At 66.3% G+C, this 115,343-nt stretch carries 101 protein-coding genes and 2 pseudogenes (2 of these 103 only partly in view); 44 read left to right on the plus strand and 59 right to left on the minus strand.

All coding sequences use genetic code 11. The annotated features are described in order from the left end of the window. Positions 1-517, plus strand: partial view of a TetR/AcrR family transcriptional regulator gene (locus ACZYZ7_RS14085; RefSeq protein WP_135459675.1) — the 3' portion only. Its footprint begins 68 nt before the window's first position; 517 of the gene's 585 nt are visible here — the last part of the coding sequence; the start codon falls outside the window, past its left edge; its stop codon occupies positions 515-517. Between the two features lie 30 nt (positions 518-547). Further along, the gene (locus tag ACZYZ7_RS14090; protein WP_463741174.1) at positions 548-1,927 is read left to right on the plus strand and encodes a glycoside hydrolase family 1 protein; all 1,380 of its coding nucleotides are present in this window, start codon (positions 548-550) and stop codon (positions 1,925-1,927) included. A 130-nt stretch (positions 1,928-2,057) separates the two neighbouring features. Here ACZYZ7_RS14090 and ACZYZ7_RS14095 read toward each other — a convergent pair whose 3' ends face one another. The 8 genes from ACZYZ7_RS14095 to ACZYZ7_RS14130 form a co-directional block, all read right to left on the minus strand. After that, positions 2,058-3,248 carry an N-acetylmuramoyl-L-alanine amidase gene (locus ACZYZ7_RS14095; protein ID WP_463741175.1) on the minus strand — a complete coding sequence of 397 codons (1,191 nt, stop codon included), beginning with the start codon at positions 3,246-3,248 and terminating at the stop codon, positions 2,058-2,060. A 120-nt stretch (positions 3,249-3,368) separates the two neighbouring features. After that, positions 3,369-3,701, minus strand: a complete 333-nt coding sequence (gene trxA, locus ACZYZ7_RS14100; protein WP_077739698.1) for a thioredoxin — start codon at positions 3,699-3,701, stop codon at positions 3,369-3,371. A 34-nt stretch (positions 3,702-3,735) separates the two neighbouring features. After that, the gene (trxB, locus tag ACZYZ7_RS14105; protein WP_450070972.1) at positions 3,736-4,671 is read right to left on the minus strand and encodes a thioredoxin-disulfide reductase; all 936 of its coding nucleotides are present in this window, start codon (positions 4,669-4,671) and stop codon (positions 3,736-3,738) included. Between the two features lie 80 nt (positions 4,672-4,751). After that, the gene (locus tag ACZYZ7_RS14110; protein ID WP_167858055.1) at positions 4,752-5,504 is read right to left on the minus strand and encodes an anti-sigma factor; all 753 of its coding nucleotides are present in this window, start codon (positions 5,502-5,504) and stop codon (positions 4,752-4,754) included. Next, positions 5,455-6,066: an RNA polymerase sigma factor SigM gene (gene sigM, locus ACZYZ7_RS14115; RefSeq protein WP_463741413.1), complete on the minus strand. Its 612-nt coding sequence runs from the start codon at positions 6,064-6,066 to the stop codon at positions 5,455-5,457. The genes ACZYZ7_RS14110 and sigM overlap by 50 nt, the downstream gene beginning before the upstream one ends. A gap of 141 nt (positions 6,067-6,207) precedes the next feature. Beyond that, entirely contained in the window at positions 6,208-9,891 is a 3,684-nt protein-coding gene (gene murJ, locus ACZYZ7_RS14120; protein WP_463741176.1) for a murein biosynthesis integral membrane protein MurJ, read from the minus strand. After that, the gene (locus ACZYZ7_RS14125; protein ID WP_463741177.1) at positions 9,888-12,377 is read right to left on the minus strand and encodes a DUF6049 family protein; all 2,490 of its coding nucleotides are present in this window, start codon (positions 12,375-12,377) and stop codon (positions 9,888-9,890) included. The genes murJ and ACZYZ7_RS14125 overlap by 4 nt, the downstream gene beginning before the upstream one ends. Continuing rightward, on the minus strand, positions 12,374-13,177 hold the full coding sequence (locus ACZYZ7_RS14130; protein ID WP_463741178.1) for an NUDIX hydrolase: 804 nt from the start codon (positions 13,175-13,177) through the stop codon (positions 12,374-12,376). Before ACZYZ7_RS14130 ends, ACZYZ7_RS14125 begins: the two co-directional genes overlap by 4 nt. Positions 13,178-13,261: 84 nt before the next feature. Here ACZYZ7_RS14130 and ACZYZ7_RS14135 point away from each other — a divergent pair, with 84 nt between their 5' ends. Both ACZYZ7_RS14135 and ACZYZ7_RS14140 read left to right on the plus strand, forming a co-directional pair. Next, positions 13,262-14,719: a CCA tRNA nucleotidyltransferase gene (locus ACZYZ7_RS14135; protein WP_463741179.1), complete on the plus strand. Its 1,458-nt coding sequence runs from the start codon at positions 13,262-13,264 to the stop codon at positions 14,717-14,719. An 18-nt stretch (positions 14,720-14,737) separates the two neighbouring features. Continuing rightward, entirely contained in the window at positions 14,738-15,229 is a 492-nt protein-coding gene (locus ACZYZ7_RS14140) for a pullulanase (protein ID WP_463741180.1), read from the plus strand. Positions 15,230-15,239: 10 nt separating this feature from the next. Here the strand turns inward: ACZYZ7_RS14140 and ACZYZ7_RS14145 are convergent, their stop codons facing one another. Both ACZYZ7_RS14145 and ACZYZ7_RS14150 read right to left on the minus strand, forming a co-directional pair. Then, positions 15,240-16,016, minus strand: coding sequence for a TIGR03084 family metal-binding protein (locus ACZYZ7_RS14145; RefSeq protein WP_463741181.1), 777 nt, complete (start codon positions 16,014-16,016; stop codon positions 15,240-15,242). A 23-nt stretch (positions 16,017-16,039) separates the two neighbouring features. Continuing rightward, positions 16,040-17,323 (minus strand): MFS transporter, encoded by a 1,284-nt coding sequence (locus tag ACZYZ7_RS14150; protein ID WP_463741182.1) that lies wholly within the window; start codon positions 17,321-17,323, stop codon positions 16,040-16,042. 88 nt (positions 17,324-17,411) lie between these two features. Between ACZYZ7_RS14150 and ACZYZ7_RS14155 the strand changes: the two genes are divergently transcribed. Then, entirely contained in the window at positions 17,412-18,017 is a 606-nt protein-coding gene (locus tag ACZYZ7_RS14155) for a YqgE/AlgH family protein (RefSeq protein ID WP_135459667.1), read from the plus strand. 17 nt (positions 18,018-18,034) lie between these two features. Here ACZYZ7_RS14155 and ACZYZ7_RS14160 read toward each other — a convergent pair whose 3' ends face one another. Both ACZYZ7_RS14160 and ACZYZ7_RS14165 read right to left on the minus strand, forming a co-directional pair. Next, the gene (locus ACZYZ7_RS14160; protein ID WP_044514280.1) at positions 18,035-18,385 is read right to left on the minus strand and encodes a hypothetical protein; all 351 of its coding nucleotides are present in this window, start codon (positions 18,383-18,385) and stop codon (positions 18,035-18,037) included. Between the two features lie 58 nt (positions 18,386-18,443). Next, on the minus strand, positions 18,444-19,379 hold the full coding sequence (locus ACZYZ7_RS14165) for an LpqN/LpqT family lipoprotein (protein WP_463741183.1): 936 nt from the start codon (positions 19,377-19,379) through the stop codon (positions 18,444-18,446). Between the two features lie 211 nt (positions 19,380-19,590). Between ACZYZ7_RS14165 and leuS the strand changes: the two genes are divergently transcribed. Next, positions 19,591-22,455 carry a leucine--tRNA ligase gene (gene leuS, locus ACZYZ7_RS14170; protein WP_463741184.1) on the plus strand — a complete coding sequence of 955 codons (2,865 nt, stop codon included), beginning with the start codon at positions 19,591-19,593 and terminating at the stop codon, positions 22,453-22,455. Positions 22,456-22,503: 48 nt separating this feature from the next. Here leuS and ACZYZ7_RS14175 read toward each other — a convergent pair whose 3' ends face one another. Next, positions 22,504-23,178 (minus strand): SDR family oxidoreductase, encoded by a 675-nt coding sequence (locus ACZYZ7_RS14175; RefSeq protein ID WP_135459665.1) that lies wholly within the window; start codon positions 23,176-23,178, stop codon positions 22,504-22,506. A gap of 77 nt (positions 23,179-23,255) precedes the next feature. On the opposite strand from ACZYZ7_RS14175, the gene ggh reads away from it, so the two are divergent. Next, on the plus strand, positions 23,256-24,596 hold the full coding sequence (gene ggh / locus ACZYZ7_RS14180) for a glucosylglycerate hydrolase (protein WP_135459664.1): 1,341 nt from the start codon (positions 23,256-23,258) through the stop codon (positions 24,594-24,596). A 4-nt stretch (positions 24,597-24,600) separates the two neighbouring features. Here the strand turns inward: ggh and ACZYZ7_RS14185 are convergent, their stop codons facing one another. The 5 genes from ACZYZ7_RS14185 to ACZYZ7_RS14205 all read right to left on the minus strand — a co-directional run bounded on the left by ACZYZ7_RS14185 (position 24,601) and on the right by ACZYZ7_RS14205 (position 29,307). Next, positions 24,601-25,083 (minus strand): MarR family winged helix-turn-helix transcriptional regulator, encoded by a 483-nt coding sequence (locus ACZYZ7_RS14185; protein WP_135459663.1) that lies wholly within the window; start codon positions 25,081-25,083, stop codon positions 24,601-24,603. 75 nt (positions 25,084-25,158) lie between these two features. Beyond that, positions 25,159-25,896: an amino acid ABC transporter ATP-binding protein gene (locus tag ACZYZ7_RS14190; protein WP_135459662.1), complete on the minus strand. Its 738-nt coding sequence runs from the start codon at positions 25,894-25,896 to the stop codon at positions 25,159-25,161. Then, positions 25,896-27,668, minus strand: coding sequence for an ABC transporter substrate-binding protein/permease (locus ACZYZ7_RS14195; protein WP_135459661.1), 1,773 nt, complete (start codon positions 27,666-27,668; stop codon positions 25,896-25,898). Before ACZYZ7_RS14195 ends, ACZYZ7_RS14190 begins: the two co-directional genes overlap by 1 nt. Positions 27,669-27,713: 45 nt before the next feature. Continuing rightward, positions 27,714-28,379 carry a GntR family transcriptional regulator gene (locus ACZYZ7_RS14200; RefSeq protein ID WP_135459660.1) on the minus strand — a complete coding sequence of 222 codons (666 nt, stop codon included), beginning with the start codon at positions 28,377-28,379 and terminating at the stop codon, positions 27,714-27,716. A gap of 103 nt (positions 28,380-28,482) precedes the next feature. Then, a complete protein-coding gene (locus ACZYZ7_RS14205; protein WP_167858217.1) occupies positions 28,483-29,307 on the minus strand; it encodes an LLM class F420-dependent oxidoreductase in 825 nt (274 codons plus the stop codon). A gap of 270 nt (positions 29,308-29,577) precedes the next feature. Between ACZYZ7_RS14205 and ACZYZ7_RS14210 the strand changes: the two genes are divergently transcribed. Together ACZYZ7_RS14210 and ACZYZ7_RS14215 are read left to right on the plus strand one after the other, a co-directional pair. Beyond that, positions 29,578-30,267 carry a hypothetical protein gene (locus tag ACZYZ7_RS14210; protein ID WP_463741185.1) on the plus strand — a complete coding sequence of 230 codons (690 nt, stop codon included), beginning with the start codon at positions 29,578-29,580 and terminating at the stop codon, positions 30,265-30,267. 69 nt (positions 30,268-30,336) lie between these two features. Then, positions 30,337-33,468, plus strand: coding sequence for a DUF4132 domain-containing protein (locus tag ACZYZ7_RS14215; protein WP_463741186.1), 3,132 nt, complete (start codon positions 30,337-30,339; stop codon positions 33,466-33,468). On the opposite strand, the gene ACZYZ7_RS14220 is transcribed toward ACZYZ7_RS14215, so the two are convergent. From ACZYZ7_RS14220 to ACZYZ7_RS14235, 4 genes are all read right to left on the minus strand, one after another. Continuing rightward, a complete protein-coding gene (locus ACZYZ7_RS14220) occupies positions 33,458-34,351 on the minus strand; it encodes an alpha/beta fold hydrolase (RefSeq protein WP_135459657.1) in 894 nt (297 codons plus the stop codon). The two genes, ACZYZ7_RS14215 and ACZYZ7_RS14220, sit on opposite strands and share 11 nt — an antisense overlap. A gap of 83 nt (positions 34,352-34,434) precedes the next feature. Then, the gene (locus ACZYZ7_RS14225) at positions 34,435-35,526 is read right to left on the minus strand and encodes an inositol-3-phosphate synthase (protein WP_044514262.1); all 1,092 of its coding nucleotides are present in this window, start codon (positions 35,524-35,526) and stop codon (positions 34,435-34,437) included. Between the two features lie 57 nt (positions 35,527-35,583). Beyond that, a complete protein-coding gene (locus ACZYZ7_RS14230; RefSeq protein ID WP_167858052.1) occupies positions 35,584-36,129 on the minus strand; it encodes a PadR family transcriptional regulator in 546 nt (181 codons plus the stop codon). Between the two features lie 191 nt (positions 36,130-36,320). After that, positions 36,321-37,193 (minus strand): DUF1707 SHOCT-like domain-containing protein, encoded by an 873-nt coding sequence (locus ACZYZ7_RS14235; RefSeq protein ID WP_135459655.1) that lies wholly within the window; start codon positions 37,191-37,193, stop codon positions 36,321-36,323. 69 nt (positions 37,194-37,262) lie between these two features. Here ACZYZ7_RS14235 and ACZYZ7_RS14240 point away from each other — a divergent pair, with 69 nt between their 5' ends. From ACZYZ7_RS14240 to ACZYZ7_RS14250, 3 genes are all read left to right on the plus strand, one after another. Next, entirely contained in the window at positions 37,263-37,685 is a 423-nt protein-coding gene (locus ACZYZ7_RS14240; protein WP_036443617.1) for a DUF5318 domain-containing protein, read from the plus strand. Between the two features lie 151 nt (positions 37,686-37,836). Continuing rightward, positions 37,837-40,257, plus strand: a complete 2,421-nt coding sequence (locus ACZYZ7_RS14245; protein WP_463741414.1) for a transglycosylase domain-containing protein — start codon at positions 37,837-37,839, stop codon at positions 40,255-40,257. After that, positions 40,254-41,885, plus strand: coding sequence for a glycosyltransferase family 87 protein (locus tag ACZYZ7_RS14250; RefSeq protein ID WP_463741187.1), 1,632 nt, complete (start codon positions 40,254-40,256; stop codon positions 41,883-41,885). The genes ACZYZ7_RS14245 and ACZYZ7_RS14250 overlap by 4 nt, the downstream gene beginning before the upstream one ends. A gap of 55 nt (positions 41,886-41,940) precedes the next feature. Here the strand turns inward: ACZYZ7_RS14250 and ACZYZ7_RS14255 are convergent, their stop codons facing one another. The 3 genes from ACZYZ7_RS14255 to ACZYZ7_RS14265 all read right to left on the minus strand — a co-directional run bounded on the left by ACZYZ7_RS14255 (position 41,941) and on the right by ACZYZ7_RS14265 (position 43,863). After that, positions 41,941-42,609 (minus strand): hypothetical protein, encoded by a 669-nt coding sequence (locus tag ACZYZ7_RS14255; protein ID WP_463741188.1) that lies wholly within the window; start codon positions 42,607-42,609, stop codon positions 41,941-41,943. Then, entirely contained in the window at positions 42,606-43,187 is a 582-nt protein-coding gene (locus ACZYZ7_RS14260) for a hypothetical protein (protein WP_463741189.1), read from the minus strand. Before ACZYZ7_RS14260 ends, ACZYZ7_RS14255 begins: the two co-directional genes overlap by 4 nt. Before the next feature lie 61 nt (positions 43,188-43,248). Further along, a complete protein-coding gene (locus ACZYZ7_RS14265) occupies positions 43,249-43,863 on the minus strand; it encodes a hypothetical protein (protein ID WP_135459651.1) in 615 nt (204 codons plus the stop codon). A gap of 158 nt (positions 43,864-44,021) precedes the next feature. Here ACZYZ7_RS14265 and rpsF point away from each other — a divergent pair, with 158 nt between their 5' ends. From rpsF to ACZYZ7_RS14290, 5 genes are all read left to right on the plus strand, one after another. Continuing rightward, on the plus strand, positions 44,022-44,312 hold the full coding sequence (gene rpsF, locus ACZYZ7_RS14270; RefSeq protein WP_135459650.1) for a 30S ribosomal protein S6: 291 nt from the start codon (positions 44,022-44,024) through the stop codon (positions 44,310-44,312). A gap of 69 nt (positions 44,313-44,381) precedes the next feature. Continuing rightward, the gene (locus ACZYZ7_RS14275; protein ID WP_463741190.1) at positions 44,382-44,891 is read left to right on the plus strand and encodes a single-stranded DNA-binding protein; all 510 of its coding nucleotides are present in this window, start codon (positions 44,382-44,384) and stop codon (positions 44,889-44,891) included. A 35-nt stretch (positions 44,892-44,926) separates the two neighbouring features. Further along, complete coding sequence (gene rpsR, locus ACZYZ7_RS14280) at positions 44,927-45,187, plus strand: 30S ribosomal protein S18 (RefSeq protein WP_135459648.1); 261 nt, start codon at positions 44,927-44,929, stop codon at positions 45,185-45,187. Between the two features lie 11 nt (positions 45,188-45,198). Beyond that, positions 45,199-45,654: a 50S ribosomal protein L9 gene (rplI, locus tag ACZYZ7_RS14285; RefSeq protein ID WP_044514249.1), complete on the plus strand. Its 456-nt coding sequence runs from the start codon at positions 45,199-45,201 to the stop codon at positions 45,652-45,654. 500 nt (positions 45,655-46,154) lie between these two features. Further along, positions 46,155-49,226, plus strand: coding sequence for a replicative DNA helicase (locus ACZYZ7_RS14290; protein WP_463741191.1), 3,072 nt, complete (start codon positions 46,155-46,157; stop codon positions 49,224-49,226). A 40-nt stretch (positions 49,227-49,266) separates the two neighbouring features. Here ACZYZ7_RS14290 and ACZYZ7_RS14295 read toward each other — a convergent pair whose 3' ends face one another. Continuing rightward, positions 49,267-49,860, minus strand: a complete 594-nt coding sequence (locus tag ACZYZ7_RS14295; RefSeq protein WP_450070989.1) for a sugar O-acetyltransferase — start codon at positions 49,858-49,860, stop codon at positions 49,267-49,269. A 168-nt stretch (positions 49,861-50,028) separates the two neighbouring features. Here ACZYZ7_RS14295 and ACZYZ7_RS14300 point away from each other — a divergent pair, with 168 nt between their 5' ends. Beyond that, the gene (locus ACZYZ7_RS14300; RefSeq protein WP_450070990.1) at positions 50,029-51,168 is read left to right on the plus strand and encodes an FAD-dependent oxidoreductase; all 1,140 of its coding nucleotides are present in this window, start codon (positions 50,029-50,031) and stop codon (positions 51,166-51,168) included. Between the two features lie 105 nt (positions 51,169-51,273). Continuing rightward, positions 51,274-52,404, plus strand: coding sequence for an alpha/beta fold hydrolase (locus ACZYZ7_RS14305; protein ID WP_450070991.1), 1,131 nt, complete (start codon positions 51,274-51,276; stop codon positions 52,402-52,404). Positions 52,405-52,674: 270 nt separating this feature from the next. Here the strand turns inward: ACZYZ7_RS14305 and ACZYZ7_RS14310 are convergent, their stop codons facing one another. Further along, positions 52,675-56,259 carry an ATP-binding cassette domain-containing protein gene (locus ACZYZ7_RS14310; RefSeq protein WP_463741192.1) on the minus strand — a complete coding sequence of 1,195 codons (3,585 nt, stop codon included), beginning with the start codon at positions 56,257-56,259 and terminating at the stop codon, positions 52,675-52,677. A gap of 151 nt (positions 56,260-56,410) precedes the next feature. On the opposite strand from ACZYZ7_RS14310, the gene ACZYZ7_RS14315 reads away from it, so the two are divergent. The 3 genes and pseudogenes from ACZYZ7_RS14315 to ACZYZ7_RS14325 form a co-directional block, all read left to right on the plus strand. After that, positions 56,411-57,130 carry a DUF1905 domain-containing protein gene (locus tag ACZYZ7_RS14315; RefSeq protein ID WP_463741193.1) on the plus strand — a complete coding sequence of 240 codons (720 nt, stop codon included), beginning with the start codon at positions 56,411-56,413 and terminating at the stop codon, positions 57,128-57,130. 316 nt (positions 57,131-57,446) lie between these two features. Next, the gene (locus ACZYZ7_RS14320; RefSeq protein ID WP_463741194.1) at positions 57,447-58,757 is read left to right on the plus strand and encodes an alpha/beta fold hydrolase; all 1,311 of its coding nucleotides are present in this window, start codon (positions 57,447-57,449) and stop codon (positions 58,755-58,757) included. Positions 58,758-59,052: 295 nt separating this feature from the next. Continuing rightward, a pseudogene (locus ACZYZ7_RS14325) lies at positions 59,053-59,602 on the plus strand (transposase); the annotation flags it as partial. A 255-nt stretch (positions 59,603-59,857) separates the two neighbouring features. Here the strand turns inward: ACZYZ7_RS14325 and ACZYZ7_RS14330 are convergent. The 4 genes from ACZYZ7_RS14330 to ACZYZ7_RS14345 all read right to left on the minus strand — a co-directional run bounded on the left by ACZYZ7_RS14330 (position 59,858) and on the right by ACZYZ7_RS14345 (position 64,524). Further along, the gene (locus ACZYZ7_RS14330; protein WP_463741195.1) at positions 59,858-61,609 is read right to left on the minus strand and encodes a Shedu anti-phage system protein SduA domain-containing protein; all 1,752 of its coding nucleotides are present in this window, start codon (positions 61,607-61,609) and stop codon (positions 59,858-59,860) included. A 273-nt stretch (positions 61,610-61,882) separates the two neighbouring features. After that, on the minus strand, positions 61,883-62,764 hold the full coding sequence (locus tag ACZYZ7_RS14335; protein WP_463741196.1) for a hypothetical protein: 882 nt from the start codon (positions 62,762-62,764) through the stop codon (positions 61,883-61,885). Positions 62,765-62,982: 218 nt separating this feature from the next. Continuing rightward, positions 62,983-63,912 (minus strand): glycoside hydrolase family 19 protein, encoded by a 930-nt coding sequence (locus ACZYZ7_RS14340; RefSeq protein WP_463741197.1) that lies wholly within the window; start codon positions 63,910-63,912, stop codon positions 62,983-62,985. A 282-nt stretch (positions 63,913-64,194) separates the two neighbouring features. Next, positions 64,195-64,524 carry a WXG100 family type VII secretion target gene (locus tag ACZYZ7_RS14345; RefSeq protein ID WP_463741198.1) on the minus strand — a complete coding sequence of 110 codons (330 nt, stop codon included), beginning with the start codon at positions 64,522-64,524 and terminating at the stop codon, positions 64,195-64,197. A 729-nt stretch (positions 64,525-65,253) separates the two neighbouring features. Between ACZYZ7_RS14345 and ACZYZ7_RS14350 the strand changes: the two genes are divergently transcribed. Beyond that, the gene (locus ACZYZ7_RS14350; RefSeq protein WP_463741199.1) at positions 65,254-65,733 is read left to right on the plus strand and encodes a hypothetical protein; all 480 of its coding nucleotides are present in this window, start codon (positions 65,254-65,256) and stop codon (positions 65,731-65,733) included. 198 nt (positions 65,734-65,931) lie between these two features. Here ACZYZ7_RS14350 and ACZYZ7_RS14355 read toward each other — a convergent pair whose 3' ends face one another. Next, the gene (locus ACZYZ7_RS14355; RefSeq protein ID WP_463741200.1) at positions 65,932-67,290 is read right to left on the minus strand and encodes an NAD(P)/FAD-dependent oxidoreductase; all 1,359 of its coding nucleotides are present in this window, start codon (positions 67,288-67,290) and stop codon (positions 65,932-65,934) included. 121 nt (positions 67,291-67,411) lie between these two features. Here ACZYZ7_RS14355 and ACZYZ7_RS14360 point away from each other — a divergent pair, with 121 nt between their 5' ends. Beyond that, positions 67,412-68,176: an SDR family oxidoreductase gene (locus tag ACZYZ7_RS14360; RefSeq protein WP_463741201.1), complete on the plus strand. Its 765-nt coding sequence runs from the start codon at positions 67,412-67,414 to the stop codon at positions 68,174-68,176. A gap of 127 nt (positions 68,177-68,303) precedes the next feature. Continuing rightward, a complete protein-coding gene (locus ACZYZ7_RS14365; protein ID WP_463741415.1) occupies positions 68,304-69,323 on the plus strand; it encodes a coiled-coil domain-containing protein in 1,020 nt (339 codons plus the stop codon). A 6-nt stretch (positions 69,324-69,329) separates the two neighbouring features. Here ACZYZ7_RS14365 and ACZYZ7_RS14370 read toward each other — a convergent pair whose 3' ends face one another. Further along, positions 69,330-70,253: a serine hydrolase gene (locus tag ACZYZ7_RS14370; RefSeq protein WP_463741202.1), complete on the minus strand. Its 924-nt coding sequence runs from the start codon at positions 70,251-70,253 to the stop codon at positions 69,330-69,332. A 168-nt stretch (positions 70,254-70,421) separates the two neighbouring features. Between ACZYZ7_RS14370 and ACZYZ7_RS14375 the strand changes: the two genes are divergently transcribed. Then, positions 70,422-71,315, plus strand: coding sequence for an NHL repeat-containing protein (locus ACZYZ7_RS14375; protein ID WP_463741203.1), 894 nt, complete (start codon positions 70,422-70,424; stop codon positions 71,313-71,315). Between the two features lie 59 nt (positions 71,316-71,374). Here ACZYZ7_RS14375 and ACZYZ7_RS14380 read toward each other — a convergent pair whose 3' ends face one another. The 4 genes from ACZYZ7_RS14380 to ACZYZ7_RS14395 form a co-directional block, all read right to left on the minus strand. Continuing rightward, positions 71,375-72,136, minus strand: coding sequence for a DUF1906 domain-containing protein (locus ACZYZ7_RS14380; RefSeq protein WP_135459639.1), 762 nt, complete (start codon positions 72,134-72,136; stop codon positions 71,375-71,377). 128 nt (positions 72,137-72,264) lie between these two features. Next, entirely contained in the window at positions 72,265-72,405 is a 141-nt protein-coding gene (locus ACZYZ7_RS14385; RefSeq protein ID WP_167858049.1) for a hypothetical protein, read from the minus strand. Between the two features lie 28 nt (positions 72,406-72,433). Then, a complete protein-coding gene (locus ACZYZ7_RS14390) occupies positions 72,434-74,572 on the minus strand; it encodes a DNA gyrase subunit A (RefSeq protein WP_450071000.1) in 2,139 nt (712 codons plus the stop codon). A 9-nt stretch (positions 74,573-74,581) separates the two neighbouring features. Beyond that, entirely contained in the window at positions 74,582-76,615 is a 2,034-nt protein-coding gene (locus tag ACZYZ7_RS14395; protein ID WP_463741204.1) for a toprim domain-containing protein, read from the minus strand. A 349-nt stretch (positions 76,616-76,964) separates the two neighbouring features. Between ACZYZ7_RS14395 and abc-f the strand changes: the two genes are divergently transcribed. Beyond that, positions 76,965-78,611 carry a ribosomal protection-like ABC-F family protein gene (gene abc-f, locus ACZYZ7_RS14400; RefSeq protein ID WP_463741205.1) on the plus strand — a complete coding sequence of 549 codons (1,647 nt, stop codon included), beginning with the start codon at positions 76,965-76,967 and terminating at the stop codon, positions 78,609-78,611. A 3-nt stretch (positions 78,612-78,614) separates the two neighbouring features. Here abc-f and ACZYZ7_RS14405 read toward each other — a convergent pair whose 3' ends face one another. The 6 genes from ACZYZ7_RS14405 to ACZYZ7_RS14430 form a co-directional block, all read right to left on the minus strand. Next, positions 78,615-79,262, minus strand: a complete 648-nt coding sequence (locus ACZYZ7_RS14405) for a zf-HC2 domain-containing protein (protein WP_463741206.1) — start codon at positions 79,260-79,262, stop codon at positions 78,615-78,617. Further along, on the minus strand, positions 79,259-79,807 hold the full coding sequence (locus tag ACZYZ7_RS14410; protein ID WP_463741207.1) for a sigma-70 family RNA polymerase sigma factor: 549 nt from the start codon (positions 79,805-79,807) through the stop codon (positions 79,259-79,261). The genes ACZYZ7_RS14405 and ACZYZ7_RS14410 overlap by 4 nt, the downstream gene beginning before the upstream one ends. A gap of 3 nt (positions 79,808-79,810) precedes the next feature. Next, positions 79,811-80,263 (minus strand): COG4315 family predicted lipoprotein, encoded by a 453-nt coding sequence (locus ACZYZ7_RS14415; RefSeq protein WP_463741208.1) that lies wholly within the window; start codon positions 80,261-80,263, stop codon positions 79,811-79,813. A 19-nt stretch (positions 80,264-80,282) separates the two neighbouring features. Continuing rightward, positions 80,283-80,855 (minus strand): cytochrome b, encoded by a 573-nt coding sequence (locus ACZYZ7_RS14420; protein ID WP_463741209.1) that lies wholly within the window; start codon positions 80,853-80,855, stop codon positions 80,283-80,285. Next, positions 80,852-81,952, minus strand: a complete 1,101-nt coding sequence (locus ACZYZ7_RS14425) for a catalase family peroxidase (RefSeq protein WP_463741210.1) — start codon at positions 81,950-81,952, stop codon at positions 80,852-80,854. Before ACZYZ7_RS14425 ends, ACZYZ7_RS14420 begins: the two co-directional genes overlap by 4 nt. Positions 81,953-82,022: 70 nt before the next feature. After that, complete coding sequence (locus tag ACZYZ7_RS14430) at positions 82,023-84,110, minus strand: AMP-binding protein (RefSeq protein WP_463741211.1); 2,088 nt, start codon at positions 84,108-84,110, stop codon at positions 82,023-82,025. A 192-nt stretch (positions 84,111-84,302) separates the two neighbouring features. On the opposite strand from ACZYZ7_RS14430, the gene ACZYZ7_RS14435 reads away from it, so the two are divergent. The 5 genes from ACZYZ7_RS14435 (at position 84,303) to ACZYZ7_RS14455 (ending at position 90,030) form a co-directional block, all read left to right on the plus strand. After that, positions 84,303-85,037, plus strand: a complete 735-nt coding sequence (locus tag ACZYZ7_RS14435; RefSeq protein WP_463741416.1) for a DUF1906 domain-containing protein — start codon at positions 84,303-84,305, stop codon at positions 85,035-85,037. An 11-nt stretch (positions 85,038-85,048) separates the two neighbouring features. Next, positions 85,049-85,807, plus strand: a complete 759-nt coding sequence (locus tag ACZYZ7_RS14440) for an SCO6745 family protein (protein WP_450071008.1) — start codon at positions 85,049-85,051, stop codon at positions 85,805-85,807. Positions 85,808-85,819: 12 nt separating this feature from the next. Continuing rightward, positions 85,820-86,476, plus strand: a complete 657-nt coding sequence (locus tag ACZYZ7_RS14445) for a maleylpyruvate isomerase family mycothiol-dependent enzyme (RefSeq protein WP_463741212.1) — start codon at positions 85,820-85,822, stop codon at positions 86,474-86,476. A 234-nt stretch (positions 86,477-86,710) separates the two neighbouring features. Then, entirely contained in the window at positions 86,711-87,136 is a 426-nt protein-coding gene (locus ACZYZ7_RS14450; RefSeq protein ID WP_463741213.1) for an MmpS family transport accessory protein, read from the plus strand. Continuing rightward, positions 87,133-90,030 (plus strand): MMPL/RND family transporter, encoded by a 2,898-nt coding sequence (locus tag ACZYZ7_RS14455; protein ID WP_463741214.1) that lies wholly within the window; start codon positions 87,133-87,135, stop codon positions 90,028-90,030. The genes ACZYZ7_RS14450 and ACZYZ7_RS14455 overlap by 4 nt, the downstream gene beginning before the upstream one ends. A gap of 15 nt (positions 90,031-90,045) precedes the next feature. Here ACZYZ7_RS14455 and ACZYZ7_RS14460 read toward each other — a convergent pair whose 3' ends face one another. After that, on the minus strand, positions 90,046-91,068 hold the full coding sequence (locus tag ACZYZ7_RS14460; protein ID WP_211156689.1) for a fused (3R)-hydroxyacyl-ACP dehydratase subunits HadA/HadB: 1,023 nt from the start codon (positions 91,066-91,068) through the stop codon (positions 90,046-90,048). 172 nt (positions 91,069-91,240) lie between these two features. Between ACZYZ7_RS14460 and ACZYZ7_RS14465 the strand changes: the two genes are divergently transcribed. Continuing rightward, positions 91,241-92,458: a hypothetical protein gene (locus ACZYZ7_RS14465; RefSeq protein ID WP_463741429.1), complete on the plus strand. Its 1,218-nt coding sequence runs from the start codon at positions 91,241-91,243 to the stop codon at positions 92,456-92,458. On the opposite strand, the gene ACZYZ7_RS14470 is transcribed toward ACZYZ7_RS14465, so the two are convergent. After that, positions 92,415-92,990 carry a PadR family transcriptional regulator gene (locus ACZYZ7_RS14470; protein WP_135459624.1) on the minus strand — a complete coding sequence of 192 codons (576 nt, stop codon included), beginning with the start codon at positions 92,988-92,990 and terminating at the stop codon, positions 92,415-92,417. The genes ACZYZ7_RS14465 and ACZYZ7_RS14470 overlap by 44 nt on opposite strands. 103 nt (positions 92,991-93,093) lie before the next feature. Here ACZYZ7_RS14470 and ACZYZ7_RS14475 point away from each other — a divergent pair, with 103 nt between their 5' ends. Continuing rightward, entirely contained in the window at positions 93,094-93,510 is a 417-nt protein-coding gene (locus tag ACZYZ7_RS14475) for a nuclear transport factor 2 family protein (RefSeq protein ID WP_135459623.1), read from the plus strand. Positions 93,511-93,535: 25 nt separating this feature from the next. Here ACZYZ7_RS14475 and ACZYZ7_RS14480 read toward each other — a convergent pair whose 3' ends face one another. Continuing rightward, on the minus strand, positions 93,536-95,359 hold the full coding sequence (locus ACZYZ7_RS14480; protein ID WP_450071010.1) for a hypothetical protein: 1,824 nt from the start codon (positions 95,357-95,359) through the stop codon (positions 93,536-93,538). A gap of 247 nt (positions 95,360-95,606) precedes the next feature. Here ACZYZ7_RS14480 and ACZYZ7_RS14485 point away from each other — a divergent pair, with 247 nt between their 5' ends. The 3 genes and pseudogenes from ACZYZ7_RS14485 to ACZYZ7_RS14495 form a co-directional block, all read left to right on the plus strand. Continuing rightward, positions 95,607-95,954 carry a hypothetical protein gene (locus ACZYZ7_RS14485; RefSeq protein ID WP_450071011.1) on the plus strand — a complete coding sequence of 116 codons (348 nt, stop codon included), beginning with the start codon at positions 95,607-95,609 and terminating at the stop codon, positions 95,952-95,954. 156 nt (positions 95,955-96,110) lie between these two features. After that, complete coding sequence (locus tag ACZYZ7_RS14490; RefSeq protein ID WP_210115608.1) at positions 96,111-96,449, plus strand: ArsR/SmtB family transcription factor; 339 nt, start codon at positions 96,111-96,113, stop codon at positions 96,447-96,449. Between the two features lie 40 nt (positions 96,450-96,489). Then, positions 96,490-96,627, plus strand: a pseudogene (locus ACZYZ7_RS14495) (SRPBCC family protein); the annotation flags it as partial. A gap of 42 nt (positions 96,628-96,669) precedes the next feature. Here ACZYZ7_RS14495 and ACZYZ7_RS14500 read toward each other — a convergent pair. Genes ACZYZ7_RS14500 through ACZYZ7_RS14520 form a run of 5 tightly spaced genes read right to left on the minus strand, consistent with a single transcriptional unit; the run spans position 96,670 to position 101,472 of the window. Then, positions 96,670-97,455: an MHYT domain-containing protein gene (locus tag ACZYZ7_RS14500; protein ID WP_135459618.1), complete on the minus strand. Its 786-nt coding sequence runs from the start codon at positions 97,453-97,455 to the stop codon at positions 96,670-96,672. A 40-nt stretch (positions 97,456-97,495) separates the two neighbouring features. After that, positions 97,496-98,080 carry a GTP-binding protein gene (locus ACZYZ7_RS14505; protein ID WP_450071012.1) on the minus strand — a complete coding sequence of 195 codons (585 nt, stop codon included), beginning with the start codon at positions 98,078-98,080 and terminating at the stop codon, positions 97,496-97,498. Further along, positions 98,061-98,438: a DUF742 domain-containing protein gene (locus tag ACZYZ7_RS14510; protein ID WP_135459617.1), complete on the minus strand. Its 378-nt coding sequence runs from the start codon at positions 98,436-98,438 to the stop codon at positions 98,061-98,063. Before ACZYZ7_RS14510 ends, ACZYZ7_RS14505 begins: the two co-directional genes overlap by 20 nt. Continuing rightward, complete coding sequence (locus ACZYZ7_RS14515) at positions 98,435-98,890, minus strand: roadblock/LC7 domain-containing protein (protein WP_286175228.1); 456 nt, start codon at positions 98,888-98,890, stop codon at positions 98,435-98,437. The genes ACZYZ7_RS14510 and ACZYZ7_RS14515 overlap by 4 nt, the downstream gene beginning before the upstream one ends. Then, the gene (locus ACZYZ7_RS14520; protein ID WP_210115606.1) at positions 98,887-101,472 is read right to left on the minus strand and encodes a sensor histidine kinase; all 2,586 of its coding nucleotides are present in this window, start codon (positions 101,470-101,472) and stop codon (positions 98,887-98,889) included. Before ACZYZ7_RS14520 ends, ACZYZ7_RS14515 begins: the two co-directional genes overlap by 4 nt. 560 nt (positions 101,473-102,032) lie before the next feature. Between ACZYZ7_RS14520 and ACZYZ7_RS14525 the strand changes: the two genes are divergently transcribed. Together ACZYZ7_RS14525 and ACZYZ7_RS14530 are read left to right on the plus strand one after the other, a co-directional pair. Beyond that, complete coding sequence (locus ACZYZ7_RS14525; RefSeq protein ID WP_135459614.1) at positions 102,033-102,299, plus strand: hypothetical protein; 267 nt, start codon at positions 102,033-102,035, stop codon at positions 102,297-102,299. A 148-nt stretch (positions 102,300-102,447) separates the two neighbouring features. Further along, the gene (locus tag ACZYZ7_RS14530) at positions 102,448-103,257 is read left to right on the plus strand and encodes a L,D-transpeptidase (RefSeq protein ID WP_135459613.1); all 810 of its coding nucleotides are present in this window, start codon (positions 102,448-102,450) and stop codon (positions 103,255-103,257) included. Between the two features lie 93 nt (positions 103,258-103,350). On the opposite strand, the gene ACZYZ7_RS14535 is transcribed toward ACZYZ7_RS14530, so the two are convergent. Together ACZYZ7_RS14535 and ACZYZ7_RS14540 are read right to left on the minus strand one after the other, a co-directional pair. Next, positions 103,351-103,782 carry a hypothetical protein gene (locus tag ACZYZ7_RS14535; RefSeq protein ID WP_450071013.1) on the minus strand — a complete coding sequence of 144 codons (432 nt, stop codon included), beginning with the start codon at positions 103,780-103,782 and terminating at the stop codon, positions 103,351-103,353. 286 nt (positions 103,783-104,068) lie between these two features. Next, positions 104,069-104,935, minus strand: a complete 867-nt coding sequence (locus ACZYZ7_RS14540) for a DUF732 domain-containing protein (protein WP_135459611.1) — start codon at positions 104,933-104,935, stop codon at positions 104,069-104,071. Positions 104,936-105,132: 197 nt separating this feature from the next. On the opposite strand from ACZYZ7_RS14540, the gene ACZYZ7_RS14545 reads away from it, so the two are divergent. The 3 genes from ACZYZ7_RS14545 (at position 105,133) to ACZYZ7_RS14555 (ending at position 107,915) form a co-directional block, all read left to right on the plus strand. Next, on the plus strand, positions 105,133-105,576 hold the full coding sequence (locus tag ACZYZ7_RS14545) for a hypothetical protein (protein WP_450071014.1): 444 nt from the start codon (positions 105,133-105,135) through the stop codon (positions 105,574-105,576). A gap of 65 nt (positions 105,577-105,641) precedes the next feature. Beyond that, positions 105,642-106,481 (plus strand): SDR family oxidoreductase, encoded by an 840-nt coding sequence (locus tag ACZYZ7_RS14550; RefSeq protein WP_135459609.1) that lies wholly within the window; start codon positions 105,642-105,644, stop codon positions 106,479-106,481. 288 nt (positions 106,482-106,769) lie between these two features. After that, positions 106,770-107,915: a glycoside hydrolase 5 family protein gene (locus ACZYZ7_RS14555; protein WP_450071028.1), complete on the plus strand. Its 1,146-nt coding sequence runs from the start codon at positions 106,770-106,772 to the stop codon at positions 107,913-107,915. A 13-nt stretch (positions 107,916-107,928) separates the two neighbouring features. On the opposite strand, the gene ACZYZ7_RS14560 is transcribed toward ACZYZ7_RS14555, so the two are convergent. Next, on the minus strand, positions 107,929-108,957 hold the full coding sequence (locus ACZYZ7_RS14560; protein WP_463741215.1) for an alpha/beta fold hydrolase: 1,029 nt from the start codon (positions 108,955-108,957) through the stop codon (positions 107,929-107,931). 111 nt (positions 108,958-109,068) lie between these two features. On the opposite strand from ACZYZ7_RS14560, the gene ACZYZ7_RS14565 reads away from it, so the two are divergent. Continuing rightward, positions 109,069-109,965, plus strand: coding sequence for a LysR family transcriptional regulator (locus tag ACZYZ7_RS14565; RefSeq protein WP_463741216.1), 897 nt, complete (start codon positions 109,069-109,071; stop codon positions 109,963-109,965). Here the strand turns inward: ACZYZ7_RS14565 and ACZYZ7_RS14570 are convergent. Continuing rightward, complete coding sequence (locus ACZYZ7_RS14570) at positions 109,962-110,315, minus strand: VOC family protein (protein ID WP_036443520.1); 354 nt, start codon at positions 110,313-110,315, stop codon at positions 109,962-109,964. The genes ACZYZ7_RS14565 and ACZYZ7_RS14570 overlap by 4 nt on opposite strands. A gap of 96 nt (positions 110,316-110,411) precedes the next feature. Then, positions 110,412-111,332 (minus strand): TIGR03619 family F420-dependent LLM class oxidoreductase, encoded by a 921-nt coding sequence (locus ACZYZ7_RS14575; RefSeq protein WP_450071017.1) that lies wholly within the window; start codon positions 111,330-111,332, stop codon positions 110,412-110,414. A gap of 110 nt (positions 111,333-111,442) precedes the next feature. Here ACZYZ7_RS14575 and ACZYZ7_RS14580 point away from each other — a divergent pair, with 110 nt between their 5' ends. Further along, complete coding sequence (locus tag ACZYZ7_RS14580) at positions 111,443-112,222, plus strand: SDR family NAD(P)-dependent oxidoreductase (RefSeq protein ID WP_450071018.1); 780 nt, start codon at positions 111,443-111,445, stop codon at positions 112,220-112,222. Here ACZYZ7_RS14580 and ACZYZ7_RS14585 read toward each other — a convergent pair. The 3 genes in view from ACZYZ7_RS14585 to helR are tightly spaced (at most 7 nt apart) and all read right to left on the minus strand, a layout consistent with a single transcriptional unit that may run on beyond the window. Further along, positions 112,187-112,822, minus strand: a complete 636-nt coding sequence (locus ACZYZ7_RS14585; RefSeq protein ID WP_135459605.1) for a TetR/AcrR family transcriptional regulator — start codon at positions 112,820-112,822, stop codon at positions 112,187-112,189. The genes ACZYZ7_RS14580 and ACZYZ7_RS14585 overlap by 36 nt on opposite strands. 7 nt (positions 112,823-112,829) lie before the next feature. Further along, positions 112,830-114,056, minus strand: coding sequence for an FAD-dependent oxidoreductase (locus ACZYZ7_RS14590; RefSeq protein WP_463741217.1), 1,227 nt, complete (start codon positions 114,054-114,056; stop codon positions 112,830-112,832). After that, positions 114,049-115,343, minus strand: partial view of an RNA polymerase recycling motor ATPase HelR gene (gene helR / locus ACZYZ7_RS14595; RefSeq protein ID WP_463741218.1) — the 3' portion only. 871 nt of this gene lie beyond the right edge of the window; 1,295 of the gene's 2,166 nt are visible here — the last part of the coding sequence; the start codon falls outside the window, past its right edge — the gene reads right to left on this strand; the stop codon is at positions 114,049-114,051. Before helR ends, ACZYZ7_RS14590 begins: the two co-directional genes overlap by 8 nt.

Below are 115,343 nucleotides of genomic sequence, written 5' to 3' on the forward strand. Positions count from 1 at the left end.
GCTACTGGAGCGTGATGGCGAGGCCGGCGCATCGATGCGGCTGATCGCCAAGGAGGCCGGAATCAGCCTGGCGGGCGTGATGCACTACTTCCCGACGCGCGATCTCCTGCTCACCGAGATACAGCGTGACGGCGACGCGAAATTCGAAGAGTGGTACCGGAATTCGGATGTCGATATCGACCCCGGTGAGGCGCTCGCGCAGGCCATGGTGGACAAGGCGAGCAAGCCCGGATCGGGAACGGTCTACCTTTCGTTGGCGGCCGCCGCGGCGATCGACCCGTCGCATCCGGCCGCGCAGTATCTGCGGGAACGGTACGTGCGGATACGCGATGTCGTCGCTGATTACGTGAGGCGGCGACAGGCCGCGGGTACCCTGCCCGAGTATGTTGACGCCGAATTCGTTGCCGCGGCACTGATCTCCGCGGCTGATGGCATCCAGATCCAATGGATGTCCGATCCGTCGATCGACATGGGCGGCCATGTCCGCGCCGTGTGGGAGAGGCTCCTCTCCCGATAAAACAGTGCAGTGTATGGTTTCCGTATAGTCATGAAGTGGAACAGGATCGTGTTGGCGTCCGCCGTACTCGCCGCATTGAGTACGTCCGCCTGTGACGCGCAGCCAGAGGCCACGCAGCCGGTGGCCTGGGACCGCGATTTCTACTGGGGCACTGCCACCGCCGGATACCAGGTGGAAGGAGATGCGCCCGACAGTAACTGGCGCCGGTACGTCGACCGGACAGCCAACAAACCAGTGACGCCCGCCTCCGATCCCCTGGGCGCCGGCGCGGTCGACCCGTACCAACAGGCAGTCGACTTCCGACACCGTTACCACGAGGACATCGCCAACGCGCATGCCATGGGTGTCAACACTTTTCGCCTCGGCATCGAATGGGCGCGGGTGATGCCCGAACCGGGCAAGTGGGACGAGAAAGAGCTGGCGTACTACGACGACGTGGTCGCGACGCTGCACAAGAACGGCATGACCCCGATGATCACGCTGATGCACTGGGTATATCCAGGGTGGATCGCCGACCGGGGTGGATTCATGAACAACGTGGGGGCGTTCGAGGATTTCGCCACGGCGGTCACCAAACGCTATGCGGGACAAGGTGTGCTGTGGGTGAGCATCAACGAACCGCTGGCCTTCGGGGCGATGGAGCTACGCACCGGCGCGATCAAACCAGATCAGTTCAACACATTCCTCGACCGAGTGGCCGACGCCCACCGCGCTGTGTACCGCGCGGCGCACGACGCCGATCCGGACGCCAAGGTCACTTCCAACGAGGCGTATATCTCGCCGGAAGTGTTGGCGCAGTTCGCCGGTCTCGGAGTCAAGGGCCTCGAGGGCTCCTTCTTCGACCGGATCAAGGACAGCCTCGACTACCTCGGGTTCGACTACTACACCGGAACAGCCCACGACAACCCGGCCTCGGCGCAGAGCCTGATGGCGCGATGGAACACCAAACTGCAGGCCGAGGACATCTACTATGTGGCGCGCCACTACGCCCAGCAGTATCCGGGCCTGCCGATCTACGTCGTCGAGAACGGGATGGTCACCGACAACGGTAATCCGCGATCCGACAGGGTGACCCGGTCGCAGTATCTCGAGGACACGGTGTTCTGGCTGCAGCGAGCCAAAGCCGACGGTGTCCCGATCATCGGCTACAACTACTGGTCGTTGGTCGACAACTACGAATGGGGAAGCTACCGGCCACGTTTCGGCCTATATACGGTCGACGCCCTGGGTGACCCGACACTCAAGCGCGTTCCCACCGACGCTGTGGCGACCTATACGCAGATCACGCGCGACGGTGGCACCGCTCCGGGATACCAGCCCGTTCTCCCCGCGGCGAAGTGCTCGACGACCGTTGGCGAGGACAGCTGCGAGCCACTGGATCCGAACGGGCCAGTCGCCGAGCTGAAGTGAGTTCGAGCGCTCAATCTGATCACGTGATCCACCAGATGTGAGGTGTCACATGACGAAACAACCATCGGGTGGCCGGGTGCTCGGTTGCAGAGGCTGAACCGGCGCTCACCCACTCAGGCTGAACCGGCGCTCACGCGCCGCGGCTCGCCTGTTCGACCGAAAGCTCATGCGCCAATAACTCGGCAAAGGTGAATGTTCCTGTCGGCCGGTCGTTCTTGCCCAACAGATACAGTCTCTTGACCGCCGCCAGGATGCCCTCGGCGATCGCATCACGGGTATGGGTGGACAGCAGCAGACCACGATCGTGCGGGTTGGTGATGTAGCCGATGTCGACCTGAACGGTGGGCATCCGGGTCAGCCGCAGCAGATCCCAGGTGCGGCCGTGGGACCGGCAGTCACGTAAACCGGTGCGCGCCACAACTTCTCGCTGAATGAAGTCGGCAAGATTGCGGCCGATGGTGGACACCGAACCGTGCGAATTGCCGAAGTGAAATGAGGCCACCCCATTGGCTGAGGGGGAGCGCTGGCTCTCACACCGCAGGCTGATCATCAGATCGGCGCCGACCGTGTTGGCGGTGGCGGCACGTTCGGTGTCCAGCGGGCTGCGGTTGGCCGGCCGGGAGATGAACGTCTCCATGCCGATCGCGGTCATCCGGCCTTCCAGCCGACTTGCCAAGTCCCACAAGATGTCCGCTTCGCTGATCGGACCGTCGGGCCCGTTCATGATCATGCCGTGGTCTGCTCCGCCGCGGCCCGGATCGATGATGACGTGCTTACCGGACAGCTGCGGCCCGGAGCGGCGTACCAGCTCCTCTTCCCGGATCGCATGTGGCGACCCGCCGGTCACCCGCGAACCCAGGAAATACAACGAGCGCAACGTTTCCGGTCCACAGATACCGTCGGGGTACAGCCCGTACTCACGCTGGTACGAGGACAACGCGTTGTGGGTCTGCAGGCCGAAATGCCCATCGACCATGCCGGTATAGAAACCGAGGTCCTGTAGGCGGGCTTGCAGGGTGGCCACGTCGTCGCCGTACATGGGCGCACCGAACTGGTGGGTCAGGGTGCGGGCACCGAGCCGGTAGGAGGCCTCGCGCAGCGCGCGATAGGTGGCCTCCCCGACGATTCCGTCCACCAACAGGCCACGGTGCTGCTGAAATGCCCGGACGGCGCGGTCGAGCCCGTCATCGAACGCGTCGAGCGCAACATGCCTACCGGTGCTCAGGTCGGCGTCAGGACCGTCCATCAGACCCAGCGCGGCCAGCGCCGCCCGGATCTCGGTGACTGCTCCGCCACGGTCACCGCGACGCAGACTCGACATTCGGCCCCTCCATGCTGGTTTCCGGCCGTCTGCCGGGCTAGCTAGCCAGCATTATCTCAGATTTCGGCCACATACCGGAAAACGCCAGGCGTATCCGGGGTGTGTGTGGTGTCAGTGAACTCAGAGTGCGTCGGCAAGCTCGCGCAGGAGCGCGGCCTTGCCTTTGGCCCCCACGATGCGCTTGACCGGCTGGCCGTCCTTGAAAAGGATCAGCGTCGGGATCGACACCACCTGGAAGTCGCGGGCGGTGGCCGGATTGGCGTCGACGTCGATCTTGGCGACCCGCAACTCGCCGGCCTTCTCCCCGGCGATCTCCTCGAGCACCGGGGCCACCATCTTGCACGGCCCGCACCAGGTGGCCCAGAAATCCACCAGCACCGGTGTGCTGCTGGTCAGGACATCGGTCGAGAACGAATCGTCGGTGACCGTTACGGTTGCGCTGTCAGCACTCATGGAGATCTCCTGTCGGGTCGAAATCTGTTGGTGGTCAGTCGTTATCGGCGAGCCAGCGCTCGGTGTCGATCGCCGCCGAACAGCCGCTGCCCGCAGCGGTGATGGCCTGGCGGTAGGTGTGGTCGACAAGGTCGCCCGCGGCGAACACGCCGTCGAGCGTGGTGGCGGTGGTACGGCCGAGGACCTCCACGTAGCCCTCGTCGTCGAGATCGATCTGGCCGCGCACCAGTTCCGAGCGGGGATCGTGACCGATCGCCACGAACACGCCGGTGACCTCGAGCTTGGATTCCTCGCCGGTGACGGTGTCACGCAGCCGCACGCCGGTGACCTTCGGATCGCCCTCGATCTGGGTGATCTCGGTGTTGGTCAGGAAGGTGATCTTCTCGTTGGCGCGGGCCCGCTCCAGCATGATCTTGGAGGCGCGGAACTCCTCGCGGCGGTGGATCAGGGTCACCGAGCGGGCGAATCGGGTGAGGAATGTCGCTTCCTCCATCGCCGAGTCACCGCCGCCGACCACGATGATGTCCTCATCACGGAAGAAGAAGCCGTCGCAGGTGGCGCAGGTGCTCACGCCCATGCCGGTCAGCGCTTCCTCGCCGGGCACACCCAGGTGGCGCGCAGCGGCGCCCATGGCCAGGATCACCGACCGGGCCTGGTGGGTTTCATCGCCGACGGTGACGGACTTCACCGGGCCGGTGAGGTCGACCGCGTCGACGTCCTCCATGCGCAGATCCGCACCGAAGCGCAGGGCCTGCTCCCGCATCTCGTCCATCAGCTCGGGGCCGGTGATGCCTTCGCGGAATCCCGGGTAGTTCTCGACCTCGGTGGTGGTCATCAACGCGCCGCCGAATTGCGTGCCCTCGAACACCAGCGGCTTGAGCTGGGCGCGGGCAGCGTAGATGGCTGCGGTGTATCCGGCGGGGCCGGAACCGATGATGATGACGTCGTGAACCGTCGCTGAGGTGGACATGTAAGCCTTTCTGCCGTACTCGGCACGGGTTGCAACGTCAGCCTAGGCCCGATGTGTTCCCAGGTGAGTTGTAGGACAGACTACGGATGTTTCACCGGGCGTTTGATCACGGTCTGGGCCAGTGACCCGGCGTGACCGGTATCGCAGTCCGCGGCGAGCACCACGGCGACGACGGCGTCGGGTGGGTCGGGCGTTTTCGGGGGTACCACGACCAGCACACCGTGTTGACCGGCCACCTCGAGCGGCTTGGCGCCCAGAATCCGGACACCGGAGGGGTACCCCAGTGCGGTGAGGCAGGCGGTGCGGCGCTTCGCGTCGGTCAGGGGCCCCAGGTCAGGTGGTTCCGACAGCAGGCCCAGGATCTGGGATTCGGACAGCCCGACCTCGCCGCGTGGCGGTGAGACCGTGATCTGGCCGAGGCTGACCCTCGTCGAGGGTGCCTGACCTGCCGGGCGCACCAGTACGACGCCGCCGAGCACGGCGGCCGCTATGGCCGCCCCGGCGCCGGCCACAGCTGCGATCGACTTCCAGCGTTTCGTGGACGGTTTCGCTGGGGCCGGTTCGGCCCGCAGCGCCTCGGACAACCGGGCACTGACCTCGGCGGGCACCGGGGGAGCGGATTGTGAATCCGCACCCAGCTCCCGGAGATCGCGGCGCACCCGATCGAGGGCGGCCAGGGTGCTCCTGGCCTCGGGGCCGGCCAGCGGGTCGGTGCGCACACGCCGGCGGATGTCCGCGGCGGTGGCGTCGTCGAGCAGGCCGGCCTGCAGATCAGCCAGGAGCTCAGCAGGAATCGGGCCGTCCGACGGCACTCGGGGCGTGCTGCCGTTCATCGGCTTCAAAATACTGGAGCAGGCGGGCCAGCTTGTGTCTGGCGCGGGCGCAGCGGCTCTTCACGGTGCCCTCGGCCACCCCGAGCAACTGCGCCGTCTCGGCCACCGAATAACCCTGCATGTCGACCGCCACCACCGCGGCACGCTGCTCGACCGGCAGCTGCATGAGCGCCCGCTCCACCACGATGGCGGTGGCCACCCGCGGTGCCGGGTCACCGGCCGGGTCGTGCAGGTGAAGCAGATGACCGAACTCGTACTGGGACACCGTCGGCTGGGTACGCGACCGGCGCACCCGGTCCAGGCAGGCGTTGACCACGATCCGATACAGCCAGCTGCTGACCGCCGAGTCATGGCGGAACGACGCGGCCGTCCGATGCGCCGAAAGCAGGGCGTCCTGCACGGCGTCGTCGGCGTCTTCGTGGTGGCGGCTGGTCAGAAATGCCAAGCGGCGCAACTGCCGGTGGTGTCGGTGGACCAGCTCCTCGAACGCGTATCGGTCCCCGGCGACGTGGGCGGCCAGCAGTTCGGCATCAGAACGCGTGACGGTGTCATGCCCCCGCAGCTCCTCCGTGGCCGGCGTGCCGGCTCCCCCGAACCTTCTCACACGCTGAACCTAAACGCTGTCGGGCAGCGGCCTGGACACTTGTTTGCTCCGCGCGCGATAACTCCTGGTCAACGCCCCAACTCGGCTGGGGATGACGGTTCAGGACGCCGCTTTGATGGTGACTTCGGAGATGTCGGTGCGGCTCTTGCCGTCCACGGTGCCCAGCGTCGAGATCCACACCAGGACGTATGAGGTCGACGACGCCTTGTTCACCGAGATGGTGTTGGAGCCGGGCTTCAGCGGGGTAGCCGGGGTCAGCTCGGTGGTGTCCGACAGTGACGACGGGGTGGCGGACTGGGCCGAGCGGATCTGCACCGAGGTGCCGGTGCTCGTCACGTTGAGGGTGACCGAGCCGACGACGGTCGGCTGCGGCAACTGCAGCATCAGGCCGACACCGTTCTTGAACCCGGGGAACGGGGAGGGATCCGAATAGGTGTCGGTGGACCACGCTGTGCCGGTGTTGCCGTCGATGGCCTGTCCGGCGGTAGCCGGTGAATCGGCTTCACCCTCAGGCGAGAACACCGTGGCCCGAACGGGTTTCACCGTGCTTCCGGTGGCGGCCGAGGAAGTGTCCTGGGTTCCGTCGCTACTCGACGGCGCGTTCAGGCCGAGCTCATCCCGGTTGAGACCACCGCCGACGTCGCCGAAGATGCTGTTGAGCACCGAGGCCATCACCAGCAGCGCCACCAGGATGATGCCGGCGCCGACGCTGATCCCGATGATCAGGCCCTTGCGGCGCCGCGCTTCGGCGGCTTCGTGTTCCTCGGGCGTGTCGTGCACCCGGACGGGGGCGGCCGGAGCCGGGGTCTCCTCGACCGACCCCAACAGCTCGGTCCGATCCGCGATGGCGGTGGCCTGTTGCAGCAGATTCAAAAGGGTTGGAGCACTCCGGATCCCACCACCAGGCTGGACGGCGCGAGCGGCTGCAGCCGAGATCTGGAACGGGATGTCGCGGTCGACTGCGCGCGGCTCGACCGGCTGCCCGGCCTGGTCCAGGGCGGCAGGCTCCAAGCCGCTGCGCGACCCGGACTCCGGCAGCGGCCACCGATTCACCAGCAGCGCGTAGAGAGCCGCACCGATACCCCGGATGTCGTCGTCAGGTGTGGCGTCGGGCATGGTGGCCGGGAAGGCAAGCGCCACATCGCCTTCGATGCTGACCCGCACCCGGCCCGGGTGATCGATCGACAGCGCAACCCCGGCACGATGGGCGGCCTCGGCGGCAGCGGCCAGCGACTGGATGGCCCGCGCCCCACCGATCGGGGACGGCGAGGTATCGGCCACCTCCGCCAGCGAGCCGCCGCGAATCCACTCAGAGACGATCAGGCCGCCTGATCCGCTGTGGGCCACATCGAGCACGCGCGCGATACCGGGAACGTCGATGCGGCTGAGTTTGAGGGTGCGCGAAAGGATCTCCTGCACCTGCGCGTCGGACATGGTGGCGTCCGGGTCGACGAAGGTCAGCGCCACCTGACGGTCCAGTGCGGTATCCAGCGCCTGCCAGAACTGCAGGTGCGGTGGGCCGCCGTGGAACACGAGCAGCCGGTAGCGGCCCTCGGCGATCGTCGCCCCCGGAATGAGGTGCACATCTTCTTCGGACGATTCCAGTGCGGCATCGTTGGGAGAGGCGAACGAGATCGGCTCACGGGTCGGATCGCCGCCGTAGTCGGTGAGTGGGCGCGTCGCCCCGTTCGACCGACCCGCGGCCGCGTCGTCGGAAGCGGCGCCCTCGGCCGGTGTGGTGGCTTCCGGACCGGCAGGGGCCACGTCCGGTTGGAACTCGTCGGCGGCCGGACGCGGCAACTTCGTCGTATCGGTTGTCATGCCGGAACTCGACGTGGAGTCCAGTGCCGGGCCGTCCGCAGATTCGTCGGTCACCGGTGATCCTTTCCACATCCCCGCCCCGGCAACACCTGCCGGACTCCCGCCTCCGGCGGCTGCCGGGCTTGACGGCCACCCAGTGGGAGCAGAATTCCTCTGATCAGGGTACGTGACGGGCATGGGCGGATGAGGCCCGACGGGCGGCGCAATTGTTTGCGCGGCTACCTTTCCGGCCTCCGGCAGCGGCGCGATACGCCCACGCCCGAGTCGGCGGCGGACCATGGCCAGCGCCGACTGGGCCTCGGGCACCCGGGCCGCGAGCATCACGCCGGCAATGATCGGGACCATGATCACGCCGAGGACAACCAGGCGCAGCAGCGAACCCCCGGCACCGGCACGCGCGGTCAGTGCGTCCAACCCCAGCAGCCGGTCGGCCGCGTGGGCCACCAGGCTTGCGATCAACGAGGCCGCGATGGTCACCAGGATCGTGCGGATGACAGCGTCGCGCAGCAGCCGTCCGCCACGCGGTCGGAGGTTGGCTTTCAGCAGCAGATGGCCGACCACCGCCCCGGCCGCGAAACCAAGGCCGTTAGCCAGGCCCAGGTAGCCGGCCACCATGTTGGGGTTGTCGGTCAGGTGGGGTGCGGCGATCGAGCCGATGATCTTGACGATCGTGATCACGACGATGATCAGGATCGGTGTCCACGGCTGCTCCCGTGCGTAGAACACCCGCAACTGCAGCAGCACCAGCGCGTAGGGGATCAGGGTGAAGGCCGAGAGCGTGATCGCCATCCCGAGGTACCCGGCGTCGGCGGCGCTGAAGTTGCCGTACGCGAACAGTGCGCTGCCGATCGCCGGCCCGCCGACGGTCATCATCGCCACGATCGGGATCAGCGTCACCATGGTCAGACGGGTGGCCAGGGAAAGATCGTCGAGGACGGCGGGGACGTCGTCGGCCGCCGCGTTGCGGCTCAGGCGCGGCATCACCACGGTCAGCACCGTGACGCCGATCATGCCGAACGGCAGCTGCAGCACCAGCCAGGTGTAGTTGTAGATGGCCGGGCCGGAGGCGGAGGCCGAACTGGCGATCTGGTTGCCGACGATCAGGCCGATCTGGCTGACCAGCACGTAGAGCACCATCGCGGCAGCCATGGTGCCGAACTTCTTCAGCCGGGCGTCGATACCCCACAGCGGCCGCAGGCTGACCCGCTCGGCGCGGATCGCCACGAACAGGACCGCAGCCTGGACCACCACACCCAATGTGGTGCCGACGCCCAGGACCACCAGCTTGGCCGTGCCCAGCTCGACCGGATCGCTCGACAACTCACCGGGCACCAGGACGAAGACGCCCAGTGTCACGATCGCCACCACGTTGTTGAGAACGGGGGCCCAGGCCGGGGGGCCGAATACGTTGCGGGTGTTGAGGATCGCGCCGAACACCGAGGTCAGCCCGTAGAACAGCACCTGCGGCAGCAGCAGGTAGGCGAACGCGACGGTCAGCGGATCGTTCACCTGCGGATCGCTGCCGAGCATCAGCCGGACCAGCAGCGGGGCGCACAGCACCGAGAGCACGGTGGTGACCAGCAGCAGGGTGGTGGCCAGCGTCACCAGCCGGCGGATGAATGCGGTGCCGCCGTCGGGGTCGTCGCGCTCGGCCCGGGCCAGCACCGGCACGAAGATCGCGGTGAACGTGGCTTCGAGCACCAGCGCGGCGACCATGTTGGGCAGCTGGTTGGCCACCGAGAACGAGCTCGTCAGCGGTCCGCCGAGCAGGGCCATCAGCAGAACGAACCGGAGGAACCCGGTGATGCGCGAGATCAGCGTGGCGAACGCCATGCCCCATGACCGTGACACGACCGCGGAGTCGGACAGCTCCGCGCGTCCGGCCGGCCGGGCCGGGCCGGTCGCGTGCGGAATCCTCGGCGGGCCGGGTGGCCGGGCCGTGTTGGGGTCGGGGGAGGTCATCTGGGTCGATCCGGACTGTGTTCGGCGGCCGCCTTCGGGGCGGCCTCGACAGCGTCTCCGCTGCCGGTGTCATTGTTGAACGCCATCGCGACGTCGAGCGGGTCAGGGTGTTCGCCCGGCGGGATGAGGTCCGCGCGGTCGGGCTGGCCGCGGAAGCGGTGCCACAACCGGCGACCGGCGAGCGCCACGAGCACCGCCCCGGCCGACAGCGTGATGAAGAACAGCACCTTGCCGTAGGCGTTGGAATGCACCGACAACCGCACCGGCTCGCCGAGGGTCAGACCGTCGGCGGTCTGCAGGCTGACGTCGACGGCCACCCGCTGGGTGAAGTGCACCTCGATCGGTACCCGCAGCGGCAGGTAGCCGGGCGGCAGTTCGATCTCGCCCATGTCGGTGACGGTCATGCCGGGCGGCGTATCGACGTGCAGCCGGACCCGTACCGGCACCGGCAGGTCGTTGCGCAACGCCAGCGGGAGCGGGCTGCGTTCGGTGGCCAGCGTGTACGCCCCACCCGGGTTGACGATCGTCACCGCGCCGAACATGTCGTTGACGCTGCGGCTGACCGTCTGCAATCGCTGCTCGGCCAGCCCCTCACGGGCCTCCGGCGGCACGGACTGGCTGAGCGCCCGCAGCATGTCCTCCCGCAGCGGCGCGGTGTACTGCATGCCGGTCAGCCCGGTGCGCTCGTCGGTGGTCAGCGCGGCGGTCAGCCCCCACAGCCGGCTGATCACCGCCGCGATGCCGCTGTTGATGTTCTCGTCGATGCTGCTGCGCGGGTTGCCGAGGGAGTCCGGCGGCGGGGGCGCCACGGGCTCGGGTGGTACGGCGTTGCTCTCGGCGATCACGGCGGGCAGCGGGCGCGGCACGGCCAGCCCGGCGTGGATCGTGGTGGCCACCGACGTCAGGATGGCCTGCGCGTCGTCGGCGTCGAGGGACCACACCAGCGGTGGCATCAGGATCTGGGTCCTGGGTTCCTCGGTGGGCGTGAGCCCGCGCCACAGCAGAGCACCCAGCGCATCCTGGCGGCGTGCGGTCTGCGAGTCGTGGCGTACCGGGATCTCCAGTGACGGGTCCAGGTAGGACGGCGCCACCGGGTCGGTGCCCGCACCGGCCAGCGCGGCACCGACGGCCGGGTCGAATCCGGCGGCCACGACCTCTGGCCGGTACCGCAGCGGCGCGACGTCGGCGGTCTCGGGAGCGCCGGTTTCCGAGTCTTGGGCGGCGATGTGAGCGGCCGAGATGGCGACCGTCTGGCCCTGGGCGGCCAGCAGGTCCAGGGCCGGGCGGGTGAGGGGGCCGTCGCCCAGGATGCTGGCCCCGCGGATCGAGGCGACGCCCAGAATCTGGTCGACGATGTCGCCGGCACCATTGGTGGCGATCGCGCTCAAGCCCGGATCGCCGACCCGCTGCAGTGCGGTCAGATCGGCTTGCGCGTAGTTGGTGGGCGCCACGCAGAGCCGTGCGGCCAGGGCGCGCAGTCGATTCAGCCAGCCGATGGCGGCCTCCTGGCCGGTACCGGGGCGAGTCGGGGTCCTGGGCCCGGCGTCGGGCCCGTCGTTGACGACGTAGCCGCCCGTCATCGCGTTGACCGTGACCAACAGATCGGGGTCGACGGCAAGGCACATGGTGGCTCGCATCTGGCCGCCGGAGTCGACGGTCGGCCCGGTGGCGAAGTCGGCTGCCGACAGCAGTGTGTCGAGCCGTCCGCCCGGGGCCAGCGAGGCGGCGAGGCTGTCGTCGACCAGGCGTACGGGCGTCGTTCCACCGGGGGCGCCCGGGGCCAGCCGCGGCCGGTCGGCCAACGGCCAGAGCATGGTCATCCGTACCGGCTGCGACGTGTCCGGCGGTACCACCGAATTGAGGGTGTCCGCGGCTGACATCGAGTCGGTGCTGTTGTCTGCTTGCCGGTCGGACGGTACGCCGAGGACGGGCAGCAGGAAGCGGGCATCGTCGAGTTTGGCCGGGGCCCCGTAATCGGGCGTGCCGTTGACGTTGATCAGTACGGGGTAGACGCCGGGTTCGGTGATGTGCAGCGATCCGGCGCCTTCGGCGCGCAGGGGGTAGGCCAGCGTGAATCCCACCGACTGGCCGCGCTGCAACTCCGGTGCCAACGTGACGAAGTCGGCCACGGGCTCGAACCGGTCACCGTCTCCGGTGAGGTCGGTGCGCAGCTGGCTCGACGAGGTCACGGCCTTGGCGTGCTCCATCCGGATGTCCACGTCGCGTACCGGCCGGTCGCCGACGTTGAGCACGGCCCCGCTGACCGTCAGCACCGATTCACTGGTGGTGGTGACGACGTTGGGGGTGACGCGGTCGATCCGGATCTGCAGGAACGGCAGGGCACCGGGTTCGCTTGCGCCCGCACGGGGCAGGAGTACGGGGAGCGCGGCGGTGGACCACACCGAGAACAACAACACCACCGCCACAAGCACCACTGTGTGCGCCAGGAGGGAGACCCCTCGGCGCACCGCCGGGGCGGCGGTCACGGTCCCTGTCCGCATCCGTTCGTGCGCCGGCGGGGCTGGGGTTGCGCAGGGTCGTCGCGGCGGTGATTGCGGGCATGTGAATGGGTCTGGGGACGGCGCCGGGGCGCGCTGCGGGGCAGCGGCGGCAAGGAACCGGGACCGTCGGTGTGCAGCTTGTCGATGAGTTCCCCGGCCACTTCGGCGAGCTTGCGCTCGTCGGCGTAGGCCAACCGGGAGGGCAGATCCCGCAGCGGGACCCAGGCGACCTCGGTCACCTCGACGTCGTCGTCGGACAGTTCCCCGCCCTGAAAGCGCAGGAGGTAATGGTGCACGGTCTTGTGCACCCGGCGGCCTTCGGTGACGAACCAGTAGTCGATGCTGCCGAGCGCGGCCAGCACGTCACCGCGGATACCGGTTTCTTCGGCGACCTCGCGGATCGCGGTCTGCTCGGCCGTCTCGCCGAGTTCGATGTGCCCCTTGGGCAGCGACCACAGCATCCGGCCGCGGCGATCGACCCGGCCGATCAACGCTGCCACCTGGGTGTCCTTGGGGCCGTCGATTCCGTCGATGACCAGACCTCCGGCCGACGTCTCGTGCACGGTGCGCAGCCGCTCCGGTGGCCGGCGCGGCCGCGATTTGTGCTGCTTGGACTGGTCACGCGGGGTGGGTGCGGGATTCGGGGAACTGGCGGTCGCCTCGCTGGGGCCGGCGGCGTCATTGCCCTGATCACCGGCCGGGGGCCCCGCCGCCCTTTGTGCACGACGACGGCCACGACGCCGGCTGCGGCGCCGTCGTGGTTTGGCCTGTTCGCCGTCCGACACCCAAGCGATAGTAGCTGCCACGGGGTTGGCCTCCTGCCCCACTCGCCGGTTGTGACCACACTGCGAGCATTAGGCTCATCGAACGTGTCCGACGCTGTTGTTACTGATGCCGAATTGTTGGCAGGCGCACTGGTCTCGCTGAACCACCGCGCCGAGGTACTGCGCGGGCTCGGTGCGGTGTTCGCCGCGGCGGGTCACGAGTTGTATCTCGTCGGCGGCAGTGTGCGCGACGCCCTGCTGGGCCGGCTGACCGAGCACAGCGATCTCGATTTCACCACCGACGCCCGCCCCGAGCAGATGTTGAAGCTCCTGCGCCCGTGGGCTGACGCGCTGTGGGATACCGGGATCGACTTCGGCACCATCGGAGTCGGCAAGGGTGAGCACCGGCTGGAGATCACCACGTTCCGGGCGGACAGCTATGACCAGGTGTCGCGAAATCCGACTGTCGAGTTCGGCGACAACCTCGGAGACGATCTGGTCCGCCGCGACTTCACCGTGAACGCGATGGCGGTACGCATCACGGCCGACGGCCCAGCCGAATTCCATGATCCGCAGGGCGGTTTGGCGGCCATCCAGGCCAAGGTGCTCGACACCCCGTCGGCCCCGCAGGTGTCGTTCGGGGACGATCCGCTGCGGATGCTGCGGGCGGCCCGGTTCGTGTCGCAACTCGGGTTCGGGGTGGCGCCGCGGGTGCTCGAGGCGCTGCTGGAGATGGCTCCGCAGTTGGAGCGCATCACCGTCGAGCGGGTTGCCGCCGAACTGGACAAGCTGCTGCTGGGCGCGGATCCCGTGGCCGGTGTCGATCTGATGGTGCAGACCGGGCTCGGTGACGTGGTGTTGCCCGAGGTCGGCGAGATGCGGATGGCCATCGACGAACATCACCAGCACAAGGACGTCTACTGGCATTCGCTGACGGTGCTGCGCCAGGCGGTGGACCTGGAGGACCAGGGTCCGGACCTGGTGTTGCGCTGGGCTGCACTGCTGCACGACATCGGCAAGCCCGCCACCCGCAAGCACGAGTCCGACGGCGGGGTGAGCTTCCACCACCACGAGGTGGTCGGGGCCAAGATGACCCGCAAGCGGATGCGGGCGCTCAAATACTCCAAGCAGATGGTCGACGACGTATCGCAGCTGGTGTATCTCCATCTGCGGTTCCACGGCTATGCCGACGACAAGGGCACCGGCAAGTGGACCGACTCGGCGGTGCGCCGCTACGTCGCCGATGCCGGCCCGCTGCTCGGCCGGCTGCACAAGCTGGTGCGCGCCGACTGCACCACCCGCAACAAGCGCCGTGCCGCGCGACTGCAGGCCAACTATGACGATCTGGAGAACCGGATCGCCGAGCTGGCGGCCAAGGAGGACCTGCAGCGGGTCCGGCCGGATCTCGACGGCAACGAGATCATGGAGATCCTCGGTATCCCGGCGGGTCCGCAGATCGGTGAGGCATGGCGGTATCTGAAGGAGTTGCGGCTCGACCACGGGCCGTTGTCCCGCGAGCAGGCCATCGACGAATTGTTGAAATGGTGGAACGCCAGGGGCTGATCGTGCGTCTGATCAGTCATGGACTACTGCCTGGGTGACCCCGACGGGACCGCGACCATCTTCACCGGGGTGCCCGATGTGGATGTGGACGGCAACGGCAGCCCCGACGGCATCGGCCTGGATTTCGACGGGGACGGCCGTATCGATGATGTGATGGCCGATTTCGACGGTGACGGTATCGCCGAGCGAGCGGTGCTCGACGTCGATGACGACGGGCAGGCCGAAAGTTACTTCTCCGACGACGGTTCGGGCACCTGGGCGGTGCGGGTGGACCGCTCCGGGCAGGTGCGCTGGTTCGGGTTGGACGGGGTCGAAAAAACCGGAGGGCCGCTGGTCGATTTCGACGGCGACGGCGCGTCCGACGACCGGTTGATCGACGTCGACGGGGACGGTTTGGCCGACCGGGTGCTCGGGCCGGGCTTGGCGTACGTCGACACCGACGGTGACGGGCGGTGGGACCTGAAGCTGGCCGACACCGATGGGGACGGCCGCGCCGACGCGGTCTCCTGACTCCGCGTGCTCAGCTCCGGCCGGAGCCCGGCGGCCCGGCGAAGGCCTGCGCGATGGTCAGCCACTTGGCCGCGTCGTTACCGACCGCGCTCACATCCAGTTCGGCGGGCGCCCGGCGCTGGGTCACCAGCATGCAGAAGTCTTCGGCCGAACCCGTCACGCGCTGCTGGGCGTCGTGCGGTCCCCACTCCCACAGCGTGCCGTCGGGAGCGCGCAGCTCGACCCGGAACGGCTCGGCGGGTGGTGTCAGTCCGTGCACGGTGAACGCGAAATCCCTTGTGCGCACGCCGATGTGGGCAATCGAGCGGAGCCGCGCGGTGGCGGGCCGGTGGACTCCCAGCGCGTCGGCCACATCGAGGCCGTGCGCCCAGGTCTCCATCATGCGGGCGGTGGCCATGGACGTCGCGCTCATCGGCGGGCCGAACCAGGGCAGCTTGCGCCCTTCGGCCACGTTCACCAGCTCGGTGTGCAATCTCGCGCGGGTCCCGCGCCAATCGGCCAGCAGCTGCTCGGGAGGCGTCAGCGCGAGTTCTTCGGCGGCGGCGTCGACGAACCCGGTCGGGTCCTGCATCGCCTCGGCGAGAACCGCGTCGAAACCGGCTTGGTCGGTGATCGCGATGACCGACACCCGATCGGTCCACAGCAGGTGGGCGATCTGGTGGGCGATGGTCCAGCCCTGGGCCGGGGTGGCGGTGGCCCAGCGCTCGGGCGGCAGGTCGGCCACCAGGGCATCGAGTTCGTCGCTCTCGGCGGACAGGTCGGCCACGATCGGCTCGGCGCTCACCATGGCGGCCAGCCTAGACCGCAGGGTCACACCCGCTTCGGGGATGCCAGCGTGGCGTGGAGTCCGAGGCCGACGAGATAGGCCACGGCGCCGGCGACCACCAGTGCCGGCGACCGCCCGTCGGCGGGAATCACCGCGGCCGCGCCCGCGATCGCCGCGACGAACGACATCCAGAACAGCGCGTCCTGCACGGTGAACACGTGGCCGCGCAACGCGTCGTCGACGTCGATCTGCATCGCCGAATCCGCGCAGAGCTTCACCAGCTGGCCTGCTGCGCCGAGCAGGAAGCCACAGGCCAGCATCACGGGCACATGCAGCCCGATGGCCACCAGCTGGATCAACACGGCGAGGCACAGTGCGCCGTTGGCGGTCGCGTAACGACCGAACCGGCCGATCGCCGCGGGAGCGGCCACGGTGGCCAGGAACTGGCCGATACCCCCGGCTGCCAGGAACAGGAATGCACTGCCCAGGCCCAGTCCGGTCACATCCGGGTTGTCGGTATGCCGGACGATCACCAGCACCAGAAGCGAGTTGATCCCGAACGCCATGCGGTGTGCGGCGAGCCCGCCCAAGGTGCCGGCGACGGTGGGCACTGCCCACACCGTGCGGGCACCGTGAACCCAGCCGGTGGCCACCGCGTACGCCACCGAGCCGTGAATGGTGCGCTTGCTCGCGTGTGGACCCAGCACATGCGCACCGAAGCGCACCGACAGCCACAACGCCAGTGCTACCGGAAGCGCGACGATGAACATCACCACCGAGGCGCCGGCGTCGTAGGCACCGAACAGATTGCGCGGCAGCAGCATGAAGACCGCGCCGAGGAATGCCGCCAACGCGCCGATGGCGGTAGCCACCGAGTTCATCGTGATCACCCGGTCGGCCGGCACCACGTCGGGCAGCGAGGCCGACAGACCTGAGGAGACGAACCGGGTCAACCCGTTGACGATCAGCGCGCAGCACAGGATGGGTACGTCGCCGACACCGAAGGCCAGCAGTGTGCCCACTGCCAGCACCACGAGCAGCCGGCCTGCGTTCGCCCCGATCAGCACGAGGCGGCGGTCCCAGCGGTCCAGCAGGGCACCGGCGAACGGGCCCAGCACCGAGTACGGCAGGAACGTCACCGCGAACGAGGCGGCGATCTGCCAGGGCTCGGCCTCGCGTTCCGGGTTGAACAGGATCGCGCCGGCCAACCCGGCCTGGAAAAGGCCGTCGGCGAACTGGCTGACCGCGCGCAACTCCAACAGCCGGCGGAATTCGGTCATGCCGCGCAACGAATGCCAGAGGGCACGGAGCGCGTGAGCATGAACCACCCGATCAACAGTACAAAGCTGCGCCGAAATCCGACCGCGCCCGGGCTTGTTCGCCACCTCGAGGCAATCGCGGTGCCATGATGTAACCGTGGCGCAGTCAGAAGACCCGGAGGATTTCATCGCGCCTGCGGCGCACCGGGTACGACCGGGCACGCTGCTGCTGGCCAATACCGATCTGCTGGAGCCGACCTTCCGGCGCAGCGTCATCTACATCGTCGAACACAACGCCGGCGGAACCCTCGGTGTGGTGTTGAACCGGCCCAGCGAGACAGCGGTCTACAACGTGCTGCCGCAGTGGGCGAAGCTCACCGCCAAACCCAAGACCATGTTCATCGGCGGCCCGGTCAAGCGGGACTCGGCGTTGTGCCTGGCGACGCTGCGGGTCGGCATGCAGGCCGACGGCGTGCCAGGGCTGCGGCACGTGCAGGGCCGGGTGGTGATGGTCGATCTTGACGCGGACCCGGACACGCTGGCCCCGGTCATCGAGGGCGTACGAATTTTCGCCGGGTACTCCGGCTGGACCATCGGTCAACTGGATGGCGAGATCGAACGCGACGACTGGATCGTGCTCTCGGCGCTGCCATCGGATGTGCTGATCGAGCCGCGGATCGACCTGTGGGGCCGGGTGTTGCGCCGTCAGCCGTTGCCGATGTCGCTACTGGCCACCCATCCGATCGACGTCAGCCGCAACTAGCGGCTATCTGCACTCCGTCACTTACAAGACAACGTGCAGCTGGCACATGAGCCGGCGCATCCCGCACCGGAAGCCGAACCGGCCTCCGCTGCCGCGACGGCCTTGGCACTCTGCCAGCAGCCGGCGGCCACTGTGGCGACGGCGCCGATGATGCACACCATGACGACCATCAGACCGGTGTGGGGTGCGGCGGCCAGGGCGGCGGCCCCACCGGCGGCGAGCATCACCGCGGCAGCCAGTTGGGTCGGGGCCACAGCCCTCAAGACTGACCGCACGGGATCACCGGTGCGAGGCCTGGTCAACAACCACAGCCCGAACACACCGACGATGACGGCGGCGCTCAGGCACAGCAGCGCGGCGATCAGCATGCGCCACACAATACGAGGCGCCGGTCGGTAAAGCGAGGTCGGGTTTGGTCCCGGTGGTTCAGCCCTGCAGGCCCAGGAGCTGGGGCAAACCCGGCGCCGGAGCCGGTGCGGGTGCAGCCGGAGTAGCTGGCGGCGGCGCAGCGGCCGGGGCCGGGGCGCTGACCTTGAAGCCGGACACGATCGCGTCGGCGGCGTCGGCAGCCGCGGAAACACCCTGGTTGGCGGCCGAGGAGTTCACCGACAACGACACCAGGTAACGGTCCGGGCCTGCAGTGGCCAGGATGTGCCTGCGTGAGGTGTTGAGCATCTGGCTGCCCGACAGATAGCTACCTTCGATGAAAGCCGACGGGAAGCCGTTGAAGTCGCCCATGGCCATGTCGGTGGGGCGCCAGCTCTGCAGCTGCTGGGTGTCGACGAAGCCGTGGCTGGCGGCTTCGACCGGATCGAAATTGCCGACGAGCTTGTAGACCACGACCTGTGCGTTGGGGGTGTAGAGGTCGGTGCTCGAGCGGTCGGCGATCACCGCGAAGGCGTCGGGCACGTTCGGGTCCGGCACTTTGGTCCAGCCCGAAGGCAGCGGCAGCACGATGCTCAGCGCCTTGAAATCGTGGCTGACCTGAGGCTGCATCTGCACGCCCTTGCTCTTGAAGAACTCGGCGAAGGTGCCTGACGAAGCCGGGGTGATGGTCTGGGCCACCGGAGCCGGCGCCGCGACCGCAGGTGCGGGGACTGCCGCGGCACCCGGGGCGACGGCCGCACCCGGGACGCCTGCGGCGGCTGGGGCGGCCGGAGCGGCAGCAGCCTGCGCGGGAGCAGCCGGAGCGGCGGCGGGGGCGACCGTGACGGTCTGGGTCACCGTCACCGGGCCGGGAACGCTGGGTGCCGGAAGTAGGGGCTCGGCTGCGGCGGTCTGACCGGCGAGGCCGACAACCCCGGCCACTCCGACGGCCGTTCCCGCTGCCAGCACCCGCCATCGGCGGGCCAACTCGATCATCACTCGTTCCCTCCGCAAACCGTGCCCTCACCAGGCAACCTCGTCTCTAGGGGGCGAGACTATCCACGGGGCACCGCCTGCCACCAGCAACTCAATCGACCTGGAACCAACCCCTGACAGAGCTGCGACGCAACCGATACCAAGCCGTGGCCAACGGAGGGGTGAGACGGGCGGTGAGCTGCTCAAACCGTGGCCTTATACCCTGAACGGCGTGATCGAACCCGCCAACACGTCCCAGCCAGGGCATTCAGAGGACACCCCGCAGCACCGTTACACCGCGGAACTGGCAGGTCAGATCGAGCGCACCTGGCAGGAGACCTGGTCGGACCTCGGCACGTTCAACGTGGCCAATCCGGTGGGCTCGCTGGCACCGCAGGACGGCTCGGCGGTGCCCGCCGACAAGATGTTCGTCCAGGACATGTTCCCGTACCCGTCCGGTGACGGCCTGCACGTCGGGCACCCGCTGGGCTACATCGCCACCGACGTCTACGCCCGGTACTACCGGATGACCGGACGCAACGTGCTGCACGCGCTGGGCTTCGATGCGTTCGGCCTGCCGGCCGAGCAGTACGCCGTGCAGACCGGGACGCACCCGCGCACCCGTACCGAGGCCAACATCGTCAACTTCCGCCGGCAGTTGGGCCGGCTCGGGCTGGGCCACGACGCGCGGCGCAGCTTCGCCACCACTGATGTCGACTTCTACAAGTGGACACAGTGGATCTTTCTGCAGATCTACAACGGCTGGTTCGACAACGCGGCTCGCAAGGCCCGGCCCATCAGCGAGCTGGTGGCCGAATTCGACTCCGGGGCACGCACTCTCGATGACGGCAGGACGTGGGCCGAGCTGTCGGCAGCCGAGCGCGCCGATGTGGTGGACGGCTACCGCCTGGTGTACCGCGCCGACTCGATGGTGAACTGGTGCCCGGGCCTGGGCACCGTGCTGGCCAATGAGGAAGTCACCGCCGACGGCCGCAGTGACCGCGGCAACTTCCCGGTGTTCCGGAAGCGCCTGCGGCAGTGGATGATGCGCATCACCGCCTACTCGGACCGGCTGCTCGACGACCTGGATTTGCTGGACTGGCCCGACAAGGTCAAGGCCATGCAGCGCAACTGGATCGGTCGGTCCACGGGTGCCTCGGTGGAATTCGGCACCGCGGCCGGCGATGTCGAGGTGTTCACCACCCGCCCGGACACGCTGTTCGGTGCCACCTACCTGGTGCTGGCTCCGGAGCACAATCTGGTGGATGCACTGGTCGCCGATGCCTGGCCCGAGGGCACCGATTCGCGGTGGACATTCGGTGCGGCGACGCCGGCCGAGGCCGTCGCGGCCTACCGGGCCGGGATCGCGGCCAAGTCCGATCTGGAGCGCCAGGAGAACAAGACCAAAACCGGTGTGTTCCTCGGTGCCTACGCCACCAACCCCGTCAACGGGCAGCAGGTTCCGGTGTTCATCGCCGATTACGTGCTGGCCGGTTACGGAACCGGCGCGATCATGGCGGTGCCCGGTGGCGACCAGCGGGACTGGGACTTCGCTACGGAGTTCGGCCTGCCCATCATCGAGGTGGTCGCCGGCGGTGACATCACCGAGGCGGCCTACAACGGTGACGGCACCATCGTCAACTCCGACTACCTGAACGGGTTGTCGGTGGCCGAGGCCAAGGACGTCGTCATCGGACACCTCGAGGCCGACGGCCGCGGCCGGGCCCGGATCGAGTACAAGCTGCGGGACTGGCTGTTCGCCCGGCAGCGGTACTGGGGCGAGCCATTCCCGATCGTCTACGACGCCGACGGCCGCGCCCACGCGCTGCCGGAATCGGCCCTGCCGGTGGAACTTCCGGATATCCCCGACTATTCGCCGGTGTCGTTCGACCCCGACGACGCCGACAGCGAACCGTCGCCGCCGCTGGGCAAGGCCACCGAGTGGGTGCATGTCGAGCTGGATCTCGGTGACGGGCTGCAGAGCTACACCCGCGACACCAACGTGATGCCGCAGTGGGCGGGCAGCTCCTGGTACGAGCTGCGCTACACCGACCCGCACAACTCAGAAGAGCTGTGCGCCAAGGAGAACGAGGCCTACTGGATGGGCCCGCGCCCGGCCGAGCACGGGCCGAACGATCCGGGCGGTGTCGACCTGTACGTCGGTGGCGTCGAGCACGCGGTGCTGCACCTGCTGTACTCGCGGTTCTGGCACAAGGTGCTGTTCGACCTCGGCTTTGTCAGCTCGAGCGAGCCGTACCGCCGTCTGGTCAACCAGGGCTACATCCAGGCCTTCGCCTACACCGACGCCCGCGGCAGCTATGTGCCCGCGGCCGAAGTCGTTGAGCGCGAAGGAAGGTTCTTCTGGCCGGGGCCCAATGGTGAGATCGAGGTCAACCAGGAGTTCGGCAAGATCGGCAAGAGCCTGAAGAACTCGGTCTCACCCGACGAGATCTGCGACGAGTACGGCGCGGACACCCTGCGGGTCTACGAGATGTCGATGGGTCCGCTGGAGGCGTCGCGGCCGTGGGCGACCAAGGACGTCGTCGGTGCGTACCGATTCCTGCAGCGGGTGTGGCGAGTGGTGGTCGACGAGGAATCCGGCACGGAGCGCGTCGGCGCCCACGAGGCACTCGACACCGACACCTTGAAGATCCTGCATCGCACGATTGCCGGGGTGACCGAAGACTATGCGGCGCTTCGCAACAACACCGCGGCCGCCAAGCTGATCGAGTACACCAACCACCTGACAAAGGAGGGGGTGGCGGCTCGCGCCGCGATCGAACCGCTGGTGCTCATGGTCGCCCCGCTGGCACCGCACCTGGCCGAGGAGTTATGGAAGCGGTTGGGCCACGACACCTCACTGGCGCACGGACCGTTCCCGGTGGCCGATCCGCAGTATCTGGTGGACGACACCGTCGAGTTCCCGGTACAGGTCAACGGCAAGGTGCGCGGCAAGATCACGGTGGCCGCCGACGCGGACAAGGCGGCGCTGGAGGCCGCAGCGCTGGCCGACGAGAAGGTGCAGGCCTTCCTGGACGGCGCCACACCCAAGAAGGTGATCGTGGTGCCCGGCCGGCTGGTCAACCTCGTCGTCTAGCGATTTGTGGAGTTTCGGCCGTAATCAGCACGGCCAGAACTCCACAAATCACCCGGGGCGGACCACGATTTCGTGTACGTGACCGTCGGGCGGGGTGGTGACAGCCGTCGCCACCAGCCCGGCGACCGTCTCGGGCTTGAGGAACTTCGCCGGGTCGTAATCGCCGGCGCCGTCGGTCTCATAGGCCACCAGGTCGCGTTGCATCTCGGTGTCGGTGCGCCCGGGGAAGATCGAGGTGACCCGCAGTGACGGTTCGTCGGCGCGCAGTGAGTCGGCGAATGCGCGCAGTGCGAACTTGCTCGCCGAATAGGACGCCATCCCCGGCGAAACCTTCTGTCCGGCACCGGAATTGATGAAGACCACGTGTCCGCGGGCGGCCCGCAGCGCGGGCAGCAGGGCCAGCGTGAGCGCTACCGCGCCGGTGACATTGACCTCGAAGGATGCCCGCCACTGTTCGGCGATGGACTCCGAGACCCGGCCCGGGTATAGCACGCCGGCGTTGTGCACGAGCACATCGAGTTCGGCGAGCACCTCGGTGGCGGATTCGATTGAATCGGCGTCGGTCAGGTCCAGCGGCCAGGTCGGCGCGCCGAGGCGTTCGGCGACCGCGTCGAGGCGGGCCGACGGGCGCCCGGCCAGAAACAGCGTGTGGGTGGGAGCAAGGGCGGCGGCGATGGCCGAACCGATGCCGCCAGCGGCTCCGGTGATCAATGCAGACGGCACGACTGCAACGTTACTGTGACGCCGTTTGGCACGGGGCCGACCTGCGGAGCGGGCCGCGGCGTCGCATCATGGTAGGGATGCCACCGGATCCCAGCTTCGCTCCCACCCAGCTCGCCGCGCGGGCCGCCTACCTGTTGCGCGGCAACGACCTGGGTGTGATGACCACTGCCGCGCCGTTGCTGTATCCGCACATGTGGAGCTGGGACGCGGCGTTCGTCTCGATCGGGCTGGCCCCGCTGAGCGTCGAGCGCGCGGTGGTGGAGCTCGACACCCTGCTCTCGGCACAGTGGCGCAACGGGATGATCCCGCACATCGTGTTCGCCAACGGCGTCGATGGCTACTTTCCCGGCCCGGCCCGATGGGCCACGTCGGCCCTGGCGGCCAACGCCCCGCGGAACCGGCATACCTCCGGCATCACGCAACCGCCCGTGCATGCGATCGCGGTGCAGCGCATTCTCGACCACGCCCGCAGCCGCGGCCGGTCCACCCGGGCGGTGGCGGCGAGCTTCCTGGACCGGCGGTGGGCGGACCTGGTGCGCTGGCATCGCTGGCTGGCGGAGACGCGCGATCAGGACGGCCGCGGCCGCATCACGCTGTATCACGGGTGGGAGTCCGGCATGGACAACTCACCGCGCTGGGACAGCGCCTACGCCAACGTGATTCCCGGCAATGTGCCGGAGTATCAGCGCGAGGACAACGCGATCATCACCGACGCCACGCAGCGGCCCAGCGATCTCGAGTACGACCGGTATCTGTGGCTGCTCGAGGAGATGAAATCCGTTCGCTACGACGATGATCTGCTTCCGAAGGTGATGAGCTTCGCGGTCGAGGACGTGTTCGTCTCGGCGATCTTCTCGGTGGCCTGCCAGGTTCTCGCCGAGATCGGGGAGGATTACAAACGCCCCAATGCCGATGTCCGTGACCTCTACTCCTGGGCCGAACGGTTCCGGGTCGGTGTGGTCGAGACCGCCGATGAACGCAGCGGTGCGGCAAGGGATTACGACGTGCGCGCGAAGAAGTGGGTGGCCACCGAGACGGTCGCACAGTTCGCTCCGCTGCTGTGTGGCGGATTGCCGCACGATCGTGAACGCGCCCTGCTGCGGCTACTGGAAGGTCCGCGTTTCTGCGGGCATCCGGACCTGCGGTATGGGCTGATCCCGTCGACCTCGCCGGTGTCGCGGGACTTCCGGTCGCGTGAGTACTGGCGCGGCCCGGTGTGGCCGGTGATGACCTGGTTGTTCTCGTGGTGCTTCGCCCGGCGCGGTTGGGCCGAGCGGGCCTCGACGCTGCGCCGGGAAGGGTTGCGTCAGGCCAGCGACGGGACTTTCGCCGAGTACTACGAGCCGTTCACCGGGGAGCCGCTGGGCAGCATGCAGCAATCGTGGACCGCGGCGGCGGTGTTGGACTGGCTGGGATAGCCCGCTACTCGGACTTGGCGTGGGCGGTCTGAGCCTGATCGTTCTGGACGGCCAGGCGCTCGAGCGGGGCCAGGGCGGCGGCGAGGGTGGCCAGGTCATCTGCGCTCAGGTTGGCCAACCGGGCGGCCAGATCGGCACGACGCGCGGCCAGCGATTCGCGGTGCTGCACCAGCCCGCGTGGGGTGACCTCGACGAGCACGGCACGGAGGTCGGAAGGGTCGCGGGAGCGCTTGACCAGGCCCAGCTTCTCCAGCCGGCGGATTGCCACGGTGGTGGTGGGGGTGCGCACGCGCTCGCGGGCGGCCAGCTCGGTCATCCGGATCGGGCCCTGGTCCAGCAGGGTCAGCAGGATCGAGAGCTGGGCCAGCGTGAGCTCTCCGGCGGTGCCCTTGTTGGTGTCGCCTCGGCGCAGCACCGAGAACACCTTGGAGAGAACGCGTTGCAGCTCTCCGGCCAGCTCTGTGACCTGTGAATCGGGCTCCACCATAATTCGCTAGTCTAACCTGTCTGAAGCTGCCAGGTCGGCAGCTTGTTGGGTTTGGCGCAGGGGTTGCCGTAGCTCTCACAGCACCTGCGACAGGAATCGGCGCAGCCGATCTGTCTCGGCCGCTTCGAAGATCTGCTCGGGGGTACCCGACTCGACCACTTTGCCGTGATCCATGAAGACCACCGCATCGGCGGTGGAGCGGGCGAAACCCATCTCGTGGGTGACCGCCACTATCGTCATCCCCTCGGCGGCCAGTTCGGCAATCAACTCGAGGATTCCCTTGACCAGCTCGGGGTCCAGCGCCGAGGTGGCCTCGTCGAAGAACATCACCTGCGGCGCCATGGCGAGCGCCCGCGCGATCGCAACCCGCTGCTGCTGGCCGCCCGACAGTGTGATCGGACGCACATCGGCCTTGTGCCGGAGACCAACCCGCTCCAGTTGGTCCAGCCCCAATGTCCGGGCATGCTCGGCGCTGAGCCCCTTGAGCTTGCGCGGGCCCAGGGTGACGTTGTCGAGAACGGTCTTGTGCGGGAACAGGTTGAACTGTTGGAACACCATGCCGATGCGTTGGCGCAGGCGGTCGGGATTGTCGGCGAGCACCGAGCGGCCGTCGAGCAGGATGTCGCCACGGTCGGGTTCGTACAAGCGGTTCAGGGTGCGCAGCAGCGTCGATTTCCCGGATCCGGAGGGTCCGATGACGGCCGTCGTGGTGCCGGCAGGCACATCCAGATCCACCCCGCGCAGCACTGCGTTCGGCCCGAATGACAGGTGGATGTCCTTGGCGGCCAGCGCGACCGGCTGTGGTGCCGACATCAGATCATCTCCTGGTTGGTCACCGCCGGCAGGGGATCTTCCTCGGCCGGCGGGCGGCCTCTGCGCAGCCGGTTGTCGACGAAGTTCACCAGATGGGTCAGCGGGATCGTCAGCAATAGATAGAACAGCCCGGCCGCCACCAGCGGTGATAGATTTCCGGTCTGCGCGTTGAGATCTCGCCCCACCTGGAACAGCTCTCGCTGGCTGGCCACCAGACCGAGGAAGTACACCAGTGACGAGGCTTTGAGCAGTGAGATGAACTGGTTCATCAGCGCCGGCAGCACTCGCCGGATGCCCTGTGGAACGACGACCAGACGCATCGACGAGGCATAGCTGAAGCCCAGTGCGCGTGAGGCTTCCATCTGCCCGGGCTCGACGCTCTGGATGCCGGAGCGGAAGATCTCCCCGACGTAGGCCGCGGCCATCAGCCCGAGCGCCGCGATGCCCAGGGGGTAGGGGCTGTTGCCGGTGAGCGATCCGACCACGGGCCCGATGCCCAGCCCGATCAACAGGATGATCACCACTTCGGGCAGGCCGCGGAAGATGTCGGTGTACACCCGGGCGGGCCAGCGTAGCCACCGCGACCGCGAGATACCGGCGACCGCCAGGACCATCCCGAGCACCAGCCCGATGACGCTGGCGCACACGGTCAGGATGAGTGTGTTGGGCAGGCCGGTGCGCAGCAGGTCGGGGATCGCCTGCTTGTAGAGGTTCCAGTCCAGGAAAGAGTCCCGCAGTTGCGCGAGTGTGGATTTGGGTGCGACGGGGGCTCCGGCGGCGGGTTTCTCCTTGGCGGCGGCGATCGCTGCGAAGTCGGGCAGCTGGGGAACGGGCGCGGACTTGGAGCCGGGCTTCCAGCCGGGCGGCAGGGCCCGCGGCACCCAGTCGGAATACAGCTTGGCCCAGGTGCCGTCGGCGATGACGGCGTCCAGTCCGGAGTTGAGTGCACCGATCAGCGGCAGGTTCTCCTTGGCGACCGCCCACGCCACGAAATTGTCCAGGCTGAACGTGTTTTCGATGATCTGCGCCGGGTCACCGGGCTGCACGGTCCCCGAGGCCTGCTGCGACGGTGCCACCCAGGCATCGATCTGACGGGTCTTGAGGCTGGCGTAGACGGTGTTGTAGTCGGGGAACTTCACCGGCTGTATGTGCAGCGTGTCGATGACGTAGGCCTCCTGCACGGTGCCCTGCACCACCCCGATGCGCTGTCCGGGGGCGAGCTGCCCGAAACCGGTGATCGGTGAGCCGGTAGGCACCACGAGCGAGAAGTAACCGAAGTCGTAGCCGTTGGTGAAGCCGACGGTACGGCGCCGGGCATCGGTGGTGGTGATCGACGACGACGCCACGTCGAAGCGCCGGGACGCCGTCTGGGCCAGAAGGCCCGAGAAGTCGGTGCCGACGAAGTTGATCCGCAGGCCGAGCTTGTCGGCGACGGCCCGCAGCAACTCGTTGTCGAAGCCGGTGAACTGTCCGGCCGAGTTGATGCAGATGCTGGGCGGTGCGTCCGACAACGTGCCGACGGTGAGCACGCCGGGGGTGCTCAGGCCGAGGTTCTCGGTCCGGATCGTGTCCAGGGGGGCGACGGTGGCGGTGGTGTATTTGTCGGCGCCGGGCCCGGTGGCCGCGGCGGCCAGGTTGGTGGGCAATGCGCTGGCGCTGTCCACTCCGGGGGGTGCGCACTGGTCGACGTCCGCGCCTGCCGGTGCTGCACACACCAGCCCGAACAGCATCAGGACCGTGGTCAGCAGCACGGCCGATCGTCTGGCGTCCATCTGATGCAACCTAGTGGGCGGACGCCAGGTGATGAGCGATTCCGCTCAAGGGGACCGTAAGTCGCCCAACACTCCACGCCGGGTCAGCTCGCCGACCATGATCTGCGCCATCTTCTCGGCGCGCTCGGTGCAGGCCTTGCGGGCAGCCTCGGGATCCCGGGCGTGGATGGCGGCGGTTTCCTCTTCGTAGCCGGCCAGAAACTCGGCCTTGGCCTGCGGGTAATTGATCCAGAACTCCGAGGGCGCGAAGCTCTTGCCGGCGCGGATGGTGGCATGCAGGCGCGGCCCCGCGTACTCGTCGTTGATCGCGTCGCGGTACACCCAGCAGGCCTCCTGGAAGGTCTTGGTGTCCTTTGCTGAACGCATCACGCGCAACGTGTCATCGAGATGGGCGATGATGCGGGGGGTGGGGTTTGTGGCGCAGCGCGCCGAGGCGATGCCGTTGAGGATGCCGTACAGCTCGTGATGTTCGGCGACCGTCGCCTCGTCGAACCGGGAGACGAATGCGCCGCGGTGGTACCGCGTCGAGAGGATTCCGTCGTGCTCGAGCTGAACCACGGCTTCCTGGATCGGGACGCGGCTGAGCCCGAGGTCACGGACGATCTCGTTGCGATCGATGCGGTCACCGGAGCGCAGTTTGCCCGTCATCACCAGATTGATGATGTGCGTGACAACCTGGTCCTTCTCCTTGACCCCGTAGTTTTTGGGCACCCTCGGTAACTCCCCCTTTGAGTCGGGACACACACCCCCCGTGCGTTAGCGTTTCGCAAGTTTCTCACGGGCGGCTCCAAAGGGTGATGCGAGTGGCTTCAGCTCATCCGCTGAACTTTGCGTGCCGCCCGTCGCGCCACCGGCACAGGGCCTCGGCGCCGGTCAGGTCGTAGTCGGGTCCGTTGACGCCGACGGTGACGATGCTGACGCCCAGATCTGCCAGCGCATCAGCCTCGGCGAGCATGGCGTCGATGCCGCCGGACTCCTGTACCCCGGCCGAGCGCTGCACGGTGGACGGATCGCGGCCGGTGGTGGCGCAGTGCTCGGCGAGCACCGCTGCTTTGCCCGGGTAGGTGTTGCGGTCGACGAATGCGTGCCAGATGTGAGCGTGTTCGGCCACCAGGCGCAACGTCTTGCGTTCGCCCTGGCCGCCGATCAGGATCGGGATCTCCCGGGTGGGCGCCGGGTTGAGCTTGGCGAGCCGGGCCTCGATGCGCGGCAGCGCTTCGGCCAGATCGTCCAGCCGGCTGCCCGCGGTGCCGAACTCATAGCCGTACTCGTCGTAATCCTTTTGTTTCCAACCACTTCCGATGCCCAAGATGAGGCGACCGTCAGAGATGTGATCGACGGTGCGGGCCATGTCCGCCAGGAGCTCGGGGTTGCGGTACGAGTTGCAGCTGACCAGTGCGCCGATCTCGATACGCGAGGTCTGCTCGGCCCAGGCGCCGAGCATCGTCCAGCACTCGTAGTGTGCGCCATCGGGATCGCCGTAGAGCGGGAAGAAGTGGTCCCAGTTGAACGCGATGTCGACGCCGATGTCCTCGCAGCGGCGCACCGCATCGCGGATATGGCTGTAGGTGGGGGAGTGCTGTGGCTGCAGTTGCACACCGATGCGTATGGGGTGGCTCACTTTTACGAGGGTACTCAGGGGTGATCCGCAGCATAGGCTGATTGTGTGCAGCGGATCGCGACTGTCGTGCTCGCCGTGTTGCTGGTCGCGATGCCGATCAGCGGGTGCTGGGCCAGGCCGGCTCCCTCCCAGCAGGACACCGGGAGTCCCACGCCGGCACGACCGCAGAACTCCGTGTCAGAGCCGCAGTTCCCACGGTTCGAGGATTTCACCGCGGTCCCCGTAAACGACTACACGAGGCCATACGAAGGAGTTTTCTTCTCGACTCCGAGCGGTTTGGTCTGTGCTGTGGGCTCGGACCGATTCGGTTGCCACGGGGAGATACCCGGTGCCCCCGGCGGCGCGAACGCGGTCGCGGTCAGACCTGACGGCTCAGTGTGGTTCCTGAAGACGGCAGATCCCGTCCCGCAACCCCAGCCGCCGGTGCTGCCGCCTGGCTCACGGCTTTCCGTCGGCTATGTCGATTGCGTGGTCGGTCCCGATGCGTTGACGGCATGCCGGGTTCGCGGCGAATCACCGGTCGGTTTCGTGTTGCGGGCGGACTCCGCAGCCCTCACTCCCGTGCCGCGTCTGCCCGCCGGCTTCCCCGATCCGCGGCAGTACGTGTTCGACTCCACGAAGGTCTACTCCAAGCACGGTGGGGGCAAGAACATCACCGAGTACTTCGCGGTCGACGGTGACCTGCGTTGTGAGATCACGTCGTTCTCCGGTGTCCGGGCCAGCTGCCGAGGTCCGATGCCGGGTCGCAACGACAATGTCGTCAGCTTGAACATTTCGGAATTGGCCTGGGGCCGAAGTGATGCCGTGATGGATCCCGAGTACGCGGACCCGCTTCCCCATCTCGACCAGGGGCGGGCGGTCGACAGCCGCGACCCGTCCGGGTGGTGCCTGGCGCTGTACGGGGGCGGGGTCGCGTGCAGCGACGACGGAGGTCACGGTTTCGTGATCACCTCGAGCGAAAGCTGGTCGTTCCCCTGAGAATTAGTGCGGCCGGTGACCCTGCAGCGCCGATAGCCTGGGGGAGTTCCGGGCATACACGAAGGGGGAATGTTGACGGCCGTGGTGATGTCCCCGAGTTGGCGCCGGTCGATCCTGCCACGCCGCGACGGCCCCGAGGTGCCGATCGCCGACGTGCGTGACGACGTCGTCGCAGGCATTCGAACCGCGATCACCGACACCCACCGAGTCGAGTTGGAAGCGGTCGCCGGCTACCGCGGAATGGTCGAGGAGCTGGCCGTGGCGCTCCGACGGTTTCTGGCGCCCGGTGGCAACGATCCATTGGGCGCCGCGGTGATTGCCGGACTGGAACTGGTCGCCGATGCCCGGCCGGCGGACTGGGTGGATTTCTGGATCGCCGACTACGGATTCGAGTTCGCGGCGCTGGCAGTGATGCGGTCCCCGCGATGGGTGTTCAATTTCTGGTCCAGCACGGATTACCCGATCCCCCGAATGCCACATGGTGTCGACCGATTCGGACTGGCCCGGCGGATGCGGGAACGGCTCACGCGGATCGAATCCGCCCACTACGACCGAGTGATGTCGGCGATCGACACCGCTCGCGACACCGCACAGGCCAAATGCGCTGCCGCGTTCATGTTCCCGACGAACCAACAGTGGGTCGTCGAAGCGTGCCGCACCCCGATCGGCCTCTCCGAGGACCGCTCGCGCCTGGAGTTGTTGACCTCGGTCGACTCGATCGACGATGTGCACCGCCTGCTCTTCGCGACCAGCGGAGCCTCGTACTACCAGGACTACCGCCATATCCTGCCCACGCTGGTCGATCGGTTCGGTGACGCCCTGGTCCCGATGCTGGACCGGCTGTTGCGCGAGTATCTGTCCAAAGAACGCGTCGGGGTGGTGGCCGAGGCGCTCGCATGTCTGCCCGTCGACGCCGCGTTCGAGACACTGTTGACGTATTCCGGCCGGGAAGGTGTCCGGCCGGGGCTGGCCCGCGCGGTACGCAACTTCCCGCACCGGGCGGACCGCCTCCTCGCGGGGCGTGACGACGACCTGGCCCGGGAGTTGCTCGGCGCGGCCGTGCCTGCACCGGCTGCGCTGTCGCAGGCGTGCGCCTTGCCGGAACTGTTGGCCACTCCGCCGTGGAAGCGGGCCGCCAAGTCGCCGAAGCTGCCTGTCCCGTCCCGGCCGCTACGAGCGCCATCACCCGAACTGTTTTGGACTGACGAGGAGCTCACGGTCGCCAGCCGAGTCGCTGCGCAGCCGCCGAGGATGCTGCGCAGCTGGGCCGACATCGAACGGCATCGCGAGGAGTCGGGCGAATGGATCTGTGAGCGCGACATTCTCGTCCACGGTCCAGACCGCCTGGTGGAGAAGCTCATCGCCTCGGGCTGGACACCGCAGTGGCGGCCGTACTACTACGGCGAATGGTGCGGGGCGGCACTCCTTCGGCTCGGCCCCCGCCTGGACTACCTCGCCCTCGCCTACGCGGACAAGTGCTCTGATGTGGCTTACCTCGGCCCCATCCGTAGCGAACTCGTCGCGGTCCGGATCGCCGAATGGCTTTCTGGACAACGCCGTTCGCTGATCGCTGTGGCTCGTGCCTACCTGCACCGGCACGGACCGGACATAGCGCCGTACCTGCTGCCTGCGGCCACCGACGCCGCCGAGACCCGTGGTGCCGCCCACACTGCGCTGCGCTACCTCGCGGCACACAGCTCGGTCGACGAAGTGATCGAGGCGGTGCGCCGGCACGATTCCGAAGCTGTCCCGCTGGTGACGGCGGTGTTGGCCGTCGACCCACTGCTGGTACTGCCGAAACGTGTGCCCCGGCTTCCGGATTGGGCTCGGTCGACGCTGGCTACGCCCGTGCGGCTGGCCGACGGCTCGCAACTTCCACCCGACGCCGTGGAGTCCGTCGCGGTGATGCTGATGCTGTCCGGGCCGGTGCTCCCGTACGCGGGGGTCACCCAGCTGATGGACCTGTGCGAAGTGGCCAGCCTCAACGCGTTCAGCTGGGCGCTCTTCGAGGCGTGGTGGGCGTTCGGCGCGCCGGGTGCGCACAAGTGGGCCCTGGACGCGTTGGCGTGGTTTGCCGACGACGAGAGCGTCGACCGCATCGCCGAGATGGTCAAAGCCTGGCCGAGCCAGGGCAGGGGCGGACGGATACCGCACGGGCTGGACGTCCTGAGCACCATCGGCACCGACCACGCGCTGCTGACGTTGTTCCGGCTGTCCAAGAAGGGGCGGTCGAAGCCGTTGAAGGACAAGGCGGCTGAGCGGCTCGGCGAGATCGCCGTCGCGCGGGGTCTTACCGACGAGCAGATGGCGGATCGCCTGATACCCGACCTCGGACTCGACGAAGCGTCGGCGGCGGTGTTCGACTACGGCCCCCGGCGGTTCACGGTCGAGTTCGACGAATTGCTCCAACCGGTGGTGCGCGACCAGAACGGCGCGCGGTTGCGTAGTTTCCCGAAGCCCGGCGTGCGTGACGACGCCGAGGTTGCCGAGGAGTCGCATCGGCGGTTCACCCGTCTCAAACGCGAGGCCCGAGTCGTGGCCAAGGAACAGCTGCCGCGGCTCGAAACCGCGATGATCCACGAACGGCGTTGGACTGCAACGGAATTTGAACTGATCTTCGCGAATCACCCCGTGATGGTGCACCTGGCCCGGCGTCTGGTGTGGGGGCAGTTCGACGAGTCAGGGTCATTGGCCACCACTTTTCGGATCGCCGAGGACCGCAGCTATGCCGACGTCGACGACACCACTGCGGTGCTGGACCCGGGCCTGCCGGTCGGGATCGTTCATCCTCTGCACGGCGGTCTGGCCGGCTGGGCCGAGGTGTTCGCCGACTACGAGATCCTGCAACCGTTTCCGCAGGTGGCGCGTGAGGTGATCCGGGCGACCGGAGAAGAGCTGGCCGGCAAGACCCTGCGGCGCTTCGAAGGTGCGCGGGCCGAGACCTTCGCATTGCTGGGCCTGGCCAGTCGCGGCTGGACGGTCGGTGAGCCGCTCGACGGCCCGCTGCGGCACGACATCAGCCGCCCGGCACCCCGGAGTCGATCGGTGGGCATCTGGGTGGATCCGGGCATACCGTTCGATCCGCGGGAGATCGACTCCCAGACCATTCAGGTGGAAGTGAGTGAGGGTACGTTCGGCGATCTCGGTGCGGTGTTCACCTCAGAGGTCGTCACCGACGTCACGGCGGTGCTCAGTCGCTGAGCAGGCCGCGCAGTAGCTGCACGAGTGCCGCCGGCTGATCGCCCTGCACCGAATGCCCGGAGTCGGCGACGACGTGGGTGCGCTGGAAGCCGGGCGCGGTCCTGGCGAAGGTGTCGGCGTCCTCGTCGTTGACGAAGAACGAGTTGGCCCCGCGGATCAGGGTGGTGGGCATGGTGATCGCCGGGACGTCGTCCCACAGGCCCTCAAACCCGTCACCCTTGCGGAACGTGTCGTACCGCCAGGTCCAGGTGCCGTCGTCGAGCTGTTTGGAGTTGTGGAAGACGCCGCGCCGCAACGAATTCCGGTCCCGATGTGGGGCGGCTGCGACGGTCACGTCGAGCATCGCCTGGAATGTCGGGAAGGTGCGGTTGTCCCGCACCAGGGCGACGGTGCCCATCTGGGCCTTGGTCATCTCGTTGTGCCGCTCGGGTGCCGACGGTGTGACGTCGACGAGCGCGAGTTCGGGTACCAGCCGGGGTTCGGTCGCCGCGATCCGCAGCGCGGTCAGGCCGCCCAGCGACATGCCGACCACCAGCCGCGGGTTGGGGGCGTGCGCCTCCAGGACCGGAATCAGGCTCGCCGCATTGAGTTTCGGGCCGTAGTCGCCATCCTCGCGCCAGGCCGAACGGCCGTGGCCGGGCAGATCGACGGCCAGGGCGGGCTCGCCGAGGCCGAGGATCACGGTGTCCCAGGTGTGCGCGTTCTGGCCGCCGCCGTGCAGGAACACGATCCGTGGGGCGTCGGTGCCGAACTTCAGCGCGCTGATCGGCCCCTGCTCGATGCGTTCGACCGCAGGCAGCGGGCCACTCGCGCCGATCTGTTCGGCGTTCTCGTGCAGCAGGCCGAACTCGTCAAGACCAGTCAAAGCGTCGTCGCTCACCACGGGCCCTTTATACGCCGAGAGTGCGGTGAGATCGCATCCGGATGGAAATTCGCGTTCTCACCGCACTCTCGGTGAAAGAAGAACTAGCCCTCGATGAAGGTCTCCAGCTCGACGCGCGCGACGTCGTCGGCGATCTGCTTGGGCGGGCTCTTCATCAGGTAGGCCGAGGCCGCCTCGATGGGGCCGCCGATGCCGCGGTCCTTGGCGATCTTGGCGGCGCGCACCGCGTCGATGATCACACCGGCCGAGTTCGGCGAGTCCCACACCTCGAGCTTGTACTCCAGGTTCAGCGGCACGTCACCGAAGGCGCGGCCTTCCAGGCGCACGTAGGCCCACTTGCGGTCATCGAGCCACGCGACGTGGTCGGACGGGCCGATGTGGACGTTCTTGTCCTCGACCTTGCCGGCCAGCGAGCCGGTCAGGTTGGAGGTGACGGCCTGGGTCTTGGAAACCTTCTTGGATTCCAGGCGCGAGCGCTCCAGCATGTTCAGGAAGTCCATGTTGCCGCCGACATTGAGCTGGTAGGTGCGGTCCAGCGTGACGCCGCGGTCCTCGAACAGCTTGGCCATCACGCGGTGGGTGATGGTAGCGCCGACCTGGCTCTTGATGTCGTCGCCGACGATCGGGACACCGGCGTCCTCGAACTTCTTGGCCCACACCGGGTCGGAGGCGATGAACACCGGCAGCGCGTTGACGAAGGCCACGCCGGCGTCGATGGCGCACTGGGCGTAGAACTTGTCGGCCTCTTCAGAGCCCACCGGCAGGTAGGAGACCAGCACGTCGACCTTGGCGTCCTTGAGCGCCTTGACCACGTCGACGGGCTCGAAGTCGGAGATCTCGATGGTGTCGGCGTAGTACTTGCCGATGCCGTCGAGGGTCGGGCCGCGCTGCACCGTCACGTTGGTCGGCGGCACGTCGGCGATCTTGATGGTGTTGTTCTCGGAGGCGAAGATGGCCTCGGACAGGTCGAAGCCGACCTTCTTGGCGTCCACGTCGAACGCGGCCACGAACTTCACGTCACGCACGTGGTAGGGGCCGAACTTCACGTGCATCAAGCCTGGCACGGTCGTGTTCTCATCGGCGTTGTGGTAGTACTGCACGCCCTGGACCAGTGACGATGCGCAGTTACCGACGCCGACGATGGCGACCCGGATTTCTCCTGCGTGCTCAGACATGGACGATCTCCTTACTCGTTCTGTGTGCTCGGCCTGGGGCCATGTGCGGGGCTGTGCTCATGCGTTTTCCGAGCGTCCCTGCGCCGTACGTTCGGCCGCGATCAACTCGTTGAGCCATTTGACTTCTCGTTCACTGGACTCCAGGCCCAGCTGGTGCAGCTGACGGGTGTAGCGGTCGAACGAACTACTGGCCCGCGTCACGGCTTCGCGCAGACCTTCCCGGCGTTCCTCCACCTGACGGCGCCGCCCCTCCAGGATTCGCATCCTGGCCTCGGCCGGGGTGCGGTTGAAGAAGGCGAGGTGGACACCGAACCCGTCGTCGGAGAAGTTCTGTGGCCCCGTGTCGGCGACCAACTCGCTGAACCGCTGCTTGCCGGCATCAGTCAGCTGATACACCCGCCGAGCCCGGCGCACCTTGGTCGGTCCCAAGGGTGCGGCGTCCTCGACGATCAGGCCGTCGGCCTGCATGCGACGTAATGCCGGGTAGAGCGAGCCATACGAGAACGCTCTGAACGCCCCCAACAGACCCGTCAATCGCTTGCGCAGCTCGTAGCCGTGCATCGGTGATTCGAGCAAGAGGCCCAGGACTGCGAGCTCCAGCATCGAGATCACCCCTTTCGACAGATCAGATGGAATTGATCGCTACGACGGATCAACACCTCGCCAAACTGTATCGCGCCGATATATTTGGCGCCAAGTGAATGCCGATAGTCATGGACCGGTGGCCGGGCCCGAGCGTCACGTCGGAGCGATGACGAAGGCCCGGCGAATGCCGGCGGCAGCCGAGGGCCGGCTCACCCGTTGTTGCGGTACATCCCCTTGACGGTGCCGTCCGGGTACAGGTTGATGGTCCCGCCCCCGAAATCGCTGCTGACGATGACATCGATGTTGATGGCCTCAGGCGTCGACGGATCTTCCGACGGCGTGATGCGCAGCCAGGTGCTCTTCACATCGGCGCGTTTGGTGTTGAGCGTGTCGGGCGCGCCCCGCATGATCCCGAGAACCTTCTCGTAGTCGAACGCCGCGAGGTCGACGAGCCGGTCCTCGCTCCTGAGAGTGCTGGGCGAGCTGCTGGGATCGCCCCATCCGCCGGTGTACCGGTAATAGACCTTCATCCGGCTGTCCCGCGGGTCCGGCCGATACGCCATCGCCGAGTCCGGATCGATGTGAAGTTCGAAGCCCATGGTGTTGCCGAACTTCTGCCGCATCTGCTCGAACAGTCCCTTGACCCCGTTGAGCGATTGCAGCTGTGTCGGCGGGGTCAGCACCACCGGGTCGATGCCGTCGGGCACGGCTCCCGGGTCTGGGTTGAAGCTCAACGGTGAGGAGGTGTTTCCGTACAAACCCCAGCCGATACCGATCCCGAGCATGACCAGCACGGCGGCCGAGGCCAGCCGCAGCCCCCACCCGGAGCCGGCCGGCTTGCGGACGCGGGGCAGGCGGGGCTTGGTCAGCGTCGGCAACTGCACAGGTGCGTCCGCGTTCTGCAGATCCTCGACCAGGCGGGCGAGATCCCCCAGGGTCGTGGCGTTGGTCGCCGCCGACACCCGTTGGCGGTGCTCTTCCATGGACAACTGGCCCTCACCGAGTGCGTTGTCGAGCACTTTGCAGGTGTCGTTGCGATCGCTGTCTTTGGCCCGCGTGGTCGGGGTCTGCCGAGTTGCCACGCCGATGATCGTAGGAGGTGTGACGCGGTCGCGCCTCGGCGTGTAGGGGGTCGACGTACTCTGGTCATCGTGCGATTGCAGAGACAGGTGGTGGACTACGCGCTTCGGCGGCGGTCCCTGCTGGCTGAGGTCTATTCGGGGCGCACCGGCGTCTCGGAGGTCTGTGACGCCAACCCGTACCTGCTGCGCGCGGCAAAGTTTCACGGCAAGCAGAGTTCGGTGATGTGTCCGATCTGCCGTAAAGAGCAGCTCACGCTGGTGTCGTGGGTTTTCGGTGATCATCTGGGCCCGGTATCGGGCTCAGCGCGCACCGCGGAGGAGCTGGTGATGTTGGCAACTCGTTACGACGAGTTCGCAGTCCATGTGGTTGAGGTATGCCGCACCTGCAGTTGGAATCATTTGGTCAAGTCATATGTCCTGGGCGCGCCTCGGCCGCCGAAGGCACGTGGCACTCGAGGCACGCGCAAGTCGGCGCGTACGGCCAGTGAATAGCGAAGGGCGCCATAGCCGGTCAGCCAACGACATCCGTAATGCGGCTGACCGCCTCGGCGCGCGCGAAAACCGGCCGCCTGCGCGAGAGAACACACCGGCTCGGGAGAACCCGCCTGCGCGGGAGAAGCCCCCGATGCTGGAGAAGCCGCCGATGCGGGAGAACCGGCCTCCGGGTCGCGAGAAGGCACCCACGGGACGGGAGAACGGTCCCGCGGGTCGTCCCGGTCGTCCGGTGGTACCGCCCGACGATCGGCTCACCACGGTGCTACCGCCGGTACGTGACGGCGGGCCGGCCCCGCTCGATGTCGTCAGGGCGGCGATGGGCGGCACCCCGCCACCCAAACCGCAGCCACCCAAATCTCCGCCTCCGCCCCCGCCGCCGGGAGGCGGCCGTGGATCGGGCCCCTCGGGTCGGTCTGGGCCGGGCCCGAAACCGACGCGGCAATTCCACATCAACTGGAAGTTGGTGCGACGCCTGTCGATAGCCGCGGTGGCGGCAATGATCCTGCTTCCGCTGGTGACATTCGGTATGGCGTACATGATCGTCGACGTCCCGCAGCCCGGTGACATCCGCACCAACCAGGTTTCGACGATCCTGGCCAGCGACGGCAGCGAGATCGCCAAGATCGTGCCGCCCGAAGGCAACCGGGTCGACGTCGGCATCGACAAGATCCCGGAGCACGTCCGCAATGCGGTGATGGCCGCCGAGGACCGCGATTTCTACACCAATCCGGGCTTCTCGTTCACCGCGCTGTTGCGCGCGATCAAGAACAACCTGGTGGGCGGTGATCTGCAGGGCGGATCGACCATCACTCAGCAGTACGTCAAGAACGCATTGGTCGGTGACGAGCGCTCAGGCGTCGGCGGTTTGATCCGCAAGGCCAAGGAGTTGGTCATCTCGACCAAGATGGCCAGCGAATGGTCCAAAGACGCTGTGATGCAGGCGTATCTGAACATGATCTATTTCGGCCGCGGCTCGTACGGGATCGCGGCGGCGGCCAAGGCGTACTTCGACAAGCCGGTCGAGCAACTCAACGTCGCCGAGGGTGCCTTGATGGCCGCGTTGATCCAGCGCCCGTCGACGCTGGACCCCTCGGTGGACCCGGAGGGCGCTGCCGAGCGGTGGAACTGGGTGCTCGACGGCATGGTCGACATGGGCGCGCTGTCAGCCCAGGACCGGGCCGGTCAGGTGTTCCCGCCGACCGTGCCGCCGGACCAGGCCCGCCAGGCGAACCAGACCACCGGCCCGAACGGACTGATCGAGCGGCAGGTCACCAAGGAACTGCTGGATCTGTTCGACATCAGCGAGCAGGCCCTGAACACCGAGGGTCTGCAGGTCACCACCACGATCGACCCGCAGGCCCAGCAGGCCGCGGAGAACGCGGTGTCGAAGTACATGGACGGGCAAGACCCCGACATGCGGACCGCGGTGGTCTCGATCGATCCGCATGACGGTGCGGTCAAGGCCTACTACGGCGGCTCGGACGCCAATGGCTTCGACTTCGCCCAGGCCGGTCTGCCGACGGGTTCGTCGTTCAAGGTGTTCGCGCTCGTCGCGGCCCTGCAGCAGGGCATCGGCCTGGGCTACCAGGTCGACAGCGGGCCGATCACGGTCAACGGCATCAAGATCAGCAACGTCGAAGGTGAGGGGTGCGGCACCTGCTCGATCGCCGAGGCGCTCAAGCGGTCGCTCAACACCAGCTACTACCGCCTGATGCTCAAGCTCGAGCACGGTCCCGAGGACGTGGCCAAGGCCGCACATGATGCCGGCGTGGCCGAGAGTTTCCCGGGCGTCGAGCACACACTGTCCGAAGACGGCAAGGGCGGCCCGCCGAACAACGGTGTGGTGCTGGGCCAGTACCAGTCCCGGGTGATCGACATGGCCTCGGCGTACGCGACGCTGGCGGCCTCCGGCGTCTATCACAAGCCGCACTTCGTGCAGAAGGTCGTGAACTCCTCGGGGCAGGTGCTGTTCGACGCATCCAGCCAGGACAACGGTGAACAGCGCATCGACAAGGCGGTCGCCGACAACGTCTCAGCGGCCATGCAGCCGATCGCCGGTTGGTCGCGCGGACACAACCTGGCCGGCGGGCGCGCCTCGGCCGCCAAGACGGGCACCAACCAGCTCGGCGACACCGGCGACAATCGCGACGCCTGGATGGTCGGATACACGCCGTCGCTTTCGACCGCGGTCTGGTTGGGTACCTCGGACGGTGTGAACCCCTTGAAGACTCCGGGTGGTGGCCCGGTCTACGGATCCGGGCTGCCGTCGGACATCTGGAAAGCCACGATGGACGGTGCGCTGAAGGGTAGCGACAACGAGACGTTCCCGAAGCCGACCGAGATCGGTGGCTATGCGGGTGTGCCGCAGGCCCCTCCGCCCCCGCCCGCTCCCGGTATGCCGGGCGGCCCGCCGATCGCGGTGATGCCCTCGGAGACCGTGATTCAGCCGACCATCGAAGTGGCCCCGGGCATCACGATCCCCATCGGCCCCCCGACGACCGTGCCGATCGGACCGCCGCCGGGAGCTCCCTTCGCGCCGGGCGGTCCGGTGCCACCGCCGCCTCCGTGACGGACCGGGTATCGCCGGCTCCGCTCGCCGAGGACGAGCGGAGCGCCGACGACCGCGACCTACCCAGCCGCAATGACCGGCTGGCCGAGGCGCTGTCGCAGACGGTCGGTGGACCCGTCGGCCGTCATGCGTTGATCGGGCGCTCACGGTTCATGACCCCGCTGCGAGTGATGTTTGTGATCGCCGTGGTGTTCCTGGCGTTGGGATATACGACCAAGGCCGCCTGCCTGCAGACGACGGGCAAGGGCACCGCAGGCGAGCGGGTGGCCAACTGGGAGAACAACCGGGCTTACTACGAGCTGTGTTACTCCGACACGGTTCCGCTGTACACCGCAGAGCTGTTGAACCTCGGCAAGTTTCCGTACAAATCCAGTTGGGTCGAGAACGACTCGACCGGCAAGCCGCGCATGCAGTACGACGGCAGCCCGGCGATCCGCTACATGGAGTATCCGGTGCTCACCGGGGTTTACCAGTACGTGTCGATGTCACTGGCCAAGACCTATACCGCGGTGACCAAGCTGGTGTCGGTCCCGCTGGTGGCCGAAGTGGTGATGTTCTTCAACATCTCGGCTTTCGGCCTGGCGCTGGCCTGGTTGGCCACGATCTGGGCCACCTCGCGCATGGCCGGCCGGCGGGTGTGGGATGCCGCGCTGGTGGCGGGGTCCCCGATTGTGATCTTCCAGGTGTTCACCAACTTCGACGCGCTGGCCACCGCAGCCGCCGCGGGCGCGATGCTGGCGTGGGCTCGGCGAAAACCGGTGTGGGCCGGGGCGTTGATCGGAATTGGCGTGGCGGCCAAGCTGTATCCGCTGCTGCTGTTCGTCCCGCTGGTGCTGCTCGGGCTGCGCACCGGCCGTCTGCGTGAGGTCGGCAAGGCGGCGCTGACCGCGGTCGTGACGTGGTTGCTGATCAACCTCCCGATCATGGTGCTCTTCCCGCGGGGGTGGTCAGAGTTCTTCCGGCTCAACACCCGTCGCGGCGACGACATGGACTCGCTCTACAACGTGGTGAAGTCGTTCAGTGATTGGCGCGGCTTCGACCCGGACCTCGGTTTCTGGCAGCCGCCGACGGTGCTCAACACGGTCACGGCGGTGTTGTTCGCGGCCTGCTGTATTGCGATCGGCTACATCGCGTTGACGGCACCCCAGCGGCCCCGGGTGGCGCAACTGGCGTTCCTGGTGGTGGCCGCCTTCCTGCTGACCAACAAGGTGTGGAGCCCGCAGTTCTCACTGTGGCTGGTGCCGCTGGCGGTGCTGGCGCTCCCGCATCGCCGAATTCTGTTGGCGTGGATGACGATCGACGCCCTGGTGTGGGTGCCGCGCATGCTTTATCTGTACGGCGAACAGAACAAGGGACTGCCCGAGCAGTGGTTCACCACCACCGTGCTGCTGCGCGACCTCGCGGTGATCGTGTTGTGTGCGTTGGTCATTCGCCAGATCTATCGTCCGCAGCTCGATCTGGTCCGCCACGGCGGCCGCATCGACGACCCCACCGGCGGGGTGTTCGACCGCGCGCCCGACAACCCCCCGCGGTGGTTGCCGGACTGGCTGCGGCCCTCGGTTGACCAGGTCCGTATCGATCCCAAGCCGGACCCCGAGCCTGAGTTGGCCGACTCAGCCTCGGTTTGACACGCCGGAGTGATGCTCGGTGCCGGCGGCCACGCCGGCGTGACAACGGGTGGGGTCAGCCGTGATGCGGTGGATATCCCGGGTATTGCATCGGATACCCCTGGGAGGGTGGAAACGGCGGAGGCGGGGTTTCCTGAGGTGCAGAAGGAGGCTCGTTCGCTCGGATCCAGGCGCCGGTCGAAGGCAGCATGGCCAGTACGAGCGTGGCGAGCACGTAGATGAGAACCAGGATCCAGAGCAGGAAGCCGGCGGGGTGGCCGTCGCGGGTCGCGTCGGTGTAGGTCGCGGCCATGCCGATGACGGGGATCGGGGTGGCCAGCACGGCACCCACGATCACCATCCGGCGGCCGGTCCTTTTGGCCTGGTAGAGCTTTTTCGCGCCGCTGAGCATGAGCAGTCCGTACCCGCCGAGCACCAGAGATGTGGCGGCGATCGTTATCAGCGCTTCGCCGAGTTTCCCCCGGCCGTTGCTCAGATCCACGAACGTTCCGACCACCCCGGCCAGGAGGAGAACGAAAACCACCACCGCGGTCACGCCCGCCAGGACGGCGGCGGAGACCCCGGTGGCACGGCTGGTCGGGGAGGTTGGCCCCGGTTGCGGCTGGGGTTGCCCGAATCCGGGCTGGTTCGAGTAGACCGGCGGCTGGACCTGGAAACTGGGCTGTTGCGAAAAGTTCTGTTGCTCGGGAAACCCTTGACCTTCGGGCCAATTGGGAAAGGTCACAGATCCTCCCGGATCCACGCCGTGGTTGACGGCAGCGAAGCCGTCACGATGATGCCAATCGGCAGTGCGAGGCTCAGGATTGCCAGCCCGTTGATGGCACCGGCCCCGTAGCTGGATGTCGCGGCCAGACTCAGGCCGAGACTGATCAGGCTTCCCGCGATGATCAATCCGCAGCCGATGACGATGAGGCGGCGGCCAATCATCTTGTGTCGCAACAGCGCCACCGTGCCGGCGAGGAGCAGGAGTCCGCAGGCGACGCTCAGCAGCGTCGCGAGGACCGTCATTGCGAGCACTCCGGGGGTTCTCAGGGCCAGGGTTCGCAAGCCCGCGTCACCGGCCAGAGCGGCGAGTCCGGTCAGGCCGAGGATGCCGTTGCTGAGGGTCAACAGGGCGCCGATCCCGGCCAGGACAGCTGTGAGGATCGCCGTGACCCCGCTCGGCGATGCGGTGGGCGCCGGCGCCAGTTCGTTCGGCTGCGATTCGCCCTCCGGATGGTCAGGTTGTTGGAGGCCGAGCTGCTCCGCGTAACCGGGCTGATGGGGATAATCCTGACCCTCGGGTCCATGGGGAGAGGTCACAGTGGCTCCGATCGTGGGAGAAGGGCGTACCCGCACATACGGATTCGCAGATTAGCGAGGGTCACCAGCCCGGATACGGCGGGTAGGGCTGGGGCGCAACCGGTTTCTGCTTCGCTTCGATCCATGCCCCAGTCGACGGCAGTAGGGCCAACACGAGTGTCACGATGGGGAAGACGAGAGTCACCAACGTGAAGATGCTGCGGCCGTGGGAACCGAAGGAGGATGCCTGGGCGGCAGTCGCGACGAAGATGACGAGGGTACTGAGGATTGCCATGGCGCACGCCCCGACGACAAGCCGGCGACCGCGCATCTTTCGTTCGTACAGCAGCACCGCTCCGATGGCGTTCATCAGGCCGAAGCCGGAGTTGAGCACGAGCACACTGATCAGCACCGCCACTTCCCGGCCGGAGGCGGCGGAGCTGGTGGCCGCTGCCGCGATGGCGATGGCCGCGATCACGCCGCTGCCGAGGCCTGCCACAGCGCCGAAGGCCGCGAGCACGGCGGCGGTGATTCCCGTGGCACCGCTGGGTTCTCCGGCCGCCACCGCATTGGCCTGCGGTTCGCCCGAATTGCCGGACAGCACCGGGATAACCGGTTGTTGTGGATAGCCCGGCTGTGGCGGATACCCGGGCTGGTCAGGAAACCCCTGACCGAACGGCCCGTTGGGAAAGGTCACAGATCGCCCCTCGATCTTCGATGTTCGACAGGCCCACGCTATGCGGATTTCGCAGATCAGGGCTGTTTCCGGTAGCCTAACCCGGTTGCCGACGCAGGCGACCCTCCTGCCACGGACACGCCGTGGCCGCAACGACCATAGGAGGTGATGGGTTCCTTATGCGTCCATACGAAATCATGGTCATTCTCGACCCGACACTCGACGAGCGCACCGTAGCTCCCTCGCTGGAGGCGTTCCTGAACGTCATCCGCAAGGACGGTGGCAGTGTCGACAAGGTCGATATCTGGGGCCGCCGCCGGCTGGCCTACGAGATCGCCAAGCACGCCGAGGGCATCTACGCCATCGTCGATGTCAAGGCTGAACCGGCCACCGTGTCCGAGCTCGACCGTCAGCTCAACCTGAACGAGTCCGTGCTGCGGACCAAGGTGATGCGGACCGACAAGCACTAAAGGCTGTCAGTCGTCGGCGGGGCTACGTAGGCTTCGCGCAAACGGACATGCCTATCCCAGGAGGATCTCGTGGCTGGTGACACCACCATCACAGTTATCGGAAACCTGACCGCTGACCCGGAATTGCGTTTCACTCCGTCCGGCGCGGCTGTCGCCAACTTCACCGTTGCCTCTACGCCGAGGATGTTCGATCGGCAGAGCAACGAGTGGAAGGACGGCGAGGCGCTGTTCTTGCGGTGCAACATCTGGCGTGAGGCCGCCGAGAACGTGGCGGAGAGTCTCACCCGGGGTTCGCGGGTGATCGTCACCGGTCGGCTCAAGCAGCGCTCCTTCGAAACCCGTGAGGGTGAGAAGCGCACCGTTGTCGAGGTCGAGGTCGACGAGATCGGTCCGTCCCTGCGCTACGCCACGGCCAAGGTCAACAAGGCCAGCCGTAGTGGCGGTGGTGGCGGCGGCTTCGGCGGTGGCGGTGGCGGTGGCGGTGGCGCTTCGCGCCCTGCCGAGCCCAAGGACGATCCGTGGGGTAGTGCACCGGCGTCAGGCTCCTTCAGCGGGGCCGACGACGAGCCGCCGTTCTGATCAACATCGAAATTTTTGCAAGGAAGAGATAACCAATGGCCAAGACCACTAAGAGGCGGCCGGCACCGGAAAAGCCGGTCAAGACTCGGAAGTGCGTGTTCTGCTCCAAGAAGGGCAAGGGGCAGATCATCGACTACAAGGACACCGCGCTGCTGCGCACCTACATCAGCGAGCGCGGCAAGATCCGTGCCCGTCGGGTGACCGGCAACTGCGTCCAGCACCAGCGCGATGTCGCCATCGCGGTGAAGAATGCCCGCGAGGTGGCTCTGCTGCCGTTCGGCTCGTCGACGCGGTAGGGGATAGACCAATGAAGCTGATTCTCACCGCTGAGGTGGAGCACCTGGGTGTCGCGGGCGACGCCGTCGAGGTCAAGGACGGCTACGGCCGTAACTATCTGCTGCCCCGCGGGCTGGCCATCGTGGCCTCCCGTGGTGCCGAGCGCCAGGCCGACGAGATCCGCCGGGCGCGCGATGCGAAGTCCATCCGTGGCGTCGAGCACGCCAACGAGCTCAAGACCGCGCTGGAGGGTCTGGGCGAGGTGTCGCTGCCGGTTCAGGCCGCTGCCGACACGGGCAAGCTGTTCGGCTCGGTCACCGCTGCGGATGTCGTGGCCGTGATCAAGAAGGCCGGCGGCCCCAACTTGGACAAGCGCACCGTGCAGCTGCCCAAGGCGCACATCAAGTCGGTCGGTACGCATCCGATCACCGTGAAGCTGCACACCGGGGTGGAAGCCAAGGTGTCGCTGAATGTCGTCGCGGAGTAATCCCGTAGCGGAGTAAATCCGCCAGCACTCAATCGCCCGGGTGGGAGCCTGCACAGGTTTCCGCCCGGGCGTTTGCTGTATCTCTGGCGAACCCACAGCGGAAAACTCTGGACAGCGAAGCTCACCGGGTGTTAACCGGCGCGGTTCCTGTGCGCAACACAACACGCCCGGGACGGCAACCCGGCACGACACGCCGAAGAACTTTCCATACACAATCACTGACAGCCTTTGTGGGACCCTGACCTGGGAAAACAACAGATTGTTCTGGAATGATCCACAGGTTCTCCCCAGAGCCTCAACACTGCGACCGAGACCTATCCCCACACCATCCACAGGTTGATCAACAGGGGTGGTTTCGGGCGACGCCAGCAACGTCTACCGTGATGCGTCGCAGCGCTGTCACGAAGCTTTGTCGGAGCCCTGTTTTACAGTTGCAGTACCGATTCGAATAAACGTTCGAGCCCATCGCGAGGTGGGGCTCGGAAGGGGGTGGGGAGTCCGTGGCGGTGGTGGACGACCTGGGGCATCCGGATTCGGAGATGGATGGCCCTCCGCCTGGGGAGGACTTCGGCCGGCAGCCGCCGCAGGACATGGCGGCCGAGCAGGCGGTCCTCGGCGGCATGCTGTTGAGCAAGGATGCGATCGCCGACGTATTGGAGCGGTTGCGTCCCGGAGACTTCTACCGGCCGGCGCACCAGAACGTCTACGACGCGATCCTGGATCTCTACGGCCGGGGTGAACCCGCCGACGCCGTCACCGTCGCCGCCGAACTCGATCGCCGGAGCCTGCTGCGCCGCATCGGTGGCGCCCCGTATTTGCACACCCTGATCTCCACGGTGCCGACCGCTGCCAATGCGGGTTTCTATGCCGGCATCGTCGCCGAGAAGGCCCTGTTGCGCCGGTTGGTGGAGGCGGGCACCCGGGTGGTCCAGTACGGCTACGCCGGGGCCGACGGCGCCGATGTCACCGATGTGGTGGACCGGGCCCAGGCCGAGATCTACGACGTGACCGAACGGCGCGCGTCCGAGGACTTCGTCGCGCTCGAAGACCTGCTGCAGCCCACCATGGATGAGATCGACGCGATCGCCTCGGCGGGCGGGATCTCCAAGGGTGTGCCGACCGGGTTCACTGAATTCGACGAGATCACCAACGGTCTGCACCCCGGGCAGATGATCATCATCGCGGCCAGACCTGGCGTCGGGAAGGCGCTCGCGCTCGATACCCCACTGCCCACCCCTAATGGCTGGACCACGATGGGTGACGTTGCGGTAGGTGACTACCTCATTGGCGCCGATGGTGAACCGACGCGCGTTGCGGCCGCCACCGAGGTCATGCTCGGCCGGCCGTGCTTCGAGGTCGAATTCTCCGATGGCACAGTGATTGTCGCCGATGCTCAGCATCAGTGGCCGACGAGCGACGGCGTCCGCACCACTACCCAGCTGCGGCCCGGTCTGCACACCATCGCCGCACCGGCCTCCGGTGGGGGAGCCATGGTTCTCGCGCCCGTGACGCAGGTGGCTGCGGTGCGGCGGCTGCCCAGCGTGCCGGTGCGATGCGTCGAGGTCGATAACGCCGCGCATCTGTACCTGGCCGGGCCCGCAATGGTGCCGACGCACAACTCCACCCTTGGCCTGGACTTCATGCGGTCCTGCTCGATCAAGCACCGGATGGCCAGCGTCATCTTCTCGCTGGAAATGAGCAAGTCCGAGATCGTGATGCGCCTGCTCTCGGCCGAGGCGAAAATCAAACTGGCTGATATGCGTTCGGGCCGGATGAGCGATGACGACTGGACCAAGCTGGCCCGCCGGATGAGCGAAATCAGTGAGGCTCCGCTCTACATCGACGACTCGCCGAACCTGACCATGATGGAGATCCGGGCCAAAGGCCGGCGGCTGGCCCAGAAGGCGGATCTGAAGCTGGTGGTCGTCGACTACATGCAGCTGATGAGTTCGGGCAAGAAGTACGAGTCGCGTCAGCAGGAAGTCTCGGATTTCTCTCGAAGCCTCAAACTGATGGCCAAAGAACTTGAAGTGCCGGTGATCGCGATCAGCCAGCTGAACCGTGGGCCGGAACAGCGCACCGACAAGCGGCCACAGGTCTCGGACCTTCGTGAGTCGGGTTGCATGACGGCGAACACCCGAATTCTGCGCGCTGACAACGGCGCCGAGGTGACCTTCGGTGAGCTGATGAAGACCGGCGAGCGCCCACTGGTGTGGTCGCTCGATGAGCACAAGCGCATGGTGGCGCGTCCGATGACCAAGGTGTTCTACAGCGGGCACAAGGAAGTCTTCAAACTTCGGCTCGCTTCAGGTCGCGAGGTCGAAGCTACGGCGAACCACCCGTTCCTGACGCTCGGCGGCTGGGTTCCACTGGGTGAGTTGGCAGTCGGGGATCGGCTCGCGACGCCGCGGCAAGTACCTGAGCCGGTGCAGACCGAGCGGATGCATGACTCTGAGGTGATCATGTTGGCACACATGATCGGTGATGGTTCGTGTGTCAAGCGCCAGCCGATCCGTTACGCCAGCATCGACGAGGCGAATCTCCTCGAGGTGGAGATCTCGGCGCTCCACTTCGGAGTGACTGCGGTACGCGACGAGTATCCAGCGGCGCGCGTGACAACGCTGCGCCTGCCTGCGCCCTACCGGCTGACGCACGGCAAGCGTAATCCGATCGCGGCGTGGCTGGACAAGCTCGGGTTGTTCGGCAAGCGCAGCTACGAGAAGTTCGTTCCCAAAGAGGTTTTCGCGCTGCCCAACGATCAGGTGGCGTTGTTCCTGCATCACCTGTGGGCGACAGACGGCTCGGTGCGTTGGGATGCGACGGCGGGGCAAGCTCGCATCTACTACGCCACGACGAGCCGGCAGCTCGCTGATGACGTGTCGCAGCTGTTGTTGCGGGTCGGTGTGTACGCACGGATAAAACGCGCAAAGAAGGTGGGCTACCGCGACTGCTGGCATGTGGTCATCTACGGCGGAGACAACCAGGAGCGGTTCCTGGCGCACGGTGTGAACGGAGAGCGCGGCATCAAGGCGCGTGAAGTGCTAGCCCACCTCGAAGGCGCCACGCGCAACCCGAATCTCGATACCGTGCCGACAGACGTTTGGCAGCAGGTGAAGTCGGCTCTGGTGCGTGAAGGCATGACGCACCGACAATTCGCGGCAGCGATGGGCACGAAGTTCTGCGGCTCGGCGATGTGGAAGCACGCGCCGAGCAGGTCACGGCTGCATCGGGCCGCGGCCGTGCTCAACGATCCTGAACTGCACGACCTGGCACTCAACGATGTGTTCTGGGACGAGATCGTCGAGATCACCAGTGTTGGTGAGCACGATGTGTACGACGGAACCGTGCCTGGCACGCATAACTTCGTGGCGCAGGGTATTACGGCCCACAACTCGCTGGAGCAGGATGCCGACATGGTCCTGTTGTTGCACCGCCCGGACTCGATCGACCGTGAGGACCCGCGTGGTGGCGAGGCGGACATCATCCTGGGCAAGCACCGTAACGGCCCGACGGCGAATATCACTGTGGCGCACCAGCTTCACTTCTCGCGGTTCACCAATATGGCGCGCTAGGGGAGAGAATTTGTAGGTTCTCACGGAACGTGGCGGAATCTCACGACTGATGGCGGAGCGATGGCGGATCCGCCTCCACAGCGGTACTTCGAATAACCGTCGCCGGTGATCCGGCGGCGACAACGTGATCAGGGATGTCTCGCAACACGACGCTTCCGGCGCCGATCACAGCGTTGCGCCCTATCGAAACTCCTGCACCGACGGTGACAGAAGCGCCAAGCCACGCGTTCTCACCGATGACGATCGGATCTGCTCGCTCCCACCCTTCACGGCGTTGGCGATGGTCATCAACAGGGTGCAACGCGGTCATCAACTGCGCTCCAGGACCAATCCTCGCGTGTGCGCCAATCGTGATGGGCGCATCGTCCATGAAGAACCCGTTGGCGTTGACGAACGCATTCGCTCCGAGCCGGATGTTGTACCCGTAGCTGCATTGGAACCGCGGCACCACCGACGCACCGTCACCGAACTCACCAAGGAGGTCGGTTAGGACCTGGGTCCGAGTCCTGGCATCGTCCGCCGCCGCCAGATTGAAGAAATCGAGCTGGCGCCAGCAGTCGAGACGCCGCTGCTGCAGCTCATCGTCATCGAGATACCACTCACCGCGCGAAAGGCGATCAGCCTGGTGTTCCACGAGCCGATTCTGGCAGATTAGCCGCTCAGGGAGGAGCGACACTGACCCCCATCAGAGTTGACAGCTAACGTCGGGGCGACGAAACCCGCCGGGGCCGAATCAAACCCGAGCCTGAGCGGGCGCGTCGGAATTAGCGCGTCCCGCTCATGCAATGACAGGAAGGCCGTCATGATCCCCACGATCTCCATCATCGGCGCCGGCCTTGGCGGTCTGACACTCGCGCGTGTCCTACACGTTGCGGGCGTTGGCGCGACCGTCTACGAAGCCGAGGACTCTCCGAGTACCCGAACCCAAGGCGGGCAGCTAGATCTGCACGAAGGAACTGGCCAGCGGGCTCTTGAGATGGCTGGGCTCACGAAGCAGTACCACGGCGTCATCCACCGGGGTGGCAGTGCTCGGCGGGTCTATGACACGAGCGGTAACGTGCTGGTCGAGGTTCCCGACGACGGGTCGATGACACGTCCCGAGACGCTGCGCGGCGATATTCGCCGCATCCTGCTGGAATCTTTGCCCCCCGATGCAGTGCAATGGGGCCGGAAGCTTGTGTCAGCGACCGCGATAGGCGCTGGCCGGCATGCGCTCGTGTTTTCCGACGGCTCAACCGTGATCACCGACGTTCTTATCGGCGCCGACGGAACGTGGTCTACCGTGCGCTGTTTGCTTTCCGATGAAAAACCCGTCTACTCGGGGCTGAGCTATGTCGACACCTACATAGTTGATGTGGACCAGGAGCATTCAGCGATCGCCCAGACCGTCGGAGACGGTGCGCTCTACTGCGTCATGCCGGGGAAAGCGCTTCTGGCGCACCGCGAGTCTGGGAATGTGGTGCATACATATGTGATTTTGCACCGACCCGTCGAGTGGTTTGACCAGGTTGACTTCACCGACGGGACCTCTTCCCGCTCCCAGATTGCCGCCGAGTTCGACGGCTGGTCGCCAAAGCTGACGGCGCTCATCGTGGAAGGCGACGGATTGCCCGTTCTGCGCAAGATCTATCAGCTTCCTGACCACCACCGCTGGAACCGCACACTCGGTGTCACGCTTGTTGGCGACGCAGCGCACGCTACTGTCCCTGGCGGCGATGGTGCGAACCTCGCCATGCTTGACGGTGCCGAACTCGGCGAGGCCCTTGCCGCGCACCCAAAAGAGACCGAAGTCGCGTTGGGTAGATACGAACAGATCATGTTTCCGCGTAGTGAGGCGGCAGCGATCGCCGCGCATCAGACCATCGACACCATCTTCGGTACCGGCGCACCGGAAGGGGTGGTCGAGCTGTTCAAGAACGTGCTCGCGCAGCAACGAGCGTGATCCCGGCGGGTACTGGCCCGCTTGACTGTCCCGGTTCTCTAGGAGTGAGACAGACCCCTCCGGCCTTGCCGGGTGACGAGCGTTCAGCACGGCAGACTTGGCCGGGTGGAGTCGGTGACGGTGTCTTGTGGCGATGGGACGCAGCTGCACGTCGGTGTGGTGGGCGACGGGCCGGACGTGGTGGTGTTATCGGGCGGCCCGGGTTGTGTGAATTATCTGGAGTGTGACTACTTGGCCCCAGCCGGCACACGCGCGTGGTTTCCCGAGCCGCGGGGCGTTGGCCGGTCCGGCGGCGGTGCCCATGACCTCGCTCAGGCCGTTGTCGATCTCGAAACGATTAGAGCCACGGTGGGTGTGGATTCCTGGACGGTGCTCGGTCACTCGTTCGGATCGGATCTAGGCATCCGCTACGCACTGGATCACCCCGAGCACGTGAAGTCGGTCGTCGGCATCGCCGGGCACGGGTTACACAAGGATCGCACCTGGTCGGAGAGCTACTCGTCTCGCCGCCACATTGACGATAGCCTGGTCATCGCGTGGGATGCCGCGGTGCACGAATCACTCAACGCGTCGTTCATCGAGTGGATTCACCAGCCGAAGTTGTTCCGGCAGCTGGCCGATACTCGTGTTCCGATGACGTTCGTGGCTGCAGGTGAAGACATTCGGCCCGATTGGCCACTTCGCCAGCTCGCCGCGTTGGTTCCACGGGGACAGTTCCGCAACGTCAACGGGGTCCCGCACAACTTCTGGCACACCCACCCGGAGACATGGAAGGCGACCGTTTCCGACCTGTGCCGGGGCGAGGTGATCGTACGGGCGGCAGATATCGATGAGCTGGGTGTTGTCGATGTGGTGGGGTTGGCCATTGGCGACGACCCGCCGAAGATCCGTGCGGCCGTTGAACGCTACCGGAATGACCCCACGGTCACGCTGCTCATCGCGACGGACCGCGGCATGCCCGTCGGGGCCGTTGGTTACACCGTGGGGAAAACCGCGATCACGCTGCTGCACATCGCGACAATCCAATCCGCGCGGCGCACCGGGCTAGGACGTCGCCTCCTGGCAGAGGTACGCCAGTCTGCCGCTGAGCTACCGCTAGTTGCAGAAACCGACGCTGACGGAGTTGGCTTCTACGCCGCGACCGGCTTTACCATCGCCCCTCTGGGAGAGAAGTATCCCGGCGTGCAGAGATTCCGCGCACGCCTCGAAGAACATTCCGGTCGAGACAAGAACTGATCACTCCCAGATTCATCCCCGAACGGCAGCTGATCGCGGAGATCGACCACCTGCAGAGGGCTGGAGCCTACGCGCCAGAATCAAACGGGCCGAACTACTAGCAGAACTCGTGATACCAGCACCTGCACCCCCAGTAGCAACGCCCGGCGCGCCAGAGGCGCAAAAGCAGCAAACCCAGCAAGTCGTTGACCCGCCCGGAGAAAGCACAACCTAGGCCTGGTCGCCGCCTAGTGGGTTGATGACCTGTGAGCCAGAATTTGGGGTGCTCCGCTATCCCGCGAGATGATCCCATGACTTGGCGAGGTCTGCCCATGGTCCTGTCGCCTTGATTTGGCCGTTGACCAGAATCACTACTCGGTCGGCGTGGGCCAGGGCAGCTCGCTTGGATGTTGCCCCGATGACCGTAGTGCGGTGGGCGCGCAGACTGGCCCACAGCTGCACTTCGGTGGTCGCGTCCAGGGCGCTGGAAATATCGTCGGCGAGAAGGAGTTCCGACTCGGTCGCCAGTGCTCGGGCCAGTGCCAGCCGCTGCGCTTGCCCGCCGGACAGGCGCACGCCGCGATGGCCGATGAGCACATTGATGCCGCCGGCCTCCTCGATATCATCTGCCAGACAGGCCTTGTCGATCGCCTCGTTGATCGCGCGGTCGTGGTCGAGGCGGACGTTGTCGGCGAAACTCCCCGACAGTACCCGCGGTACCTGGGCGACATAGGCGACCTGTTCGGGGCGTAGGAAGACCTGAGCATCGCAAATGGGCTCACCGTTCCAACGGATATCGCCGGTGTGGTCTGCCAGTCCGCAAAGTGCCGCCAGCAAGCTGGATTTGCCGGATCCGATCTGGCCGAGCAGCAGTACCAACTCGCCGGCTTCGATCGTCAGGTCGACGCCGGTGACACCGCGGGTCCCGTCGTCGTGGATCGCTGAGACTCCGTAAAGCTCTAGGCGCTGCAACGGGATTCGGAAAGGCTCAGCTGGAGGCGGGGCGGTACCGACGACCAGGTCGATGCCCGGTGGGATGTCCATCAGATCGGTGCCGGCGGCGAAGCGGGTGGTCGCCTGTTGCCATGCCCGCGTCCCGGGTGCCTCGGTGACCGCGGCGGCGACGACACTGCCGAAGTAGTCAAATCCTAAAACCGCACCCGAAACGAGGAGCGCGGAAGCCAGGCTCCAGCCGCCGAGCAGGTACACCGTCCAGGCGGCAAGGACGCCTAGTTGCACGGTCACCACCGGCACCAGGGCCAGGATTGATCCCACCCGGTGCTCACGTACGGCAGCGTCAACACGCCCGCTGTCGACGCGGGTGAGGTGTGCGTGTACGTCGTCCGTGGCTGCGGCGAGCTTGATGGTGCGCACGCACTCCAATGTCGCGACTAGGGCTGTGCCGAATGCGGCTCGCGACGCTGAGGCCGCTGCGGCGGACCGGCCGGCGATCGAGCGGCCGGCCACCGATGTGACGGCGGCGGCGATCATCACGGCCAACAGGATGGCGCCGGCAATGATGGTTCCGCTGAGCAGCGAGGTGATGACCACGATCAGCACGGCGCTGATGACCTCGTTCCAGCGGTCTGCGTAGCGAAGGAATCGGTCGGCATCCAGCAGCCGGGCCACCACTTCGCCCGGTGGCGTGCGGGGTAGTCGGTGTTGCTGAGTTTGGGCGGCGAGCACGGCCATCCGGATCCGTAGCACGCACGCGCTCCACCACGGTGAGTAGCAGCGGACCGCCCAGGCCAACAGAAAGGGCTGCGCCACGATGGTGATTCCGGTGGCGAGCGTGAGCAGGACCGGCGTATTGCCGCTATTCAGGGTTTGGATGACGTGGCCCCAGAGGTAGCCGGTGACGGCGTTGGCGGAGTTGCCGACCAGCCATGTCAGCAGGAACAGCACACTGCCGAACAGTCCCCAGCGCGGGTGCATCATTACTGCCCGCGCGATGCCGCGAGCCAGGCTCGGCCCGGAGCCCACGTCGGCCTGTGTGACCGGGCTGCCTGGGCGGCGGGCGCCGCCGACTGCCGTGTCATCCTCACTGGCCGCCGGCGGTGGTTCGACTGAGTCCGTCTCGGCCCCGGATGCATCGAGCAGCCGCCGGAATGGGCCCGGTCGCAACTCCAGTTCCGACGGTGTGCCCTGATCGACGATGCGGCCGTGGTCGAGAACCACGATCTGATCGGCCCGGGCGACGGTCGAAAGCCGGTGCGCGATCACAATTCCGGTGCGCCGAGCAAGCAGACGGCCGGCGGCCCGCACCATGCGTGCCTCCGAGAGAGGATCCATCCGCGCGGTCGCCTCGTCCAAGATGACTACGCGAACATCTCGGACCAGCAGCCGCGTGAACGCGACGAGTTGCTCCTCCCCTGCCGACAACGTCGTGCCGCCCGGCCCCAATTTCGTGTCCAGGCCCTGGGGCAGGCTGTGCACCCAGTCGGTGAGGTCCAGTTCGGTGATCGCCGCTTCCACGCGTGAACGGGGAAGGTCGGCGAACAGCGCAATGTTGTCGGCCAAGGTTCCGGCCATGATCTCGGTGCGCTGGGTCACCACCCCGACCGCAGAACGCAGACCGTGCAGGTCCAGATCGCAGATGTCTGTCCCGCCGAAGTACAACGTGCCGCGTTTCGGCTCCACCGCGCGCGACACCAGCGATGCGAGCGTTGATTTGCCTGAGCCGGTGCGCCCGACGATGCCGCAGGTGGTGCCGGCGTCGATGCGAAGCTGGATGTCATTGAGTGCGAAAGTGCCTTCTGCGTAGGCAAAGTCCAGGTTGTCGAACACGATGTCTATGGGCCCGTCCGGAACGGACTCACCACCGACAGGTTCGGATTCGACGGCCAGAAACTGCCGCAGCCGGATGACCGCGCCCATGCCGGCCTGCAGGTCGGGCAGTTGTCGAGCGAGCCCGGCGATCTCGCCGACCAGTGTTGCACTCACCAGGACCAGGGTCACTAACTCAGCAACACCCAAGCGACCGTCACTTACCAGCGCGACACCTGCCAGCAGGACACCAGCCAGTAGTGCCTGCAATAGGCCGCCGGCACGAATGGTGATCCGGGACTCCACCGCCACGGCCGCGCGGAACCGCCGTTGGATGATGCCCGACAGCTCCGCCGCGCGCCGCAGGACGTAGGCCTGGCCCAGGCTGGTGCGCAGGTCATCTCGCGCTGCGATGGCCTCTTCGACCACGGCAGCGTGCTCGGTCCAGGCAGCCTCCTCCTCGACTTTTCGGTCCTTCAACTCCTGCAGGAGCGGGCGGACGATCAGCACCGTGAGCGGGGCTACCACCGGGAAAATGATCCACGCCGGCCACCACGTCAGGCCCGCAACGATCCACATGGGCACCGTGTAGGTCAAGGTGCGCAACGCATCCCAGGCCTGGTGGCGGGCAAGCCCTCCGACGGCTGCAGCGTCGTCATCAACGCGATCGATGATCTCACCGACGGCCTGCTCGGACAGCACTGCCAGTGGCTGGCGCAACGCGGCAGTAAGAAGGTCTGCGCGTAGCCTGCCTTCAGCACGATCAGCCATCGCCGCCCAGACAGTCCGACCTGCGGAGTCGACAATGGCGCTGCAGAGCAGACAACCGGCCAGGACAGCGACCGACGACCACAATGGATTCGCGGCGAGTCGACCACTGACAACGGTGCTCAACGCCGCAAGGACGGCGCCCAAAACTATCGCAGTCAGGGCTACTCCTGCAGCCCCGCGGCCCGCCCCCACGAGGCGCCGCCAGTCGACCGTCCGGTCAAGATCATCGACGGCGCCTGGCGCGCGCCCCGACGCGTGCTCCTGCACCAAGGAATCAGAGGTCATCGTTTCGGCACAGTCATCGTGCAGGCCGTAGATACAACCAATGCCACACTGCATTCCATTTTTCGCCCCCCGCGACGCGGGGGACTCTACCTGCGGCCGAAAGCGAACAGCATCTGAATTTCGCAGCGACGTGTTCGACCGCTTCGCCAGAATGGGCTCCCGCGGTTTCGCGCACGCTGAAATGCAGTGGCCTTAGTGTGGGACCGTGGACTGGGAGTTTGAGACCGAGGTATTCCAGTGGCGCGGCCCCGCACCGTATTTCTTCGTCGCCACACCGGCCCATATCAATGAGTTCTTACACGTTCACTCCGGCGAATTGACCTACGGTTGGGGAGCCATCCCCGCGCAGGTGAGCATCAATGACACCGAGGTGACCACATCACTGATCCCCAAGGACGGCGTGTACCTGGTCCCGCTGAAGATCGCCCTGCGCCGCCCCGAAGGCATCGACGACGGCGATCGCGTACGGGTACGGCTGCAGGTCAGCCTGCACAACAGCGGTGAACCTTCTGAAGGTACGGGGATGTCCACATTCGTCATCGATGCACCGGTGGCCATCAAACTCGCCACCGATAACGCCGTTGTCCCCCAGCAGCACAGCTTGACCGCACCCACGCTGCTGCGCTCGCAGGTACTGGCGCTGGTGTATGAAGCGGTGCGCCGCAATGAGATAGACGAACGCGCTGGACGAAAAGTTATCGACGATATCCGTGGTTTGCGGATCCGGTTCCTCAGCGACCGCTCACTGGAGGACCACTCGTGGCGGCTCGCCAGCAAAATGAACTGGCCGGACATACATCAAGTCGAGTACATCGCACTGACCCAACTGCAGGCCGACGCGCTGGTCACCGTGGACACCGAACTGGCCGCCGCGGCGCGCGCATTCGTCAAAACCGCCTCCGTCGCAGACATCTTGCTGCTGTAGCCAAGACACTCGGGCTCGATGTTGAGTTCGACCGAGCGCCAACCTGAGCGATGATCGGGACCAGGGACGACGGTTTGTGGCGGCGAACCCGCGCAACGTAGTCAGCGTCGCTGACGAAGTGCCCACCCAGCCCAACCATCTGCCGTAGCTCCGCTGGCAGTTGGATGGCTCTCCAGACTGGCGCGCGCCCGCGACCGGCCCCGGATCCACACGACTCGGCAGGCGGAATCCGGCGGGTTTCCCCGATGTCCCGGCTACCTCGACCTCGCTATGGTGAGCCTTCTGCGTGGGTATCAACCGGGTGCGGTGAGGAATGGTGAGCGCGGTGCGACAGCGTTGGCGACGGGTGTTCGTCGGAGTGTTGGTCGTGTTGGCCGGTGTTGTCGTCGCGGCAGCGGCAGGGGTCGCGGCAACGCTGGGGATGGCCGCGCTGATCGCCACACCAGGAGTGTTTCTGGTCGTTGGGTTGGCCGTCTTCACTGCCGTGGTATTCGGCACTGCTATCGCCGGACTCCGCATCGTGCGGGCCGCACACCTACTCGCCGGTGCGACGGCGACGGCAGCGGCGGTCACCCTGTTGACACTGGTGGGGGCGAGTGTGACTGTGCTGCAACCGTTCCCGGTGCAAGATGCCGCTCCAGTGCCGGCGGACGTCCGGTTCTGGGAACTGTCCACCGGCACCCGGGCCGCCTTTGTTCACGCGCCCGCGGCGACCGGTTCGTCACATCGGGCCACGCCGGTGATCTTCCTGCACGGCGGTCCAGGTACACCGGGTGAGGGCATCCCCACCGGAGGAGCCGAACTCGCCGCAGACGGGTTCGACGTGTATGCGTACGACCAACTCGGCGCGGGTCGGTCGAACCGGTTGGCCGACGTGACCGGGTACACGGTGCAGCGTCAGGTCGCGGACCTCGAGGCGATCCGTCGCACCATCGGGGCCGAACAGCTCATCCTCGTCGGTCGGTCGTGGGGAGGCTCCCTTGCCGCGCAATACCTGGCCGCGCATCCCGCCCGGGTCGCGAAGGCGGTGTTTGTGGCCCCGGGCGCGATCTGGGGCGGCGGCTATGCCGAGGGGGACGTCGGCGAACCCTGGGACGACATGACGACGGATCAGCAGTCGCGTTACGACGAGCTGACCAGCAGCCCGCGGATGTTTGCGCAGGCACTGCTGATGGCGGTCAACGCGAATGCGGCCCACGCGCTGGTGCCCGATTCGGAGGCCGACTCGTGGATGCACGCCGTCGCGCTGGCCGGCCGCGACGCCACTTCATGCACTCACAGGGTGACCGCGCCGCCACACGACAACCCCCAGGGTTTCTACGTCAATCAACTCACCAAAGCCGATTTCGACAAGATCCCGGATCCACGACCGCAACTGCGTAACGCCGAGGTTCGTTCACTCGTCATCGCCCCGCAATGCGACTTCATCCGCTGGGCCGTCACCCGCGAGTACCGCGACGTGCTGCCCCGCTCCACGCTCGTCGACTTCCCCGACGCCGGGCACGCCGTTCCGTACGACCAGCCGGCGGCGTATATCCGTTTGCTCCGCGCGTTCGTCCTCGACGAACCGTTGCCACTGCCCGCGTACACGGCGCCCGAGCCGCCCCCCGGACGCTGGACTCGTTGACGCTGAACCCACCTCGACCCAGGCCCCGCGGCGATTGGGTCCGCAGAAGGACAACCTCTTCGCCTCATCGGCGACAGCGGAACCGCAAGAGCCCCTACTCATCGCTCTGGGGACCGAGGCGGCGATGCCTGACGGCGCGCGGGTAGGCATGGGACTGTCTGAATAACGGTGGATCTGGTCTTGGTCTGACACGCCGGGCGTGAGCTTGGCGGGAAGGACTGATGATGTCCGAGACACTCGAATCCATGGCGACCGATGTGGATCAACGCCAGCTCGCTGAGCAGCTGCTGGCGCCGATGTGTGCATGGTGGTCTGCGATGGGCTGCAGGGTCTGCCGGAGGCGATCAACACCGTGTGGGATCGCGCACTGGTTCAAACGTGTGTGATCCATCTGCTGCGCAACACCTTTCGCTACGCCTCGCGGCGGTATTGGGATCAGGCCGCCAAGGACATTCGCCCGGCCTATACCGCTAGCGACCGAGGCTGCGGCCAAGGAACGCTTCACCGAGTTCACCGCCTAATGGGGTGGGCAGCATCCGGCGATCACAGCGCCCTGGAACAACGCGTGGAGCGAGTTTGTGCCGTTCTTGGACTGCGATGTGGAGATTCGCCGCGTCATCTGCTCCACCAACGCGATCGAATCCTTGAATGCCCGCTACCGCTGGGCAATTCGGGCCCGAGGACACTTCCCGACCGAACAGGCCGCGCTCAAGTGTCTCTACCTGGTGACCCGATCCCTAGACCCCACCGGCCGCGGTAAGGCACGATGGGCAATGAGGTGGAAGCCCGCACTCAACGCGTTCGCAATCACCTTCAACGGCCGGATCACTCCGACTGGCAACTAGCCAATGCCAAGTCAGATCCACCGTTTATCTGACAGTCCCGAGATCTGCCACGCGTGCAGCCATACGACAAGAAGCAGCTGGACGCAGAGCAGGTTGGTGCCTAACTGATGCGGCAGGGGAAAGTTCCACATGGATCGTTGCGGTTGTGAAGCGTGACGGCAAACGAGGCCGGCCGGCCACAACCCTTGCCGACACCTCTGACGTGAAGGGGCGTGCGGATCCAAACACGCGCGTTTTGGGGGCGTGGGTCTCGATTCAGTTCGAATGTTGGTCGGTTGGTGGGGAAACTGTTGAAAGCGCCCGTTCGGCGCTCTCGATGAGGGAGTCGTAGGTAACCACGGTTATCCGCGAGAGATGACTGTTGTAGGTGCGGATGGCTTCAAGTATTTCGCGCCGATCGCAGTCAGCGGACACGAACGACGTGTGGCCGATCACCACGGTGATCGAGGCACGTCGACAGTCCAACTCGAGCTCATTGAGGATGTGGTCACGATTCTCATCCAAGACACGCAGATAGTTCATTGCCTGCCCTACCGCTCGATTTACCGGCCCGCCAACAACAAGGCGCTTTCGCTTGCCAACGACCAACTTCGCGATCTTGGCCCGCTTCAGCTCCACACCGTGCAGTGCTCCGTCAGAGCGGATGAGCGCCATGTCGAGTTGGTCTGTGGCGGTGAGGGTTCTGCGGGCCGTCTCGCGCATGAACTCGCCCCCAAAGACCCACGGCATGTTTTGCAATTGCTCCTGAATTCTCTGTTCTCGGTGGCCGGGGGTTTCTATGATGGAACGCAGCGTGTCCAGATCTGATCGACGCTGTGCATGTGCGATGAGGGCCGACACAATCCGGGCATCGTCGAGTATGCCAAGTTGTGCAATCGATTCCGGGTCGTGTTTCACGAGAGCGCGGAGTTTGCGGAGCATCGCGGCCTCGGTGTGATCACATGCGATTGGTGGACTCTCAGGTATGCTAGCTCCGGCTCGATCGGTGACTGTCACAGTGTGACGCAGCGTAAGTCGAACGCGCCGTGTGGACTTGGATGATGCGCGGGCGCTTAGTGCCCGCCCGCGGTCGAGTGGGCGCAGTCGTATGACAGGGATCATGGTGTCCCGGCTGCTTGTGCCAGGGTAGCGGCCGGGTGTTCTTCGCTTCGTCGGACCGGCGCTTTCCCAGTGGTGGATGGGATCTTGTTGCGCGACTGTGAATTCTCCAAGATAGCGACTCCGGTTGCCTTCCAGATCGAACACCCGAAGCGCCATGCCGCGGATTGCGTGACCGAGCATGGCGAGATTGTGATGAGTCAGGCTCTGACCGGACTCGTCGTTGCCTGAAACCAGGAGGTGCTCGCCGTGCCAACGCAGACCGTCGAGTTTCGACCCCGCCTCGGAATGGTTGAAGACCAATATGTTCGGTGTTTGACCGCTTACTGCGACGCGCTGTCGATTGCCGCCGAAAACATCGTGCACCTGTCTCCTGTGTTCGGCCACGTCTCCGGGAACGAGGTCCCAAGCTGTGGGCCATTCGTTTGAGGAGGGCGTGGATTTGGCCAACTCCCTCAGTTGATCCCATTGCTCGGAACTCAATTCGAGCTCGACCGCCCTGATGCTCCGAGGGCCCAAGTGAGCTAGGTGAGAGAGCTTCTTCGATTGGGAGACGACCGTGTTGAGGCCGGCGGCTCGCAAACTGCTGGCGGACAGTGGGGAGGTCAGATTGAAAGTGTGGTGCTGGATTAGGGCGCATTGGTGGCCGTGCTGAGGGGGTTCATCGCCACGATCCAGCGCGCGGCGTCGACTGCTCGATGGGGTCTCTATCGGAACTTGATCGACGACGGCGCCTTGAGTGACAATTCCGCTTCCGAAAGCTGACCGCCAAAACAGCACCTGGTCTCCGACGCTCGCCTCCAACGGCAGGTAGGTCGGATACAGAAACTGAGGCGGCAGGGCTGAACCGTGGGGTCGGCCGAGTTCGTACAAGCTGGTTGTATCGACCGGCAGTAGCCAATGGGACATAAAGTCCGTCGTCCTTGCTTCGTGAATCGCCTTGATCAGTAGAGTCTTTCGCACGAGGGCGCCAAGTTCAGGATGCGCCCCACATGACCGGTGCCGTTCGACAAGATGCGATCCAGTTCGCTACGCGACATCCGGCTGTGCCTTGAGTCAGCTCGGCCAAACCGTGCAAGCCGTTGGCGGGGCGGAGTCCGGGACGGTGCTATTCCCCCGCTGACGCAAAGTGCGACGGTGTTGTCCGGCAGCTGTGTACACGCAGATTGGGTGTTGGTAGTTCTATTGGGCGTCGGGCACGGTCGGGGCCGCCAGATCGGTGACGTCGTCGGCGATGTGCGTGCTGTCGGTAGCGGTCTGGAGCGTCAGTGTGCCGCGCGGTGGATTGAACTGTGTCGCAGTGACAACCGCGACGATGTCGTGTCCGAGCTGGCGGGAAACCAGTACATCGGCCGGTTCGGCGTGGATCCACTTTTCCTGCTCGAGTTTCCACGAGGTCATCGTCTCTGTGCTGGCGTCTGTGGTGCAGGGTCGGGTTGTCATGCTTATGTGCAGGAGTTGGTCGGTGTCCCACCAAACTCTCTGTGTTGTGGCCTTGTCGAAGAGGGTGTAAGGCATGGTCGGTGACGACACCGCGCCGGTGTCGGTGTTGACGATGTTGACGCCGTCTTTGGGGCAGGCGGCGTGAATCATCCCCAAATACGCGAAGTTTCGTCCGTCACTGCTGGGGGCGGTGAGTTGGATTGGGCTGGTTATTTCCGGGGAAGGGGCCAGGGTATGAAACGTGCGGTCGCGGTCCATTCGGATAAGTTCTTCTCCGCCGCCGGGTAGGCCGGGCCGGGCGAAGACGGCCACCCCGTGCGCCAAGCTGAGTAGCCGGGTGTTGTCGGCGTTGCCGCCGGGAAGATCGATCGGGGTGCTGAACGGCTCGGCCGATGGTTGGGACAAGTCCAGCGACATCAGCTGGTTGGGTTGTTGCCACCAGCTGATCGTGTCGCCGTGGTCGGCGAATACCTGTTGAGTGTCAGCGGGGATCGTTCGGGAGGAACCGGGATCTAGGCCTGTGGCCACGATGTGTCCGTCACTGGTGGCGGCTGCGGCGAACCGTGCGCTGTCGGTGAACACCGGGTGCGTGGGTTCACCTGGCGTTGTGGCTGTGGCCACGACCGTCGCGCCGTCAACGATGCTCAGTTGGGAAGGGCTGGTGAATGCGAACACCGTCGATGCCGCGTCCTGCGGCGGTTGCGGGTGGGAGAGGGCCGGTCCGCGTGGCGTTGCAGGCGGTTGACCGCAACCGGCCATCGCAGCAACAAGTCCAACCACCACGGCGGCACGCCGCAATGGCGAGGCCAGGAAGGACGAGCACCGGCGGTAGGGCGACATCACGGGCGGCTCAACACGGTGACAGCGGTATTGAAGTACTGCAACCGCTTGTCATAGCCGGTCGCGCCTCCGTTGATCGTTTGTGTCACAGCGGCGAAGTTGCCTGTCTCTGCGGCCTGGTTGAGGGGAACAACCGAGCCGTCGGGCAGCGTGGCGCTGTGGTTGTTCCAGAACCATGTCGCGATCCGGAATTCGTTCTCGGGAGCCGCCGCCAGCTCGGGATGATTGACCAGGTCGACGCCGAGCGCGTCGCCTGCCGCAGCATAATTGCTGCGCCCGGTGAGTTGGATTGGTCCCCGGCCGCGAAACCGATCACCATCGCCGGGCTGTGTGTTCCCCAGCGTCGCAGAAGAGTTTTCGTATGGCACCGGGGTGTCCGGATCGTGGGGCACGCCCGGGACGAAGGTGACGCCCGCATATTCGGGACCGTACATCTCGGTCGCGGACTGGGTGCTGCGCAGTTCCGTGTCGAAGTGGAGCTCTGCTGATTCGACGGCGAAGGTCGCCAGGAACGCCGCGCGTGCTTCTGGTGATGTCATTCCTGCTGCACGCATCGCGTCGCTGAGCGGGCCGGCGTAGTGCTCGGCTTGGGCGTCCGACAGCGTCGGGTATATCTGCTTGAGCTGTTCAGCAGTGAGAAGTGCGGGCGCCGGCGGTGCGGTCGGCGGTTGCGTGCCCGGTAGAGGCCTGCCGTCTTCGTCGAGTTGTTCATCGCCCACCGCAGCGCGCATCGCGGAGGCGAGTTGTTCATCGACCCGATCGGCATCGGCCATGATCTCGGCAACTGTCAACCCGTTGCCCGTCTTCGCCTGTTGGGCAAGCGTCTTCTTCACGTCAGGATTGCTTTCCCAGCCGGGCTGAATCGTCAGGGTGCCGTCGTCGGCGACATCGATATGACGCTGTTGTAGGTAGTTCACCACCGACTTCATCCGATTTCGGACATTTTCGACATCGTGTTCGGCACGCGCGACGGCCTTGGCCACCCGTGCCGACTCGTGTCCGTCGGCGTCGATATCTGCTCGACGACGGCCCATCGCGTCGTGAAATGCTTCGCCGGCTTCGCCGCTCCAATCAGCGACCGTGTTTTGGGTCCGCTGCAGATTGGCACCGAAATTGGCAAACGCGTTCTCCCGGTCTTTGGCGATCCGGAATACGTCGTAGATCGCCGCCGGATCCCAATTCAAGATCGTCGAAACGGTCAGCGGAGCCACTCACAAACCCATCTGGTCCGGCGAGATGGAACAAGCCGCACGGGTGACGGCCTCGCCGGAATCATCGTCTGTCACAACATACTTGAGGGCAGCATTGGACATGTTCTCACCCAATGAACGGGTCTGTTCCAAGTGTGCGACATGACGGGCCTGCCACCGTTCCGTCAGCTCCGACAGCGCGGACGCCGACGAACCCACCCAACGGGACCCAGCCTCAGCTAAGCCGTTGTCATGGGCACTGAGTGCCTGATGGGCATCGTGCGTGTGGTCGATCGTGTCTTTTCCCGATGCGGCCAGCGCATGTGGGTCGACGCGCAGTGACTCTGACATGGTTGCTCCTCCCCCGAGCTAGCTAGCATCGTAAGCCCTCCACGCCAAACACTTTGTCGGCAATTACTTGACACTGCGGCGCCCGGGTGTTTAGAAGCCAGAACGTCTCTACTGCAGGACTTCCTTTGCGGCCAGCACGGTCTCGACACCGCAAAACCGGACAACGCGACTGACCCGAGATATCGGGGCAGTTCTACCCGCCGACGGCCTCAACATCGATCGACATTGCTTATTAGGTCGCACGTTTGAGAGCGTTCAGTGCCACTTGCTTGGCGGTATCGGTACAGCTCCCGCCGATGGGACCGTTCAGTCGCACTGTGACTAGGGGGGGTGGACGAGACCAGATCGGGGGCGCCAGCTCCGATGTTGGCCGGCTCGATGCTGAGGTCGGTCTTGGCGATAACGAGACAGCCCGGGGCCAGGTAGGAAGCGAAGCTGAACAGCTCCACGCCCCCGCAAACCCTTGCCGCCAACGGCCATCCAGACTTCAGCTATGCCCAGACGGCTGTCCCCTGGATTGAAACCGGCGGGAACTCACCGATTGCACCCCTTGGCCGTGAGGGGTGCACGATCACCTTCCCTGCGACCAAAACCGGCCTGACGTTGCAGGTTATGCCCGGCGAACCGCGCTGGAACGACTCTCAGTTCAGACCGGACCCAGCACATCCTGGCGTCTCGGCTCAAACACCCCGCGCGTGCACATTTCGCATCAATCTTCCGCTGACCAGGATGCCGGGCGCACCCACATCGATGCGCGATCCGTATCTCGAAGTGACACGGGAGACGGTGCCTGACGACACGACGGCCACCGAGGACACCTCAATTTGTCCCGTAGGCGAAGCGATCGCCGACGGTATCGTCGCGCAAGTCGAGCAGACGGGTGTCCCGGTGCATTCCGCTCAATCCTCGCCAGTCGCACGGTTTCTCACCGGTGATCCCTGCGCCGCTGCGGCGGACCTGCCCGCGGCGGGTTTTGTCTGGAAAGAGCCCAACCCGACCGCGCAATGGCCGACAACGTGGCGGCACCCCGGGGTCTGCAACCTCCAGCTAGACCAGACCTTTGGTGGGCCGGCAACTGCTGTCGTCAAATACGGCCTCGTCAACTGGTCCGAGGACATTCTCAAGATGCCCTGGGGGGAAGAGCCGCAACGAGACGAGCAAGACGTGAGCAACCGACTGAAGGTCCCCAAAGAAATGACATCAACCTGAGAAGAATCGCAGACGATACGATGTGGGTAAATTGCATGATCGCAGGTTGAGCGGGTCGACATGCGACACGGAGGGTGAGAATCCACACGAGCATCACCGGGACCGGTGTCAACAGCTGAGATTCTCCGAGACCCACCGCGACGGCAACGACGCGAACGGGGTGTTGCGATGTGGCGTGCCAAGCATGGGTTTTCGTCCTCAAGCACGCGCTGACGAGGGCAAAGCCTTGCGGAGGTGGTAGGCGGCGATGCGGGCGAGTACACGGGGTTCGAGGAGACGCTGAGGTGGATCGACCATGTTCACGATCCGGACGAGTCGCTCGGTGATCACGATGTCGTTGGCGGCTTCCAACGTCTTGCGGAGTATCCACTGGACGGCACGCCGGCGGACCTTGTCCTTCACGCCGCGGTCGGAGCTGTGCCCGGGAGGCTGGTTGCCGGCCCATACGGGGGCGATCATCTGCGTCAGTGACTGGTAGAACCGTTGCGGATCAACGCTTCTGCGCTCACGGAGATGGGTGCGCAGCAATTGGGCGTGTCGCGCCGCCATGGTGATCCCTTGCCCGTGGATGGGGTCCAGGCAGCAGAGAGCGTCGCCAATGACGAGCAGGCCGTCGGGGTGCTGGGCACAGCGGTCATAGCGGTGCCAAGTGCCACCGGGGTAGCGGTAGACCTCGACATCTGACAGCGGCACGGCCTGGCGCAATGCCGGATGGATGTGCGATGGCACGAACTTCTCGGCGAGGGCGAGCATGTCGGCCAACGTTGTGGGTGGTGCCGGGTGCTCGTCTGCGTGCGCTGCGATAGTCAACGTCCAGGTGCCGTGTTCGCCGGCGGCCAGGCCGCCGTGCCCGGCGCTGCCGGGCGGGACGACCAGGACAAGGCGTTCAGGGAAGGCGTCCTGATCGGGGATGGCGATCTGTTGGCTGTAGTACACGCCGCGCACAGTGAACGACCGCTGCGGTGGCCGGTCGTAGCCGAGCGTCTCCAACAGCAGGGGTGTGCGGGTCGCCCGCCCGGTGGCGTCGATGACCAAGTCGGCGTCGAGCGTCTGCGTCGCGCCTGTCCGCCGGTCGCTGATGGTGACACCGGTGATGCGATCCGGTTCACCCGCGACGAGTTCGCCGATATCGTGACCATCTTTGATGACGACGTTGGGAAGGGCGGCGACCCTACGGCGCAGGGCACATTCCAATAGAGGTCGTGTCACCAGGTAGGTGGCGAGGGCGGCTGGATCTGCCACTGGGTCGGTGCGGTTGAAGGCGTACGGGCCGTTCTGGATGTGCATGCGCGCACCCAGGCGGGCGTCGGCGAGAACGTGGCCGCCGGCGGTGATCACGTCATCGATCAGTCCCGGGACCAGCGTCTCGATCGTGTGCCAGCCCCGGGACAGCAGGCTGTGGAGGTGAGGTCCCTGCGGTATGCCGCGGCGCTGAGAAGGGTTGTCCGGCAGGCGGTCTCGTTCGACGACTGTCACGTCGTGACCGGTGTCGGCGAGCGCAGCCGCAGCCAGCAGGCCGGCGATACCCGCGCCGAGAACAACAGAGTGGTCAGCCATGTCGCGCACGCCTCCCCTGCGTGTCGAACTGAGTGATGAGGTTGACGCTAACACGAAATTAAGAAAAATAAGATTAAAATAAGCAAAGTCTAAGGCTCGGGGTAGGTACGAGGAGGGCTCGGTGAACCGACGAGGTGCGGGATTGGACGCGGGCGATCAGGTTGCGAACCGGGTCGCGCTGATCACGGGGGCCTCCCGCGGAATCGGCGCCGAGGTGGCCCGAATACTCGGTGCGGCAGGCCTGCATGTCCTGGTCAACTACCGCGAGAAAGCCGCACGGGCGAACACTGTGGTCGACGCCATTCGGATGGCCGGGGGACACGCGTCGGCGGCCGGTGCCGACGTCTCCGACGAAGCCGCAGTCAAGGGGCTGCTGGCTGATGTCGGTGAGCGATTCGGCACGCTCGATGTGTTGGTACTCAACGCCTCCGGTGGTCTGGAGCGCGGTGCTGACCCGGGATACGCCATGCGCCTCAACCGCGATGCGCAACTGCGTCTGGCCACGCTGGCCCTTCCGTTGATGCCGGCGGGGGCGCGGATTGTCTTCGTCACCAGTCATCAGGCGCACTTCTACCCGGCCAAACCGGTGCCCGAAGGCTACGAACCCATCGCGCAAAGCAAACGTGCCGGCGAGGACGCGCTGCTCGCAGCGAAACCTGCTCTGGCCGAACGCGGGATTGCGCTCAAGGTCGTGTCCGGCGACATGATCGACGGGACCATCATCGTCCGGTTGCTGCAACGGCGCGACCCCGCCGCCGTCGACGCCCGCCGCAACCAGGCGGTACTTCCGACCGTCGATGAGTTCGCCGCCGCAATCGCCCGAGCGGCGTTGGATTCCGACCATCACGACATGACCTATGTCGGCGGTGCGGACTACCTGATCTGACCAACTCGGCTCGGGGATGCCTGACGTCGCGCGGGTAGACATCGCCGGTGCCAGTTCGTAGCCTGTCCGGGACATACGTAGCCGGACCACGATCGGTCCCCGCAGCAGAAGGACCGTGACAATCCGAATGACCGGGGTACGCCATTCACTTCGGCGAGCGGCGTACGGTTCGGCAGCCGCGGTACTGGCGTTGGCGATGTCGATGGGCGACGTGAACGCGGACCCCGCGGCCGACGCGATGTCCACGCTCAACGAGTTGTCGCGGCAGGCGGTGCAGACCCGCGAGGCCGTCACAACGGCCCAACGCGACGCCGATGCCAGGCTGGCGGCCCAGACTGCGGCCGAAGATCGCCACCGCGCAGACATGCAGGCCCTCGAGGTCGCCAATGCCCAGCTACAGCCCCATCAGGCGGCTGCCAACCGGGTGGCGGCCATGACGTACATGAGCGGTGGCACCGGTCAAATGGCGGCGGTGCTCACCGCAGGCTCCCCCCAACAGCTGATCGGCCACCTGTCACTACGGCGGGTGGTGGCCACCGAGGCGACCGAACAGATGAAGGCCTTTCAAGCAGGACGTGAGCGCGCCGCCGCCGCTGTCCGGGCCTCTGAGGCGTCGGCCGCCGAGGCCCGCGCCGCAGCCGAGCGGTCTGCCGCGGTGCGTACAGACCTGCAGGCGAAATGGGGTGAACTGCAGCGTCAGATCGCCGCCGCGGAGGCGCAGTACGCGGCGTTGACTCCAGGTCAGCGGGCGGTGATCGACAACGCGGCCGCGGCCCCGCCCGTCGATCTCCCGGAGTCGTTACCCGTCGGCGTCGCGTCTGAGGCCGGGTTACAGGCCAACACCATCGTGGCTGCCCGGGCTGTCAGCGCGAGGTTTCCCCAGATCGCCGACATCGATGGGGTGCGGCCGGACTCGAAGCCCTGGCATCCCAGCGGTCTGGCGATCGACATCATGATTCCCAATCCCAGCAGCCCCGAGGGCATCGCGCTCGGAGACGAGATCCTCGCGTTCGCGATGAGTAACGCGGCCCGATTCGGGTTACAGGATGTGATCTGGCGGGGCACCTATTACACGCCATCCGGCCCACAGGCATCGGGTTACGGCCACTACGACCACGTGCACATCACCACGACGCCTCGGCACTAACCGGCGTTAGACGTGCCCGCCGGGGAACATCGTCTTGACGGCCTGAGTGACGGTGTCGCGAGCGTCGGAGGCGTCACCGGGTTCCAGGGAGCTGATCACCATCACGTAGCGGCGTTCGGGTCCGATCGTGCCGGTGGACACGTGTAGCTGGTTGGCGCCGCTCCAGCAGCAGAACCAGCCCTGCTTGACCGCGACCGGCTCGGCGTAGAGCCCGTCCGGGATGCCGAAGCGCTGCGGGTAACCGTCGGTTCCCGTCGGTGTGGATTGCGCGAGGTTGGTCATGATCACGTCGGCCTGTTCGGGGGGCAGCCCGCCGCTGCCGTCCAACAGCATGTCGTAGTAACGGACCAGGTCGCTTGCGGTGCTCTGCGTGACGTCCCAGTGTCCGTTGTACGGCGCGGTGGTGCCCTTCAACCCGTACCGCGCCACGATGCGTGAGATGACGGCGTTTCCTCCGCTGCGGTCCCAGAATGTCTGGGCCGCGCTGTCGTCGGAGGAGCGCAGCATGATGTCGAGCGACTTGCGGTCGGCAGCAGTCAGTTTCGTCTCGCCCTGCGATTCCTGCAGCAGCAGGTCGTCGGCGATGAACAGCTTCACCACCGAGGCGATCGGGAAGGGTTGGTTGGCGCCGTTGGAGATGACCCGGCCGGAGTTGCGGTCCAGCACGACGATCTCGACGTCGGCCCCGGACTTGGACGCGTCGGCGGTGGCTTGACGGGTGCGGGCCTCGAGCCCGTCGAATGGCGTGGTGGGCTGGGCATCGAGCTCGTCCAGTGGCGCCAACGGGGGCTGCGGGGCGATAGCCGGTGCCTGGGGGACGCTGTGAGCTGATGGCATGCCCCAGACCTGTGCCGCACAACCATTGACGAGCATCGCCACGCTGGCGATTGCCATGCTCGTCATAGCCGGCTTCGACAGCCGCCTCCGCATAAGTCCTCCAAATGATTCAGAACCTGGGCAGCTGGAATGGACTCTGCGCCCGCCGGTCGCCCCAGCCTAATCGGCCACCCAGACGATCGGCGACCTGAGTCGAGGCTGGGAAGAGGGAGACGGCGTGGAAAGCACCTCCCCGGGATGAGCCAGCCTAGGATCCGAGCCGTGGGGATGGAAAAGGTGACACTGCGTCCGCGAACAGGATTCGTCTTCGGAGTGGTCGCCACGGTCGTGGGCAGCGTCCTGATGGCATGTTCGCCGGGATCTGCGCCGACCGCCCTGGTGGCGGACGTGCCGTTGCAGTCGGGTGAGCAGACCACGCTTCCGTTCAGTTCCTTTGACTACCGGGAGATGGGCGTCGACGCGAAGAACGTCCTGTACCTGGGTGGTACCGGCGGGTTCGCGACGTTGACCCCGGGGGCGGCCCGGCCGACCCCGATGAAACCCAGCGGCAATCCTCCCGTGTCGACGTTCGGGGTGGCACCGGACAGCCGGTTGTCGTTCGTCACTCTCGGTGGTGTCGTCGAGACGATCGCACCGGGGGCCACCACCTCGGAACCACTGCCTTTCGACAAGCTCACAAAGTACGGCCAGATGGCAGTCGGCAAGGATGGCTCGGTCTACGTGACCGACAACCAGAGCAACAAGCTGTTGAAGCTCGCTCCCGGTGCGACCGCCCCGACGGAGTTGCCCGTCGACATCGGAAATGGCTTGGGGCACTTGGTGATCGATGCCGACGACAATCTGTACTCAGCCAAGGACGGCAAGATTGTGAAGGTCGCGAAGAACGCGAAGGAGGCCGAGCCGATTGCCGGGGTGACGGACAACGTGGCCGGCCTGGCGGTGGACGCAGCGGGCAATCTCTATGCCACCGACCGGCAGGCCGGCACGGTGTCCCGGATGCCGGCTCGCGGAGGTGACTGGGTCCAACTCCCGTTCAAGGGCCTTCAGCGCCCATCGGCCATCACTGTCGACGGCGACGGCAACGTCTATGTCATGAATATGAACGTCCGCGAGACGGATACGAGAGACACCATCGTCAGGCTCGCCGCCAAGTAGTCCCGGTCCGGCCCGATCAGGGTGCACCACTCACATCGGCGGGTGGGCACCTTTCGATCTCACGGGTGGAAGTTCCACTGCCCGCAATCCTGGGCCAGCACGTCGTTGACGTCGACTTCGAGCCCGCCGACCACCGGGCCGGGATTCGACGCTGTGCTCACTACGCGCTGGTAAAGAACTGCGGCAGGGTAGACCTGACCGCCGGACCAGGAGCGGGTCTGCCACGCCCACACGTGACCGGGCGATTGCGACTTGCCGATAACGCCATCGGCTGCGGCCCACTGGCACGGCCTGATACCCGCGTAGATCCCGGTGCGCTGCACCCCGATCACTGAGTTGATTCCGCGGAACCATGGCAGTGCGACGGCGTTCCAGGTGTTGCGGTCGATGTCGTCGTCGACGCTGAAGAAGATCGGTGCGCTCTGTCCACCCCCTGCCGCGGTGTGCAATTGCCAGGCGGTCCGCGCATCGGCGACGCCGCCCGCGTACCCGCGGGTGAAGTCCGACGGCGCGGTCCCGCCGGGCTTGCCGTATTGGTAGTTGCTGACGATCACCAGACCGGCGGCGGTCAGCTCTCGGGCATAGGGCAGGGTGATCGGCTTGGCGCCCATGGAGGAGCCGGGCCGCGATGTCGAGACGTAGTTGATCACTCCGGAGTGACCTGCGGCCCGGATATCGCGGGCCGGAATCTGGCGCATGGCGAAGTCGATCAGTGTGGGTGCGGCCGCCGACGCCGTGGGCATGCCTGCTGATGCCACGCCGAGCCCGGCCAGCGAGGCCGCGGTGGCGTAGCGCAAGGCGTCACGCCGGGAAACCTGCACCGCGTGATGTTAACAAAGTGACTGCTGTGACTCGTGTTGCCTCACACGCCGGTGTCAGTTCGATGCCGCACTGTTATCCAGCTGGTGCTGTGTCCGTTCTGGCTCCCGGGACCGTCCCGACAACAAGGTCACGACAACACGAAGACCACCGCCGCGAGCAGCACCGCGGCAGCGACGAATGCCACCGCGCCGGCTGTCCAACGGTTGTTCTTGACCCAGATCCGTACCGACGGCACTGTGATGTAGATGTGTGGTTCCGCGCTGACCATGCAGCCCCCTCATGCCGTTGTCGCCAGGCTACGGCGCCGGTGTCACGTCGGTCCCGGCACCCTTGACCGAAGCCTTGGCCCGATTCTCGGCCCGGACGCCCCTCTTGCCCCGCACGAACCCGGTCGCGGAGATCGCCGCCGACAGCAGTGCGTCCTCACCGTTGACGAACGGGTGGAACCCGACACCGGCACCACCGCGGCCCTTGACCGGGATATCGGCGACTTCGGTGACTTTCCAACCCTTTTCGGAGATCGACAGGATGGCCTCGCCGTTCGCGCAGGAAATCGGCAGCGCCGCGATCACCTCGTCGCCATCACCGGCCAGCTTCACCCCGGCCACACCGTTGCCGGCCGCACCCTGAGGATTCACGGCGGCGGGGTCGATGCGCAGGATCTTCCCGCGCCGCGTCACCAGCGCCAGGTGGTAGCCGTCGGCCAGCACACCCGACCGCAGCAGCCCGGTGATATCCGGGGCCACCGGGATATCGCGGATCTTGAACGGCAGGCCGTTGCCGGTGGTGAACTTGACGCGCCCGTCGGTCCACACCGCCCAGCCCAGACCCGAGGTGAGCAGGTCGCCGTGGCTGTCGGAGAACACCCCGCGATCGTCCAGGCGCCACGCGGCATTGACCTTCCGCTCGCGGGGACCGTCCTCATCGGCGCTGGACGCGACGGGTGTGGCATCGAAGTCCAGGACCGTGCGACGGTCGAACTCGGGCCCTTTGAACAGTTTTGCGGTCTCCACGAGCTCTTTGTCGATCACCTTCCGGCGCGCATCGGGATCGGCAACCAGCTCGGTGAGCTGGGCGAACTCGGCATCCAGTTTGTCGGCTTCGGCCTGCAGCTCGATGACGTCGAGTTTGGTCAGTCGTCGAAGCTGCAGTGCCAGAACATAATTGGCCTGCTCTTCGTCGATCTGGAACCGCTCCTGTAGCCCCTGTCGAGCGTCGTCGACGGTGTCGGAACCTCGGATCACCGCCACGGCAGCGTCGATGTCGAGGTGGATCTTCATCAGGCCGGCCACCAGATGACGTCGTGCGGTGACCTTCTCCAGCCGGTACTCGCTGCGGTGCAGCACCACCGAGTCACGTAGATGCAGGAATGCGCCGATCAGGTCCCGCACCGACCACCAGCGCGGTACCCGGTCCTCGTCGAGCGCGACCAGGCTGGCGGCGAATGTCGACTCCAGCGGGGTCAAGGCGAGCAGCTGGTCGCGGATCGTCTCGGCACTGTGTCCGCGCTTGGCGGTGACCACGATGCGCAGCCCGTTGCGGCGGTCGGTCAGATCGGACATGTCGGCCACACCCGACATCTCGCCGGACTCGACCAGAGCCCGGATCCGGTCTTGCACAGTGTTACTCGCGACACCGGGCGGCAGCTCGGTGATGATGCAGTTCTTTCCGTCGACGGAAATCGTGCCGCGCACCGTGAACGCGCCCTTGCCGGTGGTGATGTACTCCCGTAGCCCGCTGGCGCCGACGACGGTGGCGCCGCATCCCCAGTCGGGGCCGGGAATGAGCTTCATCAACGTGTCGTCGGTGGTGTTCGGCCTGGCCAGCAACGCTCGGCAGGCCGCCATGATCTCCCGCGGATTGTGTGCGGGCACCTTGGTGGCCCAGCCCTCGGCGATGCCGACGGCGCCGTTGCAGAGCAGCACGGGCCATTGGGCCGGCAGCATTGTCGGCTCGACCCATTCACCGTCAAACGTCTGGACCATCGGAACGGCGTGGTCGTCGAGTTCGGCGGTCAGTGCCGCACCGGGCGCCGACAGCCGCATCTCGGTGTAGCGGTCCGCAGCGGGTATGTCGCCCTGGATACGGGGGAACGCGCCTTGTCCGTCAATGACTTTCACCCGCTGGAACTCGGCGGCCATCAGCGCCGCGGCGCCGTACATCGACGCCCCACCGTGGGGGTGCAGGTTGCCGGTGACCGCCGAGCAGATCTTCGACGATTTCTGCGGCTTGTTTCCGGGCAGCAGTTTCGACTCGTGCATCTGGTAGAGCAGACGCCGCTGACCGGGCTTGAGCCCGTCGAATGCGGACGGGATGGCGCGGTCGCTGACGCTGTAGAGCGCGAAGGTCAGCTGATAGTGGTTCCAGTAGTCATCGGCGCTCTGGTCGAGCACCAGGTCGGCGTTCTGCTCAGGAACGTCCAGGGTGGCGGTCACGTCGTGCTCCTAGGTCAAGTCCAGCGTGGAGGTGTCGACGCGGGAGGCGATATCGGCCATCCACGTGCGCCGGCCCTCGGGTGGCCCGCCGAACAAGGTGTGGTGCAGCTTCTTCTCACCATCGTCGAGATGAACCCGAATCACGGTGCGGCGCTGCGGATCCAGCACGGTATTCCAGAAGTCGTCGGCGTCCATCTCGCCGAGGCCCTTGTTGCGTTGCACCTCGACCTTGCGTTTGGAGGTGGCCTTCAACTGGGCCACGGCAGCGTCACGCTCTGATTCGTCCTGACAGTAGATCCGCTCGGTAGCGTCCTTGACCACGAACAGCGGCGGCAGCGTCACGTACACCATGCCGGCCTCGACGAGTGGGCGGTAGAAGTCCAGGAACATCGAGATCAGGCTGGAGTTGATGTTGCCGCCGTCGGGGTCTGCGTCGGAAGCGAACAAGATCCGGTCGTAGCGGCACAGCTCGGGGTCGCAGTGGTCACGCACTCCGCAGCCCAGGATGCGTTCGATCGAATCGAACTCGTCTTTGGCCCGTGCCTTGCTCAGAGCGAAGCCGTACACGTTGGGCGGCTTGCCTTTCAGCGGGAAGGCGGCCTGGAATGTGGCGTCGCGCGCCGCTTTGATGGTGCCCAGTGCGGAATCGCCCTCACAGAGGAACAACTCGGCACCCGACCCGCGGCCCGATTCCCGGCTGGGCAGCAGCTTCGGTGGTAGCGACAGATTCGTGCCCAGCCCTTTGGCTTTCGATGCCGCACGGGACCGGGCTTTGGCGCCTTCGGCGCTGCGCCGCGCGCGGGCGGCCTCCAGCGCCAGCTTCGTCCACAGGGAGACGGTGTCGCCGTTGGCGGGGTTGGCTGCCCAGATGGTGACGCTGCGCGCGACATCCGGGGCCATCGCTACGTTCAGCGACCGCGACGACACCGCGGTCTTGGCTTGGGAATCCCACGCCACGTCGGGAGCGCGGGTGTCGACCGCCAGGGCGGTGACCGCGGCGAAATCCTGTGCCTCCGGACCGTCTTCGCCTTTGGCCAGACCGAGGTCGCGGATTCGGGACGCGCGGTCGGCCAGGGCTTCGGAGAGCCCCTTCACCGCCGCCGTCAGGTGTGATCCGCCGTTCGGGGTGCGCACGGTGTTGCAGAACGCGGCCACGGTCGCTGGTTCGGCCGGGCCCGCGGTCAGCGACCAGCGGAACGGGGTCGGGCCGCGTCCGGTGGTGTACTCGCCGCGGCCCTCCACGACGGCGCGGACGTCGGGCAGCGGACTGCCGGCGGCGGTGCACATGAGGTCCAGCAGGGTGTCGGTGCCCCACGGGCCGCTGAACGGCTCGAGTAACGCGGGCGGAACTTCCTCGCCGGGCCAGCCGTCGTCGACGACCGTCAGGTGCACCCCGGGCGACATCCGCGCCGCGGCGTGCGCCCGCAGCAGTACCTCACCGATGTCCACGCTGGAATCCGGCACCACGGTCGGGTCGAAGAGGATGCGCACAGTGGTGCCGTGTGCATCGGGCTTGCGGTTGCCGGAGCCGCGCAGTTTCTGCGTGTCGGCGCGGGTGAACTCCGCGTCGGGGTCAAAGTCCTTGCCGTCGAACACCCCGGGGTAGCCGTGGCCGAAGCTTTGCAGGTAGGTCTTTCCGGCCCGGCGCACCGTCACGTCGGTGCGCGCCGAGATGAACACCGCTGCGGCGGCGCCGATCCCGTTCAGGCCGGCCCCCGTGCTGGCCGCGTCGGCGTGGGCGGAGAACTTGCCGCCGGCCCGCGCGGTGCCCAGTGTCTTGACGATGCCGTTCTTCCCGGTCACCGGGTCGGAGTCGACAGGCAGGCCGCGGCCGTCGTCGGCGACGCTGACCGATCCGTCGGCGTGCAAGGTGATCGTCACGGTGGATCCGCCGTGGCTGGGATCGGCGACCTCTTCGACCGCGTTGTCCACGAGCTCGCGCAGTGCGGTGTTGAGCACGTCGAGGCCCAGGTTCACCGCCGGCCGCAGGCGTGTGTGCTGGACATCGTCGAGTTCGGTGATGTCTGCGGCGTTGTAACTCACTGCTGGTCCTTTCCACCAGAGTCGCTGGCAGAGCGATCGGGCCTGGTCGCGGGGGGCTCACCCCGGCATGCGGGCTTTCTGCGATCGTCATCGTCGACAAGGTGTGCCGCAGGAATGGTAAGCGGGCATACCGACATCGCCGTGCATCCCTCCCGTTGTCCGTGGTGTGGCGAGATCCGCATCACTCCGGGGTCAGACCCGGGGTCTGTGAATCCGCGGCCGGTGAACAGCCAGGTCAGAAGACGCGATGGGTGGACTGCCGTCGATACTTCGTGGAGGTTGCAGTCGTGGTGTGCGTCACGAACCCGGCAATTCGGGGAGTGGTCCCCGCAAATGCGACGATGAGGCCATGACCGCAACGCTTGTCGCGAAGAACGTGGCCGGCGGATTCGCCCACCGCACCTTGTTCGAGGGGCTGGACCTGACCGTGGCACCCGGCGACGTCGTCGGGGTCGTGGGAGTCAACGGTGCGGGCAAGAGCACACTGCTGCGCATCCTCGCCGGAGAGCTCGAGCCGCTGGACGGTGTCGTGAGTCTCGCTCCGGTCGACGGTTTCGTCGGGTGGCTACCGCAGGAGCATGAGCGGGTACCGGGTGAGACCGTCGCCGCCTACATCGCGCGGCGTACCGGGTGCACCGAGGCGACCCTGGCGATGGAAGCTGCAGCCGAAGCCTTGGCGGACCCGGCAGCCGACGCCGACGCCTACTCCGTTGCGCTGGACCACTGGCTCGCCACCGGCGCCGCCGACCTCGATGAGCGGATGCCGGTGGTGCTGGCCGATCTCGGGTTCGACATCGACGAGGTGCGCCCGGATTCGACCCTGATGACCGCATTGTCGGGCGGGCAGGCGGCACGGGTCGGGCTTGCGGCACTGATGTTGTCGAGGTTCGACATCGTCCTGCTCGATGAGCCGACCAATGATCTCGACCTCGAAGGCCTGGCCCGGCTGGAGAACATCGTCTCTGACCTCCGCGGCGGCGTGGTGCTGGTCAGTCATGATCGGGAGTTCCTGGCCCGCACGGTAACCCGTGTCCTGGAACTGGATCTGGCACAGAACAGAACCACTGTCTACGGCGGCGGCTACGACAGCTACCTGGAAGAGCGGGAGGTCGCTCGCCGGCACCGCCGGGAAGAATACGACGAGTTCGCCGAGAAGAAGGCCGATCTCGTGGCGCGGGCACGGACCCAGCGGGAGTGGTCGAGCCAGGGTGTGCGCAACGCGATGCGCAAGGCGCCCGACAACGACAAGAACCGGCGACGGGCGCAATCGGAGTCCAGCGAGAAGCAGGCGCAGAAGGTGCGCCAGATGGAGAGCCGGATCGCCCGGCTGGAGGAGGTCGAGGAGCCTCGCAAGGAGTGGACCCTGCAGTTCACGATCGCTGCGGCGCCGCGGTCGAGTTCGGTGGTGGCGACGCTGGACAATGCGGTTGTGCGGCAAGGTGATTTCGCACTCGGTCCGGTGTCGCTGCAGGTGAACGCCGGCGAGCGGATCGGTATCACCGGCCCGAACGGGGCGGGGAAGTCGACGTTGCTGCGGCTGCTCCTCGGCCGTCGGCAACCTGACGACGGACGCGCAAGCATGGGCGCGAACGTCGCCATCGGTGAAATCGACCAGGCCCGAGCTGATTTCACCGGCACCGGACGGCTCATCGACCGATTCGAGCGGCACGTGCCGGACTGGCCGACGGCCGATGTTCGCACTCTGCTCGCGAAGTTCGGACTGAAGGCCGACCACGTGGAACGCGCGGTCGACGACCTGTCACCCGGCGAGCGAACCCGTGCCGGGCTGGCGCTGCTACAGGCGTGTGGCACCAATGTGCTGGTTCTCGATGAGCCGACGAACCATCTGGACCTGCCCGCCATCGAGCAGCTCGAGCAGGCGTTGGAGACCTATGACGGTGCCCTGCTTCTGGTGACGCATGACCGCCGGATGCTGCAGAACGTTCGCCTCGACCGATCGTGGCTGGTCGACAAGGGGCAAGTCACAGAGTTGTAGGAGCTAGCGCTCCACCGTGGCCAGGACGGTGTTGTTTGCGTCGACGATGTTGAGCTTTCGTAGCTTTGGCATCGGAATGGATGTCGCCCCTTGCACGACCCCTGCCCCGGTCGGCATTGCCGCCCAGGTGGCCGCCGGCTGCATCTGTCCGCCGTCGTCCATCGTCCGCAGTGTGAATACACCGTCGGTTGGTAGGTGGTCCAGGTCGAGCACGATGGCGGTCCCCCACGGCTTGGGCGTCAGGGTCACCGATCCAGAGGCTCCGGCGGCGGCTACCGAATGCATCGCAAAGGTGCCCGTACCCGGCGGAGCCGGCTCACTGCGCGGGATGACCAACACCAGTGCGACGGCCGCGATCGCCGCAGCGCACGCGCCCACGACCACCCGGCGGCGGACCCGGCGGTTCGCTGCCGCACGTCGTGCGGCGAGCATGTCGCGCAGCGCCAGTTCCGACTCGGCACGGTCGGCGGGTTCGGTTTCCAGGTCTACCGGGTCGATCTTGCTCAGGAGTGCCGGAAGGGGCGCGAAATCGGCGACTTGAGCGCGGCACTGCGCACATTCTCTGAGGTGCGCCTCGAACTGTCCGCGTTCCTCGGCGTCGAGTCCGCCGAGGATGTAGGCGCCCAGAAGGACATGAGGTTCGTCGATCACAGCAGCCCCATCTCGTCGAACACCGCCCGCAATGCGCGCACTGCGTAGTAACTGCGTGACTTCACGGTACCCACAGCAACATTGAGCCTATCCGCTGCTTCAGCCAGTGTGAGGTCATCGAAGTACAGCGCCTTGACCACCTCGCGATGTTCGGGGGACAACCGTTGCAGGGATTCACCGATGACGATCCGCTCCAGAGACTTGTTGACGGCATCAGCGCTGGGCAACGCGATATCGGTCTCGACGAGCACTTCGCCTCGCCGTGACCGTCGCCGCCATTGATCGACGATGACGTTGCGGGCAATCGTGAACAGGAAGGATCTGGGATTGCCGTCGTCTGTGTCGATCTGGTCGATGTTCTTCCATGCCCGGGCAAACGTCTCCTGCACGACGTCCTCACGGTGTTGTACATCGACGACGTGGCCGGCGACGAACCGTCGGACGGCATCGCCGTGAATGGTGTACAGCATGGTCAAGAGCTGATCGTCAGCCGCACGACCAAGCTGTTCGGCTGACGATCGGCGACGTCGTGGGCGGTTCAGCACGGCTCAGTACCGCGGGAGCCCGTCAGATTGCACGACGCCCCACTTGGAGTCGCCGAGTTGCTTTCCCACGCCGTTATGCTGCCCGGCCGTCTTGTCCTGGACGAACGTGTAGAGCGGGCGCGCATTCAAGGTCAACTGGCGGGTGCCGTCGGGACGTAGGTACACACCCAATACTCCATCAACCCCGGCCGCTTGCGCCGGTAGGGGGTCGGGGGCAATGACGGCCGGCCATTTCTGCAGGCAGCCCTCACCGCATCCGCTGCTTGCGGGAGTGTCGCCTTCGAACGCATACACCGTCATTCCTTCGGCGTCGACGATGATCTCGCCCAGGTCCGACGTCTGCTTCGCGGTGATCGGCGCCGGTGTGACCGGCTCCTCGGCGTGCGCGTAGCCCGCGGTGGCGAGTCCGACCACCATGCCGGCGGAAAACAGGCCCGCACCAACAGTTCTTCTCATCCGATTGATATCCACGGGCTTACGTACGCCGGCGCAGCTCGATAGGTTCATCGTTTCCGAAAGTCATTCGGCGCAACATGCCATCGCGCAGTGTCAGTGTGTGCAGAAGCACCGCTGACACGTGTGCGGCGATCAGCACGACCAGGCCGTAGGCCACGATCGAGTGGCCGTTACGAAGCAGGCCGTACAGGTCAGCGTCCACCGGGGCGATCGGTGGCAGCGGTACGCCGCCCAACACGACGGGGACTCCGCTCGCCGACAGCATCGCCCACCCCAGCAGCGGCTGCGCCAGCAGCAGCACGTACATGCCGAGCTCAGAGCCGATGACGGCGATGCGCTCGACCCGCCCGACCGTGGCAGGCAGGGCGGGCCCGCGATCAGTGAGCCTGTTGATCAGACGGACCACGAATACCAGGAACACCAGGGCACCGAGAGCTTTGTGCACGCTGAGCAGCACTGCGTAGTCCGCCAGAGAGTTGGCCAGGACGAACCCGACGAGCAGGGTGCTGAACACGAGCGCTGCGGCCAACCAGTGCAGGACACGGGTGCCGAGGGCGTAGCGGGAACCGGATTGTGGGGCCGAGGCGATCATCGCGCCACCTCCCCGGTCTCGACCTGTGGGGCCGCTCCGGCAACGCCGGCACGGCGGCGGAACGACGCCGCGTACACCGCCGAACGCGCAGGCAGCAGTGGGTCTTCCGAGGGCTCGATCCCATCCGGTAGCACCATGGGGTCGAAGTTGACGTCACGGGCGTTTCCGGCCGATTCCGTCGCTATCGAGTCGAGCACCACGGTCCCGGTGTCGATCGTGCGGCGATCCGCAGGCCATGCGCTGGTCGCATCGCGCACGTCGTCCTCCGGTTCACCGATCGTCACGAGAAACCGCCAGCGCAACGGGCCGGACCGGATATCGCGAATAGCGTTGTCGAACAGCCAGTTCGGGCCGGCCGGCGATGTGGAGGGTGGCTTCACCTCCTGCAGCGGGATCAGCGACCATCGCACCGGTATACGCTCACCCGCTGCGTTGACGAAGTAGAAGGCGTTGAGCCCGCGGAAGGTGCTGTCGGCAAAACCCGAGGTGGGGGGTTGCTGCTTGATCGTCGACATCGCCCTGGCGGTTTCGGGGTGGGCGGTCAAGAAACGGGCCATGGCGGCGGGATCCGGCTTCCCGGTATCAGGCACCGGTTTGGAAGCCAGCAAGCGGTCATAGAAACCCTGCACCGAATTGTCCTGGAATACCGGCAGGTTCAGCATTGCGGTCCGCCATTGCTGGCCACCGGGATATCCGATCGCCAACCCCAGGCCGCGTGGGGCCGCGGTGGTATCGGACACCGTGGGGTTGCCTCCCGGCACGGAGAACCGTCCGACCAGGGGAGTGCGGCCGACGCGGAAGACTGCGGCCGTGGTCACGTCGGCACCCGCACCGTTGCTGTCGAAGCAGCCACTGACCGCAACCCCCTTGGCGTGATTGAGGCGATAGCCGGGGTGGATCCCGGCGACCCGGTGGAACGCGTCGACGAATGCCTGAGGGGTCAGTCGCCGCTGTGATCCGAGCGGACCACGCGCGTACAGCACCGCGCCGAGGTCGGCAGCCAGGAACCCGCCGACGGCCGCGATCCCGACCAGGACGCTGCGCCGGCTGGGTGAAGTGCTGCGCCACGATGAGGGCACGATTGATTTCCGGTCCATTGGCGACCTTCCGAACTCGGTAGTTGGGGGCTGGTTTCCCGGAGGAATACGCCCACGGGACACCGAAGGTTCACCGCGGATCCGGCCATCCCATCTCCAGCGGAAACTGGCCCTCGATCAGATGACGCTTCAAGACTTTTCCCGTGGCGGTGCGCGGGAGCTGATCGACGAATGTCACGTCGCGCGGAATCGAGAAGCGGCTCAGTCGGTTCCGCACGTAGTTCTTGACGGTGTCTTCGTCGAGTGACGCCCCCTCGGTGCGGACCACGAAGGCCGCCAGACGCTGGCCGAACTCCGGATCTGGTACGCCGACCACCGCCACATCGGCGACCTGTGGCAGGACGGCGAGAGCTTCTTCGACCGGCCGGGGAAAAACGTTCTCGCCGCCGGAGATGATCATGTCGTCGTCCCGTCCGGCGACGAACAGACGTCCGCTGGCATCGAGGTACCCGAGATCGCCGGTGTCCATCAGCCTGTCCTCGACGGCAGGCGACGTCGCGTTCGTGTAGCCGTCGAACAGCATGTCGTTGCCGACGAAGATGCGACCGACGGCGCCGGCCGGCGCGATGTTGCCGCGGTTGTCGAGGATGGCGACGCGGGTACCGAGCGGCGGCCGGCCCGCCGTGGTGGGGGCGACGCGCAGGTCGGCGGGATCGGCGATCGTCGCCCAGGACACCTCGGTGGATCCGTAGAAGTTGTAGAGAACGTCGCCGAAGGTTTCCATGAACTTGGTGACGGCCGCGCCCGGAATCGGCGACCCGCTGCTGGCCACCACCTTCAGCGACGACGTGTCGTATCTGCTGACCACTGCGGCCGGCAACTCGAGAATGCGCTGCAACATCACCGGAACCAGGATCACCACGGTGCAGCGTTGGCGCTCAATGGCTTTGAGGCATTCTTCGGCGTCGAACCGTTCCATCAGCACCACCGTTGCCAGCAGCGGGGTGCTCACCTGCAGCGCGGCGAGACCCCAGGTGTGAAACAGCGGCGCGCACAGCAGCATCACTTCGCCACGGTGCAGCGGCATGCGCGACAACATCGCCGCGATGGCGCCGAAGCCGGGCGGCGTGGGCCGTCGGGCACCCTTGGGCGTGCCGGTGGTGCCCGAGGTGAGAGCCACCAGCTTGCCGGGTTGTTTCGGTGGCGCCACCGGTGCGGCGCCGGTGCCGGTGGAAATGAGATCGTCCAGCGAGCGCCAGTGCCGCGTAGCTGAATTCGCGTGTATCGAAATTCGCGGGATATCCGCGGAGACGTACCGAACCTCCGGTTCGAAGTCGCCGTCGACGAATATGGCGTCGACGCCGTGGCGGTTGACGATCTCTTCGATCGCGCGGGCAGCAAGGCCGGTGTTGAGCAACACCAGGTCTGCACCCAGCTTGCTCGATGCCACCATGCACTCGACCATCGCCGAGTGGTTGCGGGCGAGAACCGCGAACGTGCTGTCGCTGGTGAAACCGATTACGGCAAGGCCCGATGCCAAGCGTGTGGTGCGCTCGGCCACGTCCGCGTAGGTCGACGTCCCGTCCCCGTCGATCGACGCTGTTGTGCGCGGTGATCGCACGGCTGCGGCGGTGAGGCCGCCGGCGAGCGTGAATCCCCATTTGGCGAGCGAATTGAGTTGGCGAAGGCCGCGATCGGGTCGAGACGCGCGCACCACTCCGCTGGTGATCATGGTCTTCAACACGTTGAGTTGCAGAGATCGCCCATCGCCCATGTTGACCAGCTGCGAGGACGGCTTGCCTTCGAGGTGGTCCGAGATTCGCTGCAGCCCTTCACGGATCCAGCTCTCGACAGCGTTGTCGCTGGCTTTTGCGATGTCGGGGTGGAGCGTGCCGACCGCGAAGATCCTCAATGCGATCCGAGCACCGCCTCCTTCGGGAGTCAGGCGGATCGAGGCGAAACAACGCCCAGTCTCCGTTGCATCAAGGCGCAACTCCATGCCCGACAGGCGGACCGTCCGGCGCATCTCGTGAACGACGACGGCACCGCGGGAGGTGGACAGACGGACCTCGAAGAGCTGCGGGTCGCCGGCAGCCTGCTCGCACGACCCGATGCCACGAAAGAACCGTGGGTACAGATCCGGTGCCGCCAGGATGGGCCAGATATCCGGACATGGGTGATCGAGCGTTGTGTCGACGGCGATCACGTCTCGTGCCACGGTGGTTCTGCCAGGGTTTCGGTAGTTAGCTGCGACTAGCCATTGTGGTTCATCTGTCCCCGGTACGGACCTGTTTCGCGAACGAACCCGAATGTAACCAATCCCCGGGGGTGGAGTTGGGCCGGATCCGTGGATACGCTTCGGTCCGTGACGCGATCTGCCTCACGGCGCGAAGTGCTCAGGTATGCGGCGCTGTTCGCGCCGGCATTGGCCGTGCCGGGAGCGCTGGCCGCGTCGGCCGGCACGCCGACGGCATCTGCCGATGGCCTGCAACTCGTCGATTTCGCCGACCGGTTGGTCCAGCCCGAGCAGATCAAGTCCGCGGGCTTCGGCGGCGCGCTGGTCTACGTCTCCGAACTGCGGCCCGGAGCCACGTTCGATTTCAAACCGGTCAACCGGGACTACGCGGACCGCCTGCGGGCGGCGGGCCTTCAGATCGTCAGTTGCTATCAGTTCGGCAAGCCGGGCTGGCCGACGCCGTCGGACTTCACCCGCGGCTACGACGGGGGAGTGGCTGATGCGCAGACGGCGCTGGGGCTGCACACGGCGGCCGGGGGCCCGGCGACGGCTCCGATCTTCTTCAGCGTCGATGAGGATATCGATGCCTCAACGTGGAAAAGCCAGGCAGTCCAATGGTTTCGGGGCATCAACTCGGTCCTGGGCGCCGCCCGTACCGGAATCTACGGTGGCCGCCGTCAGTGCGGGTGGGCCATCGCCGACGGTGTCGTCGGATCCTCGACCAGCCCGGGCTATCGGTGGGCCTGGCAGACCAAGGCATGGTCACGTGGGGAGCGTGAACCGGCCGCCGTACTGTTCCAGAGGGAAGTCGTCACCGCGTCCGATCCGGGCTTCGTGATCGACGGCATCCATGTTGACGTGAACGATGTTCTCGCTGCCGATTACGGCCAATGGGATCTCGCCAGATAGGAGTCACTGCCATGAGCAACACCGACATGCTGGACGCTGCCGCAGCCACGGGAACGGCGATGGAGCAGGCGGTAGCGATCTTCATGCTGCATCCGGAGAACTTCGGTGCCAGTGTTGCCGCCGGCTACGAGAACCCGTTGGCGGGCTACGTGGCCGGCCGCGGCGGAGTGCTGGGCGAGGCGACGGGCGCCACCGTCAGTGCGGTCTTCGCGGTGTTCGAACCGAACGGGTTGGCTGCGATGTGGGACGAGGGCATTGCGGTGCGCGGTGCTGCCGGTGCGGCGCAACAGTATTGGGATCAGGCCGCGGAGTTCGGGCGTAAGTACCTGTCCGGTGCCCAGGGGCTGGACCGCATCGCCGCCTTGGGAGAGAAGCTCATCGCTGCGGCGCCGATCGCGGGGCTGCCGCTGTACGCCGGGTGGCGTGCGATGCCGTTGGACGAGGATCCCGCCGCGCGGGCGTTGCAGGTGATGTTCGTGCTCCGCGAACTGCGCGCCGGTGTGCACTTCAACGCGCTCACGATCTCGGGCATCGCACCGGTTGAGGCGCACATGCTCAACAAGGGTCCGCAGTACACCACGATGTTCGGTTGGCCCGAACCGTTCGCCGACGGCGCAGACAAGAAGGACCGTTACGCCGAGATCGAGCAGGCGACCAACCGGCGAATGGCCGAGATCTTCGCGGCCGCTCTCGATCCGGCCGAGGCGCAGGAGCTGGCCGAGCTGAGCACGGGCGCGCTGGCCTCGTTGAAGGCGAACGTCCCAGGCTGAACGGACTGAACCGTGCGGCTGGGCCCGGAGGAACGCGAGCGGGTGTTCGCAGCGGTGGCCGACGAGCGCCGGTCGATCGCCACACTGGTCGAAGGGCTGGACGAAGACCAGCTGGCCACGCCGAGCCTGTGCGCCGGCTGGGACGTCAAAACCGTTGCGGCACATCTGGTCAGCGATTTCACCGATGGGTTCTGGGGCTTTCTGGCCAGCGGTCTTCGGCACGGCAGCATCGACCGCGGGATCGACGCGCTGGCCCGTCGCCGCGCGCAAGCGTCTGCGGCTGAAATAGCTGAGACACTGCGCGGCCGGGCCGGCCACAGACTGAGCCCACCGGTCACAGGTCCGCTGTCAGGCCTGACCGACGTGTTGGTACACGGTGCCGACATGCGGTTACCACTGGGGCTTCCGCATCACCCGGATCCGCAGCATGTCGCGCGGGTGCTCGATTTCCTCACCAGCCGAACGCAGCTCGGTTTCTTCCCGCACCGGCGCCTGCGGGGTATCGCGTTGCACGACGCGGACACCGGGCGGACATGGGGTGACGGCCAGGTCATCACCGGTCCGGGCGTCGCGCTGATGCTGGCGGTGTGCGGACGCACCGTCGCGTTCGACCGTCTCGCGGGCCCGGGACTTCCCGTGCTGCGCTCGCGCCTGCACCTGTCGGATTGAGCTCTCTACCACGCATTTCGTCGCGTTTTCATCCGGCAGCCGAGGTTTGCTCCTTAAGCTGACCACGACCACCAAATCCTGTGGCCATTCGAAACGTCGAAGGGCCTGGACGATGACAGCTGCCAATAGGTTTCCGACACGTGTGCCGCGGTCACGTGTTCGATGGCCTTGGGAAAAGGGCCGGGTCGTCGGGTGGCCGAAGGTTGCATTCGTCAACTTCGGGAGGCAGCGGCGATGACAAGAGTATTCCGGAAGGTCTGGCTACCGATCGCCATCATGGTTGCCCTGACAGTGGGTGTGCTCACGGTGTCGCACCTGCGGACCATTTTCGGTGCCCATCCGGTGCTGGTGACACCGATCGGCGCGGACACCGCGGAGAAATTCAATCCCAAGGTCGTCACCTATGAGGTGTTCGGCTCGAGCTCCACGGCGGTGATCAATTACAAGGACCTTGACGGCAATCCGCAGCGCGCCGGAACCGTGGGTCTGCCCTGGACCTTGACGTTGACGACCACCGCACCATCGGCGTCGCCGAACATCCTGGCCCAAACCGACGGTGACAGCATCGGCTGCCGGATCACCGTCGATGACGTGGTCAAGGACGAACGGACCTCCTCCGGTGTGAATGCACAGACCTTCTGCTTGGTGAAGGCAGCATGAGCGCGCCGGTGGACGACGCTCCGACCGAGGCGATTCCGGGTCCGCGTCATACCGCACACCCGTCGATCCCCAGGTTCATCCGGATTTTCGCCGTGCCGATCATCCTGATCTGGATCGCCCTCATCGCCATGCTCAACATCGTTGTGCCACAACTTGAAGAAGTGGGCAAGATGCGCTCGGTGTCGATGAGTCCCAACGACGCCCCGTCGATGATCGCGATCAAACGCATCGGCACGAAGTTCGACGAATACAGCAGCAGTAGCTCGGTCATGCTCGTGATCGAGGGCCAGGACAAGTTGGGCGCCGACGCGCACGCCTATTACGATCAGATGGTCCGTGACCTGCGTGCCGACACGAAACACGTGCAGCATGTGCAGGACCTGTGGGGTGATTCATTCACCGCGGCAGGCGCTCAGAGCGTCGACGGCAAGGCCGCTTACGTCCAGGTCTATCTGGCCGGCGATCAGGGTGAGGCACTGGCCAACGAATCGGTGGACGCCGTTCGTGCCATCGCCGAGAACACCCCGGCGCCACCGGGAGTCAAGGCGTACGTGACCGGTGCCGCGGCGACGAGTTCCGATCAGAACAGGATCGGCGACGAGAGCATGCAGATGATCGAGTTCGTGACCATCGGCGTCATCGTCGTCATGCTGTTGGTGATCTACCGCTCCGTCGTCACGACCATCGTCCTGTTCTCTCTGGTGATCTTCGGACTGTTGGGTGCACGCGGGATCGTGGCATTCTTGGGTTACCACAATGTCTTTGGCCTCACGACCTTCGCGACCAACATGGTGGTGACCTTGGCCATCGCCGCGGTCACCGACTACGGGATCTTCCTGATCGGCCGATACCACGAGGCGCGCCGAGCAGGTGAGGATCGAGAATCGGCGTACTACACCATGTTTCACGGGACCGCGCACGTGGTACTGGCCTCCGGCCTGACCATCGCGGGCGCCACCTTCTGCTTGCACTTCACCCGGCTGCCCTACTTCCAGACCATGGGCTACCCCTTGGCCGTCGGCATGGCGTTCGTTGTCGCAGTGGCCCTGACGTTGGGAACCGCGATCATCTCGGTGGTCACGCGCTTCGGCAACGTGCTGGAACCCAAGGGAGCGACAAAGTCCCGAGGGTGGCGGCGGGTGGGCACCGCGACTGTCCGCTGGCCCGGCCCACTTCTGGTGCTCGCAGTTCTGGCGTCCCTGATCGGTCTGCTCGCGCTGCCCGGGTACCACACCATCTACAACGACCGGATCTATCTGCCCCATGATGCCTCGGCGAATGTCGGTTACGCCGCCGCGACCAGACATTTCTCCGAAGCCAGGATGAATCCGGATGTGATGATGGTCGAGACCGACCACGACATGCGAAATCCGGCCGACTTCCTGGTGATCAACAAGATCGCGAAGGCGTTGGCGCAGGTGCCGGGTATCGCCCAGGTGCAGACCATCACCCGACCCGATGGCAAGCCGATCGAACACTCGACGATCCCGTACACGCTCAGCCAGAGCGGTACCGGCCAGATCATGGGCAACGACTACCAGCAGGGCGTCATCGCCAACATCCTGGCCCAGGCCGGCGAGATGCAGACCTCCATCGACACCATGGAGAAGATGCAGTCCATCACCCAGCAGATGGCCGCGGTCACCCACAGCATGGTGTTGAAGACCAAGAAGACGTCGACGGATACCAATGAGATTCGCGACCACATCGCCGACTTCGATGACTTCTTCCGGCCGATCCGCAACTACTTCTACTGGGAGCCGCACTGTTTCGACATCCCCATCTGTTGGTCGCTGCGGTCGATATTCGACACTCTCGACGGAATCAGCACGGTGTCTGACGACCTTCAGGATCTAGTACCAGACCTGGAGCGCCTGGACGCCCTGATGCCGCAGTTGGTTGCATTGATGCCGTCGATGATCCAGTCGATGAAGAACCAGAAGCAGATGATGCTCAACCAGTATCAGGTGCAGAAGACCCAGCAGGACCAGACGATGGCCCAGCAAAAGGACAGCACCGCGATGGGGGAGGCGTTCGACAAAGCCCAGAACGACGACTCGTTCTACCTACCGCCGGAGGCATTCGAAACCGATGACTTCCAGCGGGGCATGAAACTGATGATGTCGCCGGACGGAAAAGCCGTGCGGTTCACCATCATTCACCAAGGTGACCCGCTGACCCCGGAGGGGACGGCCCGTGCCGATGCGCTCAAAGCCGCTGCGGCCGCGGCGATCAGGGGAACGCCGTTCGAGGGATCCTCGATCTACCTGGGCGGTAGCGCAGCCATGTTCAAGGACATGCAGCAGGGCGCCAACTACGACCTGCTCATCGCGGCGACGGCCGCGCTCCTGTTGATCCTCGTCATCATGATGATCCTCACCCGGGCCTTGGTGGCGGCAGCCGTCATCGTCGGCACCGTGGTGATCAGCTTGGCCACTGCCTTCGGGCTCTCGGTGGTGCTCTGGCAACACATCGTCGGCATCCCGCTGCACTGGATGGTGCTGCCGATGGCGGTCATCGTGCTGGTGGCCGTGGGTGCGGACTACAACCTGCTGCTGGTCTCGCGAATGAAGGAGGAGATCCACGCCGGGTTGAAGACCGGCACCATCCGCGCCATGGGCGCCAGCGGCCCGGTGGTCACCGCGGCCGGTCTGGTGTTCGCCTTCACCATGGCGTCGATGTCGGTCAGCAGCCTGATCGTCATCGGCCAGGTCGGCACGACAATCGGCCTCGGCTTGCTGTTCGACACGTTCGTGATCCGGGCGCTGATGACGCCGTCCATCGCCACCCTGCTCGGGCGGTGGTTCTGGTGGCCCCAGCGGGTGCGTCCTCGTCCGCCGCGCTCGCCGTGGCCCAAGCCGATCCAGCGCGATCCGGCCGAGGTGGCGTCGTGAGGCGGCTTCAGCGGGTCAGCTGAAGCGGATGTTCATCGTCGCCAGGCCGAAGATCTTCTTGCCGTCGGCCTTTGCGGCGACGATGACGACACCGGTGCGGGTTTCCGGGTCAAGCGACTTGATCTTGCCGCTGAACTCGATGTCGGCGCCCTCTTTGGCTGACACGATCGCGGGCTGGGACAGCCGCACGGCGTAGCGGGTCACTGCCCCCGGATCGCCCGACCAGGTGGAGACGAATCCGGCACCCAGGCCCATGGTGAGCATTCCGTGTGCGATCACATCGGGCAGCCCGGCCAGCTTGGCGATGTCCTCGTCCCAGTGGATCGGGTTGGCATCGCCGGCCACGCCGGCATAGTTCACCAGGTCGCCGCGGGACAGCCGGGTGTGGTGCACGCCGATCTCGTCGCCGACCTTCAGGTCATCGAAGGACGGGGTGCCCGGGGTGCGGGTGGTGCTCTCGGCGATCCGGATCTCGCCCTCGGGGCGGACGGTCTTCTCGTACTCGTCGTCGCCTACTCCGAAGATGTCGACGTCGTGCATCATCGCCCGTTGGACGGCGGTCTTGATCTCCGGATTGAGATCTTCGGCGGTGACGCCGACGACGGTGGTGTGCAGGGTGTGCACGCGCTCGCCGGCCCGGTCCGTGAAGGTGTTGGTGACGGTGATCATGTCCCGACCGGCGATCCGGCGGACCGACGTCAGCTCGACGTCGACATGCAGCTCGTCGCCGGCGACGATCGGGCGGTGCTGCTCGAAGACCTCTTCGGTCTGCAGGTAGGTGTCATAACCGACGACGATCGACTCGAACATGCGCCGGTTGCAGGCCATGGCCGGGGTCGAGGTGAAGGTCAGCGGCGCGACCAGGCCCGAGTAGCCCAGCTTCGCGGCGGCGTCGACGTCCCAGTGTGCGGGGTTGTAGTCCTGCACGGCACGGGCGTACTCGCGGACCTTCTCGCGGCCGACCAGGTAGAGGCCGTCTGCCTCGTAGTAGTGGCCGACGCGGGCTTCGAGCGCCGATGCTTCTGGTGCTGCGGTCATGAATTTGCTCAACTTTTCTATCGGCCCGTTCGCTGAAGCCGACGAAAGCACACTAACGTCTGACCGCCATTACGCGTACAACCGGCAGCGCTCGATGAGAATCCGGGCCGGCCGTTCGTGGCGAATGATCAACTGCCGATTGCCGGCCGCGATCAGCGGATATGGTGCGGCCATGCCCGACCTCAGTAACTCCGAGCTCGTGTCTGCCTACGCCGCCCAGTTCAACCAGTCGGTGCTCAATGGGCACGCAGTGGCCTCGCCGCTGGGCCTGTGGCTGTTGTTGGCGTTGGTCGGCCCGGCGACCGCGGAAGAGTTGCGGCGCGATCTCGAGGCGGCGCTCGGTACGACGGTCGACGATGCCGCCGCGCGGGCCGGCGCTCTGTTGAGTGAGCCGCACCCGGCGGTGTCTGCCCTCGCCGCGGTGTGGGACCGCGAGTTGGGGCCGGCGTTCGACGAATGGGCGCGCACCCTGCCCGATGTCGTGGAGCGGGGACCGGTCCCGGAGCAGGCGCAGGCCAATGCCTGGGCGCGGTCCCAGACGAACGGATTGATCGACCAATTCCCGCTCCAGCTCAACGAATTGACCAGGCTGGTACTGGCTTCCGCGCTCGCCACCGATATCGGCTGGGCGCAACCGCTGGGCACCACGAATGAGTTGGGCGGGCCCTTCGGTGAACAGATCAGCACGGCATTGACGTTCCGGGACGGAATCCAGCTGGTGGTCGACACCGAGGCCGCCGGGCTGGTCGCGGTGGCGGCACCGCCCTCGTCGTCGTCGCTCGATGTCTTCAGCGTGATCGCCGCGCCCGAGGTGGTGCCCCACGATGTGGACACCGCAGCGCATCAGGTGGCGGCGATGCTGCGGGGTGACGGATGCGCGGCGCGTCGTGTCCCGGTCGAGGAACTGGCTGACGGGCATGCGTGGACGGTGAACGAGCGGCACGAGCGCAGGGTGGGAGGCCCCGACGTTCACGCGGAGTGGAGCACGTACCTGCCGGCCTGGTCGGCGACGAGTGACCACGATCTCGAGAACGCACCCGGTGTGGGTCCGGTGTTCGGCGCGCTCCGCGGCTTCGCGCGGCCCGAGGACCTACCGGTGGAGTTCAGCGCCCGGCAGTCGGCCGTCGCCGCCTATACGCGAGAAGGTTTCAAGGCGGCTGCGGTGACGGCGATCGACATGCGCGCCGGATCGGTGCCGCGGTTCCGCGAGGTGTTGGTGCGCCGGATCGAGATCCGCTTCAACCGCCCGTTCGCAGTGCTGGCCTGCGCGGACCGCTATGACGGGCCGGAGGCCTGGCGTGGAGTGCCGGTATTCAGCGCGTGGGTCACCGAGCCGCAGGACACCGTCATCGACGAGGCCGGCCCGCCGCGGCCAGTCGCTGTTCGATGACGGCCAGTGCCCGGTCCGCCCAGTCGAGGTTCTCTTCCTCGAACCGGATTCCGCGCAGCAATGTCAGATAGGGGCCGATGCGCTCGGCCTCGGCCAGGTACGCGGCTTCGGTGCGACCGGCCAGCAGGAGGTCTTGCACGCGGCGGTAACGCGCGAGTTTGGCGGTGGCCCATTGCCGGCGTTCGGTGAGCGCGTCGCGGACCGCTTCGATATTGCCGGAATCCACTGCCTGGACCTGAACGAGGAGATCTTCGCGGATCGCGCCGGGCTTCGGCGGCACCTCGGTGAACTCGAGCAATGCCTGCCGGCCCGCGTCGGTCAGTGAGTAGAGGCGCTTGTTCGGTCGCCGGTCCTGCTCGACGAGCCGGGCGGCGATGAGACCGTCGGCGGCCATGCGGTCCAGTTCGCGGTAGAGCTGCTGAGGGGTGGCCATCCAGAAGTTGGCGACCGACGCGTCGAACCCTTTGGCCAGGTCATAGCCGGATGCCTCGCCGTCGAGCAGCGCGGCCAGGACTGCGTCGCGTAACGCCATGAGCAGATGCTAGCAGCGAAGTGATTATTCAAAATGTTGACTATTGAAAGCTGTCGCGCCTAGCATCGCCGCTAGTTGATGAATCGGGTATTGGAGGTGGCATATGCATCCGTTCAGGAAGGCAGTGGAGGCCCGCGACGAGGCCGCGATCGAGGCGCTGTTGGCCGACGACGTGGTGTTCACCAGCCCGGTGGCGTTCAAGCCGTACCCGGGCAAGCCGATCACGGCAGCGATCCTGCGTGCGGTCATGCGGGTCTTCGAGGACTTCCGGTACGTCCGGGAGATCGCCGACGCCTCGGGGCAGGATCATGCGCTGGTCTTCGAGGCCACGGTGGACGGCAAGAAGATCACCGGATGCGACTTCCTGCATCACGATGCCGACGGCAAGATCGATGACTTCATGGTGATGGTCCGGCCGCTGTCGGGTGCGACCGCCCTGTCCGAGGCCATGGCCGCGCAGTTCGAGCGGATCAAACAAGAAGCCGCAGAACAGATTCAGCGAGAGTCCGCTCAGGCCTGATCAGCGGCTCGCCGCTCCGGCTTGATCAGGGCCTGATCAGCGTCCCCGCGTCCGAGGCCGCTTTCTTCAGTTCCGGAATCGTCATGCCGGCGTAGTCGGCATTGACCGGGCCCGCCGCGGTCCCCAGCCACGGCACGACGCCGGGATCCGGGGTGACACCCAGGTGGTAGGCCTGGATGCCGGGCAGGTGGTACTGGAGGAAGTTGCCCAGCATGTCGACGAGGAAGATCACGCTGCGGATGGGGCCGGTGCCCCACAGCGCCGCGGCGTTGATCAACGGCGTTGCAGCGGCAGGATCACCGATCATCACGATCGAGCCGTAGTGCGGCTTGCTGCCGCCGCCGGGCACGTACTCAGGCATGAACGGTTGTAGCCCGGGTATATCGGTGGAGAAGTAGGCCGCGGTATCGCCGTAGGTGAGGACGTTGACGAACCCGGAGTCAGCCCCGTTGCCCGGCACCGTGGTGTTGAGACCGGGGCTCTCGAAACCGACGCCGCCCAGGCCTGTCTGCTGGGCCACGTACGCGGCTTCCCAGCCACCGAGTGAGTGGCCGGTGACGAAGATGTCCTCCTTGCGGTAGCCCTGCGCGATGGCGGCGGCCTCCACCTCCCGCTCGAAGGCCACCGAATCGGTGAAGGCCCACGGCGTGGTGTCGGTGAAGATCACCTGCGTATCGGCGATCACCTGGGAGACGGCGATCAGCGGATTGTGCAGCAGGTTCGTGCCACCCGTGGTGCCCTGGTAGGCGATGATGATCTGGCCGTCGGGCGTCACCCATGCTTTGGCGGACATTCCCGACAGCACGTTGGTCGATTCCATCTGCTTGCCGTTGACCACGAACGGTTTCAGGTCGCCCGGGGTGCCGCCGAATACATACGCGGCGGTCGCGGCATTGAGGAACTGTGACACCGTCGGGGTCTTGCCGGTCGTGGGCCCGTCGTAGGTCATGGTCGGCGGCACCGGTTGCGCCGCAGGCGTTTTGGTCAGTCCCAGCTGTCCTTCGATCTCCCGGAACGCCGCGAAGATCGCATCGTTGATCGGTGCGAAGTTGATCGGGCTCTTCGGGCCGTTGGCCGACACGGTGATGTCCAGCACCTGCAGGACCGTGTTGACGATGCGGCCGGGCAACTCGGCGATCTTGGCGATCGGCGACAACGGCTCCGGGGGTTTCGGAGTCGTCTTGGTGGTGCTGGATACCGCGGCGACCTTCGCCGTCAGGGGGATTTCGTTCGCGGCGACCTTCGGGGCGGCTTGGATGACCGCAGTGATTTCCGGGAGGGTCGCCGTGCGTTCCGGCGCCGGAGCCGGCGACAGGGCGGAGCCGACGTCCTCGCGGTCGGTGACGGCTGACGGGGCGATCGCCGCCGGGCGCTTCGCCGTCACGCGGGGTGTGAAGTCGGACTTGGCCAAGCGCGTGCCATCGATCCGCAGGGGTGCGGCCGTCTTGATGTTACGGAGTTTCCCGCGGACGATGTCGGCGATCGACTCCGGCTGCGGCGCTGTGGAAGTCGGCTGTGCGGCGGGGGAGTTGACGTCATCGTTCGACGGCGTCGGGTCAGGAGCTGTCTTGCCGGCAGTGTCGGAGGCGTCGGTCTTCGCGGGCGACGAGGGCCGGTTCGGACGTGTGCCACGCCGGTCGGTCGGCTTCTTGGGTCCGTGGCCGGTTCCCGTACTCGAGTGACTCGACGTCTGGCCCGATGAGGTCGATGAACCGGTCGTGCCGGGGTCCGCCCATGCCACCGGGTGGGCACTGGCGCCTGCGATGCCGATGCCGATGGCCACGACCGACAGGCCGTACCGCAGTGGTATGCGGCCGGCGTTCTCCGGGCAGCGCGAACTGTTCACCATTACCGATGTCCCCCTTGACATTCCGCGGAAGTGTCCGGACCGCCGCCAACGGGAATGTCAGCCGTCGCGAACACACGCCGGCCCAATATATGACAACGTGCGATGGCAGTCTTGGTTTTTGCGGCCAATGTGACGGCCCGGCGTCGTAGTCTCAGGTATGCGGTTCAGGGGTCTTGCCGGGGTGAGTGTCGTTGTTGTCTTGGCTGCCGCGGTGGCCACAGGATGCACTACGACCGCGGGTACACCCGTGGCGAAGACGACGAGCGCCACGGTGTCCGAGCCTCCCCGGGCGGCGGAGTCTCCCAAGGCGGCCGAGCCAACCGGAGCGCCCGTGGGCTCGGCGGTCATGAAGGTGACCGGCGGCAGTGTCCCGGTGACCATCCGCTACCGGATCAACGGCGGTACGGAGCAGACCGAGACGAACGTGACGCTTCCGTGGGAGAAGCAGTACTCCGTCTTCGACAAACTGGAATCGGAGGTTGCCGCGGACGGCGGGAGTGCCGCGCTGACCTGCACGATCATGATGGATGGCGACAAACTCGTGTCGTTCAAGACCGAGGTGAAGCCGGTGTGCAACTTCTCCTACTGGGGTTAGGATCTGCCGGCTCACGGTTGGCTGAGTTCTTCAAGCGAAAAGTCCGGTGCCGCAGGTTCATCGGTTCGTACCTTGCCGGCGGCAGGAGCTTCACGCTGCTCGCCTGAGGCGCGAACCTCTTGACAACATACAACCGATTGGTTGTATGTTGGTTTGGTGACCGAGAGCGATGAGGACCGGGCTGACGCCCTGTTCCACGCGCTCGCCGACCGGACCAGGCGGGACATCATGCGCCGGGTCCTGGCGGGGGAGCACTCGGTCTCGGTGCTTGCGGCGAAGTACGACATGAGCTTCGCCGCGGTGCAGAAGCACGTCGCCGTGCTGGAGAAGGCCGGGCTGATCACCAAGCGACGCAACGGTCGTGAGCAGCTGGCCAGCGGTGACGTGCAGGCAGTGCGGTCCGTTGCGTCCATGTTGACTGAGCTGGAACAGGTTTGGCGTGGCCGCATCGCACGCATCGATGAACTGATCGCATCCGATCCCCAGGAGGACTGAACCATGCCCGTGACCGATGTCCAACACGACCTCGACCGCCGAACACAACGGCGGCACGCGCGCGGTCTACGTGAGCACCTACTCCTCCGCCGAAGCGCTTCAGCAGGTGCTGGACATGGGCGTGGTCGAGGGCGCTTCGTCGGCGATCAACCAGATCGACGAGCTGATCGCGTCCTGATTCCCGCGCGGCCCCTCTGACGCCGCGGCGCGGGCGCCCGGTTTACCGGTGCCGTCCGGCCGTGGCGGCCACGGGACGTGACTCGGCCGCGCTCTCCTCGGCGTTGCGATCAGGTGCCAGCATCACGGCGGTGATCGGCACGACGAGTGCGAGCAGGCCGATCACGAAGACGGGGAACAGGAACGAGAACACCTCGGGCCCAGCGGGAACCGGCATCGTGTGATCGACAGTCACTCGCACTGCGGCCATGCCGGTGTAGTGCATGCCGACGACGGCGACGCCCATGACCAGGCCGGCGACGAAACGCAGTCCGCGTGATTCGAGGACGAGTGTGAACCACAGCGCGGCGGTGGCCGCGACCACGGCTATCACGAACGAGAGGACGACAAGGGTGGTGTCGTAGGTCATCGTGCCCTGCATCTGCACTGCCCACATGCCGGTGTAGTGCATGACCGCGACCGCCAGGCCGGTGATCACACCGCCGGCCAGCAGGCGGCGCAGATCGAAGTCCCGGCCGATGGTGATCAGCCCGACGAACACCGCGACGATCGCGATCACGGCCGACGCGACCGTCCAGCCCAGGTGGTACCGGACCATGCTGCTGGGGATCGCGAAGCCGAGCATCGCGATGAAGTGCATGAGCCAGATGCCAACCCCGCCAATGGCGATCGAGGCCATGAGCAGCCAGCGCAGCCGATCGCGTCCACTGGTTGCGGTGGCGCCGCAACGAGTGCAGGCCAGGCCGACGACCGAGCCGGTCACCGAGACGATGTACGCCAGGAACAGCAGCCAGAGGCCCATGTCGAAGTGATGTACTTGGTGGTTCATGACGGGTTCCTCGAGACTGTGAGACTGACGGGCGGTGGATCTAGGAGGCTGTCGACGGAAGGCGTTCCAGTGCGAACGAGGTGATGGCGATCAACGCGTTCTTCGCCGAATCACGGTCCCGTGCATCGACATTGATGATCGGGACATTGGGGGACACCGACATCGCCTCGCGCAGTTCTTCGATGCTGTGGGTCGGGGAGTCGTCGAACTCGTTGACGGCGATCAGGAACGGCAGGCTGCGGGCCTCGAAGAAGTCGACGGCCGCGAAGCTGTCCTCGAGCCTGCGGGTGTCGACGAGCACCACGGCGCCGATCGCACCGTGGACCAGGTCGTCCCACATGAACCAGAAGCGCCGTTGCCCGGGTGTGCCGAACAGGTACAGCACGAGATCGTCGGCGATCGTGATCCGGCCGAAATCCATGGCGACCGTGGTGGTTTCCTTGCCGGGGATCGCCTCGATGTCGTCGTGGCCCTGCGAGGCGTTCGTGACCAGGGCCTCGGTGCGCAACGGCACGATCTCCGACACGGCGCCGACGAACGTGGTCTTGCCGACGCCGAAGCCGCCGGCAATCACGATCTTCGTCGACGACACCGTGGGGCCGGAGTCAGAGTGCGCGTAAACCACTGAGGGTCCTTTCGATCAGTAGGCGCCGTTCTGCAACGGTCGAGCGGTCGGTCAGGGTCGCGTGAACACGAAGGTGGCCGCTGTCCACCAGGTCGCTCACCAGCACCCGGGTCACCCCGATGGGTAGGCCGGCATAGGCCGAGATCTCGGCGATCGACGGCCGGGTGTCGCACAACCGGACGATCACGGCGGGGATGTCGCCCGGCGCGCAGTCGAGCTCACCGGATGACAGCAGGGCCTCCACCGGAGCCTCGATCGGCACCTCGACCCGCGCCCGGGTTCGTCCACCGGTCAGGGTGTACGGCCGCACGCGACTGGCGGACCGCTTCTGCTCGGGTCTGTCCATACTCAGGGTCATCGAGCTCCGGGCGTGGCGCGCGGCGTCGCCTCGACGGTCTTGCCGACCCGGTCGACCAGCAACGCCATCTCGTACCCGACCTGCCCGATGTCGCACGAGGTCGAGGCCAGGGTGGCCAGATATGAGCCGTTGCCGACGCCCATCAACAGCAGGAACCCGTCGTCCATCTCGACGATCGACTGGCGTACGTTCCCCGCCTCGAACAACCTCGCGGCACCAGCCGACAAGCTCGCCAAACCGGAGGTGACCGCGGCCAGTTGCTCCGCACGATCGGCCGGGAGGTGGGAGTTCGACGCCATCAGCAGACCGTCGGCCGACACCAGGATCGCGTGGGCCACACCCGGCACGTCGCGGACGAAGTTGGACACGAACCAGTCGAGGGTCCCGGAGGTCCCAGACGGTGCTGCAGCAGACCCCGCGGACCGTTCATGTGGTTGCGTGCCGGCGTTCATCGATCTCCTTCGATTCGGCTGTGTGCTGCGTCGGTCTCGGCTCGGCCCCTGCGTACGCCGGCCAACTGTCGGCTCAGGATGTCTCGGATGGCCGCGGGATCGTTGGGTCCGTCGGGCCTGGCCCGGGTTTCCGATCTTGCCTCATCCGGCACCAGGCGCGCTCCGCGTTCGCGGATCGGCAGCCCGGATGCGGTGTGCCGCTTCGGTTCCTGTTCGACGGCCTTCGCCGCAGCTTCCCAGCCGGCGTCGGCGGCGCTGGCCCAGACCCGGTTGCGGAATTCCGGTGTCGTCGGATCCATCAGCCACTCCGAGGCCATCCGCTCGAAGATCGGCGCACTCTCGGACTCGACGTCGCGCCACGTGGATTCGCCTGCCCGCTCTGGTTCCGGACTCGGCTGATCCGAGTTGGCCTGGGTGGAACCGCCGGACGTGAAGTACGAAAGCGGATTTCCGCGCTGCGGGCGTTCGGGTTCTTCGGGGACCGCGGCGGGGGCGGGGGCCGGGATGGTCGCGGGATGTCCGTTGACACCGCTGGCGCCGGGCGAGCGCTTCGGCAGTCCGTTGGTGGTCGCCTGGACCGGGGCATCCGGTCCACGTTCGGGCTGCGCCGACGGGGCCGGCGAGGCATTGATGCCGGCGAGCGCCCCAGCGCCGGTGTGCGCACTCCGCGCGTTTCCGGCGGCTCGCGGCCGGGGATCTGCAAGCGAAGACTCGGAGAACGAGCCGGTTCGCAGATCGTCGAGCGTTTCGCCCATCCCGATGGGCGAGACCAGCGTGCCGGGCAGGTGCACACTCGCCGTCACACCGGGCCGCTCGGTCAACGCCGAAGTGGTCCGCAGCCGGACCGTGGCCTCATGGCGTCGCGCCAACCGGCCGACCACGAAAAGGCCCATCCGCTTGGCGGTTTCGGAGGTCACCTCGCCACCGAGCGCGAGTCGCTCGTTCGCGGCGGTCAGATCGTCCTTGGGCATGCCCAGGCCCCGGTCGGCCACCTCGACCAGCAGGCCGGCGTCGACTGCGCGCCCGACGGTCACCAACACCGGCGAGTCCGGTGGTGAGTAGCGCAGGGCGTTGTCGAGCAGCTCGGCGATCAGGTGGCCGATATCGCTTGCGGCCGAGCCGGCGATGGAGACGTCGGCCATGTGCCCGACCTGAACCCGGCGATACTCCTCGACCTCGGACATCGCGGCGCGCAGCATGTCGGGGAGTGCGACGGGTGCTGACGTGCGGTGACGTTCCACGGTGTCGGCGAGGACGAGCAGGTTGTCGCCGTTGCGGCGCATGCGCGTCGCGAGGTGGTCGAGACGGAACAGGTGATCGAGCCGGACCGGATCCTCCTCATCGAGCTCCAGCGTCTCGATGAGGGCCAGCTGCTCTTCGACCAGTGAGCGGCTTCGGCGGGACAGGGTCTCGAACATGTCGCCGATCTGCAGGCGGACCCCGTGCTCACCGGCCAGGCGGACCGCTTGGGAGTGGATGTCGTCGATCGCGCGCGCGAGCTGCCCGACCTCTTCGTTGGTATGGAACGGCAACGTCTGGATCTCCGGCATGCCGCCGCCCTTGCTGAGGCGTTCGATCTCCTCGGGCAGCTCAACCTGCGCCACCTGCAGCGCACCCTGGCGCAGCCGGCCGATCGACCGGATGAGCGAGCGTCCGACGGCGAGGGCGAAGACGAGGGCGGCCAGCACGGCGCCGAGGATGATCGCGGTGTCACGCAGGGCGTCGGAGCGCAACACGTTGGCCCGGTGGTGCAGCGTGCCGTCGAGGTCGGAGGACAGGCGCTGCGTCATCGCGCGGTACTGGTCGACGCTGGCCCGCATCGCTTCGGTGAATGCGGGTGCGTGCACGCTGTCGCCGGACGGATCCATGTAGGTGTCGCGACGGACGTCGGACTCCTTGGACAACGCGGCGGCTTCGTCCGTGGGCGTCAGCCGGCTGAGCCGGTCGATAGCCGCGGCTTCCGCGCCTGCCGCGTCCGCGACCTCGGTGCGCAGCTCGTCCGTATCGGCGAAATCGGGGGCGGCGATCAGTACCCGCTGCGTCGTCAATGCACGTTGCGCCGTGAGCGTGTCCACGAGTTGGTCGGCGAGCGGTCGCACGGTGCGGTCATCGACCGTCCCGGTGGTCGTCGCGATAGCCGAGACGACGCCGGACGCCACGTCGGACGCGCGCTCGGCGATCACCCGCTGGGGCAGCGGTCCGGAGTTGATGTCGTCGCGCAGCGTCTTGGCGGTCGAGGACGCCGCCGTCAGCTGTGCGGCGGCCGCCGGGTCGAACTCGGCGGAGGTGATCAGGGTGTCGAGGGCCTTGGCGGTCTGGTCGAACTGTGCGAGGGGTTCCTCGAGCGGTGCGCCCGCGGCCGCGGCGTAGGCCAGCCCGTCGAGCCGGTCGACCAGCTCCACCGCGGGCACGACGATCACCGCGTTGTCGGACGCGAGGTTCAACCGCGAGGCGGCCGACAGCTCGTTGTAGATGCGAGCTGCGCCGAAGGTCGCCGCGAGCAGGATCGGCAACACCAAGGTCGCCGCGACCTTCCACCGCAGCGGCCAGCTCTCGATCGACGCGCGAGACGCAAGAGTCACGGCCGGACGCTCATGTTCTCCGACGCTCGGATCATGTGCATCCACAGCCGTACCACCCTTCACCGAGCAAATTGACGTTCCAGCAGGGGTACTCGGCCACCGGACAGGGTAGGTGATAGGTAACGATTCCGCATCGACGGGGCTAAGGGCGGCGCGTTCGCTGGCGCGCTTCCTTAACTTGTGTCCGCGCGCTACGTGCAGGTTTCCGTACAAACTAAGAAGATGCGGCGATCGGCGCCGCCCCATCGGGCAGAGGTCCGCCGCGATGGACGGATTGCGGTAGCTGGCACCGCAGGCCGCGATGACCTTGATCGCTCGATCAGTTCGGATGAGCGCTCGGGGCAGCAAACATGGCGGCGGAAAATGTCAAATTCGCGAGTGTGAAATGAGTGTGAAATACGTCTCTGTCGCGCTTCTTTCAGTGTGCGAACGCTGCTTAAGAGGGATCCTTAATGTGTCCACGGCCAACTCGATGCATCGTCTCAGCTTGGCCGAGCACGCTCGGGACTGAATAGACACCGAATAGAAGTGTCGTGAAGCTCCACCGGAGGTCAGTGAAAATGGCGACAAAAGCTGCCGGCTCGACGGTCATCGAGCTGGCGACGCACCCGCTCTGGTGTTCGTCGCAGCGCTACTCCAGGGAGCTGGCCGCGGCCAAGCGCAGGCATCCGTCGTCCTATCGACCTGAGGCCGAAGATGACGCGCTCGACGTCGAATCTCAGCGGCCGCTGCCATCGGGCTTGCGCACCAACGCTCTGGTGACCCCGCTGTCCTGCGCTCGGGTCCTCAAGTTGAACAGCGCGGCCGGCGAGCTCGTCGGGGACTGACGCCCCGAAGTTCCGGTCGATCTGCCGTGGCCGAAACGTGACGAACGCTTGACCGAATTGTCTACGTGTGACTACACATTCGGACAGCTGCGGGCCAATACCATGACATCGTTCAAGATCATGGGGGCATCGCAGAGAGATCGGTTTGATGCGCGCGGTAGTTCAGGGTGTTCTCGTTCTGGTCGTGGTTGTCATGACCTATTTCTCCGGCGGTACGAATAGCGTCGACACGGCGGCGGTGAGCCTGCCGTTGACGTCGACCATCGAATCGATCGCGCCGGCCCAGGGCGCTGTCGTCGGCGTGGGCCATCCCGTGGTGGTGACGTTCAAGAACCCGATCACCAACCGGTCATCGGTGGAACGTGCCCTCGGGCTGAAGTCGACGCCGGTGCGTACGGGCACCTACGAGTGGCTCGACGCCAACGTCGTGTCGTGGACCCCGGCACAGTTCTGGCCCGCGCACAGCACGGTGATGCTGTCGGTCGGCGGGATGCGGACGGAATTCCAAACCGGCCCAGCCGTTATCGGTGTTGCCGACATCTCCGATCACACCTTCACGGTCACCATCGACGGGTTGGGTGAAGACCCACCGATCGCCCTGCCGGCACCGCATCATCTGCCGCACGCCGGCGAACCGGGGGTGCTGCTGGCCTCTCTCGGGCGTCCCGAGTACCCGACCCCGGTCGGCACCTACACAGTTCTCGGGAAAGACCGCACGGTGAAGATGGATTCGAGCAGCGTCGGCATTCCCGTCGATGCGCCGGACGGCTATCTCCTGGACGTGGATTACGCGGTCCGATTCACCCATCGGGGTCTGTTCGTACATTCCGCGCCGTGGGCAGTCCCGTCGATGGGCCTGGACAACACCAGCCACGGCTGCATCAGCCTGATCCCGGCGGCCGCCGAGTGGTACTTCAACACGGTCAACATCGGTGATCCGGTGATCGTGCAGGAGTAGTGAATCCTGCTGTGAGGCAACGGTAAAAAGGCAATGAGAAAGGCGCCCGGCTGGTGAGCCGGGCGCCCTTTTTGCGCTACGGGATGGGTTGGATCAGCCGCCGGCGGATGAGTCCGGGGGACCGGGCAGCGTGGGAGTCCCGGCGACCGGGCCGCCCCCGGGCGAAACGGTCGGGACGCCCTTTCCGGTGCCTGCGGCGATCGCCACCGGAGCGGCGATAGGTGCAGCCGCGGGGACCGGAGCGGCGGCCGGTACGACCGGCACCGGCGGTGCGAGGGGCACCGGAGGCACCGGCACCGGCGGTGGTGCGAGTGGTACCGGCGGGACGGCAACCGGTGGCGGTGCCAGTGGTGCCGGCGGGACCGCGGCCGGGACGATTCCCGCGGATTCGACTGCCGCAGCCGCGCACGGCGCCCCGGGCGCCGCACCGGCGGCACCGTCGACGCACTTGTACCCGCCTGTCTTGAGTTGCAGCGCTGCCGCGGCGTGCGGGCTCAGCGCTACTGCGGTCGCTACTGCGGTCATGCACAATCCTGCGCTGACAACAGTTTTGACCGTGATATGAGCAAAGGTGGCCATCCCCGATCAGCTCCCTTGATTCGTGTGGAAATTACATCGGTGAAAATTGTGACGAGCTGAACCGTAGAACTGTCTGAAATCGGTGTCCACACAAGTTTTCAGATGGTTGCGGGGTTGACATGTGAGCGAGCCGTAGTCGTGACCGCATCGTTTCCAACCGGCGGCGTACGTCGTGATATGGCGTCGCGCGGCAATGGCCCAACTCCGCGCGAGGGCGCGATTCTCGCAAACATCATTGACCGAGCTGCATCCGGATCCCTTTGGCCACAAGTTGTTCGAAGGTGTAGCTGAATTCGCCGCGACGTCCGACGGAGAGCACGTAGCGATCCTGACCTTCGGTCAACGGCACGCTGAAGGAGAAGGTGCAGCTGGCGGCGTCGCCCTTACCGGGCCCCAGGGTGGTGGTGGCGAGTACGTCGCCTTTGCCGTTCTTGACGGTGACGATGGTGCCAGGATTGACGTCGGAGTATCCGTTTGCGCCTTGGCATGCTGTTCCGTCGGAGACGATGCCCTCGGCGCCCACGTTGTCAGAGAGAATGAAAGTACCTGCGACCGTCGTCTTTTCGAGCACATGGAAGCCTTCGGAGAAACGCGGGCAGAACGCTTCGACGGCGATCTTGTCGGCGAGTAGGCCCTGTTGGGCTTCACCGTCTTCCAGCCGGCGGCACACCTGCCGCCCGTGGGCGACAGCGTTGGCGTCGGAATTGAACTGATCGCTGATCCCGGCATCCTTCAGTGCGGCAAGGTATCCGGCCTCCGGCGGGGGCGGCGGTCTGTGGCCCGCCACCAGGAGGATCCATACCACCGCGGCGGTCATCACGATGATCGCCGCCGCCGCGGTGGTTCCCAGCCAGGTCGACCGGATGCCCGCGGTCTTCAACTCGAGGTAGTCGGGCAGCATCCGGCCGCCGACGGGGTCGGTCGACGTGGTCCGGCCGTCACGAACCCGATTCGTCGGATGTCCGGTGACGAAGTAGCGGCCTTCGTGGCGGGCTGTGGGGTCCGGTCGCCATCCGGTCGGTGCGGTTTCGTGGATCTGCCCGCAGCGGCTGCAGGTGTCGGTTTCATCGAGCGGGGATCCGCAATACGGGCAGGTCATAGCGGACGATCCACCACGGGCAATCGACAGCGGTTCGCCTGCGTCATCGATGGGCCATCTGTCATCACTACCCGTTATATGCCGCTCGGTCCGCCTGCACAGCGGGCCGCTCAGATTGGCTGCCGGGAAAATCCCGTCGCACATTCGGGTAGTGCGGTACTCGTGCCTGCTCGTGCGTCTCGGCGAAGACTTCACCCATGGCCGAAGTCAAGCTCGTATCGCTTGTCGCCGTTGACGTGATCGTGGCCGTGGCTGCGCCGATCGCGGCTGCCGAGCTGTCGGAGTACTGGCCACTGCAGGTCGGGGCGGCGCTGGTCGGACTGTGGACGTTCCTGATGGTCTGGATAATTCAGCATGGCAACTCCGACCCGGAGCGCAACCGAACCGCGGTGCGGGATGCGATCGTCTCGGCCTTCGTCACGAGCTATCTGATCATCGTCAGTTGGAGTCTGTTCTCGCGGGCGAACAACGGGCAGCCGATGGGCAATGTGGATCCACTCGCCCACACCCTGCTGGCCCATTTCACCTACCTGACCGGGATCGTGGTCGCCGCCCACGTCGGCGCCGGTGCGCTGGAATCCGTGCGCGCCAGGCGCTCGGGCACCCCATCGGATGGCGGAGGCCAGGACACCGCGGCCTGAGGACGCTGAGCAGTTGCACGGCCCCGCCGCGGCGGGGCCCCGGACCTGCGTATACCGTGCTGGTCATGACACGGGTGACGGTGATCACAGGCGGCGCAGGTGGCATGGGACTCGCGACGGCCAAGGTCGTCGGGCGGGACCAGCCGGTGGTGTTGTGCGATGTGCGACAGGAGCGCCTCGAAGGCGCGGCCACCGCGCTGGCCGACCTGGGTATCGCGGCCGCGATCGTCAATGCCGATGTCACCGATCGGGAGGCCGTCGATCGGCTGTTCGAGACCGCGGCCGGGCTCGGCACGGTCGGCGCCGTCGTCCATGCGGCCGGGGTCAGCCCGAGCATGGGTGACGCCGAGTACGTCATGAGAACCAACGCGCTGGGCACGCTGCACGTGAACGAGGCCTTTTTCGCGTCCGCGGGCGAGGGAGCGGCGATCGTCAACGTGGCATCGATGGCGGCGCACCTGCTGCCCGAGGAGATCATTCCTGCGCAGCACTTTCCGCTGGCGCTGCAGGACCAGGACCGATTCCTCACCGAAATGCTCGCGGCGTGCAACATCGCTCCGGAGGACATGCGGTCCGGATTCTCCTACGCGATCAGCAAGGCGTTCGTGAAGTGGTACAGCTCGTCGCAGGCCGAGCGGTTCAACGGCCGCGGCATCCGCATCGTCTCGGTTTCCCCGGGCTCCATCGACACCGAGATGGGCCGGCTGGAGGAACAGGCGGGGGCGGGTGCCATGGTTGCCGACGCCGCGGTGCCACGGTGGGGCAAGCCGGAGGAGATGGCCGATCTGCTGGCCTACTGCGTCAGTGACCGGGCCGGTTACCTCACCGGTACGGACATCCTCAATGACGGCGGCGTCGTCGCCTCGATGCGGGAACGCGCCCGGCTGGCCGCTGCCGGCAGTTAGTCAGCCGCGCACGGGCTGAACGCCCGTGGGATCATTGATGGCGGCATGGGGGTGCCGGGCCTGAGTGGCCTGGTCGTTCAGCGTCAGCAGTTCGGTTTCCGAACGCCGGTCGGGGGGCTGGCGTCGAACCTGTCGGGACATTGCCCGCGGACGCGTCGTCGACAACTCGCTGTGGAGTTGGGATCGCGCGTGCGACGGGTACCCCTTTGGTGCCGTCAGTGTTCGCACAGGGAGATGCGTTTTATTCGTAAAGTGATGCAGGTCAACAGGAAAGACGACGGTGCCGGTTTGGGCCGTCGTGCCGCGTTCAAGCTGTCGCTGCTCGTCACCGCGGGCTTGTCGGTGGCCAGGGCGCCGGAGGCCCACGCGAAAATCGACGGCCACGGAGCCCGCTGGTCGCCCGAGCGGGCGCACCGCTGGTACGCCGCGCAGGGTTGGCTGGTAGGCGCCAACTTCATTCCGTCCAACGCGGGCAATCAGTTGGAGATGTTCCAACCGGAAACCTATGACCCGCAGCGGATCGACAATGAGTTGCGCATCGCCCGGTTGGCCGGATTGAACACGGTGCGGGTGTTCCTGCATGACCAGCTGTGGGCCCAGGGCCACTTGGGCTTTCAGAACCGACTGGCCCAGTTCGTTGCTCTGGCATCCAGCCACGGCATCAAACCGCTGTTCGTGCTGTTCGATTCCTGCTGGGACCCGTTTCCCCGGTTGGGGCGCCAGCGGCGGCCACGGCCCGGGATACACAACTCGGTGTGGGTTCAGAGCCCGGGTGCGCAGAACCTGGACGATCGCCGGTACCGGCGAATGTTGCGTGAGTACGTCATCGGGGTGATCAGCCAATTCCGTCATGATGACCGGGTACTGGGGTGGGACCTGTGGAATGAACCCGACAATCCCGCAGCCAACTACCGCGAGGTGGAACGGCAGGACAAGGTCAGCCTGATCGAGAAACTGTTGCCCGAGGTTTTCGCCTGGGCCCGCTCGGTCGACCCCGTGCAGCCGTTGACCAGTGGTGTCTGGGACGGGGCCTGGGCGGACCCACAGCAGCGCAGTGCGATGGCCACGATCCAGCTCGACCTCTCGGATGTGCTGACCTTTCACAGTTACGACGATCCGGCCGGATTCGAGGCCCGGATCGGCGAGCTGGCACCCATGGGACGTCCGATCCTGTGCACCGAATTCCTGGCACGAGGTGAGGGCAGCACGGTCGAGGGCGTGTTGCCAATCGCCAAACGGCACAACGTCGGTGCCTACAGCTGGGGCCTGGTGGCGGGTAAGACGCAGACCTATCTACCGTGGGATTCTTGGGATCATCCCTATAAGTCGCCCCCGCAGGTGTGGTTCCACGACTTGTTCCACGCGGATGGACGACCGTATCGGGACGGTGAGATTCGCACGATCCGAGAGCTGACCGGACGGCCGTACCCCTGACGCGAGCGTGAGTTCAGCGCCCACCCATGCGACTGACGTCGGCGATCGCGGCGACGAACTGCTCGGGTGCCTCCTGCGGCACGTTGTGTCCGATGCCGTTGAGGATGCGGTGTTCGTAGGGCCCGGTGTAGAGCGCGCGGTAGCCGGCTCCGTCCTTGGCCGCGCCGTCGAAGTCGGAACCGATCGTGATGGTCGGAACCGTGACGGGCGGCTTGCCGGCCAGCCGTGCCTCGTCCGCGTCGTAGCGGGCCTCACCGGGGGCCAGGCTGAGCCGCCACCGGTAGTTGTGCACGACGATGTCGACGTGGTCAGGGTTGTCGAACGCCGCGGCGGACAGGTCGTAGGTGGCGTCGTCGAAATGCCACAGCGGTGAGGCCTTGGTCCAGATCAGCTTGTTGAATTCCCTGGTGTTCTCGCGGTAGCCGAGTTCACCGCGCGGGGTGGCGAAGTAGTACTGGTACCACCAACCCAGTTCGGCCTCGGGCGCCAGCGGCTTGAGGTTGGCGGCCAGGTTCACGGTGATGTAGCCGCTGACCGCGACCAGTCCCGCGCAGCGTTGCGGCCACAGGGCGGCAACGTTGTTGGCGGTGCGTCCGCCCCAGTCATATCCGCCGAGCACGGCCTTGGGGATGTTCAGCGCGTCCATCAAGGCGATGACGTCGTGCGCCAGTGCGGCCTGCTGACCGTTGCGCACGGTGTCGGCGGAGCGGAACCGGGTGGAACCGAAGCCGCGCAGGAACGGCACGATGACGCGAAAGCCCCGCTCGGCGAGCAGTGCCGAGGCATCGGCGTAGCTGTGGATGTCGTAGGGCCAGCCGTGCAGCAGGATCACCGCGGGCCCATCGGCGGGCCCGGCCTCGGTGTAGCCGACATTGAGTTCGCCGGCGTCGATCTGTCTGACCGGGTTCATGGTGTGCGACGGCTTGGCCGGTGGTCCGGGTGGCGGAGCGGGCGCGAGTGAGGTGCCGCAGGCCGCCAGTGTTGCCGCGCCGGCCGCGGCCGCCGTGAGGAAGCCGAAGTTCCTTCTGCTCAAACCAGTCACCGTTGCTGCTCCTTCTCGCGGGCTCGTGGTATCCATCCCACCCGCACCACGCCATCAAGTCCAACGATTGGATCTGATGAGACCTATCGATCAGATAGATAGGCTGGCACGGTGGAGTTACGACAGATCGAACACTTCATCGCGGTGGCCGGCGAGATGAGTTTCACCCGTGCCGCCGAGCGGGCGCACGTCGTCCAGTCGGCGTTGTCGACCTCGATCGCGAAGCTGGAGCGTGAGCTCGGGGTAGAACTGTTCGACCGGTCGCGGCAACGGATCAGCCTGACCGCAGCCGGGGAGGCTTTCCGGTCGCACGCCTACGAGGTGCTGCACGCGGCCCGTGCGGCAGCTGAATCTGCCGGACAGTTCCGTGGATCACTCATGGGTACAGTCGAATTCGGCTCGTTGATCTCCTATGGTCCGGTCGATGTCGCCGGTGCTCTCGGCGACTTCCACCGTGCCCACCCCTTTGTCCGGTTGCGGTTGCGGCTGAGCCAGTCCGGTGCATCGGCCTATCTGGCGGCACTTCTGGAGGGCTCGCTGGATCTTGCCCTGGTCTCACTGCCCAACCGGTTCCCGGCTCAGCTCGACATGAGGCTGCTGTTCGAGGAGCCCATGGTGTTCGTCTGCCGTGACGACCATGTCCTGGCGCGACGTCGCCGTCTCGAGCTGGGCGACCTGGCCGGCGAGGATCTGGTCGGATTCCCACCTGAATTCGGACTGCGGCGCCTGATGGACGAGGCGTTTCACCGGGCCGGCGTGCAACCCCAGACGCAGTACGAGGTTCCGGCCGGGTTCGCCGCGATTGCCGAACTGGTCGGCACCGGTCTGGGTACCGCATTCATGCCGGCGTCCGAGGCGCGCCGCTTCGGCGATCTGCGGACCGTTGTGTTGCGCGACCCGCCGGTGTGGCAGGTCTATCTCGCCGCGCCGCCGGTCGGGCGGATGACACCGGCCGCGGCGCGGCTGGCCGAAACCCTGCTCGACGCCGCGGCTTCGGCGCCCGGCTAACGAGCCAGCGGACTGTAGAAGACCAGGCCGTTGCCCTTGTTGTCGTACACCACAGCCCGGCGCTCGTGGGCATCGTCATACGGGTGCTTGATGATTCCGCCGCCACTTTCTTCGATGGCCTTGGCCGCACCGTCCACGTCGGCGGTCTTGATCCCGACGACGACCTGGCCGGGGATCGGGTGATCCACCGACGTGGCCAGGGCCAGCGTGAGAGATCCACCGTCGAGCGCGGCGAAGTGGGCGCCGTCGCGGAACTTCAGCGGCATTCCCAGAGTCTCGGTGTAGAAGCGGATCGACTCATCCAAGTCGTCGGTCGAAAGAATGATCATCCGTACGTCGTGGTCGCTCATCGGTGCCCTCCTATGGCTGAACGGTTTCAGGTTAGGGGCTGCACGGGTGCGCACATAGGGTCCTTGGTCCATCTGGGTCCTTGACCACCACCAGTTCTATGGCACCTTTGGTTTGATCTCCTCGATCACCCACTGGGCATAGTCGAGATATTCGTCGACGCCGCTGACGGTGGGGAGTGGCACGGCGCTGACCGTGACTCCCTGTTCCCCGAGCCAACACAACCGGTCGACGATTTCCTGCGCACTCATGTCGGACCGGGTGTCGGGGTCCTCACGCACGGCATGCGCCTCGCCGACCCGTCTGGTCGCCATGCCGTGCACGACGTCGAACTCGCGTCCGTCGTATTCCGGCTGCGACTTGATGAACTCGATCCTTTCGGCCAGTTTTTCCGGAGGGGTGAGAAACGACCACCACCCGGTGGCATACTTCGCCGCGCGTCGGAGCGCCCCGTCCGCGTCCCCGCCGATCCACACCGGAAGGTGCGGTTTCTGAATCGGTTGGGGTTCCACGGCGATGTCGTCGAAGGCCACGTACCGGCCGTCGAACCGCGGGTTCTCACTGGTCCACAGCTCGATGATGGCCGCCAGGTACTCGTCGGCAATCCGTCCTCGTTCGTGAAAGGGAACGCCGAGTAGTTCGAATTCCCGTTGCAGCCAACCGACTCCGAACGTGACCATCATCCGCCCACTGCTCATCCAGTCGGCCGTGGCCAGTGACTTGGCGAGGACGAGCGGATGCTGGAGCGGCAGCACCGTGATGCAGGAGTTGAGCCGTATCCGTGAGGTGGCGCCCGCAAGGTAGGCCTGCGCGACTGTGGACTGCAGATAGTGCGGCCCGGACAACTCGACGTGTTCACGCGGGATGGCGAAATGTTCGGGCACGGCGATCATGTCGTAGCCCAGGTCGTCGGCCCGCTTCGCCATCCTGGTCTGATCGGCGCCGGTGACTTCGGCCTCCCACGCCTGCATCGTCGCCTTGAGTCGCAGCATGTGAGGCAGGTTGAAGATGAATTTCACCCGGGCTCCGTTCGGTCTTGCATGGGCGGTGTGCAGGACTCTACATATATAGAGACTCTGTGGGGTAGGTTGTCCGGAATCAAGCCGAACCACAGGAGAGCTCGCCGACGATGACACTGCAATTCGATCTGTCACACCGGCGGGTGTTGATCACCGGTGCCGGACAGGGCGTCGGCCGCGGTTTGGCCGATGCCTTTGCCGCAGCCGGGGCCACGGTGCTGGTCAACGACCTCCGAGGTGACCGGGCGGAGGCTGTGGTCGCGGAGTTGCGAGAAGCGGGCGGTGATGCGGTGGCGGTGCCGTTCGACGTCACCGACTACCAGGCGGTCACGCAGGCAATCATGACGGTCGGGCCGGTGGACATCCTGGTCAACAATGCGGGCAACGCCGGCGCCGAGGGCTTCGCCGCCCGGGTGCCGTTCGCCGAATCCACCCCTGCGGACTGGCATCCGTTCCTGCAGGTGAATCTCTATGGCGTACTGCATTGCACGCGCGCGGTGCTGCCGGCGATGATGGAACGGCAATGGGGCCGGGTGGTGACGATCGTGTCGGATGCCGGGCGAACCGGCGACGCCAGTGGCGCGGTGTACGCGGCGGCCAAGGCCGCTGCCGCGGGCCTGACCCGGTCGATCGCGCTGGAGAACGGCCGCTACGGCATCACCGCCAACAACATCGCGTTGGGCACCATGCGCACGCCGCTCACCGAACCGTTGTGGGCGGAGATGGCCGACTCCCCGCAGGCCAAGGCGATCCTGTCGCGCTACCCCATCCGCAGGCCCGGCCTGCCCGAGGACGTCGCCTACCTTGCGGTGCTGCTGGGCAGCGACCACGGCTCCTGGATCACCGGCCAGACCCTACCGGTCAACGGCGGTTACTCCTTCGCGATGTGAGGTGGCCGGGGCCGCCGCGACGATCGCGGTGATGATGTCGTGGAGTTCCTCGTCGGAGTTGATCGTACGGTCGCCGCGGGCCAGGGCAAGCATCAGTCCGCTGATGAAAGTCAGTAGGACATAGGCCTTTTCATCGATCAGACCCGGGTCGGTGTCGGCCGGGCAGAGCGCGACCACGACGTTCCGGTGCAGTTCGAAGAACCGCTGTTGGTTGTGGCTGAACGCTTCGGCCAGGGCTGCGTCCCGGCTGGACGGCATGACCAGCTCATAACGGGCCTTGCTCCGGACCAGGCGCGCCCCGGTTCCGGACCGGATGACCAGGCGGGCCAGGCCGGCCGCCGGCGATGGGCCGTCGCCGCCGTTCTCCGATCGGGTGGCCGCGGTGAGATCGGCCAGGTCGAGATCGGCGATGCGGTTGGCGGCCGCACGGATCAGCGCCGAGCTGGTGCGGAAGTAGAACGACGTGGTCCCGTCGGCAACCCCGGCCTTCCGGTCGACCTTCAGATGGGTGACACCCTTGATGCCCTCGCGGGCGAGCAGAGCTATTGCCGCATCGCACAATTCGCGTCGGCGTTGTTCGGGGTTCTGTTTGCCTCCCATGCCGAACCTAGCGGCGGGCCGGCTCAGGCACGTGTTCGGGACGCACCCCGGTGCCCACCAGGTAGGCGGGGATCGCGGTGAGCTGGGGGAACCGGCGCATGATGCTCACGAGTGCCCCGGGCGGGGTGACCTCGGCGCCTGCCATGACCGGTGCCAGCACCTGACGATGCAGGATCCGTTGGAAGCCTTGGGTAATGGTGGTCGGCACGGTGCGCGTGCGCTGCACGGCGGCCAGGTCGGACTCGGTGACCCGGTGCTCGCGCAGCGGTTGGTACAGCACGCGTGCGGCCGCGGCGGCGTCCTGGATCGCGACGTTGATGCCCACCCCGCCGACCGGTGACATGGCATGTGCGGCATCGCCGATGCACAGCAGACCGTCGCGATGCCACCGCGGCAGGCGGTTGAGCTGAACATCTAGTTTCTTGACGTCGTCCCAGGAGGTGAGTGTGTCCCCGTCGGCCTCCGGGATCAACTGGGCCAGCTCGGTGTGGAACGCGTCCAGCCCACGGGCGCGCAGTCCGGCGTCGCTGCCCTTCGGGATCAGGTAGGCGACCTGGAAGTAGCCGGTGCGGGGAATCATGATCAGTGCACGTCCGGGCGCGGTGCGCGGGATCAGCGAGTACTGGCCGTCCTCGGTGCGCGGCAGGCGGAACCACCACACGTCGAAGGGCACCGGATAGTCCCGCGTGGCCAGCCCGGCCTCCCGCCTCACCACCGACGTGCGCCCGTCGCAGGCCACGGTGAGCTCGGCGCGCAGCTCGCCGTCGCCGTCGGGGCTGGTGTAGCGGACTCCGGTGATACGGTCGCCGTCGCTGCGCAGGCCGGTCACTTCGGTCCGCATGAGCAGGGTGAAGTTGGGTTCACTGCGGCCCGCATCGGCCAGCAGGTCGAGGAAGTCCCACTGCGGCACCATCGCCACGTACGGATGGGACTGGCGCAGCCGCCGGAAATCGACGAACGTCACCGGGGGCCCGCCGTCGACCGGGAATTCGGCCTTCTCGACCTTGCTGTAGCCGATTTTGTCGAACTCGCCGAACAGCCCCAGCTCATCGAGCATGCGCATGGTGCTCGGATGCACTGTGTCACCGCGGAAATCACGCAGGAAGTCGGCGTGCTTCTCCATGACGGTGACCGCCACCCCGCACCGGGCCAGGATCAGCCCGAGCATCATCCCGGCGGGCCCACCACCCACGATCGCGCAGGTGGTGGCTGCCGGCGATGATGCGTCAGACATGGGCGAGTCCGTTCAGCGTGTCGGGAAGGGGTTCGGTGTGCAGAACCCCGAGGCGCTGCGTCGCGCGGGTGAGCGCGACGTACAACTCGGCGGCACCGCGGTCACCATCGGCCAGGATGTGTGCGGGCTCTACGACGAGCACCGCGTCGAACTCCAGGCCCTTGGTGTCCGACGGGGCCACCGCGCCGGGCACCTCGGGCGGGCCGATCACCACACACGTGCCCTCGCGGGTGGCTTCATCGCGCACGAATTCCTCGACAGCAGCGGGGATTTCGGCGGCGGTCAGGTGTTTCGCCCATGGCTGCACACCGCCTGCCCGCACCGACTCCGGCGGCTGGACCCCGGGTGCGAACTCAGCGAGCAGTGCACCGGCCACCGCCATGATCTCGGCCGGGGTGCGGTAGTTCACCGACAGCGTCCGGTAGATCCACCGGCCGGGCACATACGGCTCGAGCATGGTGTCCCAGGATCGGGCCCCGGCGGCCGAGCGGCGCTGGGCCAGATCGCCGACCACCGTGAAGGACCGGCGTGGGCAACGACGCATCAGCACCCGCCAGTCCATCTCGGACAGTTCCTGGGCTTCGTCGACCACAACATGACCGTAGGTCCAATCCCGGTCGGCCGCAGCACGTTCAGCGAGTCCGCGGGTGTCGCGTTCGATGAACCGGTCGGCCAGGTCCTCGGCGTCGATGAGGTCGCTGGCCAGCAGGTGGTCCTCGTCGTCCATCAGATCCTCGCGGGCGACCATCAGGTCGAGCACCCCGGCGGCGTAGGCGGCTTCCTCGCGCCGTTCGCGTTCCGCGGCTTCGTCGGCCGCCTTGTCCCGGCCCAGCAGATCGACCAGTTCGTCGAGCAACGGCACGTCCGAAACGGTCCAGGCGCTGGGGTCGGCTCGCAAGAACCGGGCGTCGGCGCCGGCCGCCTGCAGCCGATCGGGCGACGAATACAGCGTGGCCAACAGGGTTTCCGGGGTCAGGATCGGCCACAGCGCATCGAGTGCCCCGGCGAACGCGGCGTTGTCGTCGAGTTCGCTCACCACGCTGGCCCGCAGTTCCTCCCAGGCCGCCTTGTCCTGGCGGCTCAGCCACCCCTTGCCGATGCGCGCCACGGCGCGTTCGGTGAGGACGTAGGTGACGATGTCGCGGAACGTCGCCCGGGCCTCGTTGTGCGGCAGCCCGGTCTCTCGGGCCTCCTCGATGGCCCACTGCGCGGTTTCGGCGTCTATGCGCACGGTGACATCGGGCAGTTCGATGAAGATCGGCTCGGCCGGGACCTCCTGGCGGTCGG

The sequence above is a fragment of the Mycobacterium sp. IDUB_17 genome, from assembly GCF_055419465.1.

Bases quoted from the DNA above. Each gene is read 5' to 3' on its own strand.
- ACZYZ7_RS14090 (WP_463741174.1), top strand. From the start codon at position 548: ATGAAGTGGAACAGGATCGTGTTGGCGTCCGCCGTACTCGCCGCATTG.
- ACZYZ7_RS14095 (WP_463741175.1), bottom strand. From the start codon at position 3,248: ATGTCGAGTCTGCGTCGCGGTGACCGTGGCGGAGCAGTCACCGAGATC.
- trxA (WP_077739698.1), bottom strand. From the start codon at position 3,701: ATGAGTGCTGACAGCGCAACCGTAACGGTCACCGACGATTCGTTCTCG.
- trxB (WP_450070972.1), bottom strand. From the start codon at position 4,671: ATGTCCACCTCAGCGACGGTTCACGACGTCATCATCATCGGTTCCGGC.
- ACZYZ7_RS14110 (WP_167858055.1), bottom strand. From the start codon at position 5,504: ATGAACGGCAGCACGCCCCGAGTGCCGTCGGACGGCCCGATTCCTGCT.
- murJ (WP_463741176.1), bottom strand. From the start codon at position 9,891: ATGACCTCCCCCGACCCCAACACGGCCCGGCCACCCGGCCCGCCGAGG.
- ACZYZ7_RS14140 (WP_463741180.1), top strand. From the start codon at position 14,738: ATGGACTACTGCCTGGGTGACCCCGACGGGACCGCGACCATCTTCACC.
- ACZYZ7_RS14145 (WP_463741181.1), bottom strand. From the start codon at position 16,016: ATGGTGAGCGCCGAGCCGATCGTGGCCGACCTGTCCGCCGAGAGCGAC.
- ACZYZ7_RS14160 (WP_044514280.1), bottom strand. From the start codon at position 18,385: ATGCTGATCGCCGCGCTGCTGTGCCTGAGCGCCGCCGTCATCGTCGGT.
- ACZYZ7_RS14165 (WP_463741183.1), bottom strand. From the start codon at position 19,379: ATGATCGAGTTGGCCCGCCGATGGCGGGTGCTGGCAGCGGGAACGGCC.
- ggh (WP_135459664.1), top strand. From the start codon at position 23,256: ATGCCACCGGATCCCAGCTTCGCTCCCACCCAGCTCGCCGCGCGGGCC.
- ACZYZ7_RS14185 (WP_135459663.1), bottom strand. From the start codon at position 25,083: ATGGTGGAGCCCGATTCACAGGTCACAGAGCTGGCCGGAGAGCTGCAA.
- ACZYZ7_RS14190 (WP_135459662.1), bottom strand. From the start codon at position 25,896: ATGTCGGCACCACAGCCGGTCGCGCTGGCCGCCAAGGACATCCACCTG.
- ACZYZ7_RS14195 (WP_135459661.1), bottom strand. From the start codon at position 27,668: ATGGACGCCAGACGATCGGCCGTGCTGCTGACCACGGTCCTGATGCTG.
- ACZYZ7_RS14215 (WP_463741186.1), top strand. From the start codon at position 30,337: ATGTTGACGGCCGTGGTGATGTCCCCGAGTTGGCGCCGGTCGATCCTG.
- ACZYZ7_RS14225 (WP_044514262.1), bottom strand. From the start codon at position 35,526: ATGTCTGAGCACGCAGGAGAAATCCGGGTCGCCATCGTCGGCGTCGGT.
- ACZYZ7_RS14230 (WP_167858052.1), bottom strand. From the start codon at position 36,129: ATGCTGGAGCTCGCAGTCCTGGGCCTCTTGCTCGAATCACCGATGCAC.
- ACZYZ7_RS14245 (WP_463741414.1), top strand. From the start codon at position 37,837: ATGCGGGAGAACCGGCCTCCGGGTCGCGAGAAGGCACCCACGGGACGG.
- rpsF (WP_135459650.1), top strand. From the start codon at position 44,022: ATGCGTCCATACGAAATCATGGTCATTCTCGACCCGACACTCGACGAG.
- rpsR (WP_135459648.1), top strand. From the start codon at position 44,927: ATGGCCAAGACCACTAAGAGGCGGCCGGCACCGGAAAAGCCGGTCAAG.
- rplI (WP_044514249.1), top strand. From the start codon at position 45,199: ATGAAGCTGATTCTCACCGCTGAGGTGGAGCACCTGGGTGTCGCGGGC.
- ACZYZ7_RS14300 (WP_450070990.1), top strand. From the start codon at position 50,029: ATGATCCCCACGATCTCCATCATCGGCGCCGGCCTTGGCGGTCTGACA.
- ACZYZ7_RS14310 (WP_463741192.1), bottom strand. From the start codon at position 56,259: ATGCAGTGTGGCATTGGTTGTATCTACGGCCTGCACGATGACTGTGCC.
- ACZYZ7_RS14330 (WP_463741195.1), bottom strand. From the start codon at position 61,609: ATGTCCCATTGGCTACTGCCGGTCGATACAACCAGCTTGTACGAACTC.
- ACZYZ7_RS14340 (WP_463741197.1), bottom strand. From the start codon at position 63,912: ATGAAGTCGGTGGTGAACTACCTACAACAGCGTCATATCGATGTCGCC.
- ACZYZ7_RS14345 (WP_463741198.1), bottom strand. From the start codon at position 64,524: ATGTCAGAGTCACTGCGCGTCGACCCACATGCGCTGGCCGCATCGGGA.
- ACZYZ7_RS14350 (WP_463741199.1), top strand. From the start codon at position 65,254: ATGCCGGGCGCACCCACATCGATGCGCGATCCGTATCTCGAAGTGACA.
- ACZYZ7_RS14355 (WP_463741200.1), bottom strand. From the start codon at position 67,290: ATGGCTGACCACTCTGTTGTTCTCGGCGCGGGTATCGCCGGCCTGCTG.
- ACZYZ7_RS14365 (WP_463741415.1), top strand. From the start codon at position 68,304: ATGACCGGGGTACGCCATTCACTTCGGCGAGCGGCGTACGGTTCGGCA.
- ACZYZ7_RS14370 (WP_463741202.1), bottom strand. From the start codon at position 70,253: ATGCGGAGGCGGCTGTCGAAGCCGGCTATGACGAGCATGGCAATCGCC.
- ACZYZ7_RS14385 (WP_167858049.1), bottom strand. From the start codon at position 72,405: ATGGTCAGCGCGGAACCACACATCTACATCACAGTGCCGTCGGTACGG.
- abc-f (WP_463741205.1), top strand. From the start codon at position 76,965: ATGACCGCAACGCTTGTCGCGAAGAACGTGGCCGGCGGATTCGCCCAC.
- ACZYZ7_RS14415 (WP_463741208.1), bottom strand. From the start codon at position 80,263: ATGAGAAGAACTGTTGGTGCGGGCCTGTTTTCCGCCGGCATGGTGGTC.
- ACZYZ7_RS14420 (WP_463741209.1), bottom strand. From the start codon at position 80,855: ATGATCGCCTCGGCCCCACAATCCGGTTCCCGCTACGCCCTCGGCACC.
- ACZYZ7_RS14425 (WP_463741210.1), bottom strand. From the start codon at position 81,952: ATGGACCGGAAATCAATCGTGCCCTCATCGTGGCGCAGCACTTCACCC.
- ACZYZ7_RS14440 (WP_450071008.1), top strand. From the start codon at position 85,049: ATGAGCAACACCGACATGCTGGACGCTGCCGCAGCCACGGGAACGGCG.
- ACZYZ7_RS14450 (WP_463741213.1), top strand. From the start codon at position 86,711: ATGACAAGAGTATTCCGGAAGGTCTGGCTACCGATCGCCATCATGGTT.
- ACZYZ7_RS14455 (WP_463741214.1), top strand. From the start codon at position 87,133: ATGAGCGCGCCGGTGGACGACGCTCCGACCGAGGCGATTCCGGGTCCG.
- ACZYZ7_RS14460 (WP_211156689.1), bottom strand. From the start codon at position 91,068: ATGACCGCAGCACCAGAAGCATCGGCGCTCGAAGCCCGCGTCGGCCAC.
- ACZYZ7_RS14465 (WP_463741429.1), top strand. From the start codon at position 91,241: ATGCCCGACCTCAGTAACTCCGAGCTCGTGTCTGCCTACGCCGCCCAG.
- ACZYZ7_RS14470 (WP_135459624.1), bottom strand. From the start codon at position 92,990: ATGGCGTTACGCGACGCAGTCCTGGCCGCGCTGCTCGACGGCGAGGCA.
- ACZYZ7_RS14475 (WP_135459623.1), top strand. From the start codon at position 93,094: ATGCATCCGTTCAGGAAGGCAGTGGAGGCCCGCGACGAGGCCGCGATC.
- ACZYZ7_RS14480 (WP_450071010.1), bottom strand. From the start codon at position 95,359: ATGGTGAACAGTTCGCGCTGCCCGGAGAACGCCGGCCGCATACCACTG.
- ACZYZ7_RS14500 (WP_135459618.1), bottom strand. From the start codon at position 97,455: ATGAACCACCAAGTACATCACTTCGACATGGGCCTCTGGCTGCTGTTC.
- ACZYZ7_RS14510 (WP_135459617.1), bottom strand. From the start codon at position 98,438: ATGACCCTGAGTATGGACAGACCCGAGCAGAAGCGGTCCGCCAGTCGC.
- ACZYZ7_RS14515 (WP_286175228.1), bottom strand. From the start codon at position 98,890: ATGAACGCCGGCACGCAACCACATGAACGGTCCGCGGGGTCTGCTGCA.
- ACZYZ7_RS14525 (WP_135459614.1), top strand. From the start codon at position 102,033: ATGGCGACAAAAGCTGCCGGCTCGACGGTCATCGAGCTGGCGACGCAC.
- ACZYZ7_RS14530 (WP_135459613.1), top strand. From the start codon at position 102,448: ATGCGCGCGGTAGTTCAGGGTGTTCTCGTTCTGGTCGTGGTTGTCATG.
- ACZYZ7_RS14535 (WP_450071013.1), bottom strand. From the start codon at position 103,782: ATGACCGCAGTAGCGACCGCAGTAGCGCTGAGCCCGCACGCCGCGGCA.
- ACZYZ7_RS14540 (WP_135459611.1), bottom strand. From the start codon at position 104,935: ATGACCTGCCCGTATTGCGGATCCCCGCTCGATGAAACCGACACCTGC.
- ACZYZ7_RS14545 (WP_450071014.1), top strand. From the start codon at position 105,133: ATGGCCGAAGTCAAGCTCGTATCGCTTGTCGCCGTTGACGTGATCGTG.
- ACZYZ7_RS14550 (WP_135459609.1), top strand. From the start codon at position 105,642: ATGACACGGGTGACGGTGATCACAGGCGGCGCAGGTGGCATGGGACTC.
- ACZYZ7_RS14570 (WP_036443520.1), bottom strand. From the start codon at position 110,315: ATGAGCGACCACGACGTACGGATGATCATTCTTTCGACCGACGACTTG.
- ACZYZ7_RS14580 (WP_450071018.1), top strand. From the start codon at position 111,443: ATGACACTGCAATTCGATCTGTCACACCGGCGGGTGTTGATCACCGGT.
- ACZYZ7_RS14585 (WP_135459605.1), bottom strand. From the start codon at position 112,822: ATGGGAGGCAAACAGAACCCCGAACAACGCCGACGCGAATTGTGCGAT.
- ACZYZ7_RS14590 (WP_463741217.1), bottom strand. From the start codon at position 114,056: ATGTCTGACGCATCATCGCCGGCAGCCACCACCTGCGCGATCGTGGGT.